Source organism: Micromonospora sp. SYSU B005 (assembly GCF_055362685.1).
Window position 1 is genome coordinate 1 of sequence record NZ_JAXCFU010000010.1, and the last position, 115,343, is coordinate 115,343.

Genomic DNA, 115,343 nt, shown 5'->3' on the forward strand with positions numbered 1-115,343 from the left:
TTTGGTCGATTTGCTGTCCTACCTGGAGCCTCGCCCTCATCGATCAGCACCCCTTGTCGACCCGGGCTGACCTGCAAGATCAGGCTGGAAAAGGCTCATTATGCTCAAATCCTTCCGAAATCCGAATCTTGCTGGCCGGATAACTTGGTACCTGAACGGTTCGAATGTCACTTCGGCCATGCGAGGCGTACTGGAATAGGAATGGATGCGCCAATGTCTGAGAAGAATCTGGTTGGTGCGCTTAACGGCGAGTTGGATCACTCCCTTGCGCTGAAATTTACGGTGGGCAGTGCTTCGGCCGGCACTGCAGTAGCCGTCCTTTCGGTTGGGGACCGATTCGTAAACGTGATCGATAACGATGGCTCATACTTGCTGTCATTCAACTGGAAGGGGCGGCAGCAGGCGCACGGGCAAACCTCCGACATCTCCCACGTCGCCGACGCGGCACGGCGCTGGGTAGAAGGTTCAGGTCTAGAGGATCTCGCCGCCGACCATCCGTTCATCAAGTTCTCCGGGCTTCAACTCGCCTATGAGAGAGGGACTGCTGCCGAGTACCAATGGGCTGCGCTACTTGCCTCGGTTGAAGAAGAGGATCACATCTTCCGGGACCTTGTTCTCCTGGCCTCGCGTGACAGCGTCCTCAATCGATTCTTTCCTCGCCTGGGCCACCGTTTCGCGTTGTCTGTCGACGAATACAGCGACGGCATTCTCGTCGCGGTGTTCGTCCGCCGTCCCGGACGGTTTGTCATCTTCGGTGACGACGAAGGCGTCGAATTCGAGGGTGATGCGGCCCAGATGGTCGACTATTTGGTCGCGCGGCTTCGCGATCAGGTCCCCCGGTGAGCACCCGCCTTCGGGTGGGAGGATGGCCTGGTCGCCAACGTCACTCGGGTTCGGCGTTCCGTCCGCATCCGCTCCTCGACGAACCAGTACTGGTTGGCCCGGTCGGCCAGCGTAGCCCGCCCGGCGGCAAGGCCAACGCCGGGCGCCGCGACCCCTCCGCGACACGCGCCGACCTGCTGGCCGAGATCGTCGCCCCGCAGCTCGAACTCTCAGCCCAGCCATAGCTCGGACCGCTTCTCGATCAAGCCGGCCAATGGTCGGATGTCCCCAGCCCGACGGCTCGCCAGGTCGAGGTCCCCGCTTGACGAAACCCATAGGGACACCCCCCCGCAGCGGGCCGGCCGTCGGTCCCTCGTTCACGCCACGGGAGAGATACCATGACCTCCACGTTTGCCCGACGGTTGACGGGCGCGGTCGGCCAGGTCGCGTTGGGCGCGATGCTGCTCGTTGCCGGCATCGCCCACCTGACAGTCGCGCGCCAGGAGTTCTTGGCGCAGGTGCCCCCCTGGCTCCCGCTCGACGTCGATCTCGTCGTCGTCGCCTCCGGAGTGGTCGAGATCTGTCTCGGGCTGGCCCTGCTCGCGGCTTGGAGACAGCCTGTACGCGGCCTCACCGGAGCGGTCGTAGCCGCCTTCTTCGTCGCGGTCTTCCCGGGCAACATCGCTCAGTTCACCGAAGGGCGTGACGGATTCGGCCTGGACACCGACGCGGCATGGGCGCTCCGCCTGCTCTTCCAGCCGCTGCTCGTACTCTGGGCGCTCGCCGCCACCGACGCGGTTCCCGCGCTCCGCTCACTGCGCCGTAGCCCCTGACACGAACCGAATCCAACGACATCCGTCAGCCCGGCTGCCGTTCGCTACCTGGGCGCCAGTTGCAGATCGTCTCTGATGACGACCATGTATGCCCAGATGCCGTCGCCGCACCGACACGAACCCCCATGCCGGCGAGCAGCGTGTCACGATGAACGGGGGTGGGCCGTTCTCGACGGTCGCGACTGCGGCGGCCGGGTGGACGCCCCGGACTTTGACGGGTGCGCTGTTGATGGGGGACCGGGGCGCCGTGGACCTGGTGACGCCCTGTCGTCGCCCCTCGTTGACCCCCCGAAAACCCCACTCATGGAGCCCTTTTCATCGTGACGGTGCAGGTCACAGGTGGTGTGGGAGGCCGGTGTCCATGTAGGACGAGGCTCCCGGTAAGACAGCAATCGACCAAGATCAGATGCCCCAACCGGGAGCCTCGCTGTGCTGTCTTACCCTGCCGCGATTCCGTTGTCCACCCGCAGCCTGAACCACCTCGCCGCCCTCATCCGAACCCGCCGCCAGCAGCGACGGTCCCGGTGGCGACGCCTCGACCCCGGCCAGCAAGCTCTGCTCGCCCTGGCCCACCTGCGCAACGGTGACACCCTGCCCCGCCTGGCCGCCGGATTCGAAATCGGCGTCACGACGGCCTGGCGTTATGTCCGCGAGGCCATCGACCTGCTCGCCGCGACCGCCGACGACCTGGCCACGGCCATGACCAGGATCCGTCTGCTCGCCTACGCGATCCTCGACGGGACCCTGATCCCGATCGACCGGGTCGCCAACCAGAAGCCGTACTACTCCGGGAAGCACAAGCGTCACGGCGTGAACGTGCAGGTCATCGCCGACGCGGCCGGGCGTCTCGTCTGGGCCTCGGCCGCGCTGCCCGGCTCGACGCATGATCTGACCGCCGCCCGCACCCACGGCATCATCGAAGCCTTGACCAGCGCCGACATGATGACCTTCGCGGACAAGGGCTATCAAGGCACCCGCGGCAGCCTGCGCACCCCGTTCAAGCGGCGCCGCTTCCGGCCGAAGCTGTCACGCCGGCAGAAGGCCGTCAACCGGGCCCACGCGAAGATCCGCGCCCGCGGCGAACGCGCGATCGCCACCCTCAAGACCTGGAAAATCCTGGTCAAGCTGCGCTGCTGCCCACGCCGCGCCACCGCGTGGTGCAGGCCATCCTCGTCCTGCACCACGTCGAAGCCGACCGCTACGCAGGATGAAAATGGCTCAATGCTCTGACCGGGAAGGTTCACCGGGTTGTGGCAGACGGTGAAGCGTTCGCGGAAGTCCGTTTCGAGCGATGCTGCGGTGCCTCTACTGTGGCGCGGTGATGACCGAGGTGATCGTTCTCAACGGTGGTTCCAGCTCGGGGAAGTCCGGGATCGTTCGGTGTCTGCAGGCAGTCCTGCCGGATCCGTGGCTGGCCCTGGGGACAGACACGCTGGTTGAGGCGATGCCCGCGTCCATGCAGGCATCGGATGCCGGGATCGAGTTCGCTCCCGACGGACAGGTGATCGTCGGGCCGGAGTTCCGGACGCTGGAAGCGGCATGGATCGAGGGGGTCGCCGCGATGGTCCGTGCGGGTGCCCGGGTCATCGTTGATGAGGTCTTCCTCGCCGGAGCGGACTCGCAGAAGCGATGGCAGAAGGCTTTGGGTGAACTGCGGGTGCTGTGGGTCGGCGTCCGATGCGACAGTGCGGTTGCCGCAGGCCGTGAGGTCGCACGAGGTGATCGGGTCATCGGCATGGCGGCGTCCCAGGCGGATGTGGTCCACCGGGGCATGGTCTATGACCTGGAGGTGGACACCACGCATGCCGAGTCGATGGAGTGCGCACGGACCATCGCCGCGCATGTCAGCTGATCGGCGGCCCGGCTGTCTGCCACTGTGACCGCAGCGCGGAGACGGTCAGGCCGCTGCGGCCAGGGGCCGTCCTCCCCAACGGATGCCTTCTCCCCGCGGATCCGGGCGCGTTCGCAGCGTGGGGCTGCCAGCACGTCGGGGTGGCGGGCGTTGGCGTTGCGCCAGCGTAGGTACCGGTGCAGCTCTCGGGTCTGGACGGTGTGGTTGGGGTGGTGGGAGTTGGCGATGGGAGGTCGTCGGGGGTGTCGGGGTGCGCGCCGACGAGTGCGCAGGTGCCTGCGATCCACCAGGTGCGTACCTCGGCGGTGGTGAAGTGTTCGAAGGCGCGGAGAACGAAGCCACCGGTGAAGTCGTCGGCCCGGAGTTCCAGGAAGCGGGCGGCGACGTGCCAGGCGGAGGTGGGGTCGGTGAGGTCGGGGATGAAGGCGGCCTCGTGCCAGTGGTGTTTCATCGACTTGGTGTAGTCGCGCAGCACTGCTGCGCCGGTACCGAGCCGGATGCGGGCCTCGTCAAACGTGCTCCGTGCCGCGCTGGTCGTCCAGGTGGAGGTTGGGGTGAGCGGGGCGAGTTGGTGGTACCAGCCGGGAAGTTCGTGCGCGCGGCGGTAGTCGTCTCCGCTGGTTCGGAGGGTTACGCCGCGAGCGGCGAGGGCGTCGGCAAGGGCCGCGTACTGGTCGCTGCGGAGCATCCACCCGCGGTAGACGGCGGAGCCGCCGGCGGGCACGGCTGAGATCGCGCGGTGCGGCTCGTCGCGGGTCAGCGCGTCGTGGTCGATCAGCGCGACGTCGATCCCGGCGGCACGGGCGGCCTGGGCTTCAGGCGCGAAGTGGTCGTCGGGCCGACGTTGCCGTAGGGGGTCCGCGGGGACCAGCAGCATCATCGGTGCATCGTGCCGGAGAGACGACCTCAGGCTCCACCCGATATGCGGATCGGTCCGGTCATCCTGATGCTGCACCCGGGCCCCTTGCTCCGAAACTTTCGGCGCTGTGTCGATCGGAACTCCACCCTGCCGTCAACCGCTCCTGCTGGCAGCGGGCCTGTTGACGGACGGCGGAGCAGTTAGTAGCCTCAGCGCACAAAATCATGGCATGTAAATATCTCGATAAGTTTCGGAGGCGGCGAGCGCACCGACGACGGTACGACGACTGACCCCGTCGGTGCGGCCACTCGTCGGCTTCCGCCTGCGCGCCCGCGCCGGCGAGAACCCGCCACCCCACCACCGCCGCTCACGATCACACCGCTGGAGGGCCGTTGAAACGCGTCCGGACCACCACCACAGCCGTCATGGCCGCCGTCGTGCTCCTCCTCGCCGGCTGTGGCGGATCAGACGGTAAGTCCGACTCGAAGACCTTCGAGTTCTGGTCGTTCGCCAACATCAACCAGAAGGCCGACGTCGACGTCTACACCAAGGCGCACCCCGACGTGCGCATCAAGCTCACCGAGGTGGGCAGCACGACCGAGACCGCGCAGGCGCTCACCGCCGCGCTGGCCGGGGGCAAGGTGCCCGACCTGGTGCTGATCCAGGCCGACGACCTGCCGAAGTTCATGCAGTCTCCGGACAACTTCGTCGACCTCACCACGCTGGGCGCGAACGACATCAAGGGCAACTACCTCGACTGGGTGATGGCGCAGTCGACGACGAAGGACGGCAAGATCATCGGTGTGCCGACCGATGTGGGCGGCTTGGCGGTGGCCTACCGTACCGATCTGTTCAAGGCGGCCGGGCTGCCCACCGACCGGGAGGCGGTCTCCAAGCTCTGGCCGACGTGGGACGCGTTCATCAACGTCGGCAAGACGTACGTCCAGAAGACCGGCAAGCCGTTCGTGGACAACACGCCGACCAGCGTCTTCTTCCAGGCGGTCAACCAGGGCAGTCAGCGCTACTACAGCGCCGACCGCAAGCTGGACTACGACAACGAGCAGGTCAAGGCGGCGTTCGACGTGACGCTGAAGGCTTTCGGCGCGGGCATCTCCGCCAAGCAGGGGTCGTTCTCGTCCGGCTGGAGCGCGGCGATGAAGAAGGGCGACTACGCGGTGGTGTGCTCACCGTCGTGGATGCTCAGCCAGATGAAGACGAACGCCCCCGAGACGAACGGCAAGTGGGACATCGCCACCATTCCCGGGGGTTCGGGGAACTGGGGCGGCAGCTTCCTCGCGATCCCCAAGCGCGCCAAGAACGCGAAGGCGGCCTGGAACTACATCTCCGAGATGCAGTCGCCGAAGGGGCAGCTGGACCACTTCCTGATGCAGGGGTCGCTGCCCACCACCCCGTCGGTCTACACGGACCCGCAGCTGGTCGGGAAGACCGACCCGTTCTTCAGCAACGCACCGATCGGCAAGATCTACACCCAGTCGGTGCTGGGGATCAAGCCCTTCTACTTCGGTCCGCAGGACGGCCCCATCGGCACCGAGTTCCTCAACACGCTCACCAGTGTCGAACAGGGCAAGGTGGACCCGGCGAAGGCCTGGGACACCGCGCTGACGAACGTCAAGAACGCCGTACGCGAATGACCGAGGGCTGATGCGTGGCGGCCGGGTACCGCCCGGCCGCCGCCCATCGGGAGGGTGACGCTTTGACCACCATGCTCGGCCCGGCCCCGGTACCACCGGACGTCCGGAGGCCCGCTCGCAACCGGCGGATCCAGCAGGGCGTACGGGAGTTCCTGGCGCCGTACGCGTACATCTCGCCGTTCTTCGTGCTCTTTTTGATCTTCGGCCTCTTCCCGTTGCTGTTCACCTTCTACATCTCGCTGTTCGACTGGGATCCCATCGGCGAGCACCGTTTCGTGGGGCTGGACAACTTCTCCGAACTGCTGGACGACCCCCGTTTCTGGGGGGCGCTGCGGAACACGTTCAGCATCTGGGTGCTGTCGACGGTGCCGCAGTTGCTTCTGGCGCTCGGCCTGGCGCACCTGCTCAACCACGCGCGGCTGCGGCTGGCCGCCCTGTTCCGGATGTCGGTGCTCGTTCCCTACGTCACCTCGGTGGCGGCCACGACGATCGTCTTCGCCCAGATGTTCGACCGGGACTACGGCATGATCAACTGGTTCCTGGGACTGCTCGGCTTCGAGCACATCGACTTCACGGCGTCGCTGTGGGGCAGCCACATCATGATCGCCACGATGATCGCCTGGCGCTGGACCGGATACAACACACTGCTGTACCTCGCCGCGCTGCAGGCGGTGCCCCGGGAACTGTACGAGGCCGCGGCCGCCGACGGCGCGAACGGCTGGAAGCAGTTCCTGCACATCAGCATCCCCTCGTTGCGGCCGATCATCGCGTTCACCGTCGTGACGTCGACCATCGGCGGGCTGCAGGTCTTCACCGAGCCGCTGCTGGTCAACCCGGTGGGCGGACTCACGTGCGGGGCGGCACGGCAGTGCCAGACCGTCACCCTCTACCTCTACGAGCAGTCCTTCGGGCAGTTCCACTTCGGCTACGGGGCGGCGGTCGGCGTCGCGCTCTTCGTCATCGTGGTGGCCTTCTCCGCACTCAACTATCTGCTGACCACCCGAATCCGTTCGGAGCGCCCATGAAGCCCGTAGCACCGACCGCCGCGCCCCGGCGGGCCCGGCGGCGCCAGGCCAACCGCGTCCCGATCCCGGTGTACGCGCTGCTCACCCTCATGGCGCTCGTCAGCGTCTTCCCGCTCTACTGGATGTTCGTGGTGGCGACGACGGACTCCGCCACCGCGACGACTCTTCCCCCGACCCTCACACCCGGCGGCAACTTCCTGCACCTGGCCGAGCTGGTCTTCACCATCGTGCCGTTCGTGCAGTCCCTGCTGAACAGCCTCGTCGTCGCCGGCACGATCGCCGTGGGTCAGGCGGTGCTCTGCGCGTTGGCCGGCTTCGCCTTCGCCAAGCTGTCCTTCCCGGGCCGTAACACGCTGTTCCTCATCGTCGTGCTGACCATGACGGTGCCGGCGCAGCTGGCAGTGGTGCCGCAGTACCTGATCATCTCCCAGTTGGACTGGGTGGACAGCCTCCAGGCGGTGATCGTTCCCGGGCTGGTCAGCGCGTTCGGCATCTTCTGGATGCGCCAGCACATCGGCAGCACCATCGACGACGAGCTGATGCAGGCGGCGCGGGTGGACGGCGCGACCACCTGGCAGATCTTCTGGCGGATCGCCTTCCCGCTGGTCCGCCCCGCGGCGTACGTGCTGGGGCTGTTCACGTTCGTCTACGCCTGGAACGACTTCCTGTGGCCGTTCATCGTGTTGAAGTCGCCGGAGAACTACACGGTCCAGATCGCCATCAAGGCGCTGCAGCAGAACCGGGACATCGATCTGGGTCTGGCCATGTCCGGTTCCTTCCTGGCCACCATTCCGCTGCTGGTGCTGTTCGTCTTCGTCGGGCGCCGTCTGGTGCAGGGGATCATGGAAGGCGCGTTCAAGGGGTGAGTGGTGACGAGGCTCCGCCGCCGACTGACCGGCCGGCTCCGGAGTGCCCGCCGCAGCCCGTACCCCGTCACGGTGCGGCGCGGGCTGCGCGTGCCGATGGACGACGGCGTCGACCTGGTCGCCGACCTCTACCTGCCGCGCGGCCCGGTGGAACCGCCGCTGCCCACGATCGTCATCCGCTCGCCGTACGGCCGGCACGGCTCGCTCACAGACGCGCCGGTACTGGCCGGCGAGGGGTTCACGGTGCTGGTGCAGAGCTGCCGCGGTACCGGTGGCTCGGGTGGCACCTTCCGGCCGCAGCTCGACGAGCAGCGCGACGGCATGGCCACCCACCGGTGGGTACGCCGCCAGCAGTGGTTCACCGGCACAGTCGCGACGTACGGCGAGAGCTACCTCGGTTACACCCAGTGGGCGGTGGCGGGACGGATGTGCCGGGACGACCCCGCCAACGCCCCTGACGCCCTGTGCCTGAACGTCACGATGGCTGACTTCGGCGCGGTCACCTGGACCAACGGCGTCTTCTCGCTGGGCGGCTCGCTCGGCTGGTCGCGACTGATGGCCCTGCGGGGCATGCGCGGCGCCCTGGTCCGGGCGCGGCTCGCGCGGCGGCCGGACCGGAAGCTGGCCGAAGCCGTCGACGTCCTGCCGCTGTCCCACGGCGACACGGCGGTGGCGGGCCACCCGATCGGCTGGTACCAGGACTGGCTGGCTCACGAGCAGCTCACCGACGACTACTGGACCCGGCAGTCGCACACCGCGTCGGTGCCCGACGTGACAGCGCCCGTCTACATGGCCACCGGCTGGTACGACATGTTCCTTCCCTGGCAGCTGCGCACCTACGCCCAACTCGTCGCGGCCGGTCGCCCGCCCCGGCTGACCATCGGCCCGTGGGGCCACCGCACCGATCAGAGCCCGTTCCTCGCCGAGTCGATCGCGTTCCTCGAGGAACACTTCGCCGGCGTACCGGCGGGCCGGCCCGCGCCCGTGCGCGCCTTCCTCACCGGCGCGCGGCAGTGGCACGACCTGCCCGCGTGGCCACCGCCGGGCACCGCCGTGCGGCGGTGGTACCTGCACCGGTCCGGGCTGCTCGACCAGGCCCGCCCCGGCGGGGGCGGCACCCGCTACACATACGATCCCGACCGGCCCACGCCCGCGCTCGGTGGTCCCGGCCTGGGCCCGTCCTGCGGGCCGGTCGACAACAGCGCCCACGAACGCCGTACGGACGTGGTCGTCTTCCGCAGTCCACCGCTGGAGCACGCCGTCGTCCTCGCCGGGGAGCCGATCGCCCGGGTTTGGTTCCGCTCGACGGCGGCCAGCGCGGACGTGTTCATCCGGATCTGCGACGTGCACCCCGACGGCCGCTCGATGAGCGTGTGCGACGGCATCCGCCGCATCGGCGGCGTCGGCACCGCGGTCGCCGACCCGCGGCCCGGTGAGGACGGTTTCGTCGAGCTGGACGTGCCGCTGTGGCCGGCGTTCCACCGCTTCGCCGCCGGCCACCGCATCGCCGTGCAGGTCAGCTCCGGAGCGCACCCGCGCTACGCCCGCAACCCCGGCACCGGCGAACCCGCCGCCACCGCGACCACCACCGTACGGGCGCAGCAGGAGATCTCCCACGACGGCGCCCACCCGTCCGCGATCGACCTGCCGGTGTGGACGTGAACGGGCGCGGACGCGCCGGCCGCCGCGCCGAAGGCATCTCCATCAACCGACGAGGAGGCTCCCCGGATGACATCCGTGTTCCATGTGGCGATCACCGGTTCGGATCGCGCCGACGGCTGCGCCGAGCGCCCCTTCCGGACGATCAACCGGGCGGCGGGCGTCGCGCAGCCCGGTGACACCGTGGTGGTGCACGCGGGGGAGTACCGCGAGTGGGTGAAGCCACGCCACGGCGGTCTCAGCGACTCCCGCCGCATCACGTACGAGGCGGCACCGGGCGAGCACGTGGTGATCAAGGGATCGGAACGCGTCACCGGCTGGGAGCCGCTCGGCGGGACGGTGTGGCGGGCGGTCGTCGACAACGCGCTGTTCGGCTCGTTCAACCCGTTCGCCGAGGAGGTGACCGGCGACTGGATCGTCTACCGCCCGGGTGCGCCACGCCGGCACCTCGGCGACGTCTACCTGAACGGCCTGAGCTTCTTCGAGGTGGGGAGCCGGGCGGAGGTCGACGATCCGCCCCGGCGCACCGAGGTCGTCGACGACTGGACCAGACTGCCCCGTCCGGTCGGCGATCCCGACCGGACCCGGCTCGTCTGGTACGCCGAGGTCGGTGAGCGGACGACGATCTGGGCCAACTTCCAGGGCGCCGACCCGAACACGGAACTGGTCGAGATCAACGTACGCCGCAGCGTCTTCTACCCGGACCAGCCGCACCTGGACTACATCACCGTCCGTGGCTTCGAGCTGGCGCACGCGGCCAGCCCGTGGGCGCCGCCGACCGCCGACCAGCCGGGACTGATCGGGCCCGGCTGGGCGAAGGGGTGGGTCATCGAGGACAACGTGATCCACGACGCCAAGTGCGCGGCGATCTCGATCGGGAAGGAGGGGGCGACCGGGCGGAACTTCTCGGCTCTGCGCGGTGACAAGCCGGGCTACCAGTACCAGGTGGAGTCGGTCTTCGCGGCCCGCCGGATCGGGTGGGACCGGGAGCACATCGGCTCGCACGTGATCCGCCGCAACACCATCTACGACTGCGGCCAGAACGCGATCGTGGGCCACCTCGGATGTGCGTTCTCCACGATCGAGGACAACCACATCCACCGCATCGGCGTGAAGCGCGAGTTCTACGGGTACGAGATCGCCGCGATCAAGCTGCACGCCGCCATCGACGTGGTGATCCGGCACAACCGGATCCACGACTGCTCGCTCGGCACCTGGCTGGACTGGCAGGCGCAGGGCACCCGGCTCTCCCGCAACGTCTACCACGACAACTCCCGGGACCTCTTCGTCGAGGTCAGCCACGGCCCCTACCTGGTCGAGCACAACATCTTCGGCTCGCCCGCCGCGCTGGAGCTGTTCAGCCAGGGCGGCGCCTTCGTCTGCAACCTGATCTGCGGCACCGTGCGGCTGGAGCCGGTGCTGGACCGCGCGACGCCGTACCACCTGCCGCACAGCACCCAGGTGGCCGGCTACGCGGTGATCTACGGCGGCGACGACAGGTACGTGGGGAACCTCTTCCTCGGCGGCGACCCGGGCGCGGCCTACGGCCCGGGCGCGGAGGGCGAGGGGCCGCCGCTGGCCGGCACCGCCGGATACGACGGGCATCCGGCGTCGTTCGCGGAGTACCTGGCCCGCCTCGCCGACCAGCCGCCGAGCGACCAGCAGAAGTACGTCGAGGTGCGACAACCGGTGTACGCCCGCACGAACGCCTACGCCGCCGGGGCCCGGCCGTTCGAGGGTGAGCACGAGCCACTGGTGCTGGGCGCCGCGTCGGCGACGGTCGTCGACGAGGGCGACGGAGTCTGGCTCGTCACCGACCTCCCCGAGGCGTTCGACGATGCCCGGGTCGGCGTGGTCACCGGCCGGGACCTGGAACGGGTCCGGTGCGCCGACGCGGAGTTCGAGGAGCCGGACGGCAGCCCCGCCGTCATGGACGTCGACCTCACGGGCGAGCCCCGGCAACCCGGGCGGGACGGCGCCGTCGGCCCGATCGCGGGCCTTGCGTCCGGGACACGCCGTACACGGGTGTTCTGACGGCGGACCCGCGCGTACGCGGACGGTGGCGCCGGCCGGCGCCACCGTCCGCGTAGAACTCAGCCGCGTTCGGCCCAGTCGCCGAGGGCCCAGTCGCGGACCTCGGGCATGTCCTCCAGGTGCTCCACCACGTACGCCTCGTGGCGGTCGAGCTGACTGCGGCACCACGCCTTGAGGTCCGCCGCGCCGCGCGGCAGACGCTTGGCGTTGTTGATGGCGTCCATCACGAGGTGGTACCGCGACGCCTTGTTGCGCACCGTCATGTCGAACGGGGTGGTGGTCGTGCCCTGCTCGATGAAGCCGCGCACGCGGAACCGGTCCGCGTCCGGGCGGCCGTGGACGAGCTGGTGGATCGCGCCGGGGTAGCCGTGGAAGGAGAAGACCACGTCGACGTCGTCGGTGAACAGCTCGGTGAACAGGGTCTCGCTCATGCCGTGCGGGTGGTCCTTGGGCCGGACCAGGGTCATCAGGTCGACCACGTTGACGACGCGCACCTTCAGACCGGGCAGCCGGTCCCGCAGGATCTGCGCCGCCGCGACCGTCTCCATGGTGACGACGTCGCCGGCGCAGGCGAGGACGATGTCGGGGTCGCTGGTGCCGTCGTCGGTGCCGGCCCACTCCCAGATCCCCGCCCCGCGGGCGCAGTGTTCGATCGCCTCGTCCATGGAGAGGTACTGCAACTGCGGCTGCTTGTCGATGACGATCAGGTTGATGTACGACCGCGACCGGAAGCAGTGGTCGGCCACCGACAGCAGGGTGTTGGCGTCCGGCGGCAGGTAGACCCGGGCGACGTCGCCGCGCTGGGTGAGCACCACCTGGATGAGGCCCGGGCCCTGGTGGGAGAAGCCGTTGTGGTCGTTGCGCCACGCCGTCGAGGTCAGCAGCACGTTGAGGCTCGGCACCTTCGCGCGCCACGGCAGGTGCTTGGCCTCCTGCAGCCACTTGCCGTGCTGCACCGTCTGCGAGGCGCTGACCATGGCGAACGCCTCGTAGGTGGCGAACATGCCGTGCCGGCCGGTCAGGTTGTAGCCCTCCAGCCAACCGTGGCAGTTGTGCTCGCTGAGCACCTCCATGACCCGGCCGTCGCGGCTGATCGCCACGTCGTCCGGCGTCACCCGTTCCATGAAGGCGCGGTCGGAGACGTCGAAGACGCCGCCGAGGCGGTTGCTGTTCGTCTCGTCCGGACAGAACAACCGGAACCGGTCGGCGTTGCGGGCGTAGATGTCGCGCATCATCTCGCCCAGCTTGCGCGTCGACTCGGCCCGCTGCTGCGCCGGCTGGGACACCTCGATCGCGTAGGAACGGAAGTCCGGCAGGTCCAGGTCCCGGGTGAGCAGCCCGCCGTTCGCGTGCGGGCTGGCGCTCATCCGCAGGTCGCCGTCGGGGGCCTGGTCCCGGACCAGCGCCGAGGGCGCGCCGGTGGAGTCGAACAGCTCCTCCGGACGGTACGACCTGAGCCAGCGCTCCAGCAGCGCGAGGTGCTCCGGATTGTCCTTGACGCCGGACAGCGGCACCTGGTGGGAGCGCCACGTCCCGGTGACGGTGACCCCGTCGACGGTGTCCGGCCCGGTCCAGCCCTTCGGCGACCGCAGGACGATCAGCGGCCAGGTCGGACGCGTACCGTCCCAGGAGCCGTCACGGGCGGCGGTCTGGATGTCGCGGATCCTCGTCCAGGCGGTGGCCAGGGCGGCGGCGAAGCGGTGGTGCATGCCGGGCAGGTCGGAGCCCTCGACCTCGATGACGTCGTAGCCGTGGCCCCGCAGCAGGTGGCGTACCTCCTCGGGGTCCTTGCGCCCCAGCACGGTGGGACCGGAGATCTTGGCGTCGTTGAGGTGCAGGATCGGCAGGACCGCGCCGTCGCGCTCGGGGTTGAGGAAGGACACGCCCTTCCAGGAGCCCTCCAGGGGCCCGGTCTCGGCCTCGCCGTCGCCCACCACCGCGATGGCCAGCAGGTCCGGGTTGTCCATGACCGCGCCGAACGCGTGGACCAGGACGTAGCCCAGCTCACCGCCCTCGTGAATGGAACCCGGGGTGGTCACCGACACGTGCGACGGGATACCGCCGGGGCTGGAGAACTGCCGGAACAGGCGCAGCATCCCGGCCTCGTCCTGGCTGACGTCCGGGTAGATCTCGCTGTAGGTGCCCTCCAGGTAGCCGGCGGCCACCAGTGCCGGCCCGCCGTGACCCGGACCGGCCAGGTAGATCGCCTGCTGGCCGGTGTGCCGGATCAGCCTGGAGACGTGCGCGTAGATCAGCGACAGGCCGGGGCTGGTTCCCCAGTGGCCGAGCAGGCGCGGCTTGATGTGCTCAGCCGACAGTGGCTCGCGCAGCAGTGGGTTGCCCTGCAGGTAGATCTGACCGATGGTCAGGTAGTTGTTCGCCCGCCACCACGCGTCCAGACGGGCGAGTTCGGTGTCGTCGAGTTCGGCGAGCGTACGGAGTTCGGATTCGACCGCGGTCACCGTGCTTCCCTTCCACTGATCTCGTCTTGTCCGGACCTAGCCTAGGCCCGGCGGCGTCCGGCCACGGGGGGCCGCGGGCCGGAAGCCGGGGGACTTTCGGCCCTCGCCGGCGACCGCCGCGCACCGCCGGGCCCTCCTGAGCGAGGCGGCGGTCACCGCCGGATCAGCCGGCGGTCGCCGGTCCGTAGTACGCGGCGCGCATCAGTTCCTGCATGTCGCCGAGCATCGGCATCCGGGGGTTCGCCGGCGCGCACTGGTCCTCGTACGCGTTCAGCGCCTGTTGCGGCAGCGCCGCGAGGAAGGCCTGCTCGTCCACGCCGACCGCCGCGAACGACGGCTCGATGCCGACCTCGTCGCGCAGGCGCTCGATCGCCGTGGCCAGGGCCTCCACCGCTTCGGCGTCGGTCGCCGCGGGGAGCCCGAGGGTACGGGCGATGTCGGCGAAGCGTTGCGGCGCCCGGTAGGTCTCGTACCTGGGCCAGCCGGTGAGCTTGCTCGGCACGGTGCCGTTGTACCTGATGACGTGCGGGAGCAGGATCGCGTTGGTGCGCCCGTGTGCGACGTGGAAGGTGGCACCCAGGGTGTGCGACATGGCGTGCACGATGCCGAGGAAGGCGCTGCCGAACGCCATGCCGGCGATCGTCCCGGCGTTGTGCATCTTCTCGCGGGCCACCGGGTCGGCGGCGCCCTGGTGGACGGCCCGGGCGAGGTTGCCGAAGATGAGCCGGACGGCGTGCAGGGCCAGACCGTCGGTGAAGTCGTTGGCGTAGACGGACACGTACGACTCGATCGCGTGGGTGAGCGCGTCGAAGCCGCTGTCCGCGGTGACCACCGCCGGCAGGTCGGCGGCCAGGACCGGGTCGACGATCGCCACGCTCGGGGTGAGGGCGTAGTCGGCGAGCGGGTACTTCTTGCCGGACGCGGTGTCGGTGATGACCGCGAACGGGGTGACCTCGGCTCCGGTGCCGGAGGTGGTCGGGATGCAGACGAGCTGGGCCAGCGCGCCGAGGGTGGGGAACTTGAAGGCGCGCTTGCGGATGTCGAAGAACTTCTCCCGCAGATCGGCGAAGACCACCTCGGGGTGCTCGTAGCGCAGCCACATCACCTTGGCGGCGTCCATCGCCGAACCCCCGCCGAGCGCGATGATGGTGTCCGGGCGGAACGAGCGCATCGACTCGGCGCCCCGGTCGACGGTGCGGACGCTGGGCTCCGGCTCGACGTCGTCGATGATCTGCAGGGCCACCTGCTCGCGGCGGCGGTGCAGCACGGACAGCACGCGGTCCACGTACCCCAGTCTGGTCATGGTGTGGTCGGTCACCACGGTGACCCGGTGCACGTCGGGCATGTCGGCGAGGTAGCGGATCGAGTTCGGCTCGAAGTAGATCTTCGGCGGGACCTTGAACCACTGCAGGTTGTTCGTCCGCCGGGCCACCCGCTTGATGTTGATGAGGTCGACCGCCGTGACGTTGTGCGACACCGAGTTGTGGCCGTAGCTTCCGCAGCCCAGCGTCAGCGACGGCAGGAAGGCGTTGTACATGTCGCCGATGCCGCCCTGCGAGGCCGGCGCGTTCCAGATGATCCGGACGGCCTTGACCCGGCGGCCGTACGCCTCGGCCAGATCGGCGTCCCGCGTGTGGATGACGGCGCTGTGGCCCAGGCCGTCGAACTCGACCATCTGCTCGGCGTACCCGAAGGCCTGGTCGTGACCGGTGGCGGGCAGCAGGGCGAGCACCGGGCAGAGCTTCTCCCGGGTCAGCGGCTCGGCCGGGCCGACCCGGTCGACCGGGACCAGGATGATCGAGGTGTCCGGGGCGACCGGGAAGCCGGCGTGTTCGGCGATCCAGGTCACCGACTGCCCGACCACGTCCGGGTTGAGCTTCCCGGAGCCGAAGAGCAGCTTCTCCAGCAGCGACTTCTCCTCCGGTGTCGCGATGTGGGCGTGCAGTCGCCGGAACTCGGCGAGGGCGGCCGGCCGGATCGCGTCGTCGATGATCACCGCCTGCTCGGAGGCGCAGATCATGCCGTTGTCGAACGCCTTCGACAGCACCACGTCGTTCACCGCGCGGGCCACGTCGGCCGACGCCTCGATGTACGCGGGGACGTTGCCGGCGCCGACACCGAGCGCCGGTTTGCCGGTGGAGTAGGCGGCCCGGACCATCGCGTTGCCGCCGGTCGCCAGGACCACCGAGACGGCGGGATGCCGCATCAGCTCGTTCGTCGCGGCCACCGACGGCTCGTCGATCCACTGGATGCAGTGCTCCGGCGCGCCGGCGGCGACGGCGGCGTCGCGGACCGTGCGGGCCGCCTCCGCGCTGCAGCGCTGCGCCGCCGGGTGGAAGGCGAAGATCACCGGGTTGCGGGTCTTGAGGGCCAGCAGGGCCTTGAAGATGGTGGTCGAGGTCGGGTTCGTCACGGGCGTCACGGCGGCCACCACGCCCACCGGCTCGGCGATCTGGGTGATGCCCGTGATGTCGTCCTGCGCGATCACCCCGACGGTACGGATGTCGGCCATGTGGTTGGTGACGTGCTCGCAGGCGAAGATGTTCTTCACCGCCTTGTCCTCGAACACGCCTCGGCCGGTCTCCTCGACCGCGAGCATCGCGAGTTCGGCGTGCCGGCCGAGCGCGGCCACCGACGCCTTCTTCACGATCTCGTCGACCTGTTCCTGGCCGTAGGAGTCGTAGCGGGCCAACGCCGTGAGACCGTTCTCCACCAGGGTTCCGATCATGCTTCCGCCCTCCATCGGTCCGTCACCTCGAACCTAGATCCGCGGTGATCGATGCGACTATGGCCGGTGGACCCGCGAGGACGGGACCACCGGCCCGCGCTTGGCCCGCTGGATCTGCTCGTAGACGTGGGTCCGCAGTTCGGTGAACCGGGGCAGGGCCCGGGTGGTGAGCTGGTCGCGTTCCCGGGGGAGGTCGATGACGAGGTCCTCCTGCACGCGGGTCGGCGAGTTCGACAGGACGAGCACGCGCTGGCCCAGGTACACCGACTCGTCGATGTCGTGCGTCACGAAGACGGTGGAGATGCCACGGGTCAGGTGCAGTTCGCGGACGAGGTCCTCCAGGTCGGCGCGGGTCTGTGCGTCCACAGCGGCGAACGGCTCGTCCATGATCAGCACGTCCGGCTGGTACGCGATGGCGCGTGCGATCGCCACCCGCTGCTGCATCCCGCCGGAGAGCTGCCACGGATGGCTGCGCGCGGACTGCGGCAGCCCGACCGCGTCGAGGGCGTCGGCGACCGTCCGGGCGCGTTCGGCGCGGGAGAGCTTCTTGTGGCGGAGCGGAAGCTCCACGTTGCCGCGGACCGTCAGCCACGGGTAGAGGCTGCGGCCGTACTCCTGGAAGACCACCGCCATCGCCGGGCTCGGCCCGGTCACCGGCGACCCCTCCATCTCGACGAGGCCGCTGGTGGGGCGGAGCAGCCCGGCCAGGCATTTCAGGAGCGTGGTCTTCCCGCAGCCCGAGGGACCGACGACGCACAGCAACTCGCCGGGGTCCATGGTGAAGCTGATGTCCCCGATCGCCTCGACCTCGCCCCGGCCGGAGGCGTAGACCTTCCGCAGGTGCTCGACCCTCAGCAGGGGACGCCCGTCAGCCACGGGTCACCTCCTTCATTCCGTGGTACCAGCGCAGGACGCGGCGTTCGACGACACCGAAGACCACGGCGAGGACGACGCCGATGAGGCCGAGCAGCAGGATCCCGCTCCACATCTCGGCGATGAGGTAGTTCCGCTGGAAGTAGGCGATCCGGTAGCCGAGGCCGGCTGACGACGCGAACATCTCCGAGATCACCATGAGGATCAGGGCCACCGAGAGCGCCTGCCGTACGCCGGTCATGATGCGCGGGCTCGCCGCCGGGAGGATCAGCCGCCACAGCCGGTCCCACCGGGAGATCCGGAACGAGTACGCGGTCTCCGTCATCACGCTGTCGGTCGCCCGGACGCCTTCGATCGTGTTCAGCAGGATCGGCCAGATCGCGCCGGAGGTGATGACGACGACCTTCATGGTGTCGGTGATGCCGAGCAGCAGCATCGCGACCGGGATCAGCACGGGTGGCGGAATCGCGCGGAAGAACTCCAGCAGCGGTTCGAGCATCTCGCGTAGCGGGCGGAACCGGCCGATGACGACGCCGGCGGCGACGCCGAGCAGGATCGACGCGAACAGTCCGATCAGAAGCCGGTACAGGCTGGGCAGGACGTCGTCGACGAACGCCGGGCCGATCCAGGTCTGCCGGAACGCGTCGAGGAGCGTGCCGGGGCCGACGAGGAACCGGTTCGTCGACCGGGTGGACCAGACGGCCCAGAGCGCCACGGTCAGGACGGGAAGCCCGACTGCGAACAGGACGTTCTCGGCTACCCGGATGCCCAGGTCGCGCGAGCGGGCCCGGCCCGCGCCGAGGGCGGTCATCCGGTCGCCTCGTCCGCGAGCACCGACTGGTGCCAGGCCAGCGAGCGCCGTTCGACGAAGCGGAACACGACGTTCACCAGCAGTCCGAGCATCCCGGTGACCACGACGAGGCCGTACAGGCCGACCGCGTCCCCGGCGGAGCGGGAGAGTTCGATCATGCGCCCGAGGCCGGGGTTGCCGATCACCATCTCCGCGGTGACGGCCAGGATGAGCGCGACCGCCGCCCCGAGACGCAGGCCGGTCATCAGGTACGGCAGCGCGGTCGGCAGGATCAGGTACCGCAGCCGCTCGGCGCGGGTGAGGCCGAAACTCCGCGCGGTGTCCCGGGCGACGGTGTCGACGTCGGCGACGCCGTAGATCACCTGCACGAACACCTGCCAGAACGCCGCGTAGACGATGATGACGAGCGCGGCGCGCATCTGCAGGCCGAACATCAGCACGGCGAGGGGGATCAGCGCGACCGACGGCACCGGCCGCAGGAACTCGACTGTCGTGTGCGTCGCGCGGCGCAGGAGCGGCACCATCCCGACCACTGTCCCCAGCGCGACCGCGGCGAGCGTCGCCACCGTCAGGCCGATCGCCCACGAGGTCATGGTGAGCCGGACCCGCCGCCAGAACGCCAGGTCGCGGACCTCCTGGGCCAACCGCCCGAACACGTCGGTGGCGTACGGCAGGTAGTGCGGGTCGACCAGTCCCAGGGTCGGGATCAGTTGCCAGACGACGAGGAACCCCAGCAGGCCTGCGGCGCCCAGCAGGATCTTGCGCATCGGCCGGCTACTGCTGCTGGATGAGGCGGTCGAAGTCGGGTCGCCGGTCGAGGACGCGGTACTTCTGGGCGAGCGTCGCCAGTTGCTCCAGGCCGGCCCGGTCGAGCTCCCACCCGAACGCCGGGAGCCGCACGGAGTCCGCCACCGCCTCCGGTAGTTCGAGATTGTCCTTGATGGCCTGACGCAGGTCCTTCTCGTTGGCCGGATCCTTGGCCCAGGTGAGCGTCTTCTTCATCGCCGCCGAGAAGTCCGCGACCAGGGAGGCGTCGGAGTCCTTCAGCTTGCTCGACGTGATCGTCGTCAGGGTGGTGAGCCCAGGGACGGTGGCCTGGTACGGGGCGACCACGAGGACGTCACCGCGCTTGCGCATCTGGGTGATGAACGGCTCGGTCACCCAGGCGGCGTCGATGTTGCCGGCGGCGAGCTGGGCCGGCGCGTCCGGGAAGGCCACCTCGACGAACTTGACCTTCGCGGGATCGCCGCCGTCCTTCTCGACAGCCGCCATGATCGTGACGTCGCCGGCGGCGCCCAGGCTGTTCACCGACACCTTGCGCCCGGCGAGCTGGGCGGGCCGGGTGATGCCCGACTTCGCCGACGCCACCACGGCGTTGATGTCGTCACCGTCGGCGTAGGACGACGCGTAGTTCCCGATGATCACCACACCGAGGTTCTGCAGGTCGGCGCGGAACGGGCCGAACGGCTGACCGATGGCGAAGTCGATGTCGCCGTTGAGCAGCGCCGGGATGGCCTGGGCGCCGCCCTGCGCGGGCACGACCTCCACGTCGAGCCCCTGCTCCCGGAAGATGCCCGCCTCGATGCCGCCCCACAGCGCGGCGGTCTCGCTGATCGGCAATGCGGCCACGCGGACCTTGCGCAGGTCGCCGCTCGCCCCGGGGGACGGATCGGTGGCGTCGGAGTCCGTGCAACCGGTCAGGGCGATCGCGACGCCGGCGAGAACAGCGAGGGCGGTGACCTTCTTCATGGACGAGCCCTTCCGTGCGAAGCGCTGGTGCATCCGGAGGAGTGAGGGCCGGTGAGGTGAGGTGAACCATCCGACCGCGTCGATCAGCGTCATGCAGAGGTGATTGATTGTCAAGAATTCCGATAAGGCGAATCGCATTGCGGGACGAGTAGCCGGAACTCGTATGTGAATACGTCTTGACGCGTGACGATTTTGTGACCAAACTGTGCGGTTGGTGGTCCGGTGGCGGAGGGAGCGACGACTTGGCGATCGTGATCGTGGGCGCGGGGATCGGTGGCCTCACCACCGCTCTCAGCCTGCACCGGGCCGGCTTCCGTGAGATCACCGTCTACGAGCGGGCCGACGTGCTGCGCCCACTCGGCGTCGGGATCAATCTGCTCCCGCACGCCGTTCGCGAGCTGACCGAATTGGGCCTCGGCGAACGCGTGGAAAGGCTGGGCGCGGCCCCCGGCACGCTTGCCTACTACAACCGGCACGGTCAGCAGATCTGGAGCGAACCGCGCGGACTGGACGCCGGATATCGCTGGCCGCAGCTATCCGTGCACCGCGGCCGGTTCCAGATGGAACTGCTCGACGTGGTGCGGGAACGGCTGGGACCCGACGCGGTACGCACCGGGCACCGGCTCGTCGGCGTCCGCGACGGCGTCGCCCGATTCGGGACGGCGGCGGGGGAGGTGAGCGTCGCGGGCGACCTGATCGTCGGAGCGGACGGCATCCACTCCGCGTTGCGCGGGCAACACCATCCCGGCGAGGGGCCGCCGATCTGGAACGGGCTGACGCTGTGGCGGGGGACGGCCCGGGCGCCCGGATTCCTGGACGGGCGAACCATGATCATGGCGGGGGACGCGGAACAGAAGTTCGTCGCGTACCCGATCGGCGCCGGCCTGATCAATGTCGTCGCGGAGCGGCGCGGGCCCGGTTTCGCCGGGCCGAACGCGGACTGGAACCGGGCGGTCGACCCCGCGCCGGTCGTCTCGCTCTTCGCGGGCTGGCGTTTCCCGTGGCTCGACGTGCCGCAACTGCTGGCCGCCGCCGACGAGATCCTCGAATACCCCATGGTGGACCGCGACCCGATCGACACGTGGACCCACGGGAACACCACGCTGCTCGGCGACGCGGCGCACCCGATGTACCCGAACGGTTCCAACGGCGCGTCGCAGGCGATCCTCGATGCGCGTACCCTCGCCTTCCACCTCGCCACCGCGCCGACGGTCCGGGCGGCGCTCGACGCCTACGAGGCGGACCGGCGGCCGGCGACCACCGCACTCGTGCTGAGCAACAGGCGGCAGGGCCCGGAACAGGTGATGGTGCTCGCCCACGAGCGCGCGCCCGACGGCTTCGACCACGTCCACGACGTCATCGGACCGGAGGAGCTCACCGAGATCGCCACCGGCTACAAGAAGGCGGCCGGCTTCCTGCCCGCCGACCTCAACGAACGGGCCTCCCTCACGCCGACTGTCTTCTCCGGTGTCCTGCCGTGACCGGCCCGGAGCCGACCGAGTTGGACGCGGCCCGACTGGCGTCGGTGATCTCGCCGCTGCGCCGCACGCTGCTCGCCGCCGCCCGGGCCGCCGAGCACCTGCCGGAGATTCCGGACGCGCAGATCGAGATCGTGCGGGCCCTGCCCCGGGGCACCGTGTCCGGTCCCGGCGAGCTGGCCGAACGACTCCGCCTGAGCCGCTCGACGGTCAGCAACCTGCTGACCACGATGGAGGGCAACGGACTCGTCGAGCGCCGCCCCCGTCCCGGCAACCACCGCCACGTCGACGTCCTCGCCACCCCGAAGGCCCTCGACCTGTTCGACCGCTTCGACCTCGCGAGCGGAGACCTGGTCGCCCGCGCCGCGGCTACCCTCCCGGCGGAGGACCGCGCGGCCCTCGCCGCCGCGGTGCCCGCGCTGGAACGCCTCCGCGACGCCCTCGCGCAGACCAAGGACACCCCATGAGTACGCGCCGACGCGCCGTCCGCCGCGCCGAGCAGCCGGGCGGGGCCCGGTGAGCGCCCCGCCGGTTCCCGGTCTGGAGGCCGCGTTCGAGGTGGAGGTCCGGCTCGGCGCGCTGGAGGACCACGGGGTGACCCGCGCGGGCCACCGCCGCGTGGTGCCCGTCGTCGGCGGCCGGGTCACCGGCCTCGTCGAGGCCGACATCCTTCCCGGCGGCGCCGACTGGCAGCTGGTCCGCCCCGACGGTGCGATCGAGATCGACACCCGCTACTCGGCGCGCACCGCCGACGGCGGTCACGTCTACCTCCGCACGTTCGGCGTCCGCAGTGGCCGCCCCCAGGTCCTCGAAGCCCTCCTGCGCGGCGACGCGGTAGACCCCGCCGAGTACTACTTCCGCCTGGGCGTACGACTGGAGACGTCGGTGCCCGCGCTGGCCGTGCTGGAGCAGTGCGTCTTCGTCGCGTCGGCGATCCGTGAGGCCGACCGGGTGCGCTACACCGCCTACCGCGTCACGTAGTCGTTCCCGCGCGGCGCGTTGTGCGCGTTCGCCCTCCCCGTGCCCGGCCGCCGTGATATCCCATCTACTATGCGCCTGTAGTAGACGCTGGTTGTCGAGGTGGCCGCCACGCGCCGGGCCGGACGTGCGGAGGGGATGGATGGGACGCGCTCACCCGCTGCTGCGGCTGGCGCTGTTCGTCGCCGTGACGTTCGGGGTGTTCGGCATGCACACCTTCGGCCACCCGGCCGGACCCGACGCCGCCCACGCGAGCGCCGTACACGGGAGCACCGGCCACGCCGCCGACGCCGCCCGCGAGATCGCCGCCGCGCCCGACGCCGCACACGGAGACGACGGCTCGCCCGGGCGCCACGACGGGACGCACGTGTTCACCGTGTGCCTGGCGGTGCTGGGCGGCGCACTCGTCCTCGGCGCCCTGTCCCTGCTGTGGCGGCCCCGCCGCGGACCGCCACGCCGGCCGGCCCTCGGTCCCGCGGGCCCGGCCCGGACCGGGGTCCACCCCGCCGGCCCATCGGGCTGCTACTGCGAGCCGTCACGGTCCTGCGTACGTGAGGAGAACACGGTCCGGCGCCTCGCCCGGACCCGACGACTCCGTTCCGGCACACCTCACGACAAGGACCACGTACTGATGAGACAGACCATCCTGCGCCGCGCCGTCCTCGCGGGCGTCGCCCTGTCCGCCCTGCTCGCCACCGCCGCCTGCGGCGGCGCTGACGACACCGGCGGCATGACGCACGGCACCGGCAGCAGTTCCGCGGCGGGCGCCTCGGCCTCCGCGGACGCCACAGTCAACGCCGCGGACGTGATGTTCGCCCAGATGATGATCCCGCACCACCAGCAGGCGGTGACGATGGCCGACCTGGCCCCGACGCGCGCGAGCGACCCCGAACTGAAGGACCTGGCCGCGAAGATCAAGGCGGCGCAGGATCCGGAGATCGCCACCATGAAGGGGTGGCTCACGGCCTGGGGCAAGCCCACGGACCTGCCCAGCGACCACAGCATGCCCGGCATGAGCGCCACGCCCGGGCACGGCATGCCGGGGATGGACGCGGGGATGCCCGGCATGATGTCCGAGCAGCAGATGAGGGACCTCGCCGCGGCGAAGGGCCCCGCGTTCGACAGGATGTTCGCCGAGATGATGATCGCCCACCACAGGGGCGCCATCGACATGGCCCGGACCGAGCAGGCCGACGGGAGCAACCCCGCGGCCAAGGCGCTGGCCGCCGAGATCGCCTCGGATCAGGCCGCCGAGGTGCAGACCCTGCAGAAGATCCTCGACCGCCTGTAGACAGCCGGGTGCGGCCGGTCCCGGCGTCGGGACCGGCCGCACCGCCACGACACCTGACGTACCCTGACCGGCACGAAGGGAGAGCACGTGGCGGAACTGGGCAGACTCGAATCGGCGGTGATGGACGTCCTGTGGCGTGCCCCCGAGCCCGTGCTCGTGCGTGACGTCCTCGACGCGGTGACCACCGACCGGGTTCTGGCGTACACGACGGTGCTCACCGTGCTGGACAACCTGCACCGCAAGGGCTGGGCCGTACGGGAGAAGGACGGCAAGGCCTACCGCTACCGGGCCGCCGGCACCCGCGAGGAGATCATCGCGCGGACACTGCGCCGGGTCGTCGAGACGAGCACCCACCCCGACCTGGTGCTCCTGCACTTCGCCCGGTCCGCCTCCGACCACGAGCTGCACATCCTGCGGCAGGTCCTCGACGAGCGGGAGTCCGGGGCGTGAGCCTCGCGCTCGCCCTCGTCACCGGCGCGGTGCTGGTCGCCTGCTGTGGTCCCGCCGCGTTGCGGCTGTGCTTCCGGCACGTCGCCGACCCCGTCGCGATGCTGCTCGGCTGGCTCGGCCTGATCGTCGCGGTGCTCGCCACCTTCGCCCTCGCCACCGTGATGCTCCTCGCCCCCGGCAGCACCCGGCAGTGGGCGCTGCACGACCTCGCCCGAATCTGCTGGCACTGGGCGCAACCCAGCCGGCCGCCCGCCGTCGACGAGATCGTCGGGGCGACCGGAGCGCTGCTCCTGCTGGCCGTGCTCGCCCGGTTCACGGTGACCTGCACCCGCCGGGCGATGCGCGCCCACCGTGCTCGCCGCGCCCACGCCGACCTGCTCACGCTCGCCGGCGGCCCACCGGAGCGCGGCGAGGCGCCGGTGCTGTGGATCCCGCACCCGACCCCGATGGCCTACAGCCTCGGCGGGTCCGGCGGGCTGACGGTCCTGGCCAGCGCCGCCGGTGACCTGCCGGCGGACCAGCTCGCCGCGGTGCTCAGCCACGAGCGGGCACACCTGCGGGAGCGTCACCATCTCCTGGTGGCCGCCGTGGAAGGGCTCGCCGCCGCCGTACCGTGGCTGCCCCTGACCCGCCAGGCGCCCGCAGCAGTGCGCCTGCTCGTCGAACTGCGCGCCGACGCCGCCGCCGTCCGCGAATGCGGCTCGACCGCCGTACGCGACGCGTTGCTGACCTTTGCCGGCGCGCCGCGCCCGCCGTCGGCGCTGTCGATGGCCGGTGCCGACGTGGCGATCCGGCTGCAGCGCCTCCAGGGACGCCGCCCGCACCGCCGCAACCTGGTCGCCCGCGCCCTGCTCGCCTCGACCGCCCTGGCGGCACCCCTGGGCGCCGGCGTGGTCACCGGCATCCTGTTCTGCCTGTAGACCCCCGGGACCGCCCCGGCGGCGCGGGCCCACCTACATGCCGGTGTTGACCAGGATCGCGGTGGCCAGCAGGACGGCGACCATCAGCACCGCCTCCGCCAGCACCGTGCGGCGCAGGCGACGCATGCCCTCCGGGGTGGGGTGGTCCAGCCGGGGCACCACCCGTCTGCTGTTGTAGAGCCCGACGACGGCGACGACCGCCACCAATGCGACCTTGACCAGGAGCACCCGGCCCCATCCGGTGCTCACCAGGTGACCGGGCCGGTCCAGGATCGCCAGCGTCAGGGCGGCACCGGCGACGCCGGTGAGCGTCACCGCCGCGGTGGCCGGGACGGAGAAGCGCACCGCCATCTCGGCGGCGCCCGTCGGCACACCGAGGCGCGCACGCCCCAGCAGCAGCGCCGCCAGGAGCAGAACGCCGCCGACCCACACCGCCGCGGCGACGGTGTGCGCCACGTCCGCCGCCACGACGATCGCCCGTTGCCCGGCGGTGACGGTGTGCCCGTCGAACAGGAACGAGCCGAGCAGCAGCGCCACCGTGACGCCGAGGAGCACCGGCCGGACCGCTCGCGCGCGTACCCGCTGCGCCTCGTCGCCGCTCACGTCGCCGGTGGGCGGCACGACAAGAGGGCGAGGGGCGGTGGGGATCGCGGCGACCGTCACCACGGCGTGCCGCCCGACCGCGTGCCGGCCCCGGATCAGCGCCGCCTCCAGGGAACCGGCCACGAGCAGCCCGGCCGCGCCGGCGAACCGCAGACCAAGTCCGGCGGCCACCGGCGTACGGCTGAGCGCGGTCAGCGCCTGCACGCTGACCGCCGAGGCGAGACCGCCCCCGCCGAACACGGCCGCCAGCGCCGCCAGTTCGAGCAGCACGCCGGCCACCACCGTCAGCCCGGCGATGCGTACCCAGACCTGGACCAGCCGGATGTCGCTGCGCGTACCCACCAGTGTGGTCAGCGCGAAGACGAGACCACCCACGCCGAGCAGGATCGCCCCGTAGGACAGCCAGCGCCCCGCCGTGCCGATCAACCGCACCGGACCCTGGCCGGCGTCGGCGGTGTGGCCCACCGCGTGCCCGCCGGAGTGGGCCGGCGGCGACGCCGACGGAACGGCCGGTCCGCCGTGACCGTTGTGCCCGTGCGAACCGGCCGTGGGCCGGGGGGCGGCGGTCGCGCCCGGTGACGCGTCGGCCGGGACCACTGTGAACGTGACGTCGCCGGTCAGCGGATGGGCGTCCGGGGCGGCCACGCTCCAGCGCAGCGTGAACTTCCCGTCGGTCAACGCGGCGGAGGGGTGGACCAGCCACGTACGGCCCCCGTCGGGGGTGTGAGTGGTCACCGGAACGGCAGCACCCTCGCGGGAGAGCTTGAAGCCGGCTGCGGTGGGCGTGCCGGGGGCGCTGAACGTCAGCCGGATCTCCGCGACCGCGCCGTCCACGCGGGCGCCGTCGGCCGGTACGACCTTGAGCAGCTTGAAGTGCGCGGCGGCCGGCGACGCGAACCCGAGCACCACGAACACGGCGGGACAGCACGCCAGCCACACGAGCAGCAGCCACCGCGCCACGCCACGCGCCGACGACCGATGACGCCGCGGGAGAGGCACCACTGATCCCCTTCGTCAGGGAGACATGGACCCGGCGCCCATCGCTCCGACCTGATGCGGTCGCCATCCTAGGGGAACTACTAAGAGCTGGTAGTAGAGCGTCGATCTGATCAACGTCGTGGCCGAGCGGCGCGGTTCCGGTTTCGCCGGGCCGGATGCGGACCGGGACCCGTCACGTCCTCGTTCCCGGAGGCGGACGGAACCCCGGGCTTCAGAACTGCACTCCCGAGTAGATCCGCGGCACGATCAGCGCGTACGCGAGGACGAGCGCGGCGACGGTGACCACCGGCGTGCCGACGAGCACCACGGCCGATGCCACGCGGACCCGGGTTCGCAGCACCTTGTGCATGCCGGGGGTCTGCGTCAGCACCATCAGCGCGGTCACCCACGTGGCGAGGCCGACAGTGGCGACGATGCCGAGCCACGACAGCAGCACCATGACGTTGGTCCCGAACCGGTCACCCGCGTCGCTGCCGTACTGCAGCAGGTACGGCCGGTTCCGCAGCCCGACCCAGAGGTTGACGCCCGCGAACGCGGTGAGGGCGACGGACCACAGGGCGGCGAATCCGACAGCGGTGCCCCGCAGCCGGGTGCGGGTACGCTGCGCTGCCTCGTCGAGTACGGCCATGCACGGATGCTAGGCCATCGGTGGTTCACCTGATCAGCGCGCGCTTGTCCGGCTTTCCGCTCGGTGCCGTCGGCACCCGCTCGATCGGCTGGATCGTCTGCGGGACCGACGCCTCGCCCAGCGCCTTCGCCACCAGCGCACGCAGCCGCTCGGCATCCGGTACGCAACCGGCGGCCGGCACCACGTACGCGTGCACCGCCTCCCCGGTCACGTCGTCGGGGCGCCCGACGACGTACGCCTCGGCGACTGTGGGATCGGCGGCGAGGACCCGCTCGATCGGGCCCGCGTACACCAGGTTGGCGTGGACGATGATGACGTCCCGGATCCGGCCGAGCAGGTGCAGGTAGCCGTCGCCGTCGAGCCGGGCCAGGTCCCGGGTGCGGACCCAACCGTCGGCGAACACCTCGGCGCTCTCGGCCGGATCGTTCCAGTACGCGGCGGCCTGCGCCGGTGTGCGGACGAACAGTTCGCCCTCGGTGGCGGGACGGCCCTCGGCGTCCCGGATGGACAGCGCTGTCACCGGTGGTGGCCGGCCGACGGAGGCGAGCGCGGCCGGGCACGCCAGCATCTCGGCCGGCGTCACCATCGTGATCATGCCGGTCTCGGTCTGGCCGTATCCGTGGTAGACGACGGGCCCGAGCACGTCGAGCGCCTCGGCGAGCCGGCCCGGTGCGAGCGGGGAACCGGAGACCAGCAGGGCCCGCAGGCTGCTCAGGTCGACCGGGTCGCTGCGCTGGTCCCGCACGAGCTGGTACAGCTTGCCCACGGTGATCACGCTCGCGGTCGCCCGGCGCCGGGCGATCATGCCGGGGAAACCGGGGGGCCGGGCCGCGACCAGGGTGCCGCCCGCGGCCAGGGTGAGGATGCCGTACTCCAGCATCACCTGGCTGCTCAGCGAACCGAAGACCAGATACCGCTGGAGCCGGGTGGCGAGGTCGGCGACCGCCGGCGGCCAGCGATCCGGGTACGGGGTCCAGGCCGCGCTCATCGCCGCGTACGTCTGGGCGCAGCCCTTCGGGCTGCCGGTGCTGCCGCTGGTCCAGATGATCCGGGCGACGTCGTCCGGGCGCCCGGCGGCGATCAGCGGCCGTCCGTCGTCGGGGGTGCGCGCCAGTTCGGCGACCCGGGCGTCGTCGACCAGCAGCGTGGTGCCGCCGAGTTGCCAGGCGCGGTGCGCCGGGCTCAGGTCGGGGCGGATCCCGGAGACCCGGGCGCCCACCGCGAACGCCGCGATGATCGCCGCGAACGCCTCCGCTGTGACACCGAGCCGCAGGGCCACCCCGACGCCCGGGCCCGCCCCGGCGGCACGGAGCCCGGCGGCGATGCGACGGACCAGCCGGTACATCTCGGCGGTGGTGACGGTCCGGTCGCCCTCCTCGAAGACCGGCCGGTCGTCACCGGCGGCGAGCAGGTCCAGCACGGGCTGGGGCCAGACCTCAGCCGGCATCGGAGAGGACGCCCTTGACGAAGAGCACGAGCGGCTGGTGGTGCACGTCCGGCAGGTTCCAGTGGTTCTCCAGGTTCTCCGCGAGGTGGTGCACCGCGACGACGGTCCCACCACGATGGACCCGGACGACCGGGTGCAGGTAGCTCGCGTCGTGGGCGTGCGCGGCGTCGTTCTCGGCGATCCGCGGCACCGTGATGTCGAACGGGTCGACCTGGTCGTGGTCCGGCCCGTACTCGAGGGTGACCACGAACGCGAACGGTTCCGGGCCCAGCCCGCCGTCGTGCACGTACGCGACGGGCACCTCCTCGTGGTAGCGCGCGGTGTCGCCGTCGACGACGACGACGTCGCCGAGGACGGCGAACTGCTGCCACAGCGCCGAGGTGCGGTTGATCCGCGCGATGATCGCGTCCGCGATCGCCTCCGGGGTGACCTCCAGCGGCGTGGCCGGCCACGGCGTGTCGTGGTGGCGGGCGCCGAGGATCCGGTGCAGGGCGCGTACGCCGTACCGGAAGCCGTGGATGAACCCGTTCGTCGAGCGCTTGAAGTCGCGCTGCTGGGTGAGCGTGCCGGCGAAGTAGAGGCCTGGCACGTTCACCGACTCGTACGCGGAGGTCTGCTCGGGGAAGCGGTCGTTGATGACGAGCCGGGGCCGGGCGGACGGGTCGAAGATGCCCGCGTCGAACCGGAATCCGGTGCAGAGGATGACCCGGTCGTAGTCGATCTGCCGGATGCGCTCGACGGTGCGGGCGTACCGGAAGTCGATCCGGTAGCCGCCGTCGTCGCGCCGGACGATCCGCTCGACGGTGCCGTCGAGGACCGCGTTCTGCGACTTGAGCTGGTACGTGTCGAGGAAGTTGTTGTTCACCGCGCGCAGGTGCCCGACGTAGTGCGTCTGCCACGCCAGCTTGATCGAGTGCGGGCCGGCGACGTGGATGACGGCCGCCGTCTCGACGAGCGCGTCGGCGGTCTCGAACGCGGAGTTGCCCTTGCCGATGATGAGGACGCGCTGGTCGGTGAAGTCGTCCGGGTCGACGCTCACCGTGTCGTACCGTTCGGCGAGCTGGGCGCCCTCGATCGGCGGGACGTAGAGCTGGGACACGCCGGTGGCGACTACCACCCGGTGGGCGGTGACCGTGTCGTCGCCGGCGTCGACGGTGAACAGGTCGCCGTCGCGCGCGACCCCTGACACCCGGGTGTCGTACCTGATCCGCAGGCCGCGGGCGACGTCGGCGAGGTAGCGCACCATGTCCGCGGCGTCCGGGAAGTAGCGCCGGCTGTAGTTCTTGAACAGCAGCGCCGGATCGTCGGTGAGCAGTGAGTTCCAGTCCGCGCGCAGATTGAACTCCGGGTCGTCGGAGCCGGTCCAGACCTTGTTGATCGAGATGAGTTGCCGGTGCCGGGGGTAGGTGGCGAAGAACGTGCCCGGCGCCGGGCCGGCCTCCAGGACCAGGTAGTCGCGGCCGTCGCGCTCGAGCAGGTGAGCGAGCTGCAACCCGGCCGGTCCGGCTCCGATGATCAGATAGTCGAGCGTCATGCGCCGCAACGTAGCGACTCGATCTCAGAGCGTTCTGAGAATTCGTCTCTAGGGTGCGATCGCATGACGACAGAGGTGGACCTCGATGTCCCACTGCGGATCGCCGACCTCCGCGCCGCCCGCGACCCGATCAAGGTCGTGGTCGGGCCGCAGGTCCGGGGCCGGGTCACTGCCGCCCGCACGTTCCTGTCCGCGGTGCTCGGCGACGACCGCGCGGTGTACGGCGCCACCACCGGCTTCGGCGCCCTGGTCGGGTACGCGGGCCGCGCCGACCTGCGCGACCAGGCCGACAACACGCTCGCCCACCTCGGCGCCGGTCAGGGCCCGGACATCGATCCGGACGTGGTCCGCGCGACAGTGCTGCTGCGGGCCGCGTCGCTGGCCCAGGGCGCGTCGGGAGTATCCCCGCACGTGATCGACGCCCTCGCGGCGATGCTCGCGACCACGTTCGTCCCCGCGATGCCCCGGCTGGGTTCGGTCGGTGCCAGCGGTGACCTCATCCCGCTGGGTGCGGTGGCGCAGGCGTTGCGGGGCCGGGGGCACGCCTACCTGGACGGGGTGCGGATGCCCGCGGGCGAGGCGCTGACGCTGGCCGGCCTGGAACCCCTGCCGCTGGACGGCCGGGACGCCCTCGCCCTGGTCAACGGGACGTCGCTGACCACCGCGGCGACAGCGCTGGCGCTGGACGCGGTCCGCGCCGCACACCGGGCGGTCCAGGTGCTCACCTGCCTGCTCGCCGATCTGCTCGGCAGCGACACGCAGTTCCTCGACGCCCGGCTGCTGGCCGCGTACGGCCATCCGGGCGCGATCGACGTGGGCGCGCGGATGTGCCGCGTCAGCGCCGGACTCGTCGCGTCCGGCACGCGTCCGTTGCAGGAGCCGTACAGCATCCGGTGCACGCCGCAACTGCTCGGCGCCGCCGAGGACGCCCTGCGCTACGTCGACGCCGTGGTCGCGGCCGACCTCGCGAGCGTCACCGACAACCCGCTGTTCTTTCCCGACGACGACCTCGTGGTGCACGGCGGCAACTTCTTCGGCCAGCCGGCCGCGTTCGCCGCCGACGTGCTGTCGATGGTCGTGGCGCAGGTCGGCAACCTCGCCGAACGGCAACTGGATCTGCTCGTCGACCCGAACCGCAACGGCGGCCTGCCGCCGATGCTGGCCGCCGGCCCGGGACAGCAGCACGGGCTCCAGGGGGTGCAGCTGGCGGCGACCGCGCTGATCACCGAGATCCGCCGGGACACCATGCCCGCGAGCATGCAGAGCGTGCCGACCAACCTGCACAACCAGGACGTCGTCCCGCTCGGCACCCAGGCCGCGCTGCGGGCACTGGACCAGGCCCGGCTGCTGCACCTCGTCGTCGGGTCGCTCGCACTGGGGCTGCGCCAGGCCGCGTACGTGGGCGCGCGTACGCCGACCGCGTCCGGCTGCGCCGAGGCGCTCGCGGCGCTGGCCGCTGTCGTACCGCCGGTCGACCCCGACCGGCCGCTGGACGGTGACGTGCGGCGCGCGGCCGACGTGATCGCGGATCTCTCCGTTTCTCTTCCCTGAGGGTGGGCGCACATGACGCTTGACTATCTGATCGTCGGGGCCGGGCCGGCGGGCCTGCAACTCGCTGCTCTGCTGGAGGCCGACGGCAAGCGCGACTATCTGGTCCTGGAACAGGCGGACGGCCCGGGGGCGTTCTTCGCCACCTATCCCCGCCACCGGCAACTGATCTCCATCAACAAGCCGCACACCGGCTCCGACGACCCGGAGCTGAACCTGCGGCTGGACTGGAACTCGCTGCTCAGCGACGACCCGGCGCTGCGGTTCACCGGCTACACCGAGCGGTACTTCCCGGACGCCGACGTGATGCTCCGCTACCTGGCGGACTTCGCCGCGAAGACGGGGGCACGGGTCCGGTACGGCACCCGGGTGACGTCGATCGGCAAGGCCGACGGGGTGTTCGAGGTCCGGGCGGGGGAGGAGGTCTTCCGGGCGCGGCGGCTGATCGTCGCCACCGGCGTGTCCCGGCCGTACCTGCCGCAGATCCCCGGGCTCGAACTCGCCGAGCAGTACGCGGACATGTCCGTCGACCCGCGCGACTACCTCGACCAGAAGGTGCTGATCATCGGCAAGGGGAACTCCGCGTTCGAGACCGCCGACAACCTGATGGAGACCACCACGCTGATCCACGTCGCCGGGCCGAGTTCGGTGCGGATGGCCTGGCGTACGCACTACGTGGGGCACCTGCGCGCGGTGAACAACAACTTCCTGGACACGTACCAGCTGAAGTCGGCGAACGCGATCCTGGACGGCGAGGTCAGACGCATCGAGCGCGACGACGCGGGTTACACGGTGACGTTCTCGTTCTCCCGGGCGAACGAGGTGGTCAAGGAGCTGCGGTACGACCGGGTGCTCGTCTGCACCGGGTTCGCCTTCGACGCGTCCGTCTTCGACGACACCTGCCGGCCGGCGCTCGCGATCAGGGACCGCTTCCCGGCGCAGACCCCGGCGTGGGAGTCGGTGAACGTTCCCGGCCTCTACTTCGCCGGCACGATCAGCCAGGAACGGGACTTCAAACGCTCCACGAGCGGCTTCATCCACGGTTTCCGGTACGCCGTCCGGGCGCTGCACCGGATCCTGGAGCGACGGTACGGGGACACGCCGTGGCCGGCGGAGAAGCTTGATGCCACAGCGGAGTCGATCGCCGACGCCGTCGTCGCGCGGGTCAACCGCACCTCCGCCCTGTGGCAGCAGTTCGGCTTCCTCGGCGACGTGGTCACCGTGGCCGGATCCGACGCGCGCTACCACGACGAGGTGCCGGTCGAGTACTTCACCGGCACCGGCCTGCGCACCGCCGACCACGACTACACGGACGCCTTCGTCGTCACCCTCGAGTACGGCCCCGACCACGACCGGGTGGACCCGTTCGACATCACTGTCAGCCGGGTCGCCCAGGACGTCCCCGGTCAGGCCCACGACGCCGCCTACCTGCATCCGGTCGTCCGCCACCACCGGGCGGGCCAGGTCGTCGCCACCCACCACCTCGCGGAGAACCTGGAGAACCGGTGGGACCGGCCGGAGACGCACGTCGCGCCGCTCGTCGCGTTCGTCGACAGCTGCCTGAGCCGTGCCGAGGGTTGAGATGCGCCCGCCGGAGGGCACGGCGCTGGACGGCCCGGCGCTGAACCTGGCCGAGCTGGCCGCCGACGCGCGCGGCCGGCTGGACCCGGTGCACTGGGACTTCTTCTCCGGTGGAGCGGGCGAGGAGCGCACGGTCCGCGCCAACGAGGCGGCCTTCAGCCGGCGGTACGTGGTGCCCCGCGTCCTGCGCGGCGCGGGCCGGCGCGACCTGCGGACGTCGCTGCTCGGCACGCGGATCTCGATGCCGGTGCTGATCGCGCCGACCGCGTTCCACCGGCTGGCCCACCCCGAGGGTGAGGTGGCCACCGCACGCGCCGCCGCCGAGGCGGGCACGATCATGGTGGTCAGCATGGCGGCCACCCGGCCGGTCGAGGAGGTAGCCGCCGCCGGCGGGCCGCTGTGGTTCCAGCTCTACCCGCAGGCGGACCTCGACTTCACCGCGCTCGTGGTGCGGCGGGCCGAGGCGGCCGGCTGCACCGCCCTGGTCGTCACCGTCGACTCGCCCGTGTTCGGGCGGCGGGAACGCGACCTGCGGCACGGCTTCGCCGACCTGCCGCCGGGGATGGTCTGCGAGAACATGCGTGACGCGAGCGGCCGGGTGCGCGACATCGGGATGGACGCCGGGCTGGACTGGGCCCGGATCGCCTGGCTGCGCGAGGTCACCACGCTGCCGATCCTGCTGAAGGGGGTGCTGCATCCGGCTGACGCGGCGCTTGCCGTCTCGTACGGTCTCGACGGTCTGCTGGTCTCCAACCACGGCGGCCGGCAGCTCGACGGCGCGCTCGCCACCCTGGACGCGTTGCCCGCCGTGGTGGAGGCCGTCGGCGGGCGGCTGCCGGTGCTGCTCGACGGCGGCGTCCGCCGGGGAACCGACGTCCTGGTGGCGCTGGCGCTCGGCGCGAGCGCCGTGCTTGTCGGCCGCCCGGTGCTGTGGGGGCTCGCGGTGGGCGGCGCCGCCGGGGTACGCCACGTGCTCGACCTGCTGCAGGCCGACCTCGACCGGGCGCTGGCGCTGGTCGGCGCCGCGGGTCCGGCCGACCTGAGCGCCGACCTGGTCGCCACGGTGGCGTGCGGATGAGCGCCCTGATCGTCCTGGCGGGGGTCGGCGTGGCGTGGACCCTGCCGTACTGGCTGCCCCGGACGGTGGTCCGGCTGCGGGAGTGGGTGTTCGTCACCGTCAACGGCGTCGAGGGCGTACCGGTGCCGGGCCCCACAGTCGGCATGGAGCACTTCGAGCGGGTGTATTCCGATCCGGCGGCGGACGGCCGCAGTCGCGGGGCCGGGCTGTCGGACCTGTTCTGGTACTGGCTGGCGCCCGGGCCGCACATGCACCAGGAGCATCTGGAGCCGGGGGAGCGGTACCGGACCGTGGCCGCGACGACCCGGCGGGTGCTCGCGATACGCCGTCAGCGCTGCGACGACCTCGCGACCGCCGCCACCCGGCGCGCGCTCGACCGGCTGCCCGCCGACCGGACCAGCCACGTCCGGCTGCGCGACCTGATGATGCCGGTCTGGGCGGAGGTCTACTACGAACTCGTCTTCGGCGAGGCGTGCCCGCCGGACGCGCGGGCACTGATCGTCGCCAACGCCGAGGACGTGGTCAACGGGCTGAAGTGCACCGGCCTGCGGCACATGCGGCGGCGCGACCGGCTGACCCGGTACCTGCACGACCGGATCGAGGCGGGGACCTGCCCGGTGACGCTGCCGCCGCCGTTCACCACCCGGGAGACGGCCTGGTATCTCCAGGGTGCCTTCTTCAACACCGCCGTCGTGCAGATGTCCGAGGCGATGGCGCACGTGCTGCTCGCCCTCGCCACCCATCCCGGCCTCCAGCGCGGACTCGACGACGACGAGGCGCTGGACCGGGTGATCGACGAGACGCTGCGGGTGCATCCGCTCTTCGGCGTGGCGCACCGGATCACGTCCGCGCCGATCACGCTGCCGACCGGCGTGTCCCTGCCCGCCGGAACCGTACTGCTCTTCAACTACCTGGCGTTCCACCGCGGCGGAGCCGCCGGCGACGACCGGTTCGACCCGGACCGGTGGCTGACGCTCAAGCGCGGCGACGCGCACTTCATCCCGTACGGGGTCACTGCGAACCGGGCCTGCCCGGCCCGCGGCGTCGCGCCGGTGATGATGCGCGCCGCGACCCGTGAGGTGCTGCGCCGGTACGTCCTGACCTCCTCCGCGTCACACACCCGCTCGCTGCCCAGCCGGGGTCCGGCGTACCTGACTCCGGCCGGGTCCACCGTCCCGGGGCGGCTGCGGCTGGCCGCGATGCGGTCGCGGGACCGGTGGGCCGACGTGGGCCGCAGTGTCCGGCAGTTGGTGTTCGGCACCTGGATGGTGCTCGACGCCCGCCGGCAGCGGTTGTGCACCGACTACTTCGAGAGGGCTGTCCGATGACACCAACGGAGCTGGCGCCACGGTTCTTCATCGCGGTCACGGTGATCCTGATCTTCTGCAAAGGGGTCGCGTGGCTGCTCGGCAAGGCGGGTCAGCCCGCCGTGGTCAGCGAGATGCTCGCCGGCGTCCTCCTGGGGCCGTCGCTGCTCGGGCTCCTCCTGCCGGACGTGCAGGACGCCCTGTTCCCGGCACCCCTGCTCCCGGTCCTCTACGTCGTGGGTCAGGTCGGCCTGGTGCTGTTCATGTTCCAGGCCGGGTACGCGTTCAGCGCCCACCGGGTCACCGGGCTCGCCGGCACCGCCGGCGTGGTCTCGCTGGCCGGGGTCACCGCGCCGCTCCTGCTGGGGGTGCTGCTGGTCCTGGTGACGGCGGGCGCCGTGCCGATCCAGGCCGACGGGACGTCACTCGGGGTCTCGGCCGCGTTCGTCGGCGTCGCCCTGGCCATCACCGCGTTCCCGATGCTGGCCCGGATCATCACCGAACACGGGCACGCCGGCACCCGGCACGGCACCCTCTCCCTGGCCAGCGGCGCGATCGACGACGTGGTGGCCTGGATCATGCTGGCCGCCGTGCTGGCCTTCGCGTCCGGCCGGGCCGGTCCCGCGCTCGTCACCGTGGGCGGGGCGGTCCTGTTCGGACTGGTGCTCTGGTTCGGCGGGCGGGCGGCCGCCTCCACGCTGATGACCCACCGGGCCCTCAACGACCGCGCGCGGCTGCTCGGCACCGTCGCACTGCTCTTCCTGGTCGCCTGGTACACCGACGAGATCGGCCTGTACGCGGTCTTCGGCGCGTTCGCGGTCGGCGTGGTGATGCCCCGCACCGAGAACACCGACCGGGTGGTGGACACGCTCACCCCGGTCGCCGCGACGCTCTTCCTGCCGCTGTTCTTCACCTACTCGGGGCTGCGGACGGAGTTCGGTCTGCTCGGCTCCCTGCCGGTGCTGTTGTTCGCGCTCGCCTGCGTGACGGCGGCGATCGCCGGCAAGTTCGGCGCCTGCTGGGCGGCGGCCCGGCTCCGTGGCGAGCCGCCGGGTGTCGCGCTGCGGGTCGGCGCGCTGATGAACGCCCGTGGCCTGATGCAGCTCATCGCGCTGAACGTCGGGCTGGAGGCGGGCATCGTGAACCCGGCCCTGTTCACCGTGCTGGTACTCGTCGCGCTGGTCACCACGCTGATGACGACGCCGGTGCTGAGCTGGATCGAGCGACGTGAGGCCCGGCAGCCCGCGACCGTACGCACACCGGCGCTCGCGGTTTCAGATAGTTGAAGAGGCAAATACTGATGCCTCCATCGGCTCTCATCTATGAGATCGTTAACATATGCGGGGCGGAAGATCGAACCGGCTGCTGCTGGTCGAGGACGACGCGGACCTGACCGAGATGCTCACCGAGGCGCTGGGTCAGGAAGGCTATCTGGTCGACCGGGCCTTCGACGGCCAGCGCGGCCTGCATCTCGGGCTGACCCGGTCGTACGACGTGATGGTCATCGACCGGATGCTGCCGGCGCTCGACGGACTCGACCTGGTCACCCGGCTGCGCGCCCGGGCGGTCCCGTCCCGGACCCTGATGCTCACCGCGCTCGGCGCTGTCGACGACCGCATCGCCGGGCTGGACGCGGGCGCCGACGACTATCTGGTCAAACCCTTCGACCTCGACGAGCTGAGCGCACGGGTCCGGGCGCTGTGCCGGCGTACACCCGAGCCGACCGACGTGCTGCGCATCGGCGCCGGGCGGCTCGACCTGGCGCCACGCGAAGCGGTGCTGGCCGACGGCACCCGGGTGGCGCTGTCCACCCGCGAGTTCGAGCTGCTGCGGGTGCTGGCGGCCCGGCCGAACGCCGTCCATCCCCGCGCCGTGCTGCGCCGCAAGGTCTTCGAGGAGGCCGCCGCGGCGTCGATAGTGGACACCTACGTCTACTACCTCCGGCGCAAGCTCGGCCGTGCCGTGGTCCGCACCGTGCACGGGCTCGGCTACCGCCTCGGAACGCTCTGATGGAGGCGTCCGAGCGGGCGATCGTCCGGCGGACCCGGCTGCGGATCGGCCTGTTCGTCGGGCTGACCATCGGGGCCCTGCTGCTGCTGGCCGGCGGCATCTCCTACGCGGTCCTGGTCCGCGGCCAGGAGGCGCAGATCCAGCGCGAGCTGACGTGGGGCACCGAACACGGCACGATCGCCGGGCCGCCCGCCTGCAGCTGGATCTTCCAGTACGACGGCGCCACCGTGCGCACCGGCGCGAACCCGCCACCACCCGGCTTCCCGTTGCGCGACGCGCTGGACACCGTGGCGGCCACCCGGGCCACCGAGACCACCACCGTCGCGCGTAACGGCACGACCTACCACGTGCGCACCGAGGCCCGTGGCGACACCGTCGTCCAGGCGGTGTTCGACGCCCGGTTCCAGCTGTCCGACCGCCGGCACCTCCTGCTCGCGTTCAGCCTCGCGGCGGTGGCCGGGCTGCTCGCCGCCATGCTGACCGGTGTGCTCGTCGGCCGCCGGGCCGTCGCGCCACTCGCGGAGGCGCTGACCCGGCAGCGGCGCTTCGTCGCCGACGCCAGCCACGAACTGCGAACCCCGATCGCCCAGGTGCACACCCGCGCCCAACTGCTCGCGCGGCGGGCGCGCCACGACGGCACCGCCAGGAACCTGGACGACCTGGAACGCCTCGTCGGCGCCACCCGCCGGCTCGGCGAGATCGTCGACGACCTGCTGCTCTCGGCCCGGCTCGCCGCCGCTCCCGCCGACCGGGAACCGGATCCGCCGGTCGACCTCACCTCGCTGGTCGGGACGACGGTCGCCGCCGAGAGCGACCGCGCCGCCGAGCGCCGGGTCACCCTCACCCTGGACACCCCCGGCGACCCGCTGCCGGTGCCGGGAATCGAGTCGGCCCTGCGCCGGGTCGTCGGCGAACTGCTCGCGAACGCGCTGGCCCACACGCCGGCGGGCGGCCGGATCGACGTGACGCTGCGGGCCGCCGGCGACGCCGCCGAGTTCGTCATCGCCGACACCGGCAAGGGGTTCGACCAGGCCGACGCCCGGCGGATCTTCGACCGGTTCCACAGGGGCGCGGGCGCCGGGGACCGGCGTTTCGGTCTGGGGCTGACGCTGCTCCAGGAGGTCGTCACGAGCCACCACGGCACGATCGAGGCCGAGGGCCGTCCAGGGCGGGGAGCCCGATTCACGGTGCGCCTGCCCCGGACGCGATCGCCGGGCACTACGAGTAGGGCCTCGCGGATCAGGAACCTCCGGGTGTGGCAGCTCGGCGCCGGTACGTGAGCGCCGGATCGTGGAGCGCGTTCTCCGGCCCACCGCCGGGAGGCCCGAGGTGCAGGATCGCGGTCGGCGCGTCGGCCAGGTTCCCGCCGGCCGGCAGCCGGGCCGCCGGGGGAGTCGCCGCCTCAGCCGCCGCGCCCGGTGCGCTCCTGCGCCGCACCAGCACCAGTGCGAGCGCGCCCAGGCCCGCGGCGACCAGCAGGCCGCCCAGGAGGAACATCGACGTACTGCCGATCTCCTCGCCGGTGGCCTTGAGCGTGGGCGGCGCGGCCGCGGGAAGGTCGTCGCCGGCCGCCGCGGCGGGAGGGCTCGCCTCCTCGGCGGGCGACGGCGACGCCGTGGCCGGCGTGGCCACCGCGGCAAGGGTCAGTCGTACGGTGGCGACGTCACCGGCCCTGCCCCGTACGGTCGCGCGGGCGGTGCGGTAGCCGTCCATGGACGCGCGGACCGTGATGGATCCCTCCGCGATCGTCCGGCCGGCCCTGGCGGTGATCGAGAACTGGCCGCTGCGGTCGCTGGTCGTCCGGTACTCGTGACCGGCACTGTCCCGGATGGTCAGGTCCGCGCCGCCGATCGCCTTTCCGTCGGCGTCGCGTACCCGGCCGGAGACCCCGCTCACCCCGGCCGCCGGTGCGGCCCCGCCGGTGGGCGAGGCACCCGCCCCGTGGACGTAGACCATCTTGTAGGCGTAGCTGTTCTGCCCGGCGAGCCGCACGCCGATCGAGATGTTGAGGCCGGTGGTCTCGCCCGGGCGGGCATCCGGGGCGACGAGTGTCGCGTCGAAGGTCCGGCTCTGGCCGGGACCGAGAGTCGGCTCCGCCCGGCAGCCGGTGGCGCACCGCAGGCCGCCGCCCACCACCACGATGGCCGTCTCGGCCCGGCGTCCGCTGTTGGTGACGCGGAACTGCACGCGTACCGTCTCGCGGGGTTTCACGTTCTCCGCCGAAACGCTCAGGATGCTCACCGTCTCCGGTGCGGCCGTCGCCGGTGCCGCCGCCACCGCGAGCGTCCCTCCGGCCAGCATGGCCAGTGCGGCCGCCCGGGCCCGTCGGACACGTGAGCGCGTCGTCACTTCCCACCACCTCCGCCGAGAGCGGGCAACATCGGTCGATGGAGCCGCGGGCCACTATGCCCTGTGCGGGACGGGTGGCGCGACCCGCCCCGATGACCGCGGCGGGCCGGCCACGGGAATCGACAGGTCCGTTCCGGCGACTGCTAATCGGTTGCCCGGCGCGCTGAGGGATGCCTAGATTGCCGATCATGTACGACATCGACGGGTGTGCCGGATGAGCAGTCGCCTCCGCGAGATCGCCCGGCAGACGGTCGCGATCGCCGAAGCGGGACGCTACCGCAACGATGCCGGCGAGGACATCGCGATCGACGCGGCGGCACGCGCCGCGGTCGACGGCACCCGTGAGCACCTGCCGGACGAGGTCCTGCACCTCGACGGCGCGAAGCCCGGCGCCGGCGATGTGGAGGTGACGCACGAGTCGACATTGCAGGCGGCCCGCCGGCTCGGGCCCGGCGCGGCGTGTCTGGTGTTCGCGTCGGCGAAGAACCCGGGCGGCGGGTTCCTGGGCGGCGCGAAGGCGCAGGAGGAGAGCATCGCCCGCTCGTCCGCGCTGTACCCGTGTCTGCTCGCGGCGCCCGACTTCTACGCCTTCCACAGGGGGCAGCGGGACCTGCGGTACAGCGACCGGGTCGTCTACTCCCCGGGCGTGCCGGTGTTCCGCGACGACAAGGGAAACCTGCTCGACCGGGCGTACACCACGTCCTTCCTGACCGCGGCGGCGCCGAACCTGGGCGCGATCGTGCGCAACCAGCCGGAGCACGCCGCGGACGTGCCGGCGGTGCTGGCCCGGCGGGCCCGCCGCGTGCTGGAGGTCGCTGCCGCGCACGGGCATCGCACAGTGGTGCTGGGCGCGTGGGGTTGCGGGGTGTTCCGGAACGACCCGGAGGCGGTGGCCGGCGCGTTCGCCGACGCGCTCCTGGTGGTCGGCCGGTTCGACCTCGTGGTGTTCGCCGTGCGTGACGGACTGCCGGGCACACCGGTGTACCGCACGTTCGCGGAACGCTTTCGGTAGGTTCGTCGCATGAGCGACGACACCTTCCGGTCGGTGGAGATCGAGCGCACCAGCGTGGGCAGATACGTGGCGCGCAACGCCCGTGGCGGCGAGCTGTCGATGGGTACGGGGGAGGACGCGACCTTCACGCCCGTGGAGCTGCTGCTGGCGGCCCTCGGCGGCTGCACCGCTGTGGACGTCGACCACGTGACGAGCCGTCGCGCCGAACCGACCCGGTTCGCCGTCACGGTGAGCGGCGACAAGATCCGCGACCCGGAGGCCGGGAACCGGATGGAGAACCTCACCGTCACGTTCGCGGTGACGTTCCCGGACGGCGCGGACGGTGACCGGGCCCGTGAGGTGCTGCCCCGCTCGCTGCAGCAGTCGCACGACCGGCTCTGCACCGTGTCCCGCACCGTGGAGCTGGGCACTCCCGTCTCCATCGCCGACGCGACTGCCGACCCGGGCTCGACCGGACCGCGGTAGCGGCCGGAGTCGCCCGCCCAAGGGCGTCGATGCCCCCGTCCCCGTCACCTTGACACTCGTCTATGTTAACGAGAACATTGCCGTAACCCGGCGGTAATGCCGTTGCCATGAGCGTCACGGGCGAGGCGAGCCGCCGCAGCCGGCCGGCGGCGGCCGAGCTCAGGAGGTTTCGGTGACAGGGACCGCTCGGACGACGCGTACGGCCGCGGTCGTGGTCGCGGCGGCGGCCGTCCTCGCCGCGGGGGTGGTGGCCGGGATGCCCCCGGCGTCGGCGGCGACCGTGGACACGTCCGCGTCGTACGTGGTCGTGAACCGGCACAGCGGCAAGGCGATGGACCTGTACGACTGGTCGACGGCGGAGAACGCCCCGGTGAACCAGTGGACGCGCAACGACCTCGCCGTGCAGCAGTGGCAGTTCGTGGACGCCGGCGGCGGGTTCTACAAGGTGCGGTCCCGGCACAGCGGGAAGGTGCTGGAGTTGCCGAGCGGCGGCGACGGCACCCAGCTCGTGCAGAGCACCGACCGGTCGTCGGCCACCCAGCAGTTCCGGTTGCAGGATTCCGCGGGCGGGTTCGTGCGGTTCGTGAACCGGCAGTGGGGCAAGGTCGTCGACGTGTGGCAGTGGTCCAACGCCGACGGTGGGCGGCTGGCCGGCTACACCGATCTGGACGGCGCCAACCAGCAGTGGCAGCTGATCCGGCTGGGCGGCGGCACGCCCACCACACCGGCGCCCACGACCCCGGCACCGACCAGCCCGGCACCGGCCTACCCGCAGCCCGGCCGGGTGACCGGGGACATCGGGGTCCACGATCCGACGGTGGTCAAGCGACCCGACGGCACCTACCTCGTCGCGCACACCGGTGACGGCATCGCGCTGAAGACCTCCGCCGACCGGATCGCCTTCCGCAACGCGGGCGCCGTCTTCCCCGGTGGCGCGCCGTGGACCACCACGTACACCGGGGGAGCGCGCAACCTGTGGGCGCCGGACCTGTCGTACCGCAACGGGCGTTACCACCTGTACTACTCGGCGTCGACGTTCGGTTCCAACCGCTCGGCGATCTTCCTCGCGACCAGCACCACCGGCAATGCCGGGAGCTGGACCCACGAAGGGCTGGTCGTCGAGTCGCGGACCACCGACGACTTCAACGCCATCGACCCGAACCTCACCGTCGACGAGCAGGGCCGCTGGTGGCTCACCTTCGGCTCGTTCTGGTCCGGCATCAAGATGATCCCGATCGACCCGGCCACCGGACGCCGGCTCGGCACCGCCGTGTACGCGCTCGCGGACTACGGCCCCGGCATCGAGGCGCCCGTCCTGGTCAAGCGGGGTGCCTGGTACTACCTGTACGTCTCGTTCGACAGATGCTGCCAGGGCGCCGCCAGCACGTACCGGATCATGGTCGGTCGTTCGGCGAGCCCCACCGGGCCGTTCGTGGACCGCACCGGCCGGGACATGCTCGCCGGCGGCGGCACGCAGATCCTCGCCTCGCACGGCGGCGTGCACGGCCCCGGCCACCAGGCGGTCCTCGCCGACACCGACGGCGACGTCCTCTTCTACCACTACTACGCCGACGACGGCGCGTCGCTGCTCGGCGTCAACCGCATCGGCTACGACGCCGCTGCCTGGCCCTACGTGTACTGATCCGGCCGGCGCCCCGGCACGGACCGACGAACTCGCCGACCTGGGAGGGCGCGTATGTCGCCTCGGCACCTTCTCCGCCCGGTCCTGGCCGCGGCGCTCGCGCTGCTCACCACCTCGGCCGGCCTCGCCGTGCCCGGCCCCGCGCAGGCCGCGCCCGCGGTGAGCTACACCAACCCGCTTGTCGGCCAGCGGGCCGACCCGCACATCGTCCGGCACACCGACGGCTACTACTACATGACCGCGACGGTGCCGCAGTACGACCGGATCGTGCTCCGGCGGGCCACCACGCTGCAAGGGCTGGCCACCGCCACCGAGACGACGATCTGGCGCCGGCACACCAGCGGCGAGATGGGCGCCCACATCTGGGCCCCGGAGATCCACTTCATCAATGGCAAGTGGTACGTCTACTTCGCCGCCGGGCGGACCGACGACGTGTGGCGGATCCGGATGTACGTGCTGGAGAACGCGAGCGCGAACCCGCTGACCGGCTCGTGGACCGAACGCGGCCGGATCACCACGCCGTGGGACACGTTCAGCCTGGACGCCTCGACGTTCGTGGTGAACGGGGTGCGGTACCTGACCTGGGCCCAGCAGGAACCGGGCATCGCCACCAACTCCAACGTCTACCTCGCCCGGATGGGCGCCGAACCGTGGCAGATCACCGGCCCGGTGGCCCGGCTGGTCGTGCCCACGTACGACTGGGAGACCCGCGGTTACCGCGTCGCCGAAGGGCCGACGGTGATCCAGCGCAACGGCCGGGTCTTCCTCACGTACTCGGCCAGCGCCACCGACGCGAACTACTGCCTCGGCATGCTCACCGCGTCGGCCGGCGCGAACCTGCTCGACCCCGCCTCCTGGGCCAAGAGCCCGACCCCGGTGTTCGCGAGCAACGCCGCCACCGGCCAGTACGGCCCCGGCCACAACTCGTTCACCGTCTCCGAGGACGGGCAGAGCGACATCCTGGTCTACCACGACCGCAACTACCGGGACATCAGCGGTGATCCGCTCAACGACCCGAACCGGCGGACCCGGATCCAGAAGCTGTACTGGAACGCCGACGGCACCCCGAACCTCGGCATCCCGGTACCCGACGGGGCCACCCCGGTCCGGTTGCGCCCGCACGACCTCACCGCGAGCTACGTCCGGCACTACGACTACCGGGCCCGCGTCGAACCGAACGTCACGAACCTCGCCGACTCGCAGTTCCGCGTCGTCCCCGGCCTGGCCGGCGCCGGATCGGTGTCGCTGGAGTCGACGAACTTCCCCGGCTACTACCTGCGGCACCGGGCCTTCGCGCTCTACGTCGAACGCGACGACGGCTCGGCCCTGTTCGACAACGACGCGAGCTTCCAGCGCCGCGCCGGCCTGGCCGCGGCCGACGGGCTGTCCCTCGAATCGCAGAACTACCCCGGCCGGTACGTCCGCCACCGGGACGGCCTGCTCCAGCTCGAAACGGTGGCCACCGACGCGGACCGGGCCGCGGCCACCTTCCACCTGGAGTGAACGCCCGACAACCGCTGCCGCCAACCAGCAGTTCCAGGTGCGCTACTCGGACGGCGGCCACATCCGGCTGATCAACACGCACTCCGGCAGGGCACTGGAGGTCTGGGAGAGGTCAACAACCTGACGCTCGCGCAGATCGACATGCGGCTGTTCGGCGGGACTGCCCGCAGGGCGTGAGGTCCGCGGTGTTCCGCGTTCGGCAGCGCGGGACGGGCCGTCTTTGTGACGCTTCGATCGTGGAGATACCCGGCGGCGACAGAGGCGTCGAGCTGCGCATCCACGGGGTGTCCGGCGCGTCGGCGGAGACGATCGTCGACCATCCCATCGTGGTACGCGTGGCCGGCGACGGGCACGCCGGGTTCTACCGGGTCCGGGAAGGGCTCGGCCCGGCCGGCGGCGCGACAGCCGGGGTGGTGGTGGAGGCGTACCGCTGGGGGACCCTGACCGCCGGGGTGGCGGTGCGTACGGCGTCGATGCTGGTGCTGCTGCCGTTCATGCTGAGCAACCTGGCGGTGTGGATGCGTTCCACCCCGGTGGACCGCTACGGCCTGCTCGGCGGGCTGTGCCGCCTGCTCGCCGGATCGCTGACCGTGGCGTTCACGCTGGCGCTGGTCGGGGTCACCATGAACCTGACCGGCTGGCAGTGCGTCCCGTACGCCGAGTGCCGGGAGGGGAGACCGTACCTGTCGTGGCTGGTGGCGTTGCCGATCGGCCCGCGCCTGGCCGTGCTGGCACTGGTCCCGCTGCTGGCGCTGCGGGTGTTCTGGGCCGTCGGGAAGCGGTCGGCCGCCGCTTTCGAGGGCTTCGGATCGGCCCCGCCGCGCGGGCGGTTCCTGGAGGCGACCGGGAGTCTCGCCGCCCCCGGCGTCTGGCACGACGAGCGGATGACCTCGTGGCTGCGCCAGATCCACGCCGGTCTCGGCGCCGGCACCGTCGGCGTCAGCCTCGTCGTCGCGGTGTCGCACGGCCGGTGGAGCGCCGTCGCCGTCGGGCTGCTCGGCCTCGCCGCCGGGCTCGTGGCCCTCTGCGCCGTGCTGCTGACAGTGACCGTCCCCGCCGGGTGGGCCGGACCGTTGCGCCGCGTGGTCTGGATCCTGGTCGCGGTCGCCACCGTGTCGAGCCTGGGGTACGCCGTGTCCCGGAGGGAGGTTCCCGTGCCGGCCGGGCAGATGCCCGGCTACGAGGGCGCCGTCGCCGGTCTGGTCGCGGCGCAGGGGCTGCTGCTGGTCCTGATCGCCGCGGTGACGCTCGCGCGCCGGCGTGCCCAGCCGGCCGGTTCCCGCGCCCTGCTCCGCGGGCTCGGCACACCGCTGGTCGCCGCCATGTCGGTCACCGTCGCCTCCGCCTACACGGCCACGCTCGTGTTCCGGACGGCGGACCAGCTCGACCGGGGCCGCATCCCCGACCCGATCCGGAACAACCCGCCCGCCCTGGGACCGCTGGAACCACCCGTCGGGTACTGGTGGGCGGCGCTGGCCGGGCTCGCCGCTCTGCTGGTCGTCAGCGCGGCCATCGCCGTCACCCTGCCGGTGGCCCGGCACCGTCGGCGGGCGTACGCGCGACACGTGGTCGAGCGCGACTATCCCGACGCGCCCGCCGAGGCGACGCCACGACTCGACGCGGTCCGCTCGACGATCGCCCGGTCCTTCGTGACCGACGAACTCGGGCCGACATTCGTGGCGTTCTTCGTGATCTCGTCGGTCGGGCTCGCCACCGTCGCGCTCGACCTGATCGGGATCGGCCCCACCCAGCTCGTCGCCCGCCTCGGCCGCCGGCACGACACGCTCGCCGTGCTGACCGCGTACGTGACGGACGTCGGCATCTGGGTCATCAGTCTGCTCGTCATCGGGCTGCTGATCCTGGGCTACCGGGCGTACCGGTCGCCGGAGACCCGCCGGCTCGTCGGCGTGCTGTGGGACCTGGGCACGTTCTGGCCGCGTACGGTGCACCCGTTCGCGCCGCCGTGCTACGCCGCCCGCGCCGTACCGGAGCTGGCCCGGCGGGTCACCGCGCTCGCCGCGCAGGGCCCGGTGGTGATCTCCGGACACAGCCACGGCTCCGTCCTGGCCGCCGCCACCGTCCTGCAACTGCCGCCGGAGGCCCTGCCCCACGTCGCGTTGCTGACCCACGGCAGTCCGCTGCACCGCATCTACGCCCGCCTCTACCCGGCGTATCTCGGTGAGCAGGCGCTGCGCGACGTCGGCGACCGGATCGGCTGGCGCTGGCGCAACCTGTGGCGCGACACCGATCCGATCGGCGGTCCGATCTTCGCCGACCCGGGTCTGCGGGCCCACCTGCCCCCGGCCGCCGGGGGGTCGACGTCCGGCTGCGGGACCCCCGCAGCGTCGTCGTGGAGGCGCCGGACACCGTGCCGCCGCCCGTCGAACGCCACTGGCACTACCACACCGAGCCGGAGTACCGGGAGGCCGTGCGGGAACTCGTCGACGACATCCGGGCCGACGCCCCCGGCTGAGGCCGCCCCGCGTACCGGTGCCGGCCACCGCGACGACCGGCGGCCGCCGGCGCTCACAGCAGCCGGCGGCGGGTCAGGAGGCGGAAGGCCAGATACCCCGGCGGTACCGGGAGCCAGAACGTCGCGAGACGGTATATCAGGGTGCCCGCGACGGCGGCGTCCAGTGGCACTCCGTAGAGCAGTAGCCCGGACGCGAGCGCGGCCTCGGTGGCGCCGAGCCCGCCGGGGGTGGGCGCGGCGGACGAGACGCCCTCGCCGACGAGGCAGACCAGGATCACCGGGGGCAGGTGCGCGAGGGGGAGCGGGCCGGTGGCCAGGAGCGCGAGGTAGAGACAGAGGCCGTAGGTGAGGGTGAGCGCCGTGGACGCGACGACCAGCCACCACAGGCCGTGCTGACGGGTCAGGGCGCGCAGGGCGGTGACGACCTGGCCGGCCGCGTCGCGTCCGCGCCGCCGGAGCCGTGGCGCGGCGAGGACGGCCGCCAGGACGAGCAGCACGGCCAGGGCGCCCAGCAGCAGCGGTATCGCTCTGGTCGCGTCATGGGTGAGGATGCGGGCGGGCCGGCGGGCGAACGGCAGCAGCACCGGCAGGAGCAGCACGACCGACACCGCACCGGCGGCGCGGGAGACGCCGACGGCGGTGGCCGCGTCGGCGGTGGTGAGTTCCCTCTGGTGCAGGTACCGCAGGCTGAGCGCGGCGCCGCCGAGGCTGCCGGGAGCCAGCCGGTTGGCGAATGACGCGGCCACCTGCACCAGGGTGGCCTCGCCCAGCGGGATCCGCTTGGCCGCGGCGAGCCGGAGCACGACGCCGCTGAGCAGGTAGGTCAGGGCGGAGCCGAGCAGCGTCGCGGCGACCGCGAGCGGATCGGCGTGCAGGATGAGCCGCGCCGCCGTGCGTATCTCGCCGAGCTGCGGGAGCAGCAGGTGCACGATCAGCCCCAGGATCAGCAGCTCCAGGACGGTGCGGCGGTTGAACCGGACCACCTTCGCCGCCCGGCGGTCGCGGTCGGGGCAGCGCCGCACGATCTCCTGGCGGAGGCTGTCGAGCATGCCGGTACGGCCGCGCAGGGCGCTGCGGCCGGCGCGGGACAGCACCGCGGGTTGCAGGAACGGCACGCTGTCCGCGACCGCCGCGGCGCCCAGACGGTCGACCGCGGCGGCGACCACAGCGGCGGGGTCCACCCGCGTGGACAGGGCGACCATCAGCTCGACGACGTCGCGGGCCCGCTGGTCGGCCGGGGCGTCGTCGGTGGCGAAGCCCAAATCCACCAGGTGGACGTGGTCCCGGCCGACGAGCACGTTAGCGGCGCGCAGGTCGCGGTGTGCGATGCCGGCCCGGTGCAGGCGAGCCACCTGGTTCCACGCGTCGCGCACGGCGGCGGGCGGGACCGGTCCGACGACGGCGTGCAGCGGGGCGGCGTCGACGAACTCCTGCACCAGGACGGCGTCGCCGCCGGACACGGCGGCGGTCGTGACGACCGCCGGGACCCGCACGCCGGCGCGCTCGGCCAACAGGGTCATGCAGGTTTCGTGTTCGCTCTGCTGGCGGGCGCTCAGATACGGAGGCGCATCGGCCACATGCCGGTACCGCGCCCTGCGGTAGAGCTTGTAGGCCCAGTCCGCGTCGCGTTGCTCGCCGCCGGTCACCTTGACGAACAACCGCCGCCCGCCGGTGGTGACCGCCCGCCACGGCTGCGAACCCCGGGCGTCACCGTGGATCGGCGTCAGCCCTGCCACGTCGATCCCGCGCCGCCGCAGCGCCGCCCGCAGGGCGGGCACCGACCGCTGCGGCCCGACCTCGCCGACCACGAGCCGGGTCACGCAGACCGCGAGCCAGCCGACGAGGAACCCGCCGACCACGTCGACCGGCAGGTGCGCCCCGACGTGGATCCGGGCCACGGCGACCAGGGCGATCGCCGCCCAGGCCGCCCGGCGCCACCGGGTGCCCCCGGCCCGCGCCGCGACGAGCGCCAGGGCGGTGGCGACCGCGACGTGTCCCGACGGGTATCCGTACCGGCCGCTGATCGTCTCCCGCAGGACCACATCGGTGAGCAACGCCACCGGCCGCTGCCGGGCGACCGCGGCCTTGGCGGCGACCGCGAGCCAGTACGCCAGGTTCCCGGCCAGCAGCAGGCTCCACGCCGTGCCGATCCGGCGGGCCAGGACGGCTGCGGTGGCGGCGACGAACACCGCCGGGTAGGAGCCGAGCTGCATGACCAGGACCAGGACCGGAGTCAGCCCGGCGGGAAGGTGGTTGAGGAGGGCGAACAGGTCCCGTTCCCAGGGCGGCACCCGGTGGCTCCGGACGGCCGCGCTGAGCGCTGTCAGCAGACCGGTCGAGGCGGCCAGGCTGACCAGCAGGGCGGGCGACGGGCGATGCGTACGCGCTGCCACCGGTCCTCGGCCGCCCCTCAGTCGGCGCAGATGCCTGCTGTCGACCCGAACCCTACGGATCGCCGCCCCGGCGGATGCTCCGGTTCGCCACCGGTCAACCCGTCGGGGGCGACAATCAGCTGGTGGTGGACACGGTGGTGCAGACGCTCGTCGGGCTGCCGCCGGTCCTCGTCCTGACGCTGGTGTTCGTCCTGCCGGCGCTGGAGTCCTCGACGCTGCTCGGGCTCGTCGTACCGGGTGAGACAGCGATCCTGATCGGCGGGCTGGTGGCCCACGGTGGCGCGCTGCCGCTGTGGGCGGTGGTGGCCGCCGGGGCGGCCGGGGCCTGCCTCGGTGACCAGGCCGGGTACGCCCTCGGCCGCCGGTACGGCCCGGGTGTGCTCGCCCGCGCTCCACGGGTGCTGCGCCGACGCCTCGACATCGCGCGGGCCCGCCGCCTGGTCGCCCGCCGAGGGGCGTGGGCGGTGCTCATCGGACGCTGGGTGGCGGTGCTGCGCGCCGTGGTCCCCCTGATCGCCGGCACCGGTGGGATGCGGTGGCCGGTGTTCCTCCGGGCGAACCTGGCCGGCGGGCTGGTGTGGGCGACGGCCGTGGCGCTGCGGGTCTGGCGGATCCGGCGCCGCGCGGCGCAGCGCTGAACGGTGGCGTCAGTCGTGACCGCGTACCAGGGGCAGGAACACCTCGTCCACGATCTCGACCAGCACCTCGTCGGGGACGGGGGGGACGCCGCGCATCGCGTACTCGGCGCGCAGCAGCATCATCGGTACCGTCGCCACCCGGTGACGGACTGCTGCCGCCGGCGCCTCGCCCCGGGCCGCGGCCCGTTCCAGCATCCCGATCCACGCGCGATCCATGGTGTCGGCGCCGGACCGTTCGCGCATGAGGGTGAGCAGCTCCGGGTCGTCGGCCGCGGCGGCGAGCAGGCCGCGCAGGACGGCCCCGTGCGGCGACGACCACGTCTCGTTCGCGAGCCGGAGCATCTCGAGCGCGTCACCGCGCAGCGTGCCCGTGTCCGGGTTCGGCATGGCCGCGTCGGTCAGGTGGCGGTACGCCGCGACGCCCAGCGCCGCCCGGTGCGGCCATCGGCGGTAGATCGCGTTCTTGTTGGTCCCGGCGCGGGCGGCCACCCGGTCCATCGTCATCCCCGCGTATCCGGACTCGCGCAGTTCCTCCGCCGCGGCCCGCAGGATCGCCTGTTCCAGTTCCTCGCCCCGCCGCCTCCTGCTCATGCCTTGCAGGGTACGCGCCGTACCTTATAGGGTACGGCGCGTACCCTAAGAGTGGAGTCCTCGATGCGCGTCTTCGGCATGAACTACGACACCGGCTTCGTCAGCGCCGGGTCCACCACCCACGAGCCGTTCGACCCCGACGTCGTGCGCAGCGACCTGCGTGTCATCCGCGACGAGCTGCGGTGCGACGCGGTCCGCGTCACCGGCGGCGTGCAGGACCGGCTGGAGCTGACCGCACGGCTGGCGGCCGAGGCGGGGCTCGAGGTGTGGTACTGCCCGTTCACCAACGGCCTGGACCGCGACGGCCTCATGGCGTTCCTGCTCGACGGCGCCGAGCGGGCCGAGCGGCTGCGGCGTGACGGCACCCCGGTCGTCTACCTCACCGGTTCCGAGATCTCCCTGTTCACCGACGGTTTCCTGCCCGGCCGTGACCTGACCGAGCGGATGGCGGTGTTCACCGACCCGATGCGGATGCGGGAGGCGGTCCCGGCCGCGCGGGCCGCGGTGCGCGACTTCCTCGCCGAAGCGGTACCCGCGGTGCGGGAGCGCTTCGGCGGCCCCGTCGGGTACGCCTCGATCCCGCTCGAGGACGTCGACTGGACGGCCTTCGACATCATCGCCAGCGACGCCGGCTACCGCGACGCGACCAACTCCGCGGCGTTCCCGCAGTCCCTGGCGGCGGCCGTGGGGCAGGGCAAGCCGTACGCGGCGACCGAGTTCGGCTGCTGCACGTACCGTGGCGCGGCCGACGTCGCGGGCGCGACCGAACCGGTGGCCTACGACGAGCACGGCCGTGCGGCGAAGCTCACCGCGGAACTGGAGCGCGACGAGGAAGGCCAGGCACGCTACCTCGTCGACCTGCTGCGCGACTACGAGGCCGGCGGGGCGGAGGCGGCGTTCGTGTACACGTTCGCGAACCGGCACCTGCCGACCACCGGCGACCCCGCGCACGACTACGACCTGGCGTCACGGGGGATCGTGCGCGTGCTGCCGGACGGCTCGTGGACGCCCAAGGCCGCCTTCCACGCCCTGGCCGAATACGGCCGCTCCCGTGCGCTGAGCCGGACCGAATTCGGTGGTGGCGATCGCGGCGGGCGGGCAAGGTAGGACTGCACGCCGGCGGCGAGCGCCGCCACGACGACGACCACCAGGAGAAACGATGCGAGCAGCTTCCACGCTTCGGACCCTTGCCCGTCCTACCGTGGAGCTCCGCCTTGGCCCTGTTGAACCTCGGAATCGTCGCGCATGTTGACGCCGGAAAGACCAGCCTGACCGAACGCCTCCTCTACGAGGCGGGCGCCGTGGCCGAGCCGGGCAGCGTCGACGCCGGCACGACCCGGACCGACTCGATGGAACTGGAACGCCGCCGCGGCATCACCATCCGGGCGGCCGTCACGTCGATCACCATCGGCGACCTCAGCATCAACCTGCTGGACACCCCCGGCCACCCCGACTTCATCGCGGAGGTCGAGCGGTCCCTGGCCGTCCTCGACGCCGCCGTGCTCGTGGTGTCGAGCGTGGAGGGCGTCCAGCCGCAGACCGTCGCCATCTGGCGGGCGCTGCGTCGCATCGGCGTACCGACCGTGTTCTTCTTCAACAAGGTCGACCGTGGCGGCGCCGACGTGGACCGGGTGACGGCCCAGGTACGGCAGCGGCTCGGTGCGCGGCCGGTCCTGCTCGGCACTGTCACCGGGCAGGGCACACGCGAGGCCAGGGTGCACGCCGTGGGCCTCGACGCCGAGCCGGTGGTGGCCGAGGTGGCGGAGGTCGACGACGCGGTGGCGGCGCGCTGGCTGGCCGACCGGCCGGTCCGCGTACGCGACGTCCGCCGGGCGCTGCGCCGCGCGGTGCGCCGCGCCGACCTGGTCCCGGCGGTGTGCGGCTCGGCCATCACCGGCGCCGGGGTACGCCGGCTGTGCGACGTCCTGGCCGACCTGCTGCCGTACGGCGAGGCGCGGGACGGACCGCCGGCGGGCACCGTCTTCGCCGTCGACCGGGACGGGCACGGCCGGCGTGTCTGGCTGCGGCTGTGGTCCGGGCGTCTGCGGGTACGGGACCGGGTGCGGCTCGGCGACGGCCGTCCGGAGCCGGTGACGGAGATCGCCGTCATCGAGCCCGCCGGTGTGCTGGTGCGCCGGTCGGTCTCCGCCGGGCAGATCGCGGCGGTACGCGGGGTGTCCGCCCGGATCGGCCAGCACATCGGTGACCCGCCACGGCGGCACGACTACCGGTTCCCGCCACCGACCCGGCAGGCGGTCGTCGAGCCGGTCGACCCGGCGCAGCGCCTGGCGATGTTCGCCGGTCTGGCCGAACTGGCCGACGAGGATCCGCTGGTGGACCTGCGCCTCGACGAGCAGCAGGCGGAGGCGGTGATCCGCCTGCACGGCGAGGTCCAGAAGGAGGTCCTCGCCGCCCTGATGGAGGACCGGTACGGCGTCCGGGTGCGGTTCTCCGGCACGCTCACCGCCTGCATCGAACGGGTCGCCGGCACCGGCAGCGCCGAGGAGCGGGTACGGGAACGCGGCAACCCGTACCTGGCCGGGCTGGGGTTGCGCATCGAGGCCGCACCGGCCGGGCACGGCATCGGGTTCCGGCCCGGGATCGAGCCGGGCCGGCTGCCCCCGGCGTTCGTCGCCGCCACCGAGGAGGGCGTGCGGGCCGCGCTGCGGCAGGGCCGGCACGGCTGGCCGGTCACCGACTGCACCGTCACCATGACGGCGTCCCGGTACTGGCCCCGGCAGAGCCGGCCGCACCAGAAGTTCGACAAGTCGATCTCGACGGTGGCGGCGGACTTCCGCAACCTCGCCCCGGTCGTGGTCGCCGCCGCGCTGCGGCAGGCCGGCACGCGGGTGTGCCAGCCGATCGAACGGTTCGACGTCAACCTGCCCCGGCACGCGGTGGAGACGGTGCTGGCGCTGCTCGGCCGGCTCGGCGCGGTGGTCCACGACACCGCCGTCGCGGGCGGCTACCTGGAGGTGAGCGGCACCCTGCCGTCCGCCCGGGTGCCGCGGGTCGTCGCCGCCCTGCCCGACCTCACCGGCGGCGAGGCGGTCCTGACCACCACCTTCGACCACTACGCGCCGGTCACCGGCGAGGAACCGCCGGCACTGCCCCGGCGCGGACCCGACCCGGACGACCGGGAGGCGTGGTTCCGGGCGGTACCGAGGTAGGCGGCGACGGCGGCGCTGCGGGGATAGGATCACCGGCGCCCGCCGCCGCCCGTACCCGTTGGAGCCCCGCTGTCCCCGCAGCCGGCCACCCACCTCGCCCGGCGAGTCCGCCGGGTGCTGGCAGTGGTGTGCCTGCTCGTCGTTGCCGGGCTGCCCGCCGGATCCTCGAACGCCGGCGCCACCGGCTCGGGAACGCTGCGGGTGCTCCAGATGAACCTGTGCAACAGCGGCCGAGCCGGCTGCTACACCGGCCGGGCCGTCCCGCGGGCCGCCGACGTGATCGCCGCCGAGGCGCCCGACGTGGTCACGCTCAACGAGATCTGCCGCGACGACGTGGCGACGCTGGAGCGGACGCTGCGGGCCGCCCGCGCCGGCGGCACCGTGGTGTCCGCGTTCCAGGCCGCCGGTGACCGCCCCTCCGGCGGTCCCACCCGGTGCAACAACGGCGAGCCGTACGGGATCGGGCTGCTGACCCGCCTCGACGGCCGGGACGCGCGATCGTCCGTGCACCGGGGCACCTATCCGGCGCAGGACCTCGCAGACCCGGAGGAGCGGGTGTGGCTCTGCGTCCGGGGCGACCGGTTGCACGCCTGCACCACGCACCTGGCGAACACCAGCGGCCAGGTGGCGCTGGCCCAGTGCGGGCAGTTGCTCGGCGCGGTGGTGCCGGGGACCCGGGGCGCCGCCGGGAGCGCGCCGACAGTTCTCGGCGGTGACCTCAACCTGCGCGTCGGTGGCACCCCGGACGTGCGCTCGTGCGTGCCGGTCGGTTACCGGCGGATCGACGACGGCGCCCGGCAGCAGATCCTGGCGTCCGGCGGCGTGACGATCTGCTGCCGCCGCGCGGTGGATATGCGCGGGACGACAGACCACCCGGCGCTGCTGGCGACCATGGTCCGCGCCCGCCGTCACCTGTGATCAGAGGAACCGCCAGCGCTGGTGCGCGGCCCCGGTGTCGTCGGCGAGGACCGCCTGCGCCCCCTGGGCGCCGGAGCCGCCGCTGAGCCCGAGCACCCGGCCCCCGTTCGCGCACTGGATCCGGAACCAGCCGCCTCCGCCGTGCCGCAGCCGCCACCTGTGATCGGCGGTGCCGTTGTCGGCCCACTGGACGATCCGGGCGCCCGCCGCGGTCGAACCACCCTCGACGCCGAGCACCTTGCCGCTGTTGCCGTTGCGCAGCCGCAGGTAGCCGCCGGTGTCCACGAGCGCGGTCCAGAGATGGTCGGCGGTGCCGGTGTCGCCCCACTGGATGACCGGCCCGCCGTCGGCAGTCGACATGTCCTGCACGCCGAGCACCAGCCCGCTGCCGAGGTTCTGGATCCGCCGCGCGCCGTCGGGCAGGAACCGCCACTGGTTGTCCAGGCTGCCGTTGTCCGGATCCTGCACGGCGAACGCGCCCTGGGCGGTCGAGCCGCCGGAGATGCCGAGCAGCTTGCCGGTGTGCACGTTGCGCAACTTGTGGCTGCCGTCGCCGACGTCGACCACTGTCCACAGGTGGTCGGCGGTGCCGTTGTCCGCCCACTGGAGGATCCGGGCGCCGTCGGCGGTGGACATGTTCTCCACCCCCAGCACCTTGCCGCTGTTGACGTTGCGCAGCCGCAGCGCCGACCCGTCCACCACCAGCTGCCAGTCGTGGTCGGCGGTGCCGGTGTCGCCCCACTGCAGCGCGAGCCCGCCGTCGGCGGTCGACATGTTCTGGATGCCGAGCACCAGCCCGCTCGCCGCGTTGGCGAGCCGGAAACTCGCCTCACCGCCGCCACCGCCCGCGCCGACCCGCCAGTAGACCGTGTAGTTGTGCCCGTGGGCGTCGTAGAACGGGCCGAGGTCGACGGTGGCGCCGTCGGCCCGGGCGGTGAACGCGAGAGAGCCCGTGCCGGTACGGGTGACCGAGGCGGGATCCAGCGTGGGCAGGCCGCTCAACGTGGTGTTGCCGTAGTTGCCGGAGAGCACCACCGGCCCGTACGTGACTGCTTGCACCGCGGCGTCGTCGTTGGCAGGCACCGTGGCGACCCGCATCGGCAGCCGGACCGTGACCGTGTCGCCGGAGGTCCAGGCCCGGGTCAGGTCGGCGTAGCTGCCGGGCGTGGTGGCGATGCCCGCCGCGACGCCGTTGACGCTGACGCTCGCCCCGCTGGTCCATGCCGGGATCCGGATCCGCATCGTCCACGACCCGGCCACCGAGCCGGTGACGGTGAGCGCCGTGGTGTCGCCGACCGGGTACGACGTGGCCTGGGTGACGGTGATGTCGCGCTGGCTCCAGGTGAGCACCGACGGGACGAACAGGTTGACGGTCAGCGTGGTGCCGTTGTGGAAGTAGATCCCGTCCGCCAGCGTCGTGTTGGTCTCCAGCCCGGTGCCCTGGCAGCACCAGAACGAGTTGTAGTCGGTGCTCCAGGTGCCGCCGCCCCACGCCGGGCCGACACCGCGCCGCCCGCCCGGGTTGAGCGGGGTGAAGTAGGTGACGTGACCGTGTGCGTCGGCCGGGTTCTGCTGGCCGATCATGTGGTTGAGCAGTGCCCGTTCGTAGAAGTCGGCGTACGCGACCCGGTCCGGGTCGAGCTGCCACAGCTCCCGGGTCAGCTTGAGCATGTTGTACGTGTTGCACGCCTCGCACGTGTCGTTGCGCAGGTAGCCGGCGATCGCGTTGGGCGCGCGGAAGTGCTCGGCCTGGCTGTTGCCGCCGATGGCGTACGTGTGCGCGCCGACCGTGATGGCCCACGCGTTCGCGGCGATGTCCCGGTAGCGGGTGACGCCGGTGGCCTTGTACTCCCGGGCCGCGCCGATCCACTTGGGCACCTGCGTGTTGGCGTGCAGCCCGTTGAGCTGGTCGGAGTTCGCGGCGAGCGGGTTGAACACGGCGGCGTGGTCGAACCGCTGGGCGACAGTCAGCCACCGCCCGTCGCCGGTCTGCTGGTAGAGGTCGGTCAGCACCGCGTTCATGCCGCCGAACTCGGTGCCGAGCATCGCCTGCATCTGGGCCGAGGTGAGGCGGCCGGTGCGCTGGTCGACCCAGCCGGCCAGCGCCAGCAGCACGTCCCGGGCCTGGGTGCTGCCGATCAGCCGCCACACGTCCAGCAGCCCGGCCAGCGTCTTGTGGATGCAGTAGTAGGGGACGTTGCCGTTGCTGAGCGTCCGGGCCTCCAGCGCGGTGAAGTCGGACTCCGGGAAGCCGGACAGGTAGCCGGCGTTGAACCCGGCCGCGCCGTTGTTGGCCTGGCAGCGGGCCAGCTCGGCGACCATGGTGAGCGCCTTGTCCCGGCAGGTGGTGTCGCCGAGCACCGCCCACGCCTGCGCCCAGGCGGTCAGGAAGTGCCCCTGCATGTGGGTGCGGAACGGGAAGTTCGGCGCGTCCCAGCCGCCGTTGGCGGCGGCGCCGCCGGTGGACAGGCGGTGGTTGGCCCGGAAGTTGTAGAGCAGCCGGTTCACGTCGACGAAGCGCAGGTAGGCGACCGTACGGTTCTGGTTGTCCTGCCAGCGGCCGGCGGTCAGCCGGACCTGGCCGCTGTCGAACGCGTACGCGGACACGCCGATGTCGGGGCGGGCCGGTGGCAGCGCGGCGTGTGCCGTAACGCCTGCGGAGACGGACCCGGCGGTGGCTGCGACGGCTGTTGCGGCGGTCGTACGCAGGAGGAATCGGCGGTTCACCAGGGGAGCGGGCATGACGGCCTCCGTGGCGGGGGACGGTGGTGGTGGGGGGGCGGCTAAGCGGTGACCCGGAAGGTGGCGTCCTGCCTGTCGATCGCGGGTGAGCCGGCGCCCAGCGGGTCGATGCGCAGCCGGTAGTCGTAGTGCCGTAGATAGCGGGTGGGGAAGTTGTGCGAGCGGAACGACGACCAGGTGCTGTCCGCCAGGCCGGCGGTGCGGTGGAAGGTGGCGTCGGCGCGGAACGTGGCGGTGCCGTCGTTCGGGTCCAGCCGGACCGCGTAGTCGTAGTGCCGCAGGTAGTTGCCGGGGTAGTTGACCGACTCGAACGAGACGCCGGCGGAGTCGGCCAGGCCGGGGACCATGCGCCACATCTGGTCCTGGTAGGGGTCGAACGGGTACGCGTCGACGCGGGCGATCCGGTCGGCGTGGCGGACGTAGCGGTCGGGCAGGTTCGACGACTTGAGCCGGACCCAGTTCGGCGTGCCCCATCGGTTGACCAGGCCGGCGTACTCGGCGTCGCTGATGCCGATCATCGAGCCGTGCTTGGAGTTCAGCGGCGGGGTGTAGTCGCGCTGGTTCAGCGGCGTCCACGAGTTGCCCGAGATGGTCGTGGTGGACCAGGCGTAGTAGTCGTTGTTGACCGGGCTGAACGAGTCGCCCCACAGCCGCCAGCCGCCCTCGTTCGTGCGCAGCAGCAGCGGCGCCTCGATCGCGTTGCCCTGCCGCAGCCCGCTGGTGTACGTGGTGAAGCTGTTCGGCGCGGCGGTGGTGGAGCGGGCGCCGTACAGGTACCCGTCGTCGAGGTTCTTGTAGTAGAGGTACGTGGTGCCGCCGTCGACCACCACGTCGCCGTCGAGCACACCGAAGCCCGGGCTGAAGTAGACCTGCGGCGCGCTGACGGTGCGGAAGTCGCTCGTGTAGTTGACGAACAGTACGTCCCGGCCGTTGTTGGCGGAGTAGACGATGGCGTACTGCCCGCGGGCGGCGTCCCAGAACGCGGTCGGCGCCCACGTGTGGGTGTCGAGCGTGTGCATCCGGATGCGCCGGTAGCCGGTGAACGCGGTCAGGTCGGCCGAATCCCACACGTGCAGGTACTGGCTGGTCAGCCCCCAGTTGGTGCCCTTGAGGTCGGTCGCGAGCACCACGAAGGTGCCGTCGGTCTTGCGCAGCACGAACGGGTCGCGCAGGCCGAGCTGCCCGGCGGTCGGGGTGACCACCGGGTTGTTCTGGTTCAGCGGGGTCCAGTTCAGGCCGTCCCGGCTGACGGCCAGGTGCAGGCCGTAGTCGGCGCCGACGCCGTTCGGCGTCTCGGTGAAGTAGGCCATCGCGTAGGCGGTGTTCGGGGCGGCGAGCGCGCCGCGGGGCAGGCTGAGCGCGCCGGTGGCGGCGGCAGCGGCGGACAGGGCGCCGACTGTGAACGCGCGTCGGGTGAGGGGCACGGGAGGGCCTTTCTCTGCGGGGAGATGACGGCCGCGTTAACGCTAACAACGTTCCCTAGCCTGGCGTTCACATAGCTGACTGTCAATCGATCCGCAGCGTTGACGCGAGCGTGGCGCGCTCACCTGCGGCGCACGCGCCGCAGGGCGGGCCGCGTTCTCACGGCCCGCCCTGCCCGGCTGTCCGGCGCCCGGCCGGCGACGGATCAGCGGTTGCGGTAGTGGTTCATGGCAAGGGCCACGCCGGACGCCAGCGCCAGCACGCCGAAGGCCGAACCGGCCCACGGGTTGTCCAGGACGTTCGACAGCGTCACGTTCGCCACCACGCCGACGACGAGCACCAGCCAGAGCAGCGGGCGCATCCGGGTGACGGGCGTCGTCGCGGCGGTGGTCTCGGCGGTACGGTCCAGGTCGTTCACGGCTGCCTCCTCGGGTGATGTCCTTGCACCTGAACGTTAGGCGCGCGGCCGGCCGGCAACGATCCCGCCAGCACGACAACCGGGGTACAGCAGGCTGTACTTTCCGCCCCCGGCCCTGACGCACGGCGACGGCGGTGACCTATCGTGACGGCCGGGGGTGGGCCGGGGATGGAGTACGTACGCGGGCGGTTCCGTGCCGCGGTGACCGCGCTGGAGCACCTCGTCGGCGGGCTCGGCACCGCCGTGCTGGCGCTCGGCGTGCTGCTCGGGACGCTCGTGGTGGCGGCGGCGTGCGTCGGCGGGGTCGGGCTGCTGCTCGTACCCGGGCTGCTCCAGGCGGTGCGGTCGGTGGCCGACCGGGAACGCGCCCGGCTGTCCCGGTGGGGGCCGCCGATCCCGGCGCCCGGCCCGGCGCCGGCCGGGGTGCGCCCGGCACTGCGCGACCCGGTCGTCCGGCGGGAACTGCGCTGGGTGGCCCTCCACGGAACGCTCGGCTTCGGCGCCGGGCTGATCGCACTCGCACTGCCGATCTACGCCGTGCAGGACATGACGTTCCCGCTCTGGTACCGGCTGGTGCCGCCGGAGGCCGGCGCGCCCGGCCTCGGCTGGTGGCACATCGACGGGCTCGGCGACGCGCTGACGGTCGCCGTGCTCGGGGTCGGCTGGCTGGTCCTCGCGGTCACGACCGGCCCGGCGCTCGCGCGGATCCAGGCCCGGCCGGGCCGTCGGCTGCTGCCCCCGCCGCCCGGGTTCGACCTGTCGTTGCGGGTCGCCGAACTCACCGCCACCCGGGCCGCCGCGCTCGACGCCCACGCGGTGGAGCTGCGCCGGATCGAACGCTCGCTGCACGACGGCACGCAGAACCGGCTGGTCGCGGTGAACGTGCTGCTCGGCGCCGCGCGGCGGGCGGTACGCCGTGACCCGGCCCGCGCCGACGAGATCCTGGAACGCGCGCAGAACGCCGCCGAGCAGGCGCTCGGCGAGCTGCGTACGGTGGTGCGCGGCATCCTGCCGCCGGTGCTCGGCGACCGGGGCCTGGCCGGGGCGCTCGACGGACTCGCCGCGGAGTGCGCGGTGCCGTGCCGCCTGTCGGTGGACGTCGACGTGCGCTGCGCGGCGTCGGTGGAGGCCACCGCGTACTTCGTGGTGGCCGAGGCGCTGACCAACGTGGTCCGGCACAGCGGCGCGAACGGCGTCGAGGTCGTCGTGCGCCGGGAACGGGACCGGCTGCTGGTGACGATTACCGACGACGGGCGCGGGGACGCCGACGAGACGCGCGGCTCCGGGCTGACCGGCATCCGCCGCCGGGTCGAGGCGTACGACGGGCGGATGACGCTGACGAGTCCACCGGGAGGACCGACGAGGATGCACGTGGAGCTGCCATGCGGATCGTGATCGCCGAGGACGACGCGCTGCTGCGCGAAGGGCTGGCGCTGCTGCTGCGCGCCGAGGACCTGGACGTGGTGGCCACCGCCGGCACGCCGGGGGAGTTCCTGACCGCTGTGGACGAGCACCGGCCGGACGTGGCGATCGTCGACGTGCGGATGCCGCCCACGCACACCGACGAGGGCATCGTCGCCGCGGTCGAGGCCCGCCGCCGCCTGCCGGACCTCGCGGTGCTGGTCCTGTCCGCGTACGTCGAGCAGGCGTTCGCCACCGAGCTGTTCTCGGTCGGCGCCTCCGGGCTCGGCTACCTGCTCAAGGAACGGGTGGGCCGGGTCGAGGAGTTCCTCGCCGCGCTGCACCGCGTCGCGGACGGCGGCAGCGTGATCGACCCCGAGGTGGTCGGGCAACTGCTCGCCCGCAACCGGCGGCCGGACACCGCGCTGGCCGAGCTGTCGCCGCGTGAGCACGAGGTGCTGGCGCTGATGGCCGAGGGGCTGGGCAACGGCGCGATCGCGGAACGGCTGTTCGTCACCGAGGGCGCGGTGCACAAGCACATCCGCAGCATCTTCGCGAAGCTGAGCCTGCCGCCGGACGACCGCGCCGACCGCCGGGTCACCGCCGTGCTGCGCTACCTCGACGGCCGGCGGTAGACGTACGCGCGCGCGCCGCCTCGCGGGAGGCGGCGCGCGCGTGCGGTGAACCGGGGATCAGCGGCCGGTGCCGCACAGGGCCGCGTCGACGGTGCTGGTGACCGCCTCCAGCATCTCCAGGCCGGTCGGCAGCGCGGTCACCGCGACCACGGCGCTGCGTCCGTCCGTGGTGGACAGGTTGCGCGTCTCGAAGCCCTGGATGTCGCCGCCGTGCCCCCAGGCGTGGCCGCCGCAGGGCAGCTCGTGCCGGGCGATGCCCAGGCCGTACTCCCACACCCCGGTGGGCTCGAAGTCGGGCGCCGGCACGGTACGCGTCATGGCCGCCTGCTGGGCGGGCTTGAGCAGCTTGCCCGCCAGCAGCGCCTCGAAGAACGTGCGCAGGTCCGACGGCGTCGAGACGAGCTGGCCGGCGGCCCAGCCCAGCGACGGGTCCATCCGGGTCACGTCGACCCACGGCGCGCCGGGCTCCACCGCCACGTATCCGCGCGGCAGCCGGCCGGGCAGGTCCTGCTCACCGGTCTGCGGCCAGTACGTGTCGCGCAGCCGCAGCGGCTCGATGATCCGCCGGGTGATCTCCTCGCCGACCGGGCGTTTGGTGACCCGCTCGACGATCAGCCCGGCCAGGACGAAGTTGGTGTTGCTGTACTCCCACTTCTCGCCCGGCGGGAAGCGCCGGGACTGGGTGAGCGCCTCGTCCACCAGCCGGCGCGGGTCGAAGTAGTCGCTGCGCAGGTCCACCAGGTCCTGCGCCTCGCTGAACACCGCGTCGTCGTAGTCGGGCAGGCCGCTGGTCTGCTGCAGCAACTGGCGTACGGTGATCCGCCGCCCGTCGTTGCCGTTGCCGCGCACCATGCCTGGGAGGTAGCGCTCGACGGTGGCGTCCAGGTCGACGCGGCCCTCGCCGACGAGCTGGAGGACGACCACGGCGGTGAACGTCTTGGTGTTGCTGCCGATCCGCACCCGGGCGTCGCGGGGGATTCCGGCGCCGGTGCGCAGGTCACCGACCCCGGCGGTGTAGTCGCGCACCCGGCCGTCGCGGCGTACGGAGGCCAGCGCCCCGGGGAAGCCGTGCTCGGCGACCATGCCGTCCAGCCGCTGCTGGACCGCGTCGGCGGCCGGACGCCGGGCGTCGGTGGTGGTGGCGGACGCGGCGGGCACACCCAGTGCGGTGACGGTCAGCAGAACCGTGGCGCCGACGGCGACCGGGAAGGTACGGCGGGTCATGGGAACTCCTCGACGGGGTGAACGGGTACGACGTCAAGCCTCGCCAGAACCGGTCCCGCGCTCCATCCCACCAGCTGCCGAAACCGGGGTAGCGCTGGCACTACTTGATCGCTCCCGGCGCCGCCGGTTAGGCTCCGCGCAGCGTCGCGTGCCGGTGGCAGACCGTGTCAGGCATGGAGGCGCCGGATCGAAGGGAGCACGACGATGACACTCGTCGTCCCTTCGCCCTTGCCACGTGGCTGAGGGCGAACAGACCAGGCTGGTGGCCTGGAGCCGGGAGATGCGCGCCGTCCACGAGCGGCTGCGCGAGGCGCTGGCGGTGACCCGGCGGGCGCTCGCCGACGGTGAGCCGGCCCGCCCGGCGACACATGAGCTGCTGTTGTTCTGCCACGGGTTCTGCGCGGCGCTCACCGCGCATCACGAGGGCGAGGACCACAGCCTCTTCCCGGCGATCGCCGCGCGGCATCCGGAGCTGCGCGGCACGCTGGACCGGCTGCGGCAGGACCACTCGATGATCGGGTACCTGCTGACCGGGCTGAGCGCGGCGGTGGCCCGCGACGCCCCGCCCGGGGAACTGGCCCGGCACCTGGAGGGCGTGGCGGCGATCATGGAGTCGCACTTCCGGTACGAGGAACGGCAACTGCTCACCGTGCTGGAGACGCTCTCGCTGGACGCCGACCCGGGCGACGTGTTCGGGCCGTTGTGACCGCCGCCGCGGCCCGGCGGATGCGCACCGACGGGCCGCGACAGTGGCCGGTCAGTTCAGGCCGCAGGTGGCGAACCCGTCCAGGTCCGGCCGCTGCGCGCCGACCCGGTTGAACGCGATCTCGATGCGGTCGAGCGCCGCGACGCGCTTGCTGCGCAGCGGGCCGAGGATGGCGTTGTCGATGAACGCCGGTCCGCCCTCGGGGCGTACCGCGAGGCGGGCCAGGCGGGCGTCGGCCTCGGCGATCTGCTTGTCCAGCGTGGCCAGTTCGGCCCGCACCTGGCCCGCGGCCGCCGCCGGGACGGCGGGCAGCGCCACCCGGGGACAGTTCACGGTCCGCGCCGCGCCGCCGGCGTTGCCGTTCTGGCCGCCCGCGTTGCCGTTCTGACCGTTGCCGTTCTGCCCGCCGGCGTTGCCGTTGCCGTTCTGGCCGGAACCGTTCTGGCCGGCACCGCCGTTTACGGCGCTCGGGACGCCCGGGGCGTTGAGCGAGCAGGCCGCCAACGCGTCCAGGTCCGGCCGCTGCGCGCCGATCCGGTTGAAGGCGATCTCGATGCGGTCGAGCACGGCGACGCGCTTGCTGCGCAGCGGGCCGAGGATGGCGTTGTCGATGAACGCCGGGCCGCCCTCGGGGCGTACCGCCTGCCGGGCCAGCCGCTCGTTCTGCCGGGCGATCTCCTGGTCCAGGTTGGCCAGTTCCTGTTCCACCTGGGCCGACGCCGCAGCGGGGACGGCGGGCAGCTTGTCGCGTACGGTCGGGCAGTTCACGGTCTGCGCGGCGGCGGCGGTGGTGGCCGGGCGGTTGTTCTCGCCCGCCGACGCCAGTTGCAGTCCGCCGGCGAACAACAGCGCCGCGAGGGCGCCCACCCCGCCGAGCTTCAGGACCGCGGTCTTGCGCGTACCCCTGGCCATGCACCTCTCCTCTGGTTGACCGGGAGGACCGGCGCGGCGGGTGCCGCCCCGTCTCCACGGTGCGAAGTGACGACTGGAGGAATCGTGCTCGTGCCCGCTCCGGCATCGCGGTTCCGGCCGATGTTCCGGTCGGCAGTGGATACGGACGGCGCGGCGGGATCGTTCAGCGCGGGCCGAGGTTTGACCACATCGATGTCCATCGTTAGGCTGCGCTGAAAGCGCTTACTGCGCGGGAGACGTGAGCGTTCGTGGCACGGCCGTCCGGGTATCAAGGCCCGTCCCCGACACCGACCGGGCATCGGTGCCGGTGTGGGCACGGCACCACCACCCGCAGGAGACCAGCATGATCAACCGACACCGCCGTACGGTGCTGTGGACGTCCGCCGCGGCGACGGCCGCGCTCGCCGCGTCCGGCCTGGCCGTCGGCGCGACCGCCGCGCAGGCGGCCGCCGGCTGCCGCGTCGACTACGCCGTCACCGCGCAGTGGGGCGGCGGCTTCACCGCCAACGTCAACCTGACGAACCTCGGCGACCCGCTCAACGGCTGGGCCGTCACCTGGACCTTCGCCGCCGGTCAGACCGTCGCCCAGGCCTGGGGCGCCGAGATCACCGCCAGCGGGGCCTCGGTGCGGGCCGCCAACGTCAGCTACAACGGCAGCCTGGGCACCAACGCGAGCACGTCGTTCGGCTTCAACGGCACCTGGAACAACAACAGCAACCCGGTCCCGACCGCGTTCGCCGTCAACGGCGTCACCTGCACCGGCGGGGTCACCCCGACCACCGGTACGCCGACCAGCGCCCCGCCGAGCAGCCCGCCCCCGAGCACCCCGCCGCCGACGACGCCGCCACCGACCACGCCGCCGCCGGCCGGCGGGGCGATCTACGCCGCGCCGAACGGCACCGCCGGCGCGGCCGGCACCCAGGCCAGCCCGACCACGATCGCCGCGGCGATCACCCGCGTCGGCGCCGGTGGCACGATCTACCTGCGCGGCGGCACGTACAACCTGTCCCAGACGGTCACCGTCGCCGCCGGCAACAACGGCACGTCGAGCGCCCGCAAGAACCTGTACGCCTATCCGGGCGAGACGCCGATCCTGAACTTCTCCGCGATGAGCGAGGATCCGGCCAACCGGGGACTGGCGCTGAACGCCTCGTACTGGCACGTGCGCGGGCTCGTGGTGGAGCGGGCCGGTGACAACGGCATCTTCGTCGGCGGCAGCAACAACGTCATCGAGCGGACGGTGACCCGCTTCAACCGCGACACCGGGCTGCAACTGTCCCGGATCGCCTCCAGCACGCCCCGCGACCAGTGGCCGGCGAACAACCTCATGGTCAGCGTGGAGTCGCACGACAACGCCGACTCCGACGGCGAGGACGCCGACGGCTTCGCGGCCAAGCTCACCGTCGGCGGCGGCAACGTCTTCCGGTACGCGGTGTCGCACCACAACATCGACGACGGATGGGACCTCTACACCAAGTCCGACACCGGCGCGATCGGCACGGTGACCATCGAGGACTCGCTCGCCTACAGCAACGGCACGCTGAGCAACGGCACGCAGAACGGCAACGGCGACCGCAACGGCTTCAAGCTCGGCGGCGAGGACATCGCCGTCAACCACACCGTCCGGCGCACCATCGCGTACCGCAACGGCAAGCACGGATTCACCTACAACCGGAACCCGGGCACGATGACGATCTCGAACAACCTGAGCATCGACAACACGGAGCGCAACTTCTCGTTCGACGCCGGCACCTCGGTGTTCCGGAGCAACACGTCCTGCCGCTTCGCCGGCAGCGGCTCCAACGACAAGACGGTCGGCAACGTGGACGGCTCGAACCAGTTCTGGTCCGGCAGCAACGGCTCCCGCTGCGCCACGTACTCCGGTGCCCTGGCCTGGTCCTTCGCCTCCGACGGCCGCCTCACGGTGACCCTCGGCGGCCGCCCGGTCTCGCTCTGACCCCGCCACCCATGCTCGGACGATCATGAGGTTGGCGGCCGGATCGGAGATCGACATCGCCGTCAACCTCATGATCGACCGGGGGAGGGGTGGGGTGGGGGTGGGACGGGGGAGTGAGATCGGACCGAAGGACCGGCTTGACAGGATGATCGAGTCTTAGGTTAGCCTAACCTGCGTGACGAGCGGAACGATGCGGGCCGACGGCCTGCGCGGCAGTGAGCTGCGGCTGGGCTACCACGGCAAGACGGTGGTGCACGACGCCGCCATCACGCTGCGGCCCGCGGCGGTGACCGCGCTGGTCGGCCCCAACGGCAGCGGCAAGTCGACGCTGCTGCGCGGACTGGCCCGCCTGCACCCGCTGGAGCACGGCGAGATCGTGCTCGCCGACGGCACACCGGCCCGGACGCTGTCCGCCCGGGACTTCGCCCGCCGGGTCACGCTGCTCGCGCAGAGCCGGCCCACCCCCAGCGGGGTGACGGTGCGGGACGTGGTCGGGTACGGCCGGCACCCGTACCGGCAGCGGTGGCGCGCGAACGACCTCGACGGACCGGCCGCGATCGACCGCGCCATGCGGGTGACAGGCGTCGACGGCATGGCCGGACGGCCGGTCGACGAGCTCTCCGGCGGCGAGCTGCAACGGGTCTGGCTGGCCACCTGCCTGGCCCAGGACACCGCGATCCTGCTGCTGGACGAGCCGACCACGTTCCTGGACCTGCGCTACCAGGTGGAGATCCTCGACCTGATGCGCGACCTCGCCGACACCGCCGGCGTCGCCGTCGGTGTGGTGCTGCACGACCTCAACCAGGCGGCCGCCGTCGCCGACCAGGTCGTGCTCCTGCACGAAGGCCGGGTACGCGGTACCGGCACCCCGCACGAGGTGTTCACCGAGGCGGCGCTCACCGAGGCGTACGGCATCCGCGTCGAGGTGAGCGTCGACCCGGTCACCAACCTGCTCTCCACACGTCCCGTCGGCCGGCACACGACCCGCGTCTCCGCCTAACCGACTCCTGCACACAGAAGAGAAACCCGATGCTGCGTACCCGAATGACCCTGCTCGTCGCCGCCGCGGCGAGCGCGCTGCTGATCGCCGGCTGCGGCACCACCGAGGAGCCCGCCGCCGCACCGTCCCCCTCCGACGCCGCGTCCACCGGCCCGGTCACCGTCACCGACAGCCGGGGCAAGACCATCACGCTCAAGAGCCCCGCGACAAAGGTCGTCGGCCTGGAGTGGGGCGAGGTGGAGATGCTCGTCGGCCTCGGCGTGATGCCGGTCGGCGTGGCCGACCCCAAGGGGTACGCCACCTGGGTGACCGCCGCCCCGCTCGACGCGAGCGTCAAGGACGTCGGCACCCGGGGTGAGCCGAGCGTCGACTCCATCGTCGCCCTCCAGCCGGACCTCGTGGTGATGGAGGCCGAGCGCGGCTCCGCCGTCGTCACCCAGCTGGAGAAGTACGTCCCGGTGCTGGTCACCAAGGGCAGCGACGCCTCCGACAACATCGGCCGGATGCGCGCGGACCTGAAGATGATCGCCACCGCGACCGGCCGTACCGCCCAGGCGGACAAGCTGCTCGCCGACTTCGACGCCGCGATCGCCGACGGCAAGAAGAAGATCGCCGACGCCGGGGCGGCCGGTAAGCAGTTCGCCATCGCCGACGGCTGGAAGGAAGGCAGCACCGTCTCGATCCGGATGTTCGGCCAGGGCGCGCTCGTCTCCCAGCTCGGCATCCAGCTCGGCCTCAAGAACGCCTGGACCGGCAAGACCGACGAGATGTGGGGCCTGGGCCAGACCGACGTCGAGGGCATGACCGTCCTCAAGGGCCAGGACGTGCACTTCTTCTACAACGCCTCGGACGGCACCGACGTCTTCGCCGACGGCCTCGCCGGCAACGCGATCTGGCGCTCCCTGCCGTTCGTCCAGCAGAACAAGCTGCACAAGATGCCAAACGGCATCTGGACCTTCGGCGGCACGCTGTCCGCCAAGCAGTACATCGACGAGCTGGTCAAGGTCTACACGGCTTGAGCGCGATGACCGCCCCCGCCCCGCCGGGGCCGGCCACCCGGCCGGCCCCGGTCGGGCCGCCGCCCGCCCGGCGCAGCCGGGTGGCCGGCGCGTTCGCCCTCGCCGCCGCGCTGCTCGTCGCGATCACCGCGGTGCACCTCACCCAGGGCACCTCCTCGGTGGGGGCGCTGGACCTGCTCCGGCTGCTCACCGGCGGCGACGACGAGACCGCCCGGGTACTCGTCGCCTCCCGCCTGCCCCGGCTGCTCACCGGCCTGGCCGTCGGCGTCGCGCTGGGCTTCGCCGGCGCGGCGTTGCAGTCGACCACCCGCAACCCGCTCGCCTCGCCGGACACGCTCGCCGTCAACGCGGGCGCCCACCTGGCGATCGTCTCCACCGCCGCGTTCGGGATCGCGCTGCCCGCGCTGCCCGCGGGCGGGCTGGCGTTCTGCGGCGGACTCGCCGCCGCCTCCCTGGTCATGCTGCTCTCGGCCGGCGGTCAGGCCGCCACCACCCGGCTCATCCTCGCCGGCTCGGCCACCGCGATGGCGCTCTCCTCGCTGACCATGCTGCTCATGCTGCTGTTCGAGCAGGCCACCATCGGCCTGTTCGCCTGGGGCAACGGCTCGCTCGTACAGGGCGACCTGGTCGCGTTCACCCAGCTCGCCCCCGTGATCGGGGTCGCCGCGCTGGTGCTCGTGGCCCTCGGGCACCGGCTGGACCTGCTCGCCCTCGGCGACGACACCGCCACCGTGCTCGGGCTCAACGTGCGCCGTACCCGGCTGACTGTCGTGCTGCTGGCGGTGCTGCTCTCCGCCGCAGCGGTCACCCTGGCCGGCCCGATCGGCTTCGTCGGCCTCGGCGCGCCGGTGATCGTCCGCCTGCTCGGCCGGTGGGTGCCCGAGGTGCACCGGCACCGCATCCTGATGCCGCTGTCCGGCATCGTCGGCGTGGTCATCGTGCTCGGCTCCGACGTGCTGCTGCGCGCCGTGCTCGGCGGCCAGGCCGGAGTCGACGTGCCGACCGGCGTGGTGACCACGCTCTTCGGCGCGGTGCTGCTGGTCTGGCTGGCCCGCCGCCACCGCGACGCCGGGCCGACCCGGCAGGCGCCGGGCGGCCACGCCGCCGTCCGCTCCCGCGGCTTCGTCGCCACCGTCGTCACGGTCTGCGCGGTGGTCGTCACCGCCGCGCTGGTGCTCGGCATGCTCGCCGGCGACACGTGGGTGCTGCTCGGCGACATCGTCAACTGGGTGCAGGGCCGCACCGGACCGGCGTACACCTTCGTGCTGGACGCCCGCTGGCCGCGCGTCGCCGCGGCGCTGCTGGCCGGCGCCGCGCTGGCCCTGGCCGGCACCACGGTGCAGGCGGTGTGCCGCAACCCGCTCGCCGAACCGGGCATCCTCGGCATCACCGGCGGCGCCGGCATCGGCGCGGTGTCGCTGCTGACGTTCGCGCCGATGGCCGGCGTGCTCGCCCTGTCCGGCGCTGCCGGTCTCGGCGCGGTCGTCGCGTTCGCGCTGGTCTACGGCCTGGCCCGGCGGCGAGGGCTCAACTCCGACCGGCTGGTGCTGATCGGGTTCGCGGTCTGGCAGGGCGGTACGGCGATCATCACGTTCATCGTGGTGTCGTCCGACCCGTGGAACACCGGCAAGGCGCTGACCTGGCTGTCCGGCTCCACCTACGGGCGTACCGCGCCGCAGGTGCTGCCGGTGGCGATCGCGCTGCTGATCGCGCTGCCGGTGGTCGCCGCGGTGCGCCGCGAGCTGGACCTGCTCGCGCTCGACGACGACACGCCCCGGGTACTCGGCGTCCGGCTGGAACGCGCCCGGCTGGTCGCGCTCGGCCTGGCGGCGCTGCTCACCGCCACCGCCGTGTCGGCGGTCGGCGTGATCGGCTTCGTCGGCCTGGTCGCGCCGCACGCGGCCCGGGCGCTCGTCGGCGGGCGGCACACCCGCGTCCTGCCGGTCGCGGTGCTGCTCGGCGCCACCCTGGTCAGCCTCGCCGACACGCTCGGCCGCAGCGTCATCGCCCCCGCTCAGGTCCCCGCCGGTCTGGTCACCGCCATGATCGGCACCCCGTACTTCGTCTGGTTGCTGTGGCGTTCCCGCGCCGCGGCAGCCGCCCGTTAGCCCGTTCACCGACGCACCCCCCACCGGCCGTGAGAGGAATGACGCATGACCAGCACCCTGGCCGTCGCGCCCTGGCGAGTCTTCACCGTCGAGGTCCGCGCGCTACGCCGGCTCGGCCCGTCCTTCCTTCGGGTGACGCTGACCGGCCCGGACCTGGACCGGTTCGCCGACAACGGGTACGACCAGCGGATCAAGCTGGCCCTGCCGCCGGTCGACGGCGCGCCGGGGGAGCTGCCCGACGGGCCGGACTGGTTCCCGCGGTGGCGTGAGCTGCCGGACGCGTTGCGCAGCCCGATCCGCACGTACACGGTCCGGGCCGTCCGGCCCGAGGCGTACGAGGTGGACGTGGACATGGCGCTGCACGGCGACGGCGGCCCGGCCACCCGGTGGGCCCGGCGGGCCCGCCTCGGCGACCGGATCGCCGTCGTCGGCCCCGACGCCGGGTGGGACGGCCCGCACGGCGGGGTCGAGTTCCAGCCGCCCGCCGGCGCGACGCTGCTGCTCGCAGGCGACGAGACGGCCGCGCCGGCGATCTGCGCGATCCTGGAGCGGCTGCCCGCCGACGCGCGCGGGCACGCGCTGGTGGAGGTGCCGGAGACCGGCGACGAGCTGCCCTGCCTGGCCCCGGCGGGCGTCACCGTGACCTGGCTGCCCCGCGACGGCGCCCCGCACGGCAGCCGGCTCACCCCCGCCGTGACGAGCCTGGCCGGTCGGCTGGTACCGGTACCGGTACCGGTGGCCGCCGCGCCGCTGGCCGAGGTGGACGTGGACCGGGACATCCTGTGGGAGGTGCCGGAGCGGCCCGACGGCGCGGCGCTCTACGCCTGGCTGGCCGGGGAGGCGGCGGTGATCCGCGGCCTGCGGCGGCACCTGGTCACCGAGCGGGGCATGGACCGGCGCGCGGTGGCGTTCATGGGCTACTGGCGGGCCGGTCGCGCGGAGAACTGATCGTCCCCACCACCGACGGAAGCGGGCTGGCGCATGGCGCCGGCCCGCTTCCGTCATGCCATCAGTCGCGCGGTGCGTACGGGGCGAGCGGGTTGACCAGGGTGCCGGCGAACTGCAACGCGGCCGACGGGTCGGACAGGTCCACCATCTGCTGGTTGTTGCGCAGCTGGAGCCGGTTGAGGCAGGACAGCGTGAACTCCGGCGCGAACAGGTCGTGCCGCCGCATCCGGTCGGCCAGGTGCGGCACCGTCGCGGCGTAGTCGGCGGCGCACGCGGCGACGGTGCGCCAGAACTCGTCCTGGTCGAGGACGCCCCGGGTGTGCAGGGCGGCGCTCAGGTGCCGCAGGAAGCAGTCGAAGACGTCGGTGAAGATGGACAGGATCTTCTCGTCCTCGGGCACGGCGGCCCGGATCCGCCGTACCCGCTCGGGCAGGTCCGCGTCCGGGTCCATCACCACGATCTCCTCGGCGATGTCCTTGAACACGACCCGCTCGACGACGCCGTCGCGCAGCACCAGGATGACGTTCTCGCCGTGCGGCATGAACGCCAGGTCGTGGGCGTACAGGCTGTGCAGCAGCGGCACCAGGTAGGCGTCCAGGTAGCGGCGCAGCCAGTCGGCCGCCGCCAGCCCCGACTCGTCGATCAGCGCCGCGGCGAGCGACCGCCCGTCGCGGTCCAGGTGCAGCAGCGAGGCCATGGTGGCCAGCCGCCGCCCGGGTTCCAGCCCGGGGACCGGGCTCTCCCGCCACAGCGCCGCCAGCATCTTCCGGTACGGGGAGTACCTGTCGGTCGCCGCCTCGTACTGCCGGTGCCGGTAGCCGATGGCGGCCCGCTCCCGGATGATCGACAGGCCGGTGCGCTTGAGCACCGGGTCGCCCTCGATCAGCCCGGCCAGCCAGTCGTTGATGGCCGGCGTCGCCTCCATGTACGCGGCCGACAGCCCGCGCATGAAGCCCATGTTCAGCACCGACAGCGCGGTCTTCACGTAGTGCTTCGCCGGGTCGCTGACGTTGAAGAAGGTCCGGATGGACTGCTGCGCGAGGTACTCGTCCGGCCCCTCACCGAGGCAGACCAGCCGGCGCGCGGCTACCTCACCGGCGAACGCGACGGCGAGCTTGTTCCACCACTGCCACGGGTGCACCGGGACGAACAGGTAGTCGGCCGGGTCCAGGCCCAGCCCGGTGAGCGTGGCGGTGAACCCGGCCCGCGTCTGCTCGTCCAGCTCGGCCCGGACCAGCGTGTCGTAGTCCAGGTCGTCGGCGCAGGTGAACGTGGTGTGGTCGCGGTGCGCGGCGAGCCAGAGCAGCCGTACCGGCGCAGCGGCCTCCGGGGCGTACGCGTGGTACTCGTGCACGCCGAAGCCGATGCGGCCGTTGTTCGCCACGAAGCAGGGGTGACCCTCGGTCATGCCGGTCTCGATCGCCTGGAACCCGGCAGCGGCCAGCTCGGCGGCGCTCACCGCGGGCTTGGCCAGCTTGTACGCGGTCCCGGCGAGCGTGGAGGTGATCTCCTCCAGGTAGACCGGCAGGATCGCGTCGGTGAGGCCGAGCGCGCCGCGCAGTTCCACGCACAGGTCGACGGCGTCGGGCGGCAGGTCCGCGCCGTCGCGGCGGCGCACGATGCTGTCCGCGTCGACCTCCCAGTGGTCCAGCGCCAGCCGCTGCGCCGCGAACCGGTACTCGACGGCGCCGTCGTCGCTGCGGACCAGCCACCGCCCCGGACCGTCGGGCTCGGGGGTGATCAGGCGCTCGTGGGCGAACTCGGCGAGCGCCTTGCGCACCAGCAGCCGGTTTGCCGTCGCCCACGCCTCGGGGGTCAGGTGGTCCACGGATGCGCTGGCGTTCACGCCGGTGCCCCTTCCTCGCCTGCGGGCGCGCCGGTGGCGGCCCGGAACTGGTCCCGCGTGCAGACGCTGAGCAGCGCCTCCTTCTCGGGCTTGCGGATCGGGCCGACGACTGAGAAGCCGACTGCCGCGTTGAGTGCGTGCACCGCCCTGTTGCGCACGTCCGGCTCCACCACCACCCGCCGGGTCGCCGGGTCGGCGAACAGCCAGGCCATCACCGTGGTGATGACGGCGCGGGTGAAGCCGTGCACGGGCGTGTCGGCGGGGGCGCAGAGGAAGTGCATGCCGACGTCGCCGGGCTCCGGGTCGTACAGACCGACCAGCTCGACGTGTGCCGGGTCGTACCGTTCGGCCAGGAACGCCGGGGTGCCGCGCCACGACCCCAGGTACGCGTCGTGGTGCGGGTGGTCGGCGATGCGCCGGTACTCCGCGGCGACCGCGTCCACGTCGGCGTCCTGCATCAGCCAGAACGCGGACTTGGGATGGGTGACCCAGCGGTGCAGCAGCGCGGCGTCGGCGTCCGGGTCCAGCGGGCGCAGCGTGAACTCGCCCAGCGCGTCGTCGACGCGGGTGAAGGTGCTCATGCCGGGCTGTTTGGGCATGCGCTCGCGGCCCTCGCTTCGCTCGGTGCGCTCGCTCATGCGGGGCCGGCTGGGCATGCGCTCGCGGCCCTCGCTTCGCTCGGTGCGCTCGCTCATGCCGGCACTCCGAACTCCTGGAACGCGATCGCCTTCTCGATCGGGTAGTGCTCCCGGCCGGTCATCTCCCGGATCAGCCACGAGTTGCGGTACGGGCCCATGCCCAGGTCGGGGGAGGTGATGCTGTGCGTGTGGGTGCCGCCGTTCTGGAGGAACACGCCCCGGCCGGTGTGGTCGACGCTGTAGTTGCGGGCCACGTCGAAGCGGCCGTGCGCGTCGAAGCGGAGCCGGTCGCGTACCGGCGCGAGGAACTCCGGCACCCGGTAGTGGTAGCCGGTGGCGAGCACCAGCCCTTCGGTGTCCAGCGTGAACGCGCGGTCCTGCTCGGTGTGGCGCAGCCCGAGCCGGTAGCGGCCGTCGCTGTACGCCGCCTCGACCAGTTCGGTGTTGGTGAGCAGGCGGGTGGGCACCGGCCCGGGCAGGCTCTTGGCGTACAGCAGGTCGTAGATGTCGTTGATCAGGTCGGCGTTGATGCCCTTGAACAGCGGCTTCTGCGCGGCCTCCAGCGCGTAGCGGGCCGGCTCGGGCAGCGCGTGGAAGTAGTCCACGTAGTCCGGCGAGGTCATCTCCAGGGTGAGCTTGGTGTACTCCAGCGGGAAGAACCGGGGCGAGCGGGTCACCCAGGTGAGCTGGTAGCCGTACGTGTCGATGTCGCCGAGCAGGTCGTGGTAGATCTCGGCGGCGCTCTGGCCGCTGCCGACGATCGTGATGCTGTCCTTGGCCCGCAGCGCCTCCCGGTGTTCCAGGTAGCGCGAGTTGTGGATCATGTCACCGCCCAGCCCGGCGCAGGCCGGCGGCAGGTACGGCGGGGTGCCGGTGCCGAGCACGAGGTGCCGGGCCCGGTGGGTGACCGGCCCGTCCGGCGTGTCGGCGTGCACCACGTACCTGTCGTCGGCCTCGTCGTACTCGACAGTGGTGACGCCGTGCCGGAAGCGCAGGTTCGGCAGCTTGGCGGCGGCCCAGCGGCAGTAGTCGTTGTACTCGGCGCGCAGCGGGAAGAAGCTCTCCCGGATGTAGAACGGGTAGAGCCGGCCGGTCTCCTTCAGGTAGCTCAGGAACGAGTACGGCGAGGTGGGGTCCGCGAGCGTGACCAGGTCGGCGATGAACGGCGTCTGAAGCCGGGTGGATTCGAGCAGCATGCCGGGATGCCAGTCGAAGCTGTCCCGCGCCTCCAGGAACAGTCCGTCGAGGTCGTCGATCGGGGCGGTGAGGCAGGCCAGTCCGAGGTTGTAGGGGCCCAGCCCGACGGCGATGAAGTCGTGGGTCGACATGGGGTTCTCGTTCTCCTCGACGGGGGTCAGCCGACCGGGCAGGACAGCTCGGTGGCGGTGGCGGTCCGGGCGTACCAGGCGGCGTGGTCGGCGACGAGGTCCAGCACGTGGGCGACGTCGTCCACTGTGGTCTCCGGGTTGAGCAGGGTGAGCTTCAGGTGGTGGGCGCCGTCGACCCGGGTGCCGGCGACCAGTGCCGCGCCGGAGGCGGCGAGCGCCTCGCGGGCGTACAGGTTGGCCTCGTCGACCAGGTCGGCGGCGAGGCCGGCGGGCCGGTACCGGAAGACCACGGTGCTCAGCTGCGACGGCGCGGCCACCTCGAACCGCGGGTCGGCGTCGAGCCGCCGCCACGCCTGCGCCGCGAGGTCGACGACCTGGTCGAACAGCGCGCCGATCGCGTCCGGCCCCATGATCCGCAGGGTCAGCCAGAGCTTGCAGGCGTCGAACCGGCGGGTGGTCTGGATGCTCTTGTCGACCTGGTTCGGGATGCCCTGCTCGACCGCGCGGGCCGGGTTGAGGTAGTCGGCGTGCCAGGTGGCGTGGCGCAGCGTCCGGCCGTCGCGGACCAGCAGCGCGCTGGAGCTGACCGGCTGGAAGAACGACTTGTGGTAGTCCACAGTCACCGACGCGGCCCGTTCGATGCCGTCCAGCAGGTGCCGGCGGGTGGGGGAGACCAGCAGCCCGCAGCCGTACGCGGCGTCGACGTGCAGCCAGGCGCCCGCGGCGGCGCAGATGTCGGCGATCTCCGGCAGCGGGTCGACGGTGCCGAAGTCGGTGGTGCCGGCGGTGGCGACGACTGCCATCACCACCTGACCGTCGCGGTGACAGCTGTCGATCGCGCGGGCCAGCTCGTCGGTGCGCATCCGGCGGTTCGCGTCGGTGGGCACGGTGAGGACCGCGTCGGCGGCCAGTCCGAGCAGCTTGGCGGCCTTCTGCACGCTGAAGTGCCCTGCCGCGGAGGTGATGACGCGCAGCCGGGACAGCACCTGCGGCCGGTCCGGCCGGCCGCCGGCGCCGCCCACCACGGTGCGGTACGCCTCCTCGCGCGCCAGCAGCAGCGCCTGGAGGTTCGACTGGGTGCCGCCGCTGGTGAAGACCCCGTCGGCGCCGGCGCTGAACCCGATGCGCCCGGCCGTCCACTCGATCAGGCGCCGCTCCATCAGCGTCGCACCGGCGCTCTGGTCCCAGGTGTCCAGTGAGGAGTTGACAGCGCTGAGGACCGCCTCGCCGAGCAGCGCCGGGATGACCACCGGGCAGTTCAGGTGGGCCAGGTAGCGCGGGTGGTGGAACCAGACGGCGTCGCGCAGCCACACGTCGTGCAGCTCGTCCAGGGCGGCGTCGGTGTCGCCGAGCGGCCGGTCCAGGTCGATGGCGCCGACGAGCGGGGCCAGTTCCTCGGGCGTGACACCGGTGAACGGGCGGTCCGCCTCGGCCACCCGGCGGGCCACCCGGTCCACGCCGCGCGCCAGCACGTCCCGGTAGCGCCCGAGCGAGCCGGCGTTGAACAGGTGGTCGCGTGCCGTGGCGGCGGGCGCGGCGCCGGTCGGGCTCCCGATCGAACTCATGCGACATCCCAGCGGTCGTACGGACAGGGCGCGGCCAGAGCCGCGGCGATCAGGTTAGGTTAGGCTGGCCTAACTTTCAAGCGCGACTCGGGATGCTTTGTCCCGGATGTGCCGCCGGTTGGCGCCCTGCACGCGTCGCGGTAAGGTCGCCCTTGGTTAGGGGAGGTTATCCTAAGTTGACTGTCGAACGGAACCGTCGCCCGGCGCGCCGAGGCGGCGCAAGACGATGACCCACGTCGATCGCGATCAGTGGGGCGTGCCTCAGCTGTGGGCCGGCGACGCCGACGCGTTGGCGCGTCTGCAGGGGCGTGTCGCCGCTACCGACCGGGCCTGGCAGATCAGCGTCGAACGATGGCGCGCCGAGGGCCGCCTGGCCGCCCACGTCGGCCCGGCCGAGCTGGCGTGGGACCGGTTCGCCCGCCGCGTACGGCTGGACGACACCGCCCGGCGCTGCTACGAACGGCTGGACCCGGACACCCGGCGGTGGGTCGGGGCGTACGTCGACGGGGTCAACTCCGGGCTCGCCGAGGGCGCCGCCGCCGCACCCGAGTTCGCCGCCACCGGCACCGCGCCCGAACCGTGGCACCCCTGGTCGCCGCTGGGCGTCTTCCTCGTCCAGCACGTGCTGTTCTCCACGTTCCCGAACAAGCTCTGGCACGCGCACGTGGCCCGGACGCTCGGCCCCGGCGCGGCCGGACTGTTCGCGGTCGAGGGACCGGCCTCGTCCGGCAGCAACGCCTGGGCGCTGCCCGCCGACCTGGCCACCGGGCGCGGCCCGCTGATCGCCGGTGACCCGCACCGGCTGCTCGAACTCCCCGGCGTCTACCAGCAGGTCCGCCTGGCCTGCCCGGAGTTCGACGTGGTCGGTCTCGCCTTCCCCGGCGTGCCGGGCGTGCCGCACTTCGGCCACACCGGCCACGTGGCCTGGGCCGTCACCAACGCGATGGCCGACTACCAGGACCTCTACCGCGAACGGCTGCGCCGCGACGGCGACCGGGTGCTGGTCCGCGACGCCGACGGCTGGACGCCCGCCGCGCGCCACGTCGAGGAGATCGAGGTGCGCGGCGGCGCCCCCGAGACGGTCGAGGTGATCGAGACGCCGCGCGGGCCGGTGATCGACCACGACCGGGTCACCGGCGAGGCGATCGCCCTGCGCACCCCGAGCCGGGTCGAGGCCCGCCTCGGCTTCGAGGCGTTGCTGCCGCTGCTGCGCGCCCGGCGTACCGGTGACGTCGCCGACGCGCTGCGCCACTGGGTCGAGCCGGTCAACAGCGTGCTCGCCGCCGACACCGAGGGAGGCGTCCGCCGCCTGGTCGCCGGCCTGGTCCCGGTACGCGACGAGCGGTGCCGCCGGGAGCCCGTGCCGGCCTGGGAGCCGGCCTACCGGTGGCGGGGCGACTACCTGCCGCTTGTCGACGAGCGGGTCGACGGCGTGGCGGTGTGCGCCAACGACCGGCGCGACGACGTCGCCGCGCACGGCGGCGACTTCGCCCCGCCGCACCGGGCCCGCCGGATCCGGGCGCTGCTCGCCGACGGCACCGAGCCGTCCACAGTGCACAGCGACGACCGGCTCCCGGCCGGCCCGCTGTACCGGCTGCTCGGCCGGCTCGACCCGGACCGGCTCGACGAACCCGCCCGCGCGCTGCTGCTGCGGCTGCGCGGATGGGACCGGGCGATGGCGGCTGGCTCGGCCGAGGCCGGCGCGTACGCGGCCTGGCGGGCGGCGCTGGCCCGGCGGTTGCGCGTACACCCGAGGTTGCGTGCCCTCGACGAGCCGTGCGGGTTCGACGAGCTGTTCGCCCCCTGGACCGACCCGGCCGCCCGGATCGGCCTGGCGCTGGACCACCTGGCCGCCGCGCTCGACCTCGCGGAACCGGCGGCCGAGGCGCTGGCCGAGGTGGCCGCCGGCCCGGCACCCGGTGAGTGGGGCAGCCGGCACCTGCTGCACCCGGTGCACCTCGGCGTCGCCCCGGCGGTCATCGACGCGGTGGCGGCGATGCGGCGGCGGGTGACGCTCGCCGGTGACACCGACTGCGTGCTGGCCACCTCCAGCGTGCCGGGCGTGTCCGACGCCTGCTGGCGCGGCCCGGTGGCCCGCTACGTGTGGGACCTGAGCGACCGGGCGGCCAGCCGCTGGGTCGTCCCGTTCGGCGCGTCGGGGCGCCCCGGCGACGCGCACTTCGCCGACCAACTGACCCACTGGGCCGCCGGGACGCTGATCCCGGTGCCCGCCGGCCCCCTGACGGGAGACGAGACGACGTGATCCACCTGGAGCGTATCCCCGGCCTCGGCGAGCTGGCGCTGGAGCCGGTACGCCCCGACCGGGACGCCGGTCTGCTGCACGGCTGGGTGATCCGGCCCCGCAACCGGTTCTGGGGCATGGGCTCGCACACCGTCGACGAGGTACGCGAGATCTACGCGTTCGTCGACGGTCTGGAGACCCATCACGCGTACCTGATCCGGCTCGACGGCGAGCCGATCGGGCTGTTCCAGACCTACCAGCCGGAGGCGGACCCGGTCGGCGAGCGCTACCCGGTGCAGCCCGGCGACGTCGGGACGCACCTGCTGCTCGACGCGCCCCGGCCGTACCCGGGTTCGCTGACCGGCGCGGTCTTCCCGGCCCTGATCCGGTTCCTGCTGCGCGACCCGGCCGCGCGCCGCGTGGTGGTCGAGCCGGACGTGCGCAACGACGCCATGCTGCGCCGCCTGCGCATCGAGGGCTTCACGTTCGGCCCCGACATCGACATGCCGGACAAGCGGGCGAGGCTTGCGTTCCTCACCCGGGACCGGTTCGAGGCGGACCACCCGCCCGCGTGAAGCCCGGCCCACGTCACGGCCCGGCGGCGCGCAGCCGCCCGGCCAGGTCCCGCACCGTCTCGGCGTACGCCGGGTCGTCCTCCGACGGGAGGTGACCCTTGATCGGCGGCGGAACGCTGTCCCAGGGCGGGGCCACCAGGCTCTCCGGATCGCGGAGGCGACGGTCCACAGTCGCCTCCGGGCCGGTGACGCGGGCCGGCTCGTCCGCGCGGTGCGGGGAGAAGATCCATCCGCCCAGCGCGTCGGTGTCCCGCCACAGGTTGCGCCACCGCCAGCCGACCCGCCCGCCGATCCCGCGCAGCATCTCGTCGCCGACGTAGGCGGGGAACAGCCGGGCGTAGAGCCGGCGCAGCGGCGAGCTGTAGGTGAGCAGGGCGACCCGCGCGCTGACCTCCGCCGGTAGTTGCAGGACGGTGGCGGCGACGAGCACCGAGCCGTGGCTGTAGCCGGACAGCAGCACCCGGTTGCCGCTGTGCACCAGGTACGTGATGCGCCGGGCCAGCTCCGGCACGGCCCGCTCGGCGTAGCAGGGCGGGGCGAACGGGTGCGCGGCCCGGGGCCAGAACGTGGCCAGGTCGAAGAGCACGCCGACGTGGTGCCGGAAACCGGGGCTGCGGTAGGCGAAGATCCCGGCGAGGATGAGGGCCAGCACCGCCGCCGAGATCGCCACCCCGCCCACCTCGATGCCGAACATGACCAGCTCCGCCGGGACGTGCGTGCGGTGCTCCAGCGTCTCGCCCGGATCGGGCCGGACCAGCGCCATCGCGGTGGTCGCCGCGCCCAGTCCGGCCATGACGGCGAACAGCACCGCCAGCGGCACCAGCAGGTCGGTGAACCGGGCCCGCACGATCATCGTCCGGACCTGCCGCAGCCGGGGCGCCGCCTCGGCCGGCGGCGACGGGAAGTCCCGCTCGACGATCGCCCCGGCGGCTCGCGTCCGGCCGCGCCGGGACACCAGCGCCACCACGGCCGCGACCACCAGGGTGACGAGCAGCGCGCGGAAGAAGCCGTAGATCGCCCAGGTGTACGCGTGCGCCGGACCCGGAATGTCGTCCGCCGGAGACACGCCCCGGTCCAGCAGGTCGGCGGTGCGCTGGACCAGCTCGGCGGAGTACGCGACCGAGAGCCCGCCCGCCGCCGCGGCGACCACGAGCGCGCCGAGCCCGTTCGGCGGCTGGTGGCCGCGGACCCGCAGGCGGTGCCAGATCAGCACCGCGGCCAGGCCGCCGAGCAGTACCGCGTGCGTGACCAGCAGCCAGGTCAGGATCGAGCCGTAGCCGGGCAGCCCGCCGCCGGTACGCCAGCGGGCCGGGGCGAACAGCAGATACCCGGCCACCACGACGGTGAGCCCGATCGCGGTGCCGCGCAGCACCCGTGCCACCCGGTCACGTCGCGGGTCGGTGGGTGCCCGGTCGACGAGCGGCGGCACGCAGACCAGGACGACGCAGGCGAGCAGCACCGCGCCGGTGACCGCGAGCAGCACCGCCACCGTGGGCGGGACACCCTGTGCGGCCCGGGCGGCGAGGAGACAGGCGTCGAGCACGGCGAAGGCCGCCGCGATGTGGATCGAACGCAGCCGGCCCATCAACGGCTCGGTGTCCCACTGGCCGATCGTGCTCAGCGGAGGCCCGGCCGACGCCCGCTCCGGCGCCCGGAACGCGGTGAACGAGCGTCCCGGCCGCCGGGCGCCCCACCAGACCAGGCTCACCGCGGCCGCCGGGACCAGTGCCAGCACCACGAGCCGCAGCCCGACCGGCCGCCCGCCCATCCAGGACAGCCACTCCCGGTCGGCGACGCAGGCCGGCACGGACAGGCACTGCCAGGCCACCAGGTCCAGCGCGACCCCGGCCCCGGCGAGCACGTACAGCGCGGTCAGGCTCAACCCCAGCACCCGGCACAGCGCCCGCACCACCACCCCGCCGACCGCGTCCCCCGGCCGCATCCACACAGCCACGTTGAGCAGCATGAAGGGCATCAGGAACAGCAGCGACAGGGTACGCAGCGCGGTGCCGGACGGCAGGTCGTTCCACTGGTACGCCTCCAGCGTCACCCCGCTCGCGCCGCGCTCGTCGGCCAGGTCCGGACGGGGACGGTAGAAGCCGGCGCTGCGGTCGCCCGCGACCTGCCGGACCAGCGGCCGGCCCAGCACCTCGGCGGCCCCGCCCGCGGAGACCCCGTGCACCCGCAGCTCCACCACCTCGCCCGGCGGGGCCTGTGCCCGCCCTGGTCCAGCCGTCATCGACCCTCCGCGACGTCCCGGCCGCCCACGCCGCCTGCACGGCCCGCCCTCGGGTGGCGCAGCGTCGTACCCGGCCGGGCCGGAGGCAAACGCCCGCGCCGGCCCGGCGGACGCCCGTTCGAAGCCGCGCCGTCCGGGTAACCGCCGCCGGACGTACTCCGAAGGGGGCCCGGATGAGCGGCACACCATCACCGCGCGGCGCGGCCGGATGACGGGGGCCACGGTGGCGACCCGGCTGCCGCCGATCGACGTCCGCCGGTGGGTGAACTCCGCGCCGTTGACGCCGCAGGACCTGCGCGGACGGGTGGTCCTGGTGGACGTCTGGGAGTACACCTGCGTGAACTGGATCCGCACCGCCCCGTACGTGCGGGCCTGGCACCGCGACTACCGCGACCTGGGGCTCACGGTGATCGGCGCGCACGCGCCGGAGTTCGGCTTCGGCCGGCTTCCGGGGAACATCGACCGGGCGATCCGCGACCACGGGCTCACCTACCCGATCGCGATCGACGACGACTACACGTTCTGGCGTGCCCTGCGCAACGACGCCTGGCCGGCCAGGTACCTCTTCGACGCCGACGGGAGGCTGACCGACCGCTGGATCGGCGAGGGCGGCTACGACCGGACCGAGGCGCTGATCCGGCGGCTGGTCGAGGCGGCCACGCCCACGCCCGCGCTGCCGCCGGTCACCCCGGAGGTGACCGCGTTCGTGACCAGCCCGCAGCCCACGTACGCGGGGATCACCCCGGAGACCTATCTCGGCGCTGACCGGGGTGTGCCCGGCACGTACGCGCTGACCGGCGACTGGCGGGTCGAGGGCGAGTACGTCGAGGCGGCCGGCACCGGCGCCGAACTGGTCCTGCCGTTCACCGCCGGCGAGGTGAACCTGGTGGCCGACCCGGGACCGGAAGGGCCGGACGGGGTTCGGGTGCTGTTGGACGGGAAACCGGCAGCGGACGCGCGCGGCGCCGACGTGGGACCGGACGGCCGGGCCCGGGTCGACCGGGCGGCCATGTTCCGGCTGGTCGACGGCGCGACGCCGGGGGAGCACCAGCTCACCCTGCGCGCCGAGCGGCCCGGTCTGCGCGCGTACGTCTTCACGTTCGGTCCCTGACCCGACCCGAGGAGGACAGCCCGTGGCCGTCAAGACCATGACGCGTACCGGCACCGACATCCGCGAGTTCCGTGTCGACGTGCCGGAGGAGGACCTGGCGGACCTGCGGGCCCGGCTCGCGGCCACCCGCTGGCCGGAGCGGCAGACAGTTGACGACCAGTCGCAGGGCGTGCCGCTGGAGACCAGTCAGGCGCTCGCCCGCTACTGGGCCACCGAGTACGACTGGCGCAAGATCGAGGCGCGGCTGAACGACCTGCCGAACTTCGTCACCGAGATCGACGGCCTGGACATCCACTTCCTCCACGTCCGGTCCCGGCACGCCGACGCGCTGCCGCTGATCGTCACGCACGGCTGGCCGGGCTCGGTGATCGAACAGCTGAAGATCATCGGTCCGCTCACCGACCCGACCGCGTACGGCGGCCACGCCTCGGACGCGTTCCACCTGGTGATCCCGTCGATGCCCGGCTACGGCTTCTCCGGCAAGCCGGACCGGCCCGGCTGGGACCCGCAGCACATCGCCCGCGCCTGGACCGAGCTGATGCGGCGGCTGGGTTACACCCGGTTCGTGGCCCAGGGCGGCGACTGGGGCGCGCTGATCACCGACATGCTCGGCGTGCAGGCACCGCCGGAGCTGGCCGGCATCCACACGAACATGCCGTGCGTGGTGCCGCCGGACATCGACGCGTTGCTGCAGAGCGGCATCACCGGCGTGAACAACCCCCTCGCCGAACTGCCGTCCGGGCTCTCGGCCGAGGAACGGGCCGCCTGCGAGCGGATCGACTTCTTCTGGAAGCACTCCGCGTACGCGCTGATCATGACCACCCGCCCGGAGACGCTCATGGCGCTGGCCGACTCGCCGGCCGGGCTGGCGACGTTCATGCTCGACCACGACGCGGCGAGCCTGGACCTGATCTGCGCCGCCTTCGCGGGCCGGCCCGGCGGCCTGAGCCGCGACGACATCCTGGACAACATCACGCTCTACTGGCTGACGAACACGGGTGTGTCCTCGGCCCGGCTCTACGCGCAGAACGCGCTGTCGTTCTTCGCCGCCAAGGGCGTCCAGGTCCCGGCCGCGGTGAGCCAGTTCCCCGACGAGATCCTGCTCGCGCCGCGTAGCTGGGCGGAGCGGGCGTACCCGAACCTGATCCACTACAACACGCTGGACCGGGGTGGGCACTTCGCCGCCTGGGAGCAGCCGGAGCTGTTCGCCCAGGAGATGCGGGCGGCCTTCCGTTCGCTGCGCTGACCGACGGCGGACGCGGCCGGGTGGGTCGCCCACCCGGCCGCGTCGGTACGCCCGAAACTCAGACCTCGGTCAGCCGGACCGCGTCGGCGATGACCAGGCCGGCGGCGGAGCTCCACCGGCTGACCGCGACGCGGTTGGCGTCCCCGGCCGGCAGCGTGAACTTGCCGAGCGAGCGCCACTGCCCGCCGGTGGCCCGCTGGTCGACCACTATCGTCCGGTTGCCGGTGGTGGTGGCGACGATGTACGGCGTGGCCGCGTTGTAGCCCGCGTTCGCCGGCCACCACGCCTCGACCCGGTAGTTGCCGGTGCGGGGGACGTTGAACTTGTACCAGGCCGCGTCGCTCGCGGCGACCGGGTCCGCGTAGCGGTAGTCGGCGCCGTAGCGCTGCCCGGAGAACGTCGAGGTGCCCCAGCTCGCGCTCGCGGTGAACCGGCCCGCCGTCGCGTTGTCCACGATCGACGTCCAGCCGGTGCCACCGCCGGCCATCTTGGCGGCCACGTCCGCGCGCATCGTGTTCAGGTCGATGAAGGACGGGTCGATCTTGCCGGTGGTGCTGGTCTCCCGGTGCCCGCGGGCGTAGCTGGAGTCCCGGCCGAGCCGCTTGAGCACGGCGGCGGTGGCCGCGATGCTCGCGTTGTACTGGGCGGTGGTCATCCGCTGGTCGACGCCGTTGTAGTCGATCTCCCACCCGATCATCAGGGTGTTGCCGTCCCCGGCCGGGATCGGGCCGCTGCCGCCGCTGGTGCCGGCGTGGTTGCACCGGCCGGCGGAGATCACGTGGAACACGCCGTGGTAGTCCACGAGCGCCTGGCAGAGCGGGCCGGGCAGGTCGGACCGGCCGTTTATGCAGATGTTCAGCGCCGGGTGCGGGTTGGTGGCGCTGGACGTGGCGGCGGTGTGGTGCCAGAGCACGCCGATCGGGTCGAACGAGCCGGAGCGCATCCGGTTGAGCCAGTCGCCCTCGACCACGACCTGTACGCCGGCGCCGCGCAGCACGTCCACGAGCCAGGGAATGGTGGCCATCACTGCTCCCCGAGCAGGTCGGCGAGGCACTCGGCCTTCGGCGCCGCGTGCGCCGTACCGGGACGGACGGCCACCGCGAGGGCGGCGGCCACCAGGGCGGGTACGCCGAGCAGACCTCGGCGTCGCAGACGGGGGGATCGTGACGTGGGCATGGCGCTCCTCGGGTGACGACGCTTCACCGATCGACGGATGTGAGTGCGGGCACGCTATACCGGCACCCGTCGTCTTGTCGATACCCTTCAATGATCGTTTCCGCCGTGAAAACTTTCGCCACCGACATCTGTCGTCATCCGTCGATGCGTGGTAGAAATCCTGCCCAGGTCTCGCCGTCGAGCGAGGAATCCTTCACAGGAGGGGCGCCGATGAGAGCGATCGCCACGGCCCTGACACTTCTCGCCGTGCTCGCGGCCCCGGCCACGGCCGCGGCCGTGGCGCCTGCCGCGGCCGGGGCGCCGGCCGCCGTCGCCGCGGTCGGCCCGCAGCCCGGCACCTTCACCGGCAAGGGCTTCGACACGTGCACCGCGCCGTCGCAGGCCGCGATGGACGCCTGGCTGACCGCGTCGCCGTACCGCGCGGTCGGCGTCTACATCAGCGGCGGCAGCCGCACCTGCGCCCAGCCGAACCTGACCGCGACCTGGGTCGCCGACCAGACCCGCAAGGGCTGGCGGCTCATCCCGATCGAACTGGGCTACCAGGCGCCGTGCGGCACCCGTACCCCGAAGATGTCCGCCGACCCGGCCACCGCCCGCGGGCAGGGGAGGACCGCGGCGGACAGCGCGGTCGCCGCCGCGGCGGCGCTCGGCATCGGCGCGGGCAGCACGCTCTACAACGACATCGAGCAGTACCCGTCGAACGCGAGCTGCCGGGCCGCCGTGCTCTCCTTCCTCTCCGGCTGGGTCGAGCGGCTGCACACGCGCGGCTACCTCGCCGGCATGTACTCCAGCGGCTCCTCCGGCATCACCGACGTCTGCGCCGCCTACGACGACACCCGGTACCTGCGCCTGGACCAGATCTGGATCGCCTGGTGGAACGGCGTCGCGGACACCGACGGGGGCACGTACTGCGCCGACGACCGCTACGCCGACCAGCAGCGCCTGCACCAGTACGCCGGGGACGTCACCGAGACGTGGGGCGGCGTGACCATGAAGATCGACCGCAACTACCTGGACGTACGGGCCGGCACCCCGCCCGCGTCGTGGAGCGTCACGGTCGACAACGCCACGTCGGGCGGGTTCAGCGCGGGCGCCGCCTGGGGCACCTCCGCGTACTCCGGGCAGCGCCACGGCGCCGACTACCGTTTCGCCGGGCCGGTGGCGTCCAGCGACGTGGCCTGGTTCCGGGCGAGCCTGCCCGCGACCGGCTCCTACGAGGTGTCGGTGTGGTACCCGGCCGACCCCGGCTACAACGACCGCACCCCGTACCTGGTCGCCACCACGACCGGCAACCGGTCGGTGGCGGTCGACCAGCGCACCGGCGGCGGACGCTGGGTCTCGCTCGGCGTGTTCACGCTCGCCGCCGGGACCGGGGACAAGGTCGGGGTGAGCCGCTGGAGCGCCGGCGCCGGCTACGTGGTCGCCGACGCGGTCCGCATCACCCGGGTGTGAGGCCGCCGAACCGTGAGCCGGCTCCGCCTCGGCGGGGCCGGCTCACGGCGTGCTGTCAGCTCAGGTGCGCCAGCAGGGCGGTGGCCATGCCCTGCTCACCGCGGGCGTTCGGGTGGAACGGCGCGGCGGAGTTCTGCGGCACCAGTCCCTCCACCCAGCGGGTGCCGCTGCTCTTGCACGCGTCCCGCCCGATCGACGGCGCGTAGACGTCGGCGTAGCTCGCCCCGCCCGCCGCCGCGGTGTCGGCGAGCATCGTGTTCAGTGCCTTCTGGACACCACGCAGGTACGGCACGTCCTGGTAGGCGATCGGCACCACCGGCCAGCAGCCGTACCCGCTGTCCGGCAGGATCGCCGGGTAGCCGAGCACCACCACGCGCGCGTTCGGCGCGGCCTGGCGGACCGCCCGCAGCACGGCCGTCACCTTCGGCGCGGTGGCGGCGATCCGGGCCCGCAACTGGTCCGTGCCGCCCGCGGTGAACCGGTCCTTGCAGGGCGACCCGAGCGGGCTGCTCACGCTCGCCTCGGCGCAGTCGCCGATGATGCCGGAGAAGCCGATGTCGTTGCCGCCGATCTGGACGGTCACCAGCGCGGTGGCCGCTGTGACGGCGTTCACCTGCGGCGGCAGCGCGATGCCCAGCGCGCCGTCGCCGCCGTACAGGATGTCCTCGGTGGTGGCGCCGGAGCAGCTCACGTCGGCGAACGACGAGGACCCGGCGGACGCCGCGACCAGGGACGGGTAGTTGCGGTTGGAGCGCAGGCAGTTCAGGTCGACCTGGGTGGGCACGAGCGGGGCGGAGGTGTAGGAGTCGCCGAGCGCGACGTAGCGCCCGGCGGGTGCGGCGGCGACGGCGGGCGCGGCGACGGTGAGCAGCATGCCGGCGGCGGCCGCGACGAGCGCGGTCATCCGGCCGGCGGTCCGCAGGAGCGGCAGGCGGGGACGGTTCATGGGGCCCTCCCGGAGGGGTCCTGGTGGTGGTGCTGGGGATTCTGTCCGCGCCCGTGACGTGCGTCAATATCGATGGACCTCACTAAATGGCGGTCCAGGATGTGGTCCGCCGCCGCCCCGCCGGGCGTCAGTCGGTGTCGCGTACGTCACACTTTTCGGCGTCGGGGATGCCGGGTACAGGGCGATCGCCGATCAGTCGATCCGTTGCGTCACAACGGTCCCCGGCCCGTCACGCCTGATAGGCGGGCGGATGCCGGATCCGGGCGCGCACGCACCGGAGTGACCCCGGCACGGCTGGTGAAGAACGTATCGAATGTCGGCGATCGTGAATTTGCAGGCGTCATTACGCTGCGGGGTGGTTGATCGCCGGAACCACGGACGACAGGTGGAAGAACCTCAGATGAGTGACAATCACCCTCCCTACGGAGGCTATCCGGACCCGAACGCCGGAGCGTGGGGCAACCAGCCCGACCCGAACGCCCCGTACGGCGCGCAGCCGGCCTCCGGCGCGCCCTACGGCTCGCAGCCGGCGTCGGGTGCGCCCTACGGTGCGCAGCCCGCGTCGGGCGCCCCCTACGGCGCCCAGCCGGGGTCGGGTGCCCCGTACGGCGCGCAGCCCGCGTCGGGCGCTCCGTACGGCGCGCAGCCCGCGGCGCCGTTCCCCGGCCAGCCGGGCTACCCCGGGCCGGCGCCGTACGCGCCCACCCCGCCCCCGAGCGGCGGCAAGAGCAAGGGCCTCATCGTCGGCCTCGCCGCCGGCGCGGTCACGCTGACGCTGCTGTGCTGCGGCGGCGGCCTCGCCTACGTCGCCTTCAACGGCGACGAGGAGGACCCGAAGCCGGTGGCCTCGGGCAGCGCCACCCCCGGGCCGGACAACAGCCCGTCCGCGACCCCCAGTGCGGGCGGTCCGGAGTCGACCGGGCCGGACGGGCCCACCAACAACGACTCGATCACCGCGCGGTACGCCAGCGAGATGTCGGCGGTCTGCGACGGGGGCGCGATCCTCAACGCCGCGCCGTACACCGCGCCGGCCGGCTCGAAGGCGTACGTCTTCTCCAACTCCCCGGACCGGCCGTCGTTCTGGTCGCAGAAGACGATCAGCTCGGCCAAGCCGTACTACGCGAAGTCGGCCGACTTCGCCACGGTGTCGGTCATCGGCTGCCTGAAGATGGTCGAGGGCAGCGAGGGCACGCCGAAGAAGTGCCAGTACAAGAACAGCGAGGACAAGGTCGTCACCGTCGACTACATCTCCTCGCGGTACACCCTGACCTTCCACGCCGCCAAGACCGGCGAGAAGGTCGGTGACGGCGGCACGGTGACCGCGCCCGCCGCCCGGTGCCCGAGCTTCATCTCCTACAACAAGGTGACGATGAAGTCGTACGCGTCGCCGGACAGCGGCACCATCGAGGCCGCGCTGGACCGCTTCCTCAAGTAGGCGACACCCGGTCGCGGTGTGTGGGTCGGACCGACCCGCACACCGCGATCGGCGTTCAGGCCGGAAGCGGCCGGCCGTGCGCGTCCACGCGCTCGCGGGCGAACAGCCGCAGCAGCTCCGGCAGGTGGAAACGCTCGCCCGGGGCGCCGGGGTCGACCGGCACCAGCAGATTGTGCTGGATCAGATGCTCCACCATCCGGTTGGCCTGCTGCCGGGGCAGGCGCAGGATCTCCACCGCGCTGGCCAGGGTGATGAACGAGTCGGTGCGGGCCAGCGCGTGCAGCGCCCGGCGGGCGTCGACGTCCAGTGCCTGGTAGCTGACCGAGAGGCTGTCGCGTACCGAGATGTCCCCGACGGACAGCTCCGACAGCCGGTTCTCCTCGTCCTCCAGATGCGCGGCGAAGCCGGGCAGGGCGACGTCGGGCTGGGTGACGAGCCGGCTGCCGACGATCCGCAGGGCCAGCGGCAGCCGGTCGCAGGCCGCCGCGATCCGGCCGAACACCTCCGGCTGTTCCCGTACCCGGCGCTCGCCCGCGATCGTGGCGAGTAGTTCCACCGCGTCGGCCCGGTCGAGCGCGCCGAGCGTCAGCCGCCAGCCGACGTCCAGGTCCAGCAGGCGCTGCCGGCTGTTGATCAGCACCAGGCTGCGGCCCGCACCGGGCAGCAGCGGCCGCACCTGCTGCGCGCAGTCGACGTCGTCGATGATGAGCAGCAGCCGCCGGCCGGCGAGCGCGCACCGCAGCACGGCCGAGCGCTCCCGGATGTCCTCGGACACGTCGGTCAGCGGCACGCCCAACTCGACCAGCAGCTCCCGGATCAGCTCCCCGCTGCCGCGCGGCGGCTCGTCGCCGCTGTCGAAGCTGACGAAGAGCTGGCCGTCGGGGAAGAGGTCGGCCAGGTCGTACCCGCTGCTCACCGAGAACGACGACTTGCCGACGCCCGGCGCGCCGGAGACGAGCACGACCCCGGCGTGCTCGTCGGCGCCGGCCGGGTCGGCGATCCCCTCGGCGATGGCGCGCAACTGGCCCGCCGTGGTGTCCCGGCCGACCAGGGACGGCGGTTTCATCGGCAGGGCCTGCGGGCTCGGCGGCGGGTCGGGCGGCGACGCGGGCCCGGCGCCGAGGGCCGCCGACCAGCCGGCCGGTGGACGGACCTCGGCGGAGTCCGCGTCCAGTGCGGTCTGGAGGGCGCCCTGGAGGGTGGGACCGGGGTCGACGCCGAGTTCGTCGACGATGCCGCGCCGGGCCTGCTGGTACACGGCCAGCGCCTCGGCCACGCGCCCCTCCAAGGTCAGCGCGGTCACCAGTTGCGCCTGCCGGCGTTCGTCGAGCGGCTCCTCGGCCACCATCCGGCGCAGCGGCGGGATGACCCGGGCCGGCTGACCCAGCCGCAGGCGCAGGTCGATCAGCTCGGTCGTCATCTCCCGGTGCTGTTCCCGCAGCGCCGTGACGGTCGCGCCGAGGTCGGTGCCGAGATCCGCCAGGTCCTCCAGCGGATACCCGCCCCACAGCTCGACCGCCCGGTCGAACAGGTCGGCGGCGGCCTCGGGGCGGTCCCCCCGCGCGGCCCGGCGGGCCTCGTCGGCGAGACGCCGGAACCGCAGCAGATCCAGCTCGTCCTCGTCGACCCGCAGGTGGTAGCCGGTGCCGTCGTGGACCAGCCGGTCGGCCGAGTCGCCACCGCGGTCCAGCGCCTGCCGCAGCCGGTGCACGTACGTGCGCAGGTTGCGGACCGCCGACGCGGGCGGCGCGTCCGGCCAGAGGCCGTCGACCAGCCGGGATGTGGGGACCGTACGTCCCGGGCTCAGCAGCAGCACGGCGAGCAGGAGGCGGGGCTTGGTGCCGGTGAGCGTGACCGGCCGGTCGTCCACATGAACGGTCAACGGGCCGAGAACACTGAACCGCATCGATGTATTCCCCCGCTCCGCAGTACCGTCCACAGTGTGGTGTACCGATGGATTTCCCACCTTCGGCTGGGGAATACCTCGCTCCCAGATGGTGCAAGTAGTCACCGATCGGTGTGTACTTCGTGACCCCGAGTCAGCTGTGCCGTCGCCCGCCGCGCCGCGTCGAGCACCGCCACCGCGTCCGCCACCCCGGCACCCGCCGACCGGCCCTCCCGGACCAGCCCGGCGAAGTCCTCCGCCTGACGGGCCAGGGCCGCGTACATGGTGGCGTCCCCGTCGGCCGGGTCGAGGAAGGTCAGCCGCTCGTGGTCGCGGGTGCCGAAGACCTCCACCGTCGCCATGTCGCCGCCCCGGTGGTGCCGGCCGAGCGACACCAGCGCGGTGCCGCCGCCGGACAGGCCGAGCAAGGCCTGCGCGCTGTCCACGTCCCGGCCGCGTACCGCCGGGTCGGTGACCGGACCGGCCGGCTGCACCGCGAGCCGGTCGATCTCCTGCCCGGTCAGCCACCGGATCTGGTCGAACTCGTGCACGCCCATGTCCACGAAGATCCCGCCGCTACCGGTCCGGAACGCCGCCGCCGTTGGTTCGCCGTCCCACTGCGCCGCGGCCACGAACAGGATCTCGCCGAGCTCTCCGCCGGATATCCGCTCCCGCAGTCGTCGTAGCTGCGGGACGAACCGGCGCCAGTAGGCGACCTGGAACGGGATCCTGGCCGCGGCGGCCACCCGGCCCGTCTCCGCCGCCTCGGCCGGGCCGAGCCCGGCCGGCTTCTCGCACAGCACCGGCAGCCCCGCCTTGGCGGCCGCCGCGACCAGCGCGCCGTGCCGCCCGGTGGGCGCGGTCACCAGGAGACCGTCCGGCACGGCGTCCGCGAGCAGGTCCTCCACGCTCGGGTACGCCGGCAGCCCGGCGGCGGTGACCGCCTCCCGTGCCGCCGGAACCGGATCGACCACGTACCGGATCCGGACGGCCGGGTGGTCGGCCAGGGCCCGCAGGTGGTGGTGGCCCATCCGGCCCGCCCCCACCAGTGCCAGCCGGAACTCATCGCTGCCGGTCATCGTCGGTCCCCCTCTCCTCGTCGGTGTCGGTGTCGGCTTCGTCGGTGCTGTCGGCGCCGCCGCGGCTGTCGATGCCGTCGCGGCCGTCCGCGCCGTCGTCGCCCAGCCAGCCGGCCAGCGCGGCCACCACGGCCGGCGCGCCGGTGGCGAAGACCACGAACCCGTCGTGGGCCCACCGCCGGCTCACGCCGCCGGCGGCCTCGACCAGCGCGGCGCCGGCCGCGATGTCCCACGGCGCGGGGTCGAAGCTGACGAACGCGTCCAGCTCGCCGCGGGCCACCGCCGCCAGGTCACAGACCGTGGAGCCGGTGTTGCGCAGGTCGGCGACGCGGGGCGCGACGCCCACGAGCGCCTGGTACGCCCGCCGTCGCGGCCCCGGCGCGTTCGGCACCGCGAACGCCACCAGGGCGTGCCCCGGCTCGGCCTCGCGGTTCACCGCGACCGGTGCGTCGCCGTCGAGCGCGCCGTCGTCGTCGAGTACCAGGCAGGCGCCGGTGGCCGGTTGCAGCACGGTGGCCGCGACCACCCGGCCGTCGCCCACGTCGCAGCCGGTCGCCACCGCGATGCTGACCGCGTAGCGGCTCGCCCCGTGGCTGAAGTTCAGCGTGCCGTCGAGCGGGTCGACGATCCAGCGCAGGCCGGAGCAGCCGTCGCTGGCCCCGGACTCCTCGGCCAGCACGGCGTCCTGCGGCCGGTCGCGGGCGAGCAGGCCGAGGATGGCCCGCTCGCTGGCGTGGTCGGCGCTGGTCACCGGGTCCTGGGCCGCGCCGCCCTTGTGTTCGGTCTGCAAGCCCTTGCCGCGCGCCTCGCGGATCGCGTCCGCCCCGGCCCGCGCCGCGCGCAGGCTCAGGTGGCGCAGGTCGCCGGGAGCGGCACCGATGCTCATCGCGCCACCTGCGCTTCCCGCGGCGCGGCGACCCGGGCGTAGCCGCCGTCCACGAACAGCAGCGGCGGGTTCGGCCGCAGCAGACCGGCGGAGCGGACCGCGCCCATCAGCACCGCGTGGTCACCGGCCGGATTCGCGGAGACCGCCTCGCATCCGAAGTACGCCACCCCGTCGGTCAGGCGCGGGCAACCGGTCGCCCGCTCGTCGTCGTACGCCACACCCGCGAAACCCTCGGCGCCCGCAGGCCGGCCCCGGCTGGCGAACCAGGCCGCCTCCTCGCGCTGGTCGTCGCCGAGCACCGTCACCGCGAACCGGCCGGTACGCCGCACCGCGCCGAGCAGCCGGCAGTCCCGCCGCAGGCAGACCAGCAGCATCCGGGGCGACAGCGACACGGTGGTGAAGGAGTTGACTGTCATCCCCACCGGTCCGTCGGGCCCGACGGCGGTCGCCACCGCCACTCCGGTGGCGAAGCGCCCGGCCACCGAGCGGAACGCCCGTTCCTGGTCCTGTCCCTTTCCTGTGCCGGTCATCACCGTGCTCCTCTCGTCGCGCTGCCGACCAGGTCGGCGGCCCGCCGCCGGTCGGTCTTGCCGTTGGCGTTCGTGGGCAGCGTGGCCACGTGGTGGATCCGCGCCGGCACCATGTAGGCGGGCAGACGCTCCGCGCACCTGCGGGTCAGCTCGCCGGTGATCCCGGCGGCGCCGGTGTAGACCGCGCGCAGGGAGACGTCGTCGCCCGCGCCGAACGCCAGCACCACCGCGTCCTGCACCCCCGGGTGGCCGCGCAGTACCATCTCGATCTCGCCCAGCTCGATCCGGTAGCCGCGCAGCTTCACCTGGTCGTCCAGGCGGCCGTGGTGCACGAACGTGCCGTGCTCGCGCCGGACCCGGTCACCGGTGCGGTAGTACCGGCGGCCGGCGTACGTGACGAACCGGCCGTCGTCGTCGGCCGGGTCGAGGTAGCCGTCGAACCGCTGCGGCCCGTGCACGCACAGCTCGCCGTCGTCCACGCCGACGGCGCCGTCCTCGGCGCGCAGGATCGCGTCCAGCCCGGGGTGGGCGTCGCCGATCGGCACGGTGCCGTTGGAGGTGGCCGGCCAGGCCGCCGGATCCGCCGGCAGCCGGTGACCGGTGCAGGTCACGGTCAGCTCGGTGGGACCGTAGAGGTTCTCCACCACGCTGCCCGGCGCCGCCGCCGCCCACGCCCGCGCCTGCTCCAGCGTCAGCGGCTCGCCGGCGAAGAGGCTGTGCCGCAGGCCGGGCATGGCGCCGGGGGAGAGCATCCGCATCCGGCGGGCCAGCGAGACCACCGAGGGCACCGAGAACCAGTGCGTGATCCGCCGTTCGTTGACGAACCGCACCGGCGTCAGCACCTCGTCCGGCTGCGGCACCACGAGCGTGGCGCCACCGCCCCAGGCGACGAACATGTCGAACACGGACGGGTCGAAGGTGAGGTCGAAGGTCTGCGACAGCCGGTCACCAGGGCCGACCGGGTAGCGGCCCCGGCAGTACGCGAGGAACGCGTCCACGTTGCGGTGCCGGACCGGCACGCCCTTGGGCCGCCCGGTCGAGCCGGAGGTGAACAGCAGGTACGCCACGTCGTCCGGCGCCACCGGGGCGGCCGGCGGCGGGACGGCGGGCGTGCCGTCGAGCCGTACCGTCACGGCGTCGCCCGCGACCTGCGCCGCGGTCGCGGCGCCGGCGTCGTCGACCACGAGCGCGTCCACGCCCGCGTCCCGGCACTGCCGGGCGGTGCGGGCCGGTGGGAAGGCCGGGTTGAGCGGCACCACCACCGCTCCGGCGCGCAGCGCGGCCAGATATCCGGCGTACGCGGGCAGGCTGCGGGCGGCCAGCAGGCCGACCGCGCGCGGGCGGTGGCCCACCTCGGCGTGGATCCGCCCGGCGAGGCCGTCGGCGAGGTCGCGCAGCCGGCGGTAGGTCACCGGCTCTCCGCCGACCTCCAGCGCGACCGCTTCGGGCACGCGTGCCACGGTCCGCTCGAACCAGGAGTAGAGACTCACGGCGTTGCTCCCTTCACTGTGCTGTCGTCGATCGGTCTTCCGGCGCCACCGGCGCGGGACGTCGTGCTCAGGTCACCGTGCCCACGAGTTCGTCGGCGTGGTCGGCGATGCCGGCGAGCATCGTGCCGGTGGCGCCACCGGCGATGCCGAACATTGCCGCCTCGGTACGCAGCTGCGCCTCCCCGCCGTCGCGGAACGCGTCCGCGCCGCGCAGGCGCACCGCCTCGGCGGCGACCCGGTCCACGGTCTCGGCGGCGCTGACCTTGAGCAGCATCCCGGTGACCGCGGACGGGACGGCGGCCGGCGCGTCCAGCAGCAGCGCGCACAGCGCGTCGAGCTGGTGCATGGCGACCAGGCACCGGGCGTACCGCTCGCGGACCGCCGGGCGGTCCCACAGCGTGCCCGCCCCGGCCGGCCGCCGCCGCAGCCAGTCGTGCAGGCCGGTCAGCATCCGGTGGCACATCGCCCGGGCCCACAGCGCCCCGGCGACCCGTTCGACGCCGACCTGCCGGGCGAACCCGGCCAGCGCCCGGCCGGGGCGGCCCAGCACGGCGTCCGGGCCCAGCGCCACGCCGGCAAAGCGCAGGTGGCCCACGCCGGACCCGGCGAACGCCCGCCCGGCGGACTCGGCCGTCACGCCCGGCGCGGCGGCGGGCACCAGCACCCAGCAGAAGCTGGTGAAGTGCCGCGCCTCGCGGTGCCGGGCCAGCACCAGCGCCGCGTCGCAGCTCGTCGCGTTGGTGATCCAGTCCTTGCCGCCGTCCAGGACGGCGCCGTCGTCGCCGGGCTTCACCCGGGTCGTGGCGTCGAGCAGGTCCGAGCCCGACCCGGCGGCGTCGGTGACGGCGAGCGCCACCACCGTCTCGCCGCGCAGCATGCCGCGCCGCGCGGTCTCCGCCGGGCCGGTCGCGCCGGCCAGCAGCGGCAGTACGGTGGCGACCTGCACGCAGACCGACAGCGTCACGCCGAGCGGGCACCGGGCGTCCAGTTCGGTGAGCAGCGCCGACAGCCGCCGGGGGTCCGGCTGGACGCCGTCCGGGTAGAGCGCCTCGACGATCCCGGCGGCGCCCAGCGCGCGCCACACCGCGCCGGGGTCGGTGGGGTCCGCACCGGACAGGGCGGCCCGCACCGCGGCGGCGTCGTCCCCGGCCGGCGTCGGCTCAGGCAAGACGCACCCCCGGGTCGCGCAGCGACAACGCCCCGTTTGCCAGGCGCAGCCGGTCGTTGGCGTAGTTCAGCGAGGCCGAGCGCAGATCCCGGAAGGTGCGCTCCAGCGTCAGCGGCGAGTCGGTCAGGTAGCCGTGGCGCAGGCCGGTCAGCTCGACCAGCTCGTCGGCGGCGGCGAAGGACTCCTCCGCCGCCCGGATCTTCAGCGTGTTGAGCAGCAGTTGCACCGGCGCCGCCGACATGTCCGGCGCGTCGGTGACCACCGCGACGGTGTGCCGCAGCAGCGCGTGCGCCGCGTCCAGCCGGGTGCGGATGCCGGCCAGCCGCAGCAGCACCAGCTCGGAGGAGGGGGCGAACTGCCGCCGTCCCGCCTCGCTGCGGGCGTGCCGCAGCACCCGGGCGTACGCACCGGCCGCCGCCCCGATCCAGGCCGCCGACCAGCCGACGTGGGCCAGCGGCGCGAAGACCCGGGTGGCGATCTCCCGGAACCCGCCGTGCTCGCCGATGACCTGCCACTGCGGCACCGCGCCGCGCAGCCGCATCGGCACGCTGTGCGTGGCCCGCATGCCCAGCGGGCGCCACCCGCCGGTCACCTCGGTCTCCACCTGGCCCCGGTCGGCGTAGACCAGGTCCACCTGGGCGGCCGAGCCGGCCCCCGGCGCGCGGGTGGTGATGAGGAAGGCGTCCGCGTAGGGGCCGCCGGTCACGATCGGCGCCTGCCTGTCGATCAGCAGCATCTCGCCGTCGTGCTCCAGCGCCGACTCGGCGGTCAGCAGGTGCCCGCCCTTGCCGGCCTCGGTGGTGACCGAGCCGAGATACCGCTCGCCCCGGGCCACCGCCGGCAGCACCTCGGCGCGCAGCTTCTCCCCGCCGTACGCGGTGATGGCGGCGACCTGCTGGCAGTGCATGGCGAAGACCATCGCCACCGACATGTCCACCCGGCCCAGCGTCAGCGTGACGTCGACAAGGTCCGTCAGCGTGCCGCCGGCACCGCCCTCGGCGGCCGGGACCAGCAGCCCCAGCAGCCCGGTGCGGCGCATGGCGGTCAGCGCCTCGGTCGGGAAGGCGGCGTCCTCGTCGGACTGGCGGGCGTGCTCCGCAGCGACCTCGGCGACGGTCTCGACGGCCGGGGCGTACCCGGCGGTCGCGGTCATCGGGAACCACCGCCGACCGGGGCGCGCAGTTCCTCGACCACACCCCACAGCCCGCCGGCCGTGGCGAAGGTCGAGTCGACCAGCTTGTCGTCGGGCACGGCGACTCCGAACGTGTCCTCGATGGCGAACAGCAGCTCGATCTCGCGCATGGAGTCCAGGCCGAGGTCGCGCAGGCGCGACTCCTCGGTGATCTCGTCCGCGCCGGCGAACTTGAGGAACGGGCGGAGCAACTCGGTGAATTCGGCGTTCATGACGTCACCTTTCTTCTCGGGGTTCGGCAGGGGCGCCCGGCGCGTCGACCGGGTGCCGCGTCAGGGTCAGCCGGGACGTCTCGACGACGCGGTCGCCGTCGCAGACGACCTCGACCGGCGCCGGGTGGCCGAGGAAGGCCAGCAGGCTCGCCGAGAGCCCGTACGCCCCGACGTTCGGCACGGCGAGTACGTCGCCGGGCCGGACGTCGGGCAGGTTCGCGGCGCGGGCCCAGGTGTCCAGCGGTGTGCACAGCGGCCCGGCGACGATCGCGGCCTCCAGCGGCGCGCCGTCGCGTCCGTCGGCGGCGTGCAGTGCGGGCACGAGCGGCGGCAGCCGGCGCAGGCCGGACATCCCGCCGAGGTGGTTGATGCCGGACTCCAGCACTACCACCGGCGTGCCCTGCGACCGCTTGACGTCCAGCACGCGGGTCAGCAGCGTGCCGGCGGTGGCGGTGAGGAACCGCCCCGACTCGAAGGCCACCTCGGGGGTGCCGTCGCGCCAGGCGGGGAAGAGGTCGTCCAGGGCCGCGGCGACCCGGTCGGCGAGGCCGGTCAGGTCCGCGTTGTGGCCGGGCCGGGCGAACGGCGCGCCGAAGCCGCCGCCCAGGTCGAGCAGGGTCAGGTCGATGCCGAGCAGGTCCCGCAGCCGCCGGGCGGTACGCGCCGCGGCGGTGAACTGGGCCACCAGCGCGTCCACCGAGTCGACGTTGCTGCCGGTGTAGAGGTGGAATCCCCGTACCGGGGCGGACGGGCGGGAGCGGAACCGATGCGGCTCCTGTTCGATCCAGTCGGCGTCGGCGCCGAACTGCGACGCGACGCCGGTCATGGTGAGCCCCTGGCCCGGGTTGGGCACCCGGTCGTTCACGCGCAGCAGGCAGCGCACTTCGACGCCGTGCGCGGCGGCGATCCGGTCGGCCTGGTCGAGGCCGGCCGGCGAGTCGACGGAGAACCAGCGGACCCCGGCGCGTACCGCCTCGGCCACCTCGGCGTCGCGCTTGCCGGGTCCGGTGTAGAGCATGCGCTCGCCCGGCACGCCGGCCCGCAGCGCCGCTGCGAGTTCGCCCGGCGAGCAGATCTCGGCGTCGCAGCCGGCAGTGTGCAGCGCCGCGACCAGCGCCGGGTGCGGGTTGGCCTTGAGCGAGTAGAACAGCCGGCTGGGCGTGGGCAGCGCGCCGACCAGGGTGGCGTGGCTGGCGCGTACCCGGGCCAGGTCGTAGCGGTACGCCGGGGTGTCGAAGGGCAGGTCAGCCACGGTGCTCACCCGCCAGCCGGGCCAGCGCCCGCCGGTCCACCTTGCCGTTGCCGGTCAGTGGCAGGTCGGGCAGCACGACGCAGCGCGCCGGCACCTTCATCTCCTCCAGCTGTTCCCGCAGCCGGCGCAGCACGTCGGCGGGGGTCAGCGCGGCCACCACGAACAGCGTCGCGCCGTCGCGGCCGTCGGCCGGCGGCAGCACCCCGGCCGCGTCCACGCCGTCGACCCGGTACGCGGCGGCCTCCACCTCGGTGGCGCTGACCCGGGTGCCCTTCTCCTTGTAGACGTCGTCGCGGCGGCCGGCGAAGTGGACGTACCCGTCGGCGTCCACGTGACCGTGGTCGCCGGTGTGCAGTTGCGGGAACAGCCCGTGGGCGCGGCGGAAGCGTTGCGCTGTCAGTTCGGGCCGCCGCCAGTAGCCGGCCATCACGTGCGGGCCGCGTACCACCAGCTCGCCGCGGACGCCCGGTGGCTGACGCCGCCCCTCGGCGTCCACAGTGAAGATCTCGGTGCCGGGCAGCGCGCGCCCGCAGGCGCCGGGCCGGCGCAGGTCGGCGTCCGGCGGCATGATCGCCGCGCGTTTGCACTCGGTGAGGCCGAACATCAGCTGGACGGCCAGGCCGGGCAGCAGCCGGCGCAGGCCGGCCAGCACCTCCGGCGGCATGGCGGCGCCGGTGTTGGTGAGCAGGCGCAGCGGCGGGCGCGGCGCGCCGGCCCGGCCGAGCAGCCGCAGCAGGTTGATCGCGAGCGACGGTACGCAGGGCAGCACCGTGGCGCCGGACTCGACGAGGGTCGCCAGCAGGCGGCCGCCGGTGTCCCCGGGATCACCGAGGCGCAGCCGGGCACCGGCCACGGTGCTCAGGAAGATCTGGTAGAGGCCGTAGTCGAACGACGGCGGCAGCAGGACGTGCACCACGTCGTCGGGCCGGTAGCGCAGCTCCGACTGGATCGCCCGGACCGCGAACGTGACCTGGGCGTGCGTGGACACCACGGCCTTCGGCATGCCGGTGCTGCCGGAGGTGTAGATCAGGCAGACCGGGTCGACAGCCAGCGGGGCCGGACCGGCGGGCGCGCCGCCGATCGCCGCGGCACGGCGCGTTTCGGCCGCGCCGCGCACCGGGACGCCGCGGGCGCGGGACAGGCCGGTCAGGACCGGGTCGTCGGTGAGGACCAGGCCCGGCTCGGCGTCGTCGAGCACGTGGGCGAGGGCGACCTCGGGGGCCGGCGTCCGGAGGACGACGAAGACCGCGCCGGCCCGGGCGACCGCGTACAGCAGCGCCGGCAGGGTCGCGTCGGCGGGCAGCGCCACCAGCACCCGGTCGCCGCGCCGGACGCCCTGCCCGCGCAGCCAGCCGGCCAGGCGCAGGCTGTCGGCCCGGACCTGACGGTACGTGAACTCGACGGTCCCGTCCCCGGCGGCGGGCGCGTCGGGTCGCGTGTCGGCGGTGCGGTCCAGCAGGTCGTGCAGCAGTTCGGTACTCATCGGGCACCTCCGGTGGCGGCGCCGAACATGGCGCACAGGGAGCCGACGTCGCGCAGGTCGGCCGCGGACAGCGCGGTGGCCGGCACCTCGACGCCGAGCCGGCGTTCGACCCGGTCGATGACGTCGACCAGCCGGAACGAGTCGAAGCCGGGTAGTTCCCGGAGCACGTCGGTGGTGCGCAGGGTCGAGCCGTCCAGGTCCAGGGTGTCGCCGAGCGCGCCGAGCACCGCCGCGCGTACGCCGTCGTCACCGGCCCTCTCCGGCGCGGGCCGCGCGGTGTCGTCGCCGGTCCCGGCCGCCGGTCCGGCGATCGACTCCAGCGCGGCCAGGTGGTCGGCGATCAGCTCGCCGAGCGTGTCCGCAAGTTCCGGCGCGGCCGGCCGGCCCGCCTGGGCCCGCCGCAGTGCCACGTAGCTGCGCGTGGCGAGCTGCTGCCAGCGCGCGGCCTGCCCGGCCAGCGCGGCGGCGGCCTCCGGCGCGACCACGGCGAGCCAGCGTTCGTGCAGGTCGCGGGCGCGGGCCAGCAGCCAGACGTCGAGGACGAAGCGGTGCAGCCCGGCCACCGTGTCCAGGGCGGCGCCGGTACGGGCCAGGTAGCCGTCGATCTCCGCACGGGCCCGGCCGGCCCGGGCGGCGTTGCCGGCGAGCATGGCCGGTACGTCGATCTCCGGGGCCGGGTGCGCCGTCACCGCCAGGGTGTGCGCGCCGCCGGCCAGCGCCGTGTCGAACGCGGCGGCGGGCAGCCGCCACACGCCGGGACGCGCAGGACCCCAGGCGGTGTCGTTGTGGTAGGCGTCGACCACTGTGACCTCGTCCGGCGCGGCGGCCGTGACGAGGAAGCTGTGCCGCATGTGCTCGTGTTCGTGGTACGGGCACCAGGGCAGGTCGTACGCGTCGGCGGTGACGTAGAGCGGCTGGCCCGGGGCGGACAGCCGGCGCACCTGCGGGCCGTCGAGCTGCATCCACCGGCCCTCCACCCGCAGGCCCAGCAGGTCGACCGCCTCGGCGGCCCGGTCGTCCGAGGTCGCCTCGACGGTGACCAGGCCGTCCTTGTCCCGGGTGTGGAACCCGAACCGGGCGCCGAGGGCGAGGTGGCTGCCGGACCCGTTCGCGTGGTCGGCCAGCAGTGCGAAGCTCGTCTGGAGACAGTCCAGCGCGGTCGCGTGCAGACCGGTCAGGATCGGTGTCCACACCGGATCCGTGCTCGGCCGGTCCGGCGCGTTCGGGACGTGGTGGGACATGGGGGACTCCTCGTTGCGGATACGTGGGGCGGGGCCGCCGGCGCGGTGGGTGCCGCGCCGGCGGCCGGTACGAAGGTCAGCTGTCGGTGCGGCCGTCCAGCCCGTTGGCCCAGGTGGCGAGCGCCTGCGCCTGCTCGGCGAGCGCGTGCTCGTCGGTGCCGATCGGGTCCTTGAAGAAGAACCCCAGCTCCTCGATCGGACCGACGTGCCCGGCCCGGTGCGCCGCGGCGGTCAGCCGGGCCAGGTCGAGCACCAGCGGGGCGGCCAGCGTGGAGTCCACCCCGCTCCAGGTCAGCTGCATGGACATCCGGACGCCGAGGAAGCCCTCGAACGAGACGTGGTCCCAGGCGGTCTTGTGGTCGCCCAGGTCCGGCACGTTGTCGATGTGCAGCGGGGCGGTGACGTCCTCACCGAGCAGCGCGGGCAGCACGCCCGACTTCGAGCTGAGCTTGCTGCGGGCGTTGCGCGGGTCCTCCAGCGTCGCGCCGTCACCGCCGCCGAGCAGGTTCACCCCGGCCCAGGAGAGCACGTGCAGGGCGCGGCTGGTGAACATCGGCGCCAGGGCGGTACGCAGCAGCGTCTCCCCGGTCTTGCCGTCGGAGCCGGCGAACGGCACGCGCTCCCGCTGCGCCATCATCTCCAGCGCGGGCAGCCGGGCCCCGGTGGACGGGGTGAAGTCGACGAAGCCGCAACCGGCCTGGAACGCCGCGTACGCGACCACCGAGCTGGCCGGCAGCGCCTTGTCGTCCGGGTCGGCCATGGCGCGGGTCAGCGCGTCCAGGTCGTCGTACTCGGGCCGGTGGTCGGCCGGCGGCTCGGTCGAGGAGACGTTGATGACGACGACCCGGGACAGCCCGTGGCGGCTGCGGAACTCCTCGATGTCGCCGGCCAGCCGATCGACCACCTCGGCCAGCGGCGCGGTCTCGGTACGCGCGTCGTACCCGGTGCGCAGGTTCTGCTCGACCTCGGGCAGACTGCCGCGCACGGCGGCCAGCACCGGCGCCGGGATGACCCCGGAGTCGACGAGCGACTCGGCCTTCTTCTCCAGCGGCGTGTCGACGATGTCGTGCCCGCCGACCACCATGTCGTTCCAGCTCGCCAGCGGCGCGTCGCGCAGCATGCCGGTGTCGGTGACGCAGCCGGTCGAGTCGGCCATGCCGGCGCGCAGCGCCAGCAGACCGGTGATCGCGGTGGTGGCGACCGAACCGCGGGCGCCGTTGAGCCACACGCCGACGGGCGCGTCCGTGTCGGGGGACGGGGCGTGCGAGGTCTCGCGTTGGGTGACGGTCACGGGAAGACTCCTTCTCTGGTGCGCCGGGACGGCGCGGTTCAGCGGGTGAGCACCTTGGTGACGGCTGCGGCGATGTCCTCCATGTCCTGTTCGGTGCCGAGGAAGGTGCTGTGGTGTGTCTGGACGGTGTGGGCGGCGAGCCACTCGGTGTTGGGGTACGTGCGCTCCCGGTGGATCGCCGCGAAGCGTTCGGCCAGCGGCGCGAGCAGCGGCTTCGTCCACGGCTGGAGCAGCCGGCTGCGGTGCAGCGGCTCGTCGGTGCAGTAGAACCGCCGGCCAAGTTCGGCGGTGAGCGCGGCGGCCACGGCGGCGTTGTCCATGCCGGCCGGCAGCTCGTCGAAGACGATCGTGCCCTCGTAGATCGAGATGCGCGTCTGGCCCGGCGCCGGTTGCAGCAGCCGTACCCCGTCGACGCCGGCCAGCAGCTCGCCGAGCAGCCGGTAGTGGTGGTTGCGCACGTCGTGCTGCTCGTCCAGGGTGGTCAGCTGGGCGCAGGCCACCGCGGCGGAGAACTCGTTCAGGCAGAAGTTGGCGCCCTGCACACCGGCGCTCTCCTCCAGGTCCAGCTCGCCGGCCGGCGTCCGGTCGCCGCGGTAGCGGCGCGAGTCGGCCCGCAGTTCCTCGAGCACCGGCGCCAGCGTGTCGTCGTCGGTCACCACGGCCCCGCCCTCACCGCAGGTGAGCACCTTGCCGTGCTGGAAGCTGAAGCAGCCGAGCCGGCCGAGCGAGCCGGCCTGGCGGCCCTGCCAGGTGGCGCCGTGGGCCTGCGCGCAGTCCTCCACGACGGAGATGCCGCGCGGCCGGGTGACCGCGTCGAGCGCCGGCACGTCGGCCATGTTGGAGGCCCAGTGCACGGCGACCACGGCGCGCGGGTCCACCGACAGGTCGATGTCGTCCGGCCCGACGCAACCGGTGTCCCGGTCGACGTCGACGAGCACCGGGACCAGGCCGGCGCGTAGCGCGGCGGTCGCGGAGGCGGTCCAGGTCAGCGCCGGGACGAGCACCGTCTCGCCGTAGCCGAGGCCGAGTGACTCCAGGGCCACCACCAGGGCGCTGGAGCCGTGGTCGACGGGCACGCAGTGGCGGGTGCCGACGTAGCGGGCGAAGTCGGCGGCGAAGCGGCGCTCGAACAGGGCGGTGCCGCCGACCGACGGGCTGCTGATCGCCCATCGGCCGCCGGTCAGCACCGCGGCGAGGTTGCCGGCGGCGTCCGGCGCCGGGATCGGCCAGCGTGGCCACGGACGGTCGGGCGGGCGGACCGGCCGGCCACCGTCCACGGCGAGCCGCCGGTCGAGAGGAATGGAGGTCGTCATGTCCTCGACCTTGATGCCCGTCGATACATCAGCGGTACACACGCGGTAGCCGGCCCGGCCGGCGCCGTGTATCGGCGTTGTATCCGGGTGGTCGAACCTCGGGACATGAGCCGATCCGCATCGCACGTGAGCGAACCGACCGAACCCCGCGCCGTCACGCGCGGCGTCTCCGTCGTCATCCCGGTCAAGGACCGGGTGGCGGAGATGCGCCGTCAGCTGCGCAGCCTGCGCGACGCCGCCCCGAACTGCCCGGAACCGGTGGAGGTGGTGGTCGTCGACGACTCGGCGCCCGCCGCGGCCGCCGCGCACCGCGCCGCCTGCGCCGAGTACGGCGCCCGCTACGTGCGCGGCCCCCGGCACGTCGGCGCCAAACGGAACCTGGGCGTCCGGCACGCCCGCTACGACCTGCTGCTGTTCACCGACTCCGACTGCCGGGTGCCGGCCGACCTGATCACCCGGTACGCGGCCCGGCTGCGCGCCTGCGGCGAGGAGGTCGCCGGCGTCACCGGCCCGGTGGTCGTCGAGCCCGGCGACAGCGCGTTCTTCCGCGTGATGCGCCGCTCCTACCTGCTGCTCGGTGACCTGACCCGGCCGCTGCACTACGAGCGCGTGTCCTGGGGCGCCGGGGCGAACATGGCGGTGAAGCGCTCCGTCTTCGAGGCGGTCGGCGGGTTCCCGGAGGACTCCCCGATGCCGCTGGGCGGCGAGGACCTGCACCTCGGGCTGCTGCTCACCGACGCCGGTTACGTGCTGCTCACCGACCCGGACGGGGTGATCACCCACGACACCGGCGTCGCCGACACGTTCCGCGCGGTCGCCTACCGGTTCACCACGTACGGGCGCTCCGAGCAGTGGCTCTGCCTCGCCCACCCGCACCGGCGCCGGTTCGTGCTCAACACCGCCAGCACGCTCGCCGTGACCGCGCTGGCCGGGCTGCTGACCGCCCGCCGCAGCGGTGGGCGCAGCCTGCTCGCGGTGCCGGCCGTCGCGGCCGCGGTGATCGCCGCGAAGACACCCGGCCGGCTCGGCGGCGACCGGGGTCCGCGCGCGGTGGCCGAGTCGATGGCCTGCGCGGCGATCGAGACGCTCTTCGACGGGGCCGCGTTCGTCACCTCACTCCGGCTCGGCCGCCCCGACCTGCTCTTCACCGGTTTCCGCGCGCCGGACGAGGCCGACTACCAGCCGGACGGGGCGGACCATCGGCCGGACGAGGCGGACCGCCGGCCGGTCGCGCCGGTGGCGGCCTGACGGAGGGAGTGGTGGTGCCGACGACGTACCCGCTGGCCCCCGGCCAGCAGATGATGTGGGAGTTCATGACCGCGCTCGACCCGGCCCGCCCCGGCGCCTCACGGCTCGTGGTGGTGGAGTTCCGCCGGCTGCGGGGCGCGCTGCGGGTCGACGTGCTGCGGCAGGCGATGCAGGACGTGGTGGACCGGCACGACGCGCTGCGGATGCGGTTCGACCGCATCGGCGTGGAGCCCGAGGTGCGGATCCTGCCGCACGTCGAGTCGCCGCTGGAGTACGTCGACCTGTCCGGCCTGCCGCCGGCCGAGCAGCAGGCCCGGGTCGAGCGGATCGCGTACGCGCACCGCAACGACGCGTTCGACCCCGGCCGGGCGCCGCTGTGGCGGGCCGCCCTGGTCCGGCTCTCCGAGACCGAGCACGTGCTCGCGCTCTGCTTCTTCCACATGGTCTCCGACGGCTGGTCGTGCCGCGTCGTGGTGGAGGACCTGTGCCACGCGTACTCGGCCCGGCTCGGCGCGGCCGATCCGCAGCCGCCGCTGGGCGTGGACCCCACCGCGCTCGCCGCGCTCCAGGAGGCGGAGCAGGCCGGCAACGGCATCGACGCCGCCGCCCGGGCCGCGTACTGGCGGGACCGGCTGCGGCCGGTGGAGCCGTACCAGCTCTTCCCGGCGTCGACGCCGGCGCCGGACGTCGCGCTCAGCGCCGAGGTGGCCACCCGCTTCGCGTTCCCGCCGGAGGTCACCGCGCGGCTGCGTCCGGCCGCCCGGCGGGCCCGCACCAGCCCGTACGTGCTGCTGCTGGCCGCGTACCTGGTGCTGCTGTCGCGGCGGGCCGGCCGGTCCCGGGTGGTGCTGGGCACCACCACGCTGGGCCGGGAGAGCCCGTTGTCCCGGCAGCTCGTCGGTCAGTTCACGAACAACGTCTACCTGCCGGTCGACGTCGCGGCGGACGCGCCGATGAGCGCGGTGGTAGGCGCCGCGCACACCTCGCTGGCCGAGGCCGTCGCGCACGCCACCGCGTTCCACCGGCTGGCCCGGGCGGTCCGCCCCGACTTCGCGGCGATCCGCCCCTGGCCGGACAACCACCTGTTCGACGCCTGGTTCCAGTCCGCCGCGTCGGCGTCGCCGGTGCTGCACTGCCCGGGGCTGCGGGTGGAGCCGGTCGACATCACCGCCCGGCCCGCGCCCGGCACACCGCCGCCGGTGGTCGCCGCCGACGTGCCGCCCGAATGCCTGCCCGTCTGGGTCAAGCGGGGTTCGCCGATCGTCGTGGTGGACGACGACCGGGCCGGCGGCGTGGTGATCCGCAACCGGGGCGTGTTCGGCGACGACCTGGTACGCGGCCTGATCGACGACTACGTCGCGGTGGTCTCGGCGCTCGTCACCGACCCGGCCACCACCCCGGAGCGGGTACGCCTTCCTGACGGTGCGTGCTTCCTCGACCACGCGATCGGGTAGGAGTTCCGACGGACCGATCGGAGAGAGGTACGACGACCATGACGGACACCTCGACGAACCAGCACACGACGGAGCAGCCCGCGCCGCCGGTGCCACGCTCGGCCGTACGGGCCCGCTGGTCGGTGGCGCTGCTCTTCGTCATCATGGGCCTGGCCATCGGCGGGTGGTCGGCCCGCGTACCGGAGGTGCGGGACGCGGTAGGCGTCGGCAACACCGGCTGGGGCCTGGCGAACATCGCCACGAACGCCGGGGAGCTGGTCTCCCTGGTCGTGGTGGCGGTGCTGATCAGCCGGATCAACACCCGCCGGCTGGCGCTGGCCGGGGCCGCGCTGATCCTGCTCAACGCGCCGCTGCTGGCCGCGTCCACCACAGTGGTGGCGCTGGTCGGCGGCCTGGCGGTCTGGGGCTTCGCGGCGAACCTGCTGGCCACGCCGATGAACGCCCAGTCGGTAGAGGTGCAGAAGCGCTACGGGCGGCCGATCCTGTCCACGTTCCACGCCGGCTTCAGCATCGGCATGCTGGCCGGTGGCCTCTGCGGCACCGGCGCCGCGGCGATCGGGATGTCCCCGTCGGCGCAGATGGCCGTCACCAGCGTCCTGCTGGGCGCGCTGCTGATCGGCACGCACCGCTGGCTGCCTGATACGCCCCGGCAGGAGACGAAGGACGGCGAGGCCCGGCGACGGCTGCGCGACCGGTTCACCCCGCAACTGCTGCTGCTCGCGGTGATCGCGTTCCTCGCCTCGTTCATCGAGATGGCCGGCGCACAGTGGAGCGCGCTGTACGCGACCGAGGTGGCGGGCGCCGCCGCGGTGCTCGCCGCCGCCACGTACACCTGTCTGTCGCTCGCCGCCACCGTCGCCCGGCTGGTCGGAGACCGGCTGGCGGGCCGGTTCGGGCGGATCCGCTTCGTGCGGCTGTCCGCGCTCGTCGCCACAGCGGGTGTGGCGCTGCCGGTGGCGTACCCCCATCCGGCCGCGGTGATGGCCGGCTTCGGACTGCTCGGCTTCGGCCTGGCGTGCGTGACCCCGACGGTGCTCGGCTTCGCCGGCGAGCAGCCGGGCCTCACCTCCGGTGAGGGCGTCTCGGTGGTGGCGATGGGCCAGTGGCCGGGCGCGTTGCTCGCGGCGCCGGTGATCGGCCTGCTCGCCGGTGCGCTGAACCTGCGCAGCGCGTTCGTGGTGGTGGCCGTGATGGCGGTCGCCGTGGTGGCGTTGATCGGGCGGGTCCGGGCGACGGCGCTGCCCGGTGAGAGCCCGGTCCCGCCCCGGCCGTGACGGCCGGGGCGGGGCGGCGGTCAGAAGTCGTCGTCGAAGGTGACCGACCCGGTCACCCCGACCTGGTACGCCGACACCCGGCGCTCGAAGAAGTTGGACAGCTCCTGCACGTCCTGCAACTCCATGAACGCGAACGGGTTGCCGCTGCCGTACATGGGGGCGATGCCGAGCACTGCGAGGCGCCGGTCGGCCACGTGCTGGAGGTACTCGCGCATGTCCGCGAGCGACATCCCGGGCACGCCCTGCCCGAGCAGGTCCGCGGCGAAGCCCACCTCGCACTCCACCGCCTCGGCCAGCATCTCCCTCACCTGCTTCTCCATCTCGTCGTCGAACAGGTCCGGCTCCTCGGCGCGTACGGTCTCCACCACGTCGAAGGCGAACGCCATGTGCATCGACTCGTCCCGGAACACCCAGTTGGTGCCGGAGGCCAGCCCGTTGAGCAGGCCCCGGGAGCGCAGGAAGTAGACGTAGGCGAACGCGCCGTAGAAGAACAGGCCCTCGATGCACGCGGCGAAGCAGATCAGGTTGAGCAGGAACGCCCGCCGGTCCGCGCGGGTCCGCAGCTCGCGCAGCTCGAAGATCGAGTCGATCCACCGGAAGCAGAACTCGGCCTTGCGGGCGATCGACGGGATGTTCTCCACCGCGGCGAACGCGGCGAACCGTTCCTTCTCGTCCGGCACGTACGTGTCCAGCAGGTTCAGGTAGAACTGGACGTGCACCGCCTCCTCGAACAGCTGCCGGGACAGGTAGAGCCGGCCCTCGGGCGAGTTGACGTGCTGGTAGAGGTTGAGCACCAGGTTGTTGGCGACGATGGTGTCGCCGGTCGCGAAGAACGCCACCAGCCGCGACACCAGGTGCCGTTCGGCGGGGGACAGCTTCGCCAGGTCGGCGAGGTCGGAGTGCAGGTCCACCTCCTCGACCGTCCAGGTGTTCTTGATCGCGTCCTTGAAGCGGTCGAAGAAGCGCGGGTAGCGCATCGGCCGCAGGGTCAGGTCCATGCCGGGGTCGAGCAGCATGTGCCGGTTCGGTGCGGTGGTGGTCACTGGCATGCCTCGCAGCTCTCGGGGTTCTCCAGGGAACAGGCCAGCGCCTCGTCGTCGCTCACGGCGGAGACCACGCCGGAGACCGGGGCGAGCACCGGCGCGACGGTGGCCTGCTGGATGCGGGTGGCGGGACGGGAACGCAGGTAGTAGGTGGTCTTCAGCCCGGCCTTCCAGGCGTACAGGTACATCGAGGACAACTTGCCGATGGTCGGCGCGCTCAGGAACAGGTTCAGCGACTGGGACTGGTCGACGAACGGCGCCCGCGCGGCGGCCAGGTCGATCAGCGCCCGCTGCGGCAGCTCCCAGGCGGTGCGGAACAGCTCCCGAACCGGCGCGGGCAGTTCGGCGATGTCCTGCACCGAGCCCTCGGCCCGCTTGATCCGGTCGCGGACCTGCGGCGTCCACAGCCCGCGCGCCTTCAGCTCCCGCACCAGGTACGTGTTGACCTGGAGGAACTCCCCGGACATGGTCTCGCGCTTGAACAGGTTGGACACCTGCGGCTCCACGCACTCGTAGCAGCCGGCGATGGAGGCGATGGTGGCGGTCGGCGCGATCGCCACCAGCAGCGAGTTGCGCAGCCCGTGTGCGGCGATCCGCTCGCGCAGCGCCGCCCACCGTCCGGCCTGCGCCGGCTCCGCGCCCCACAGGTCCGGGTGCAGGTCACCCTTCGCGGCCCGGGTCTGCGGGTACGCCGGATGCGGCCCGAACCGCTCGGCCAGCCCGGCGGACGTCTCCAGCGCGGTCAGCAGGATCTCCTCCTGGACGCGGGTGGACAGCTCCCTGGCCTGCGCCGAGTCGAACGGCAGGCGCAGCGTGAAGAACGCGTCCTGCAACCCCATCAGCCCGAGCCCGACCGGCCGCCAGCGCGGGTTCGACGCCGCCGCCTGCTCGGCCGGGTAGTAGTTGATGTCGATCACCCGGTCGAGGAAGACCACAGCGGTGCGGACCGTGGCGCGCAGCCGCTCCCAGTCCACGCCGTCGGCGGTGACGTGGGCGCCGAGGTTCACCGACCCGAGGTTGCACACCGCCGTCTCGGCGTCGTCGTTCACCTCCAGGATCTCGGTGCACAGGTTGGACAGGTGGATCACGTTGCCCGGCTCGCCGGTCTGGTTGGACAGCCGGTTCGCGGCGTCCTTGAACGTCATCCAGCCGTTGCCGGTCTGCGCGAGCGTGCGCATCATCCGCCCGTACAGGTCCCGGGCCTTCACCGTGCGCACCGCGTTCTTCTCGGCCGCCCGGTACGCGGCGTCGAACGCCTCGCCGTACAGGTCGGGCAGCTCCGGGGCGTCCGACGGGTCGACGAGCGACCACTCGCCGTCGGCCTCGACCCGGCGCATGAACTCGTCCGGGATCCAGTTGGCGAGGTTGAGGTTGTGCGTACGCCGGGACTCCTCGCCGGTGTTGTCCCGCAGCTCCAGGAACTCCTCCACGTCCGGGTGCCACGGCTCCAGGTAGACGCAGGCCGCGCCCTTGCGCCGGCCGCCCTGGTTGACCGCGGCCACCCCGGCGTCGAGCGTCTTGAGGAACGGCACGATGCCGTTGGACCGGCCGTTGGTGCCCCGGATCAGCGCGCCCCGGCCCCGCACCCGCGACCAGGAGATGCCGATGCCGCCGGAGAACTTCGACAGCTTCGCGACCTGGTGGTACCGCTCGTAGATCGAGTCCAGCTCGTCGCGCGGCGAGTCGACCAGGAAGCACGACGACATCTGGGTGTGCCGGGTGCCGGAGTTGAACAGCGTGGGGGAGCTGGGCAGGTACGCCAGGCTGGACATCAGGCGGTAGAAGCCGACCGCCTCGCCCGGGGTGCGGGACAGCCCGCAGGCCACCCGCAGCAGCCAGTACTGCGGTGTCTCCACCACCAGCCGCGACTGCGGGTGCCGAAGCAGGTAGCGGTCCGCGACCGTGCGCAGTCCGAAGTACTCGAACCGGAGGTCGCCGTCCGGGTCCACGGCGTCGTCGAGCTTGCGGGCGTGCCGGGCCACGAACGCGGCCGTCTCGTCGCCGATCAGCCCCAGCCCGTGCGCGTACGCGATCGACTGGCTGAAGCTCGCCACGCCCTGACCGCGGACCTCCTTGTCCACGTACGCGGCGAGCAGCCGCGCCGCCAGCTTCGAGTACTGCGGCTCCTCGCCGATCAGCTCCGCCGCGGTCTGGATCGACAACCGGTCCAGCTCGGCGGTGGTCGCCCCGTCGTAGAGCCCGCTTATCGTCTTGGTGGCCACCCGCAGCGGGTCCACCTCGTCCAGGTCGGCGACCCAGCGCTCGACCGCCCGGACGATCTTGCCGACGTCCACCGGCTCGGTGTCGCCGTCCCGCTTGCGTACCCGCATCGCCGGCCGGCGGGCCTCGGACCCGCCGGTGGCGGACGGGGGACTCTCCTGCACGACAGTCATGACCTCTCCTCGCTGTCACCGTCTGGAGACGGCGGGAGACGCCAACGGGCACGGCGCGGCCGGCCCGGCTGCTGGCGTCGGTCGTCCCGCGCGACCTCCGGCCGCCGTACGCGGAGGCGTACGGCGCGCTGGCAGGTCTTCGGACTCGCGGGCCCGACCGGGGTCGCCGGTCGCCTACCGGCCGTCGCTTCCCAGGCCGATGGCCCAGTGCTGTTGACGGCTGTCGTTCCCACTCACCGCTGCGGGGCAGTCCCGGATTCCCACCGGGTTCCCTCTTGCCTCGGCCTTGCCCCCGGAGGGCTCGGCCGAACCAGCTGCGGCACCACCATATATGGCGGTGAGGGCTTGTGTGCAACACCAGATGTCGTGTCGGCGTGTCGGAATGATCTCACTGTCCACAGTGCCTACCCCCGATTCCGGCGCGGGCCGGCGGGCGCGATACTCGGCGTATGGGGAATACCGGGCGCCGCTGGGCGTGGGTGGCGGTCCTGCTCGTCGGCGGCGGGCTTCACCTGCTGGTGCTGGGGACACTCGCCGGCACCGGGACCGTCACGTTCATCCCGGCGCTGATCGTGCTCGGCGCGTGCGTCGCGCCCGCCACGTTCCTGGCCTTCGCCCAGGGGCGGCCGGCCCGCCGTCCGGTCCCCGGCTCCGTCGTCGGCGTCGCCGCGCTCCTCGGCGGCGTGGTCGGCGTGGTCGCCGCCGGCTGGCTGGAGTACGGCACGCTGCACCGCCTCGGTGTCCTGCCGATGGCGCTCGTCGGCCTGGCCGAGGAGACCGCCAAGCTGATCGTGCCGGCCGGCATCCTGCTGCTGTGGCGGCGGCACCCGTCCCCGGCGCAGGGCCTGGTGATCGGCGTCGCCTCCGGCGCCGGGTTCGCCGCGCTGGAGACCATGGGCTACGCGTTCGCCGCGTTCGTCGGGTCGGAGGGCAACCTCGGCGCGGTCGAGCGGACGCTGCTGGTTCGCGGTCTCACCGCGCCCGCCGCGCACCTGGCCTGGACCGGGCTGACCGCCGCCGCGCTGTTCACGTTCGCCGCCGCGCCCGGCGGCCGGAAGCTGGCGGCGTTCCTGCTCACCTTCGCCGCCGCCGTCACGCTGCACACCTGCTGGGACACGTTCGGCACCCAGCCCGCGTACGTGTTCATCGGCGCCGTGTCGCTGGGCTGGGTGCTGCTGCGCCTGCACCTGGACCGCGAGCGGCCGGCCCCGTCCGGGACGCCGGTCGTGCCGGCATCCCGGGAGACGGCCGCGCATCATCCCGGCTGAGCCGGGCGGCCGGCCGTCCGGCTCAGCCCGGCCCGTCAGCCGACGGCCAGCCGGACGCCGAGCGCGACGAAGGCGACAGCGCAGAGCCGGTCGACGCGCCGCGACCAGCGGCTGTCGCCCCACCGCCCGGCGAACCGTCCGGCGCCCACGCCGAGCGCCAGGTCCACGGCGAGCTGCACCGCGACGAACAGCGCCCCGAGCAGCACCAGCTGCGCCGCCACCGGGCCCGCCTCGGGCCTGACGAACTGCGGCAGGAACGCCACGCTGAACAGGATCATCTTCGGGTTGAGCAGGTTCGTCAGCAGTCCGCGCCGGAACGCCCGCCCGGCGCCGCCGTCCGGCCGGTCCGCACGCGCGCCGGGCCGGCCCGTGCCGCGCAACGCCCGCAGGCCCAGCACGATCAGGTACGCCGCACCGGCCCACCGGATCGCGGTGAACAGCACCGGGGACGCGGCGATGACGGTGGCGAGCCCGGCCACCACGGCGGCGACGTGCACCGCCTCCCCGGCGGCGACCCCGAGCGCGGCCACCGCGCCCGCCCGGGCGCCGTACCGGGTGGCGTTGGCGAGCACGAACATCATGTCCGGCCCCGGGGTGAGCATGAGCACCACGATCGCGGCCAGGTAACCGGCGAGCGTGGCGGCCGACAGTCCGAGCACCGCTCAGCCCTCCCCGGCGCCGTCGAGCAGCGCCCGGCGCAGCGCCAGCCGGTGCTCGCGCCGGATCTGCGCCTCCCGGTAGCGCCGCCGGTCGCCGTCGGTCTCGGTGTGCAGCGGCGGCACCGGCCGGGGCTGCCCGTCGTCGTCCACCGCCACCATCACCAGGTGCGCGGTCGCCACGTCCACCGGCGGCACCGCGCGGTCCCACCGGTCCGCGCTGACCTTCACCGCCACCTCCATCGAGCTGCGGCCGGCCCAGGTGATCCGGGCGTCCACGTGCACTACGTCCCCGACGCGTACCGCGCGCAGGAACGCGGTCTCGTCGATGGCGGCGGTGACGGCCGGTCCGTCGGAGTGGCGGGCGGCGACCACCCCGGCGACCGAGTCGATCAGGTTGAGGATGCGCCCGCCGTGGACCGTGCCCATCAGGTTGGTGTGGTGCTGGTCCATGATCTGCGACAGGGTCAGGTGCGAGGCCGACGGTGGTCGGCCGGTGAGCGTGATGGTGTCGGGCACTGTGCGGTTCCGTCCTCGCAGAAGCGGACCGCCGACCGGCCGGGGCGTGCACGTCGAGGACACGCCGACGGCCCTGCCTACGGCGTGTCACCCGCCCGACCCACCCGCGAGGTCGACGGCGGCGCGCACCGGTGGTACGCGCGACGCGGGCAGGTCTTCGGACTCGCGGGCGTGACACGAGGTCGCCTACTGGCCGTCGCTTCCCAGGCCGTGGCCCAGTGCTGTTGACGGCTGTCGTTCCCACTCACCGCTGCGGGGCAGTCCCGGACTTCCACCGGGTTCCCTCTTACGACACCCGGCCGTCGCCGACCGGGTGAACCAGCGCTTCCCGCAGCGTAGCCCAGCGTCCGAGGCCGGCGGCACAGGCGTCAGGACGGCGCCGATCCCGTCACAGCGGCAAGCGGCGCCGCGCCGAACGACACCGCGAACCGCTTGCACCAGATAGACACGCTGCGCAGACCGTCCAGGTCTACCGACGCCGGGATGTCGTACGCCTGGTCGCCGATGTTGCCCTTGAGCCGGCCCAGCTCGACCCAGCGGCCGTCGTCGAACACCTGCCAGCCGGCCCGGCCGGGCAGCACCTTCCGGTCGGTGAGCCACACCCGCAGGTCGGGCCCGTCCGAGGTGTCCAGTCCGCGCAGGAGCAGCTGACGACGGCCGTCGGCGAGGCGGACGAGCTGCGCCCGGCCGGCCGTGTCGTGCTCGTGGGTGACGAAGTCACCGGCGGCGAGCACCACGTCGGCGGGCGGCGCGCCGGTCGGCGACGGGCCGGTCGTGCCGGAAGCCGGTGAGCCGGTCGTGCCGGCCGGCTGCGGCTCCGCCACAGTGGGCAGCGTCTCGCGTACCTCGCGGTCGGTCACCAGCCGCCACGGCTGGAACAGGTACAGGCTCACCCCGAGGCCGGTGACGGCCACGACGGCGAGCACCGACAACACCACACGTCT

Annotated in this window: 91 protein-coding genes, 3 pseudogenes and 2 riboswitches (1 of these 96 running past the window's edge); of the genes and pseudogenes, 48 read left to right on the top strand and 46 right to left on the bottom strand. The window is 72.9% G+C overall.

What is annotated here, in order from left to right; all coding sequences use genetic code 11:
- Nucleotides 1-213 precede the first annotated feature (213 nt).
- The 4 genes and pseudogenes from SM452_RS21860 to cpt all read left to right on the top strand — a co-directional run bounded on the left by SM452_RS21860 (nt 214) and on the right by cpt (nt 3,507).
- A complete protein-coding gene (locus tag SM452_RS21860; protein ID WP_355514798.1) occupies nt 214-843 on the top strand; it encodes a hypothetical protein in 630 nt (209 codons plus the stop codon).
- Between the two features lie 377 nt (nt 844-1,220).
- Nucleotides 1,221-1,655, top strand: coding sequence for a DoxX family protein (locus SM452_RS21865; protein WP_463840569.1), 435 nt, complete (start codon nt 1,221-1,223; stop codon nt 1,653-1,655).
- Between the two features lie 429 nt (nt 1,656-2,084).
- Nucleotides 2,085-2,866, top strand: a pseudogene (locus SM452_RS21870) (transposase family protein).
- Nucleotides 2,867-2,976: 110 nt separating this feature from the next.
- Nucleotides 2,977-3,507 carry a chloramphenicol phosphotransferase CPT gene (cpt, locus tag SM452_RS21875; protein WP_355514803.1) on the top strand — a complete coding sequence of 177 codons (531 nt, stop codon included), beginning with the start codon at nt 2,977-2,979 and terminating at the stop codon, nt 3,505-3,507.
- Nucleotides 3,508-3,552: 45 nt separating this feature from the next.
- Here the strand turns inward: cpt and SM452_RS21880 are convergent.
- Nucleotides 3,553-3,734: pseudogene (locus tag SM452_RS21880) on the bottom strand (integrase); the annotation flags it as partial.
- Nucleotides 3,735-3,784: 50 nt separating this feature from the next.
- A pseudogene (locus SM452_RS21885) lies at nt 3,785-4,387 on the bottom strand (ATP-grasp domain-containing protein); the annotation flags it as partial.
- A gap of 371 nt (nt 4,388-4,758) precedes the next feature.
- Between SM452_RS21885 and SM452_RS21890 the strand changes: the two are divergent.
- The 5 genes from SM452_RS21890 (at nt 4,759) to SM452_RS21910 (ending at nt 11,602) form a co-directional block, all read left to right on the top strand.
- Entirely contained in the window at nt 4,759-6,018 is a 1,260-nt protein-coding gene (locus SM452_RS21890) for an ABC transporter substrate-binding protein (RefSeq protein ID WP_463840570.1), read from the top strand.
- Nucleotides 6,019-6,089: 71 nt separating this feature from the next.
- Nucleotides 6,090-7,043 carry a carbohydrate ABC transporter permease gene (locus tag SM452_RS21895; RefSeq protein ID WP_262014302.1) on the top strand — a complete coding sequence of 318 codons (954 nt, stop codon included), beginning with the start codon at nt 6,090-6,092 and terminating at the stop codon, nt 7,041-7,043.
- Nucleotides 7,040-7,909, top strand: coding sequence for a carbohydrate ABC transporter permease (locus SM452_RS21900; protein WP_262014189.1), 870 nt, complete (start codon nt 7,040-7,042; stop codon nt 7,907-7,909). The genes SM452_RS21895 and SM452_RS21900 overlap by 4 nt, the downstream gene beginning before the upstream one ends.
- A 3-nt stretch (nt 7,910-7,912) precedes the next feature.
- Complete coding sequence (locus SM452_RS21905) at nt 7,913-9,571, top strand: CocE/NonD family hydrolase (protein WP_463840571.1); 1,659 nt, start codon at nt 7,913-7,915, stop codon at nt 9,569-9,571.
- 66 nt (nt 9,572-9,637) lie between these two features.
- Nucleotides 9,638-11,602 carry a right-handed parallel beta-helix repeat-containing protein gene (locus SM452_RS21910; RefSeq protein WP_357209657.1) on the top strand — a complete coding sequence of 655 codons (1,965 nt, stop codon included), beginning with the start codon at nt 9,638-9,640 and terminating at the stop codon, nt 11,600-11,602.
- Nucleotides 11,603-11,661: 59 nt separating this feature from the next.
- Here the strand turns inward: SM452_RS21910 and SM452_RS21915 are convergent, their stop codons facing one another.
- The 6 genes from SM452_RS21915 to SM452_RS21940 all read right to left on the bottom strand — a co-directional run bounded on the left by SM452_RS21915 (nt 11,662) and on the right by SM452_RS21940 (nt 20,225).
- Nucleotides 11,662-14,064: a phosphoketolase family protein gene (locus tag SM452_RS21915; protein WP_262014192.1), complete on the bottom strand. Its 2,403-nt coding sequence runs from the start codon at nt 14,062-14,064 to the stop codon at nt 11,662-11,664.
- 163 nt (nt 14,065-14,227) lie between these two features.
- Nucleotides 14,228-16,792 carry a bifunctional acetaldehyde-CoA/alcohol dehydrogenase gene (gene adhE / locus SM452_RS21920; RefSeq protein WP_355514472.1) on the bottom strand — a complete coding sequence of 855 codons (2,565 nt, stop codon included), beginning with the start codon at nt 16,790-16,792 and terminating at the stop codon, nt 14,228-14,230.
- A 57-nt stretch (nt 16,793-16,849) separates the two neighbouring features.
- Nucleotides 16,850-17,668, bottom strand: coding sequence for an ABC transporter ATP-binding protein (locus SM452_RS21925; protein ID WP_262014194.1), 819 nt, complete (start codon nt 17,666-17,668; stop codon nt 16,850-16,852).
- Nucleotides 17,661-18,476, bottom strand: coding sequence for an ABC transporter permease (locus SM452_RS21930; RefSeq protein ID WP_402811000.1), 816 nt, complete (start codon nt 18,474-18,476; stop codon nt 17,661-17,663). Before SM452_RS21930 ends, SM452_RS21925 begins: the two co-directional genes overlap by 8 nt.
- The gene (locus tag SM452_RS21935; RefSeq protein WP_262014196.1) at nt 18,473-19,243 is read right to left on the bottom strand and encodes an ABC transporter permease; all 771 of its coding nucleotides are present in this window, start codon (nt 19,241-19,243) and stop codon (nt 18,473-18,475) included. Before SM452_RS21935 ends, SM452_RS21930 begins: the two co-directional genes overlap by 4 nt.
- 7 nt (nt 19,244-19,250) lie before the next feature.
- Nucleotides 19,251-20,225, bottom strand: coding sequence for an ABC transporter substrate-binding protein (locus SM452_RS21940; RefSeq protein ID WP_463840572.1), 975 nt, complete (start codon nt 20,223-20,225; stop codon nt 19,251-19,253).
- Nucleotides 20,226-20,476: 251 nt separating this feature from the next.
- Here SM452_RS21940 and SM452_RS21945 point away from each other — a divergent pair, with 251 nt between their 5' ends.
- The 6 genes from SM452_RS21945 to SM452_RS21970 all read left to right on the top strand — a co-directional run bounded on the left by SM452_RS21945 (nt 20,477) and on the right by SM452_RS21970 (nt 25,342).
- Nucleotides 20,477-21,706, top strand: a complete 1,230-nt coding sequence (locus SM452_RS21945) for a flavin-dependent oxidoreductase (protein WP_463840666.1) — start codon at nt 20,477-20,479, stop codon at nt 21,704-21,706.
- The gene (locus tag SM452_RS21950) at nt 21,703-22,170 is read left to right on the top strand and encodes a MarR family winged helix-turn-helix transcriptional regulator (protein WP_355514480.1); all 468 of its coding nucleotides are present in this window, start codon (nt 21,703-21,705) and stop codon (nt 22,168-22,170) included. The genes SM452_RS21945 and SM452_RS21950 overlap by 4 nt, the downstream gene beginning before the upstream one ends.
- A 49-nt stretch (nt 22,171-22,219) precedes the next feature.
- Nucleotides 22,220-22,684, top strand: a complete 465-nt coding sequence (locus tag SM452_RS21955; protein WP_463840573.1) for a DUF3237 domain-containing protein — start codon at nt 22,220-22,222, stop codon at nt 22,682-22,684.
- Nucleotides 22,685-23,312: 628 nt separating this feature from the next.
- A complete protein-coding gene (locus tag SM452_RS21960) occupies nt 23,313-23,972 on the top strand; it encodes a DUF305 domain-containing protein (protein WP_463840667.1) in 660 nt (219 codons plus the stop codon).
- An 87-nt stretch (nt 23,973-24,059) separates the two neighbouring features.
- The gene (locus SM452_RS21965) at nt 24,060-24,422 is read left to right on the top strand and encodes a BlaI/MecI/CopY family transcriptional regulator (protein WP_194799891.1); all 363 of its coding nucleotides are present in this window, start codon (nt 24,060-24,062) and stop codon (nt 24,420-24,422) included.
- Complete coding sequence (locus SM452_RS21970) at nt 24,419-25,342, top strand: M56 family metallopeptidase (protein ID WP_262014202.1); 924 nt, start codon at nt 24,419-24,421, stop codon at nt 25,340-25,342. The genes SM452_RS21965 and SM452_RS21970 overlap by 4 nt, the downstream gene beginning before the upstream one ends.
- A gap of 33 nt (nt 25,343-25,375) precedes the next feature.
- Here SM452_RS21970 and SM452_RS21975 read toward each other — a convergent pair whose 3' ends face one another.
- From SM452_RS21975 to SM452_RS21990, 4 genes are all read right to left on the bottom strand, one after another.
- Nucleotides 25,376-26,905, bottom strand: coding sequence for a copper resistance CopC/CopD family protein (locus tag SM452_RS21975; RefSeq protein ID WP_463840574.1), 1,530 nt, complete (start codon nt 26,903-26,905; stop codon nt 25,376-25,378).
- A gap of 250 nt (nt 26,906-27,155) precedes the next feature.
- A complete protein-coding gene (locus tag SM452_RS21980) occupies nt 27,156-27,572 on the bottom strand; it encodes a hypothetical protein (RefSeq protein ID WP_355513161.1) in 417 nt (138 codons plus the stop codon).
- A 25-nt stretch (nt 27,573-27,597) separates the two neighbouring features.
- Entirely contained in the window at nt 27,598-29,019 is a 1,422-nt protein-coding gene (locus SM452_RS21985) for a class I adenylate-forming enzyme family protein (RefSeq protein WP_463840575.1), read from the bottom strand.
- On the bottom strand, nt 29,009-30,553 hold the full coding sequence (locus SM452_RS21990) for an NAD(P)-binding domain-containing protein (protein ID WP_463840576.1): 1,545 nt from the start codon (nt 30,551-30,553) through the stop codon (nt 29,009-29,011). The genes SM452_RS21985 and SM452_RS21990 overlap by 11 nt, the downstream gene beginning before the upstream one ends.
- A 63-nt stretch (nt 30,554-30,616) precedes the next feature.
- On the opposite strand from SM452_RS21990, the gene SM452_RS21995 reads away from it, so the two are divergent.
- The 7 genes from SM452_RS21995 to SM452_RS22025 are packed head-to-tail and all read left to right on the top strand — an operon-like array spanning nt 30,617 to nt 39,357.
- Nucleotides 30,617-32,104: an aromatic amino acid ammonia-lyase gene (locus SM452_RS21995; protein ID WP_463840577.1), complete on the top strand. Its 1,488-nt coding sequence runs from the start codon at nt 30,617-30,619 to the stop codon at nt 32,102-32,104.
- Nucleotides 32,105-32,116: 12 nt separating this feature from the next.
- Nucleotides 32,117-33,682 (top strand): NAD(P)-binding domain-containing protein, encoded by a 1,566-nt coding sequence (locus SM452_RS22000; RefSeq protein ID WP_262014208.1) that lies wholly within the window; start codon nt 32,117-32,119, stop codon nt 33,680-33,682.
- A 1-nt stretch (nt 33,683) separates the two neighbouring features.
- On the top strand, nt 33,684-34,760 hold the full coding sequence (locus SM452_RS22005) for an alpha-hydroxy acid oxidase (RefSeq protein WP_262014209.1): 1,077 nt from the start codon (nt 33,684-33,686) through the stop codon (nt 34,758-34,760).
- Nucleotides 34,757-36,088: a cytochrome P450 gene (locus SM452_RS22010; protein WP_463840578.1), complete on the top strand. Its 1,332-nt coding sequence runs from the start codon at nt 34,757-34,759 to the stop codon at nt 36,086-36,088. Before SM452_RS22005 ends, SM452_RS22010 begins: the two co-directional genes overlap by 4 nt.
- Nucleotides 36,085-37,353: a cation:proton antiporter gene (locus tag SM452_RS22015; RefSeq protein ID WP_262014211.1), complete on the top strand. Its 1,269-nt coding sequence runs from the start codon at nt 36,085-36,087 to the stop codon at nt 37,351-37,353. Before SM452_RS22010 ends, SM452_RS22015 begins: the two co-directional genes overlap by 4 nt.
- A gap of 52 nt (nt 37,354-37,405) precedes the next feature.
- Entirely contained in the window at nt 37,406-38,077 is a 672-nt protein-coding gene (locus tag SM452_RS22020; protein WP_262014212.1) for a response regulator transcription factor, read from the top strand.
- Nucleotides 38,077-39,357 (top strand): sensor histidine kinase, encoded by a 1,281-nt coding sequence (locus SM452_RS22025; protein WP_463840579.1) that lies wholly within the window; start codon nt 38,077-38,079, stop codon nt 39,355-39,357. Before SM452_RS22020 ends, SM452_RS22025 begins: the two co-directional genes overlap by 1 nt.
- Here the strand turns inward: SM452_RS22025 and SM452_RS22030 are convergent.
- A complete protein-coding gene (locus tag SM452_RS22030) occupies nt 39,317-40,426 on the bottom strand; it encodes a carboxypeptidase-like regulatory domain-containing protein (RefSeq protein WP_463840580.1) in 1,110 nt (369 codons plus the stop codon). The genes SM452_RS22025 and SM452_RS22030 overlap by 41 nt on opposite strands.
- Nucleotides 40,427-40,640: 214 nt before the next feature.
- Between SM452_RS22030 and SM452_RS22035 the strand changes: the two genes are divergently transcribed.
- The 4 genes from SM452_RS22035 (at nt 40,641) to SM452_RS22050 (ending at nt 45,048) form a co-directional block, all read left to right on the top strand.
- Complete coding sequence (locus SM452_RS22035) at nt 40,641-41,438, top strand: TIGR02452 family protein (protein WP_463840581.1); 798 nt, start codon at nt 40,641-40,643, stop codon at nt 41,436-41,438.
- A 9-nt stretch (nt 41,439-41,447) separates the two neighbouring features.
- Complete coding sequence (locus SM452_RS22040; protein ID WP_463840582.1) at nt 41,448-41,903, top strand: OsmC family protein; 456 nt, start codon at nt 41,448-41,450, stop codon at nt 41,901-41,903.
- Between the two features lie 172 nt (nt 41,904-42,075).
- Nucleotides 42,076-43,545 carry a family 43 glycosylhydrolase gene (locus SM452_RS22045; protein ID WP_463840583.1) on the top strand — a complete coding sequence of 490 codons (1,470 nt, stop codon included), beginning with the start codon at nt 42,076-42,078 and terminating at the stop codon, nt 43,543-43,545.
- Nucleotides 43,546-43,599: 54 nt separating this feature from the next.
- A complete protein-coding gene (locus SM452_RS22050; protein WP_463840584.1) occupies nt 43,600-45,048 on the top strand; it encodes a family 43 glycosylhydrolase in 1,449 nt (482 codons plus the stop codon).
- A gap of 2,526 nt (nt 45,049-47,574) precedes the next feature.
- Here the strand turns inward: SM452_RS22050 and SM452_RS22055 are convergent.
- Nucleotides 47,575-49,914: a lysylphosphatidylglycerol synthase domain-containing protein gene (locus SM452_RS22055; RefSeq protein ID WP_463840585.1), complete on the bottom strand. Its 2,340-nt coding sequence runs from the start codon at nt 49,912-49,914 to the stop codon at nt 47,575-47,577.
- Nucleotides 49,915-50,036: 122 nt separating this feature from the next.
- On the opposite strand from SM452_RS22055, the gene SM452_RS22060 reads away from it, so the two are divergent.
- Nucleotides 50,037-50,552 carry a DedA family protein gene (locus SM452_RS22060; protein WP_357209671.1) on the top strand — a complete coding sequence of 172 codons (516 nt, stop codon included), beginning with the start codon at nt 50,037-50,039 and terminating at the stop codon, nt 50,550-50,552.
- Between the two features lie 9 nt (nt 50,553-50,561).
- Here the strand turns inward: SM452_RS22060 and SM452_RS22065 are convergent, their stop codons facing one another.
- Nucleotides 50,562-51,143 (bottom strand): TetR/AcrR family transcriptional regulator, encoded by a 582-nt coding sequence (locus SM452_RS22065; protein WP_463840586.1) that lies wholly within the window; start codon nt 51,141-51,143, stop codon nt 50,562-50,564.
- A gap of 63 nt (nt 51,144-51,206) precedes the next feature.
- Between SM452_RS22065 and SM452_RS22070 the strand changes: the two genes are divergently transcribed.
- From SM452_RS22070 to SM452_RS22080, 3 genes are all read left to right on the top strand, one after another.
- On the top strand, nt 51,207-52,250 hold the full coding sequence (locus tag SM452_RS22070) for a hypothetical protein (RefSeq protein WP_463840587.1): 1,044 nt from the start codon (nt 51,207-51,209) through the stop codon (nt 52,248-52,250).
- A gap of 107 nt (nt 52,251-52,357) precedes the next feature.
- Nucleotides 52,358-54,313: an elongation factor G gene (locus SM452_RS22075; RefSeq protein ID WP_262014225.1), complete on the top strand. Its 1,956-nt coding sequence runs from the start codon at nt 52,358-52,360 to the stop codon at nt 54,311-54,313.
- A gap of 114 nt (nt 54,314-54,427) precedes the next feature.
- Nucleotides 54,428-55,231, top strand: coding sequence for an endonuclease/exonuclease/phosphatase family protein (locus SM452_RS22080; RefSeq protein WP_355513111.1), 804 nt, complete (start codon nt 54,428-54,430; stop codon nt 55,229-55,231).
- On the opposite strand, the gene SM452_RS22085 is transcribed toward SM452_RS22080, so the two are convergent.
- From SM452_RS22085 to SM452_RS22095, 3 genes are all read right to left on the bottom strand, one after another.
- The gene (locus SM452_RS22085) at nt 55,232-57,973 is read right to left on the bottom strand and encodes a beta-L-arabinofuranosidase domain-containing protein (RefSeq protein WP_463840588.1); all 2,742 of its coding nucleotides are present in this window, start codon (nt 57,971-57,973) and stop codon (nt 55,232-55,234) included.
- A 41-nt stretch (nt 57,974-58,014) separates the two neighbouring features.
- Nucleotides 58,015-59,397, bottom strand: a complete 1,383-nt coding sequence (locus tag SM452_RS22090; RefSeq protein WP_355513105.1) for a glycoside hydrolase family 43 protein — start codon at nt 59,395-59,397, stop codon at nt 58,015-58,017.
- Between the two features lie 203 nt (nt 59,398-59,600).
- Nucleotides 59,601-59,813, bottom strand: coding sequence for a hypothetical protein (locus SM452_RS22095; RefSeq protein WP_262014229.1), 213 nt, complete (start codon nt 59,811-59,813; stop codon nt 59,601-59,603).
- Between the two features lie 168 nt (nt 59,814-59,981).
- Between SM452_RS22095 and SM452_RS22100 the strand changes: the two genes are divergently transcribed.
- Both SM452_RS22100 and SM452_RS22105 read left to right on the top strand, forming a co-directional pair.
- Nucleotides 59,982-61,208 (top strand): sensor histidine kinase, encoded by a 1,227-nt coding sequence (locus SM452_RS22100; protein ID WP_463840589.1) that lies wholly within the window; start codon nt 59,982-59,984, stop codon nt 61,206-61,208.
- On the top strand, nt 61,196-61,849 hold the full coding sequence (locus tag SM452_RS22105; protein WP_357209673.1) for a response regulator transcription factor: 654 nt from the start codon (nt 61,196-61,198) through the stop codon (nt 61,847-61,849). Before SM452_RS22100 ends, SM452_RS22105 begins: the two co-directional genes overlap by 13 nt.
- Before the next feature lie 57 nt (nt 61,850-61,906).
- Here the strand turns inward: SM452_RS22105 and SM452_RS22110 are convergent, their stop codons facing one another.
- Entirely contained in the window at nt 61,907-63,073 is a 1,167-nt protein-coding gene (locus tag SM452_RS22110; protein ID WP_463840590.1) for a serine hydrolase domain-containing protein, read from the bottom strand.
- A gap of 235 nt (nt 63,074-63,308) precedes the next feature.
- Here SM452_RS22110 and SM452_RS22115 point away from each other — a divergent pair, with 235 nt between their 5' ends.
- Nucleotides 63,309-63,779, top strand: coding sequence for a hemerythrin domain-containing protein (locus tag SM452_RS22115; protein WP_262014233.1), 471 nt, complete (start codon nt 63,309-63,311; stop codon nt 63,777-63,779).
- A 51-nt stretch (nt 63,780-63,830) separates the two neighbouring features.
- Here SM452_RS22115 and SM452_RS22120 read toward each other — a convergent pair whose 3' ends face one another.
- Nucleotides 63,831-64,691, bottom strand: coding sequence for a hypothetical protein (locus tag SM452_RS22120; protein ID WP_355513090.1), 861 nt, complete (start codon nt 64,689-64,691; stop codon nt 63,831-63,833).
- 343 nt (nt 64,692-65,034) lie between these two features.
- Here SM452_RS22120 and SM452_RS22125 point away from each other — a divergent pair, with 343 nt between their 5' ends.
- From SM452_RS22125 to SM452_RS22145, 5 genes are all read left to right on the top strand, one after another.
- Nucleotides 65,035-66,648: a cellulose-binding domain-containing protein gene (locus SM452_RS22125; RefSeq protein WP_262014235.1), complete on the top strand. Its 1,614-nt coding sequence runs from the start codon at nt 65,035-65,037 to the stop codon at nt 66,646-66,648.
- Between the two features lie 190 nt (nt 66,649-66,838).
- Nucleotides 66,839-67,648, top strand: coding sequence for an ABC transporter ATP-binding protein (locus SM452_RS22130; protein WP_194800125.1), 810 nt, complete (start codon nt 66,839-66,841; stop codon nt 67,646-67,648).
- Nucleotides 67,649-67,677: 29 nt separating this feature from the next.
- Entirely contained in the window at nt 67,678-68,667 is a 990-nt protein-coding gene (locus SM452_RS22135; RefSeq protein ID WP_262014236.1) for an ABC transporter substrate-binding protein, read from the top strand.
- A 5-nt stretch (nt 68,668-68,672) separates the two neighbouring features.
- Nucleotides 68,673-70,775: an iron ABC transporter permease gene (locus SM452_RS22140; protein WP_262014304.1), complete on the top strand. Its 2,103-nt coding sequence runs from the start codon at nt 68,673-68,675 to the stop codon at nt 70,773-70,775.
- A gap of 45 nt (nt 70,776-70,820) precedes the next feature.
- Nucleotides 70,821-71,723, top strand: coding sequence for a siderophore-interacting protein (locus SM452_RS22145; protein ID WP_463840591.1), 903 nt, complete (start codon nt 70,821-70,823; stop codon nt 71,721-71,723).
- A gap of 61 nt (nt 71,724-71,784) precedes the next feature.
- Here the strand turns inward: SM452_RS22145 and SM452_RS22150 are convergent, their stop codons facing one another.
- From SM452_RS22150 to SM452_RS22165, 4 genes are all read right to left on the bottom strand, one after another.
- Nucleotides 71,785-73,569, bottom strand: a complete 1,785-nt coding sequence (locus tag SM452_RS22150; protein WP_463840592.1) for an IucA/IucC family protein — start codon at nt 73,567-73,569, stop codon at nt 71,785-71,787.
- Nucleotides 73,566-74,150: a GNAT family N-acetyltransferase gene (locus tag SM452_RS22155; RefSeq protein WP_463840668.1), complete on the bottom strand. Its 585-nt coding sequence runs from the start codon at nt 74,148-74,150 to the stop codon at nt 73,566-73,568. The genes SM452_RS22150 and SM452_RS22155 overlap by 4 nt, the downstream gene beginning before the upstream one ends.
- Before the next feature lie 110 nt (nt 74,151-74,260).
- Nucleotides 74,261-75,535 carry a lysine N(6)-hydroxylase/L-ornithine N(5)-oxygenase family protein gene (locus SM452_RS22160; protein WP_355514622.1) on the bottom strand — a complete coding sequence of 425 codons (1,275 nt, stop codon included), beginning with the start codon at nt 75,533-75,535 and terminating at the stop codon, nt 74,261-74,263.
- A gap of 26 nt (nt 75,536-75,561) precedes the next feature.
- On the bottom strand, nt 75,562-77,100 hold the full coding sequence (locus tag SM452_RS22165; protein WP_463840593.1) for a pyridoxal phosphate-dependent decarboxylase family protein: 1,539 nt from the start codon (nt 77,098-77,100) through the stop codon (nt 75,562-75,564).
- A gap of 226 nt (nt 77,101-77,326) precedes the next feature.
- Between SM452_RS22165 and SM452_RS22170 the strand changes: the two genes are divergently transcribed.
- A complete protein-coding gene (locus SM452_RS22170) occupies nt 77,327-79,363 on the top strand; it encodes a penicillin acylase family protein (protein ID WP_463840594.1) in 2,037 nt (678 codons plus the stop codon).
- Complete coding sequence (locus SM452_RS22175; RefSeq protein WP_262014242.1) at nt 79,360-79,917, top strand: GNAT family N-acetyltransferase; 558 nt, start codon at nt 79,360-79,362, stop codon at nt 79,915-79,917. The genes SM452_RS22170 and SM452_RS22175 overlap by 4 nt, the downstream gene beginning before the upstream one ends.
- Before the next feature lie 13 nt (nt 79,918-79,930).
- Here SM452_RS22175 and SM452_RS22180 read toward each other — a convergent pair whose 3' ends face one another.
- Nucleotides 79,931-82,156, bottom strand: a complete 2,226-nt coding sequence (locus SM452_RS22180; protein WP_463840595.1) for a hypothetical protein — start codon at nt 82,154-82,156, stop codon at nt 79,931-79,933.
- Nucleotides 82,157-82,364: 208 nt separating this feature from the next.
- Between SM452_RS22180 and SM452_RS22185 the strand changes: the two genes are divergently transcribed.
- Nucleotides 82,365-83,267: a redoxin gene (locus SM452_RS22185; RefSeq protein WP_463840596.1), complete on the top strand. Its 903-nt coding sequence runs from the start codon at nt 82,365-82,367 to the stop codon at nt 83,265-83,267.
- Nucleotides 83,268-83,289: 22 nt separating this feature from the next.
- Nucleotides 83,290-84,513, top strand: a complete 1,224-nt coding sequence (locus tag SM452_RS22190; protein WP_355514612.1) for an epoxide hydrolase family protein — start codon at nt 83,290-83,292, stop codon at nt 84,511-84,513.
- Between the two features lie 58 nt (nt 84,514-84,571).
- On the opposite strand, the gene SM452_RS22195 is transcribed toward SM452_RS22190, so the two are convergent.
- The gene (locus SM452_RS22195) at nt 84,572-85,537 is read right to left on the bottom strand and encodes a golvesin C-terminal-like domain-containing protein (RefSeq protein WP_463840597.1); all 966 of its coding nucleotides are present in this window, start codon (nt 85,535-85,537) and stop codon (nt 84,572-84,574) included.
- Nucleotides 85,537-85,689, bottom strand: coding sequence for a hypothetical protein (locus SM452_RS22200; protein WP_013285768.1), 153 nt, complete (start codon nt 85,687-85,689; stop codon nt 85,537-85,539). The genes SM452_RS22195 and SM452_RS22200 overlap by 1 nt, the downstream gene beginning before the upstream one ends.
- Before the next feature lie 210 nt (nt 85,690-85,899).
- On the opposite strand from SM452_RS22200, the gene SM452_RS22205 reads away from it, so the two are divergent.
- Nucleotides 85,900-87,141: a glycoside hydrolase domain-containing protein gene (locus tag SM452_RS22205; protein ID WP_463840598.1), complete on the top strand. Its 1,242-nt coding sequence runs from the start codon at nt 85,900-85,902 to the stop codon at nt 87,139-87,141.
- A 55-nt stretch (nt 87,142-87,196) separates the two neighbouring features.
- On the opposite strand, the gene SM452_RS22210 is transcribed toward SM452_RS22205, so the two are convergent.
- Nucleotides 87,197-88,087, bottom strand: a complete 891-nt coding sequence (locus SM452_RS22210; RefSeq protein WP_262014248.1) for an SGNH/GDSL hydrolase family protein — start codon at nt 88,085-88,087, stop codon at nt 87,197-87,199.
- A 400-nt stretch (nt 88,088-88,487) separates the two neighbouring features.
- On the opposite strand from SM452_RS22210, the gene SM452_RS22215 reads away from it, so the two are divergent.
- Nucleotides 88,488-89,522 (top strand): hypothetical protein, encoded by a 1,035-nt coding sequence (locus SM452_RS22215; protein WP_262014249.1) that lies wholly within the window; start codon nt 88,488-88,490, stop codon nt 89,520-89,522.
- Between the two features lie 55 nt (nt 89,523-89,577).
- On the opposite strand, the gene SM452_RS22220 is transcribed toward SM452_RS22215, so the two are convergent.
- The 13 genes from SM452_RS22220 to SM452_RS22280 all read right to left on the bottom strand — a co-directional run bounded on the left by SM452_RS22220 (nt 89,578) and on the right by SM452_RS22280 (nt 104,544).
- Complete coding sequence (locus SM452_RS22220; protein ID WP_262014250.1) at nt 89,578-91,428, bottom strand: AfsR/SARP family transcriptional regulator; 1,851 nt, start codon at nt 91,426-91,428, stop codon at nt 89,578-89,580.
- A 101-nt stretch (nt 91,429-91,529) separates the two neighbouring features.
- Nucleotides 91,530-92,486 (bottom strand): Gfo/Idh/MocA family protein, encoded by a 957-nt coding sequence (locus tag SM452_RS22225; RefSeq protein ID WP_463840599.1) that lies wholly within the window; start codon nt 92,484-92,486, stop codon nt 91,530-91,532.
- Complete coding sequence (locus SM452_RS22230) at nt 92,470-93,372, bottom strand: inositol monophosphatase family protein (RefSeq protein ID WP_262014252.1); 903 nt, start codon at nt 93,370-93,372, stop codon at nt 92,470-92,472. Before SM452_RS22230 ends, SM452_RS22225 begins: the two co-directional genes overlap by 17 nt.
- Entirely contained in the window at nt 93,369-93,902 is a 534-nt protein-coding gene (locus tag SM452_RS22235) for a flavin reductase family protein (RefSeq protein WP_262014253.1), read from the bottom strand. Before SM452_RS22235 ends, SM452_RS22230 begins: the two co-directional genes overlap by 4 nt.
- Nucleotides 93,902-95,392 (bottom strand): amino acid adenylation domain-containing protein, encoded by a 1,491-nt coding sequence (locus tag SM452_RS22240; RefSeq protein WP_463840600.1) that lies wholly within the window; start codon nt 95,390-95,392, stop codon nt 93,902-93,904. The genes SM452_RS22235 and SM452_RS22240 overlap by 1 nt, the downstream gene beginning before the upstream one ends.
- 67 nt (nt 95,393-95,459) lie before the next feature.
- Nucleotides 95,460-96,560: an acyl-CoA dehydrogenase family protein gene (locus SM452_RS22245; protein WP_463840601.1), complete on the bottom strand. Its 1,101-nt coding sequence runs from the start codon at nt 96,558-96,560 to the stop codon at nt 95,460-95,462.
- Entirely contained in the window at nt 96,553-97,713 is a 1,161-nt protein-coding gene (locus SM452_RS22250) for an acyl-CoA dehydrogenase family protein (protein ID WP_463840602.1), read from the bottom strand. The genes SM452_RS22245 and SM452_RS22250 overlap by 8 nt, the downstream gene beginning before the upstream one ends.
- Nucleotides 97,710-97,964, bottom strand: a complete 255-nt coding sequence (locus SM452_RS22255; protein ID WP_135239575.1) for a phosphopantetheine-binding protein — start codon at nt 97,962-97,964, stop codon at nt 97,710-97,712. The genes SM452_RS22250 and SM452_RS22255 overlap by 4 nt, the downstream gene beginning before the upstream one ends.
- A 4-nt stretch (nt 97,965-97,968) precedes the next feature.
- Entirely contained in the window at nt 97,969-99,216 is a 1,248-nt protein-coding gene (locus SM452_RS22260) for a type III PLP-dependent enzyme domain-containing protein (RefSeq protein WP_262014257.1), read from the bottom strand.
- The gene (locus SM452_RS22265; RefSeq protein ID WP_355510619.1) at nt 99,209-100,699 is read right to left on the bottom strand and encodes a class I adenylate-forming enzyme family protein; all 1,491 of its coding nucleotides are present in this window, start codon (nt 100,697-100,699) and stop codon (nt 99,209-99,211) included. The genes SM452_RS22260 and SM452_RS22265 overlap by 8 nt, the downstream gene beginning before the upstream one ends.
- A complete protein-coding gene (locus SM452_RS22270; protein WP_463840603.1) occupies nt 100,696-101,940 on the bottom strand; it encodes an acyl carrier protein in 1,245 nt (414 codons plus the stop codon). The genes SM452_RS22265 and SM452_RS22270 overlap by 4 nt, the downstream gene beginning before the upstream one ends.
- Nucleotides 101,941-102,016: 76 nt before the next feature.
- Nucleotides 102,017-103,231: an inositol-3-phosphate synthase gene (locus tag SM452_RS22275; RefSeq protein WP_194799946.1), complete on the bottom strand. Its 1,215-nt coding sequence runs from the start codon at nt 103,229-103,231 to the stop codon at nt 102,017-102,019.
- A gap of 38 nt (nt 103,232-103,269) precedes the next feature.
- Nucleotides 103,270-104,544 (bottom strand): DegT/DnrJ/EryC1/StrS family aminotransferase, encoded by a 1,275-nt coding sequence (locus SM452_RS22280; protein ID WP_463840604.1) that lies wholly within the window; start codon nt 104,542-104,544, stop codon nt 103,270-103,272.
- A gap of 105 nt (nt 104,545-104,649) precedes the next feature.
- On the opposite strand from SM452_RS22280, the gene SM452_RS22285 reads away from it, so the two are divergent.
- The 3 genes from SM452_RS22285 to SM452_RS22295 are packed head-to-tail and all read left to right on the top strand — an operon-like array spanning nt 104,650 to nt 108,520.
- Nucleotides 104,650-105,792: a glycosyltransferase gene (locus SM452_RS22285; RefSeq protein WP_463840605.1), complete on the top strand. Its 1,143-nt coding sequence runs from the start codon at nt 104,650-104,652 to the stop codon at nt 105,790-105,792.
- Nucleotides 105,793-105,806: 14 nt separating this feature from the next.
- Nucleotides 105,807-107,246 carry a condensation domain-containing protein gene (locus SM452_RS22290; protein ID WP_463840606.1) on the top strand — a complete coding sequence of 480 codons (1,440 nt, stop codon included), beginning with the start codon at nt 105,807-105,809 and terminating at the stop codon, nt 107,244-107,246.
- Nucleotides 107,247-107,284: 38 nt separating this feature from the next.
- The gene (locus SM452_RS22295; RefSeq protein WP_463840607.1) at nt 107,285-108,520 is read left to right on the top strand and encodes an MFS transporter; all 1,236 of its coding nucleotides are present in this window, start codon (nt 107,285-107,287) and stop codon (nt 108,518-108,520) included.
- A gap of 20 nt (nt 108,521-108,540) precedes the next feature.
- Here SM452_RS22295 and SM452_RS22300 read toward each other — a convergent pair whose 3' ends face one another.
- A complete protein-coding gene (locus SM452_RS22300) occupies nt 108,541-109,569 on the bottom strand; it encodes a ribonucleotide-diphosphate reductase subunit beta (RefSeq protein ID WP_355510637.1) in 1,029 nt (342 codons plus the stop codon).
- Entirely contained in the window at nt 109,560-111,956 is a 2,397-nt protein-coding gene (locus tag SM452_RS22305; RefSeq protein ID WP_410054932.1) for a ribonucleoside-diphosphate reductase subunit alpha, read from the bottom strand. Before SM452_RS22305 ends, SM452_RS22300 begins: the two co-directional genes overlap by 10 nt.
- A gap of 114 nt (nt 111,957-112,070) precedes the next feature.
- Nucleotides 112,071-112,286: riboswitch (cobalamin riboswitch) on the bottom strand.
- 119 nt (nt 112,287-112,405) lie between these two features.
- On the opposite strand from SM452_RS22305, the gene SM452_RS22310 reads away from it, so the two are divergent.
- Nucleotides 112,406-113,224, top strand: a complete 819-nt coding sequence (locus SM452_RS22310) for a PrsW family glutamic-type intramembrane protease (RefSeq protein ID WP_463840608.1) — start codon at nt 112,406-112,408, stop codon at nt 113,222-113,224.
- A gap of 35 nt (nt 113,225-113,259) precedes the next feature.
- On the opposite strand, the gene SM452_RS22315 is transcribed toward SM452_RS22310, so the two are convergent.
- The 3 genes from SM452_RS22315 to SM452_RS22325 all read right to left on the bottom strand — a co-directional run.
- Nucleotides 113,260-113,883, bottom strand: a complete 624-nt coding sequence (locus SM452_RS22315) for a LysE family translocator (protein ID WP_355510641.1) — start codon at nt 113,881-113,883, stop codon at nt 113,260-113,262.
- Nucleotides 113,884-113,886: 3 nt separating this feature from the next.
- Nucleotides 113,887-114,399, bottom strand: a complete 513-nt coding sequence (locus SM452_RS22320; RefSeq protein WP_262014268.1) for an acyl-CoA thioesterase — start codon at nt 114,397-114,399, stop codon at nt 113,887-113,889.
- Between the two features lie 131 nt (nt 114,400-114,530).
- A riboswitch (cobalamin riboswitch) is annotated at nt 114,531-114,737 on the bottom strand.
- A gap of 30 nt (nt 114,738-114,767) precedes the next feature.
- Nucleotides 114,768-115,343: the 3' portion of a DM13 domain-containing protein gene (locus SM452_RS22325; RefSeq protein WP_355510644.1), read on the bottom strand. The gene runs 9 nt beyond the window's last position; 576 of the gene's 585 nt are visible here — the last part of the coding sequence; its start codon lies beyond the right edge, outside the window; it ends in the stop codon at nt 114,768-114,770.

Bases quoted from the DNA above. Each gene is read 5' to 3' on its own strand.
- SM452_RS21860 (WP_355514798.1), top strand. From the start codon at position 214: ATGTCTGAGAAGAATCTGGTTGGTGCGCTTAACGGCGAGTTGGATCAC.
- SM452_RS21865 (WP_463840569.1), top strand. From the start codon at position 1,221: ATGACCTCCACGTTTGCCCGACGGTTGACGGGCGCGGTCGGCCAGGTC.
- cpt (WP_355514803.1), top strand. From the start codon at position 2,977: ATGACCGAGGTGATCGTTCTCAACGGTGGTTCCAGCTCGGGGAAGTCC.
- SM452_RS21895 (WP_262014302.1), top strand. From the start codon at position 6,090: ATGCTCGGCCCGGCCCCGGTACCACCGGACGTCCGGAGGCCCGCTCGC.
- SM452_RS21900 (WP_262014189.1), top strand. From the start codon at position 7,040: ATGAAGCCCGTAGCACCGACCGCCGCGCCCCGGCGGGCCCGGCGGCGC.
- SM452_RS21910 (WP_357209657.1), top strand. From the start codon at position 9,638: ATGACATCCGTGTTCCATGTGGCGATCACCGGTTCGGATCGCGCCGAC.
- adhE (WP_355514472.1), bottom strand. From the start codon at position 16,792: ATGATCGGAACCCTGGTGGAGAACGGTCTCACGGCGTTGGCCCGCTAC.
- SM452_RS21930 (WP_402811000.1), bottom strand. From the start codon at position 18,476: ATGACCGCCCTCGGCGCGGGCCGGGCCCGCTCGCGCGACCTGGGCATC.
- SM452_RS21935 (WP_262014196.1), bottom strand. From the start codon at position 19,243: ATGCGCAAGATCCTGCTGGGCGCCGCAGGCCTGCTGGGGTTCCTCGTC.
- SM452_RS21940 (WP_463840572.1), bottom strand. From the start codon at position 20,225: ATGAAGAAGGTCACCGCCCTCGCTGTTCTCGCCGGCGTCGCGATCGCC.
- SM452_RS21960 (WP_463840667.1), top strand. From the start codon at position 23,313: ATGAGACAGACCATCCTGCGCCGCGCCGTCCTCGCGGGCGTCGCCCTG.
- SM452_RS21980 (WP_355513161.1), bottom strand. From the start codon at position 27,572: ATGGCCGTACTCGACGAGGCAGCGCAGCGTACCCGCACCCGGCTGCGG.
- SM452_RS21985 (WP_463840575.1), bottom strand. From the start codon at position 29,019: ATGCCGGCTGAGGTCTGGCCCCAGCCCGTGCTGGACCTGCTCGCCGCC.
- SM452_RS21990 (WP_463840576.1), bottom strand. From the start codon at position 30,553: ATGACGCTCGACTATCTGATCATCGGAGCCGGACCGGCCGGGTTGCAG.
- SM452_RS21995 (WP_463840577.1), top strand. From the start codon at position 30,617: ATGACGACAGAGGTGGACCTCGATGTCCCACTGCGGATCGCCGACCTC.
- SM452_RS22000 (WP_262014208.1), top strand. From the start codon at position 32,117: ATGACGCTTGACTATCTGATCGTCGGGGCCGGGCCGGCGGGCCTGCAA.
- SM452_RS22005 (WP_262014209.1), top strand. From the start codon at position 33,684: ATGCGCCCGCCGGAGGGCACGGCGCTGGACGGCCCGGCGCTGAACCTG.
- SM452_RS22010 (WP_463840578.1), top strand. From the start codon at position 34,757: ATGAGCGCCCTGATCGTCCTGGCGGGGGTCGGCGTGGCGTGGACCCTG.
- SM452_RS22015 (WP_262014211.1), top strand. From the start codon at position 36,085: ATGACACCAACGGAGCTGGCGCCACGGTTCTTCATCGCGGTCACGGTG.
- SM452_RS22020 (WP_262014212.1), top strand. From the start codon at position 37,406: ATGCGGGGCGGAAGATCGAACCGGCTGCTGCTGGTCGAGGACGACGCG.
- SM452_RS22025 (WP_463840579.1), top strand. From the start codon at position 38,077: ATGGAGGCGTCCGAGCGGGCGATCGTCCGGCGGACCCGGCTGCGGATC.
- SM452_RS22035 (WP_463840581.1), top strand. From the start codon at position 40,641: ATGAGCAGTCGCCTCCGCGAGATCGCCCGGCAGACGGTCGCGATCGCC.
- SM452_RS22040 (WP_463840582.1), top strand. From the start codon at position 41,448: ATGAGCGACGACACCTTCCGGTCGGTGGAGATCGAGCGCACCAGCGTG.
- SM452_RS22050 (WP_463840584.1), top strand. From the start codon at position 43,600: ATGTCGCCTCGGCACCTTCTCCGCCCGGTCCTGGCCGCGGCGCTCGCG.
- SM452_RS22065 (WP_463840586.1), bottom strand. From the start codon at position 51,143: ATGAGCAGGAGGCGGCGGGGCGAGGAACTGGAACAGGCGATCCTGCGG.
- SM452_RS22070 (WP_463840587.1), top strand. From the start codon at position 51,207: ATGCGCGTCTTCGGCATGAACTACGACACCGGCTTCGTCAGCGCCGGG.
- SM452_RS22085 (WP_463840588.1), bottom strand. From the start codon at position 57,973: ATGCCCGCTCCCCTGGTGAACCGCCGATTCCTCCTGCGTACGACCGCC.
- SM452_RS22100 (WP_463840589.1), top strand. From the start codon at position 59,982: ATGGAGTACGTACGCGGGCGGTTCCGTGCCGCGGTGACCGCGCTGGAG.
- SM452_RS22105 (WP_357209673.1), top strand. From the start codon at position 61,196: ATGCGGATCGTGATCGCCGAGGACGACGCGCTGCTGCGCGAAGGGCTG.
- SM452_RS22110 (WP_463840590.1), bottom strand. From the start codon at position 63,073: ATGACCCGCCGTACCTTCCCGGTCGCCGTCGGCGCCACGGTTCTGCTG.
- SM452_RS22120 (WP_355513090.1), bottom strand. From the start codon at position 64,691: ATGGCCAGGGGTACGCGCAAGACCGCGGTCCTGAAGCTCGGCGGGGTG.
- SM452_RS22125 (WP_262014235.1), top strand. From the start codon at position 65,035: ATGATCAACCGACACCGCCGTACGGTGCTGTGGACGTCCGCCGCGGCG.
- SM452_RS22130 (WP_194800125.1), top strand. From the start codon at position 66,839: ATGCGGGCCGACGGCCTGCGCGGCAGTGAGCTGCGGCTGGGCTACCAC.
- SM452_RS22135 (WP_262014236.1), top strand. From the start codon at position 67,678: ATGCTGCGTACCCGAATGACCCTGCTCGTCGCCGCCGCGGCGAGCGCG.
- SM452_RS22140 (WP_262014304.1), top strand. From the start codon at position 68,673: ATGACCGCCCCCGCCCCGCCGGGGCCGGCCACCCGGCCGGCCCCGGTC.
- SM452_RS22145 (WP_463840591.1), top strand. From the start codon at position 70,821: ATGACCAGCACCCTGGCCGTCGCGCCCTGGCGAGTCTTCACCGTCGAG.
- SM452_RS22155 (WP_463840668.1), bottom strand. From the start codon at position 74,150: ATGAGCACCTTCACCCGCGTCGACGACGCGCTGGGCGAGTTCACGCTG.
- SM452_RS22160 (WP_355514622.1), bottom strand. From the start codon at position 75,535: ATGTCGACCCACGACTTCATCGCCGTCGGGCTGGGCCCCTACAACCTC.
- SM452_RS22165 (WP_463840593.1), bottom strand. From the start codon at position 77,100: ATGAGTTCGATCGGGAGCCCGACCGGCGCCGCGCCCGCCGCCACGGCA.
- SM452_RS22170 (WP_463840594.1), top strand. From the start codon at position 77,327: ATGACCCACGTCGATCGCGATCAGTGGGGCGTGCCTCAGCTGTGGGCC.
- SM452_RS22180 (WP_463840595.1), bottom strand. From the start codon at position 82,156: ATGACGGCTGGACCAGGGCGGGCACAGGCCCCGCCGGGCGAGGTGGTG.
- SM452_RS22185 (WP_463840596.1), top strand. From the start codon at position 82,365: ATGACGGGGGCCACGGTGGCGACCCGGCTGCCGCCGATCGACGTCCGC.
- SM452_RS22195 (WP_463840597.1), bottom strand. From the start codon at position 85,537: ATGGCCACCATTCCCTGGCTCGTGGACGTGCTGCGCGGCGCCGGCGTA.
- SM452_RS22200 (WP_013285768.1), bottom strand. From the start codon at position 85,689: ATGCCCACGTCACGATCCCCCCGTCTGCGACGCCGAGGTCTGCTCGGC.
- SM452_RS22205 (WP_463840598.1), top strand. From the start codon at position 85,900: ATGAGAGCGATCGCCACGGCCCTGACACTTCTCGCCGTGCTCGCGGCC.
- SM452_RS22210 (WP_262014248.1), bottom strand. From the start codon at position 88,087: ATGAACCGTCCCCGCCTGCCGCTCCTGCGGACCGCCGGCCGGATGACC.
- SM452_RS22215 (WP_262014249.1), top strand. From the start codon at position 88,488: ATGAGTGACAATCACCCTCCCTACGGAGGCTATCCGGACCCGAACGCC.
- SM452_RS22220 (WP_262014250.1), bottom strand. From the start codon at position 91,428: ATGCGGTTCAGTGTTCTCGGCCCGTTGACCGTTCATGTGGACGACCGG.
- SM452_RS22225 (WP_463840599.1), bottom strand. From the start codon at position 92,486: ATGACCGGCAGCGATGAGTTCCGGCTGGCACTGGTGGGGGCGGGCCGG.
- SM452_RS22230 (WP_262014252.1), bottom strand. From the start codon at position 93,372: ATGAGCATCGGTGCCGCTCCCGGCGACCTGCGCCACCTGAGCCTGCGC.
- SM452_RS22235 (WP_262014253.1), bottom strand. From the start codon at position 93,902: ATGACCGGCACAGGAAAGGGACAGGACCAGGAACGGGCGTTCCGCTCG.
- SM452_RS22250 (WP_463840602.1), bottom strand. From the start codon at position 97,713: ATGACCGCGACCGCCGGGTACGCCCCGGCCGTCGAGACCGTCGCCGAG.
- SM452_RS22255 (WP_135239575.1), bottom strand. From the start codon at position 97,964: ATGAACGCCGAATTCACCGAGTTGCTCCGCCCGTTCCTCAAGTTCGCC.
- SM452_RS22265 (WP_355510619.1), bottom strand. From the start codon at position 100,699: ATGAGTACCGAACTGCTGCACGACCTGCTGGACCGCACCGCCGACACG.
- SM452_RS22270 (WP_463840603.1), bottom strand. From the start codon at position 101,940: ATGTCCCACCACGTCCCGAACGCGCCGGACCGGCCGAGCACGGATCCG.
- SM452_RS22280 (WP_463840604.1), bottom strand. From the start codon at position 104,544: ATGACGACCTCCATTCCTCTCGACCGGCGGCTCGCCGTGGACGGTGGC.
- SM452_RS22285 (WP_463840605.1), top strand. From the start codon at position 104,650: ATGAGCCGATCCGCATCGCACGTGAGCGAACCGACCGAACCCCGCGCC.
- SM452_RS22295 (WP_463840607.1), top strand. From the start codon at position 107,285: ATGACGGACACCTCGACGAACCAGCACACGACGGAGCAGCCCGCGCCG.
- SM452_RS22300 (WP_355510637.1), bottom strand. From the start codon at position 109,569: ATGCCAGTGACCACCACCGCACCGAACCGGCACATGCTGCTCGACCCC.
- SM452_RS22305 (WP_410054932.1), bottom strand. From the start codon at position 111,956: ATGACTGTCGTGCAGGAGAGTCCCCCGTCCGCCACCGGCGGGTCCGAG.
- SM452_RS22310 (WP_463840608.1), top strand. From the start codon at position 112,406: ATGGGGAATACCGGGCGCCGCTGGGCGTGGGTGGCGGTCCTGCTCGTC.